Raw genomic sequence first — 100,008 nt, 5'->3', positions numbered from 1 at the left:
TACCTGAGCGCTGCGCGCTCAGGACTGAACGGCCTCGCTGCGCTCGGCCGGGGCCCTTCGGGCCCAGCTCTGCGCTTCGCTCCGAGCCATGGCCGGCCTTCGGCCGGGGTCCTGCGCTTCGCTTCGGACTGGCCCGGGTTTCGCTTCGCTTCCCCCGAGAGGACCGCTTCGCGGTCCTCTCGGGGGCTCCCGCGCGCTGCGCGCGCGGGAGGTGACCCCGTTTCACGGGGTCCGGGCCTTCGGCCCGTTGGGCGGGTCCGCTGCGCTCCCCCGCCCTGGGACCTTACGGCTTCGCCTCCAGGCCTTGACCGCGCTCCGCGCGGTCAAGCTGGCAACAAGGGACGGCTTGCTCTGTCCTGGGGCCGGCTTGGTCCCGGCAGACCGTCCCTTCCGGGTGTTGCAGGTTCAGGCCGGCTCGGTCACATCGCGGTCGTGTCCTCGCCACAGGCATGTCGTTTCTTTGGTTATGAAGAAGATCATCAGTGCTGCCGCGCTTGCCGTCGCTGCCGTTTCCCTCGCTTCCCCCGCCCATGCCGACACGGACCTGAGCGAGAAACAGCTTTACGAAAAGGTGAGGCACGCCGTCACCGAACACCCCGAGAACTACGGGCTTCCAGCGCTGGGAGCCGACGCCACGAACCTCGATAAAACCGTCCTCAACGTCGCCAACAAGTTCCTCGAGAACAACAACCCCATGGGGAGCCCTCAGCCCAAGGCATCCCCCACCTTCACCCTCGGCAGCGTCTCCGACCTCTCCCAGGGCCTCGATATCGGAGACATCCAGAAAGGTGTTCCTTCTCTGAGCACACTGAACCTCGGCCCTTCCGGTGCCTGAGCAGCGCTTCCGGTAGCTTGCGCAGGCCCTGCTGCTCCCTTAAACGGCACACGGGCTTCTCCTGACACGACAAGCCCCACAGTTCTCCTGGCGGGCCCCTTCAACCTCCCGTTTCACCACCGGGCCTGCTTGAAGCGGGCCCGGCTGGTAGCACATCAGGCGGGTACCTGAGCGCTGCGCGCTCAGGACTGAACGGCCTCGCTGCGCTCGGCCGAGGCGCCTTCGGTGCCTGGCTCTCCGCTTCGCTCCGAGCCATGGCCGGCCCTTCGGGCCGGAGTCCTGCGCTTCGCTCCGAACTAGCTCCGGCTCCGCTGCGCTCCACCCGGGCTGGGCCCGCTTCGCGGGCCCAGCGGGAGGTGACCCCGTTTCACGGGGTCCAGGCCTGCGGCCTGTTCGGGGTGTCCGCTTCGCTCCCACCCGGGCCCTTCCGGCTCCGCCTCCAGGGCCAGGGCCCGCTCCGCGGTCCCTGCTGGCAGCAGTAGGAGGGGGTGCGGGCTTCTCTCGACTGGCGGTCGGTGGGAGCGGACCGCCTGAACGGCGTCCGCTCCGCTTCCAACCTGCTGCGCCGCGAACTACCGCGGAAGGGGCTTAATGATCGTGTGCGTGATGACCTGCCCCGTGATCTGCTTCGTCTCCAGCCTCTGAGTCCCCGCCACCAGGGTCGGCTTCTCCACCGGAACCTCCTCCGGGGTGGCCTCAACCTCTTGCTCGTCCGCCATGACGCTCTCCCTCTACTCCAGGATGTGCAGCTCGTACCCCGACCAACCTCCCCAGCAAGCCCGCCGGGTAGTCGGCGATTACAAGCCCCTCAGAAGCACAACGATCAAGCCTGTATGGCCGGCCCTACGGGCCGGGGTCCTGCGCTCCGCTCCCCCACCCCGAGGTCCTTCCGGCTCCGCCTCCAGGACCAGCCCGCCCTGCGGGCGGGCTGGCAGCAGAGCAAAGGTTTCCCCATTCGGCCGAGTGCACCATCTGGAACTCGTACGGGCGAACGACCCTGGGCCTCGCTGGAGACCGGCCCACATCCCAGGTCAGGGTGGACACGCCTCAACCACTCAACCAAAGGACCAGCCATGTCCACGGCAAGCAACACACCGTCAGACCCCGAGCAGAACGGTGAACCCACCCTCCCCCGCCACGTCACCTGGCCCCACGGAGTCGAGTACCCAGCACAGCTGGAACTGCGAGACAAGCAAGGCCAAATCCTCGCCCACTACGACCTCCGCACCGAAGACAACGAAGCGTCTGCACGGTGGCAAATGCGGGCCGGGGGACGGGCCGGGGGAGTGGGTTCAGCCCCCTCCTAGCGGCACCTGAAGACAGACGTCCTGGGAGGCCGCAACCAACCCGTGCCGCAGGGTCCAGGCCTGCGGCCTGCCGGCGTGTCTGCGCACTCTCCCTCCTCCTTGAGGGGACCCCAAGCCGTGCCGGCTGCGGAAGAGAACCGCTTCGCCACCGCGTGATTCAGAATTTAATGCGGATGAAAACTGGACTGAGGTCCATGTCACGCTCGTGTCCAGTGACGCCCCATGTCGCGGATCACCCTGAACCGGACCAGGCCCCGCCCCGACCAGGTGCGCCACGGCGAGGTAGCCGACCCCGCTACGGGCGGGCTCCAGGCCTGGCACGCATCCCTGGCGGCGCTACGGGCGGTCCGGCATTCTCAGCAGTGGGCCCGCACGAGAAAGAGCCCGCCCTACACCCAGAACCCCCCGCCCGCCGCCGCGCTCAGGCACCACCGGGCCACCGGAGCAGAGGCCGCCGGGGCGCCCTAACCGGCCCCCCGAGACCGCCGACGGCTGGCCCACAGCGACCGCCTGGACGTCCTGGAAAGGCCGTCAGAGACGCTTGAACACGCGCGTGGCCGTCACACCCTTGGCGCTGTAAGCGGCGGTCATCTCGCTCGGGCCGTACTTCCTGAACACCTGGACCCGCTCGCCACCGATTTCCTGCACCTCGACCAGGGTGTCCCCGTCCCGGGTGAAACACGCCGTCACGGTGCGCCCGTCCGCAGCCACAGTCTCGAAGTCCACCCCCAGGGTGAACGACACCTTGGTGGTCTTGACCTGAGTCCGGACGGACAGCTCCCACCTGCCGTCCGCGCTCGCCAGCTCCTCGGTCATAGAGGACTTCTCCAGCGCGTTCCGCTGGATCAGGCCGACGCCGGCGGCCTTCAGGTACTCGCCGTAGTTGTCACTGCTGATCATCTCCCACGTGCCCTCGATCGCCATGCGGGTTCCCTCCCAGGTGTCTTGACTCGCCCCGGCGCCAACTACGCCGCGTCGTACACACGCTACAGAACTGGATCAACCCTGGGCTGAGAGTGGGGCTACAGCTGCAACGGCGAGGACAGGCAGCTCCCCGACCGCGGGCCTCTAGTCCTGGGGGGTCGGAAAGGATGTAGCAGGGCCTGGAGACTAGACGCATGACCGAACGTCGCGCCCTGGGCACCGGCCCGCGCCCCGCAACTCCCCCAACACCACCCACGGTCGGCCGCCGGGCGGCCGCCGGGCGGCCCCGCTCCCTCAGGGGCCGGAGGGCCCTTCGCAGATGGGGTCGCGTAGGCAGTCACCGGCGGCCTTCGCGAGCAGGACGAGGGCCACGCCCAGGGCGACGGTCATCGCGAGCGCCCCGAGGAGGCGCAGGGCGCGTTTCCGCGGTGTCGCGGCGGCCCCCGGCAGGGCGAAGGCCACGATGAGCAGGAGTACGGGCAGGCAGGGCAGCGAAAGGGCCGCCATCCCGAACCAGTCTTCGCGTCTCATGAGCGTTGTCTTCCCGGACCCGGGCGTGATCACCACCCATCCGGGCAGGCACGTCGTACGGGCGGACCGGGGCACGGGACTGGCTCGTTCTCGTCGGCTCTGTCGCTGATCTTGTGATGGTGGGCGGCTGAGGCACCCTCATATGTTGGCGCCATGACGAGTGAGAGAGAGCCGCAGCCCTACGTCAACCGCTGGGGTGATACGTCGGAACCGGCCCCGGAGCGGCGCGGAATTCGCCAGGATGCTTGCCTGTGTGTCGAGCAGTCCAGGCCGCGTCCGCGAGCCCGGGTCGGATTTCACACCGAGCGCCAGGATGTGTCCGCTCCGGGCTGGCTGCGTCTGCTGGAGCTGATTGACGAGGCTGCTGCCGACGGGCGCGAGGAGTTCCGCCCTCTCGTGGGGCTCAACCCGGAGGAGCGGCGGCAGATCGTCACCCTGCCGCCGAGCATCGCGCGGCTGACCATGGTCAAGCATCTCGTGCTCTGCGGCAGCAACCTGGTCCGGATACCGCCCGAGATCGGTGCCATGACCAGCCTGGAGGAGTTCACTCCCTACACCTCTTACCGGCTGCACTGGTTTCCGTACGAACTCACCCGATGCCCGAAGCTGTCGCGAAGCACGGTGAGTACACGCGCGCTGTTCGTCAACTACAAGCTGCGACCGTCATTCCCCCGCCTGCAGCCTGACCTGGACCGGGTCACGGAACTCGCCCTGGAAGACCTCGATCCCAGACGCCGGGGCACCACAATCATCCGCAGATGCAGCGTCTGCGACCGCCCGATCGAACAGGATGGGCTCCAACAGAGGTGGATCTCACTGCGCGTGGCCACAGACGTATTGCCCCTGCTGGTGAACGCCTGCTCCTCTGCCTGTGTCGCCTCGCTGCCCCACGGCGCGCGGGGCTACGTCCACACGCCGCACAAGGGGGGCCGCGTCGACCAGCCGCCATCCGAATGGGACTGACCACGTGCCGTTCCCGAGGGTGAAGGTGGTCGGATCGGCATCGTACTCCTCACGGAAGTATCCGCGGTAGCCGGACTCCCCTCCATGGCGCAGCTTCAGTTGGCCCGTCGAATGCGAAGGCTTGTGCGAGCCTGGCACGATGCGCGTCATCGCCTTGGGGCGGTCGACATCCAGCCGAGGCGAGAAGGAACTTTGATCTCTGACTACCAGCAGAGGCTGCGAGAGCAGTTTCTGTCCGTCCCTGTCGTTGCGCCGCCCGTCCCGTGGTACCCGATCCCGAACGGGCTCATCCCCATCGGGGGCCTGCTCGGCATCGGCTTCGCTCTCGCTCCCGACGACGGCCGCGACCTGGTGATGGTGGTCTCCGTCGACGGCCACGGGCTCTTCGACACCGCCACCGGCGAGAAGATCGCCCGCGACCGCGACCCCGACCCGGACGACAGCACCCCGGAAGGCGTCGAGTCGGGCCTGACGATGGGTGAGGGCCCGGCCCCGCACACCGCGGAGCCGGGCCCCCCGTGTGGGCGCCGCCGGGCGGCGGCGCGCCCGGCCGGCCCCGTCTCCCGCACCACGCCGCATGAGGGACGCCGGAAGCCCGGCCGCCCGGGGGTCGGGGGCCGGGCCGGTTCACCGGTTCGGCTGGGTGCCGGAGGTCAGCTCACCTGGATCGAGACGTCGTCCAGGACGAACGAGGTCTGCAGGGACTGGTCCTCCACCGACGCGAAGTCGAGGGTGACGGTCTGCCCGGCGAAGGACGAGAGGTCGTAGGACTTCTCCACGTAGCCGGCGGCCGCGTCCAGGTTGGAGTAGGACGCCAGCTGCCGGCCGCCCACCTTGACCGTGGCCGTGTCGTAGGCGATGTTCTCGGTCTCGTTCGTGTCGATGTGGATGAAGAACGAGAGCCGGTACGAGGAGCAGCCCGTGGGGATGGAAACGGACTGCCCGGCGCGCTCGTTGGAAGTGCCGCCCGTGCCGCCCAGCCACACCTTGTAACTGCCGCCGTGCGCCGCCTGCCGCGAGTCGTTGGTGATCACGCCCGTGCTCGCGCTCCAGGGGCTGGTGCCGTTCTCGAAGCCGCCGTTGACCACGAGCTGGCGCGGGCTGCAGGAGCCGCCGCCCGTGACGGTCAGCGTGTAGGTGGTGGTGTGGCTGACGGTGCCCGAGCCGGTGACCGTCAGGGTGTAGGTGCCGGGCGTGGTGCTCGCGCCGACCTGGACGGACAGGGCCGAGGAGTTGCCGGACTGGACGGACGTCGGGTTGAGCGTGGCGGTCACGCCGGCCGGTGCGCCGGAGACGGCCAGGCCCACGGTCTGGGCGGCGCCGCTCACGGTGGTGGTGTTCACCGTCGCCGAGACGGACCCGCCGGGGGCCGTGCTGCCCGCGGACGGGCTCACGCCGATGGAGAAGTCCTGGGCCGGGGTGGTGCCGCCGACGGCCTGCTTCCAGACGGTGTAGGCGACACCGTCGGCGCTGCGGTTCAGGACCGTCGCGTTGATGTTGCTGGTCGTGTCACAGGCGCTGTGGTAGCAGGAGTCGTACGCGGTGTTGGCGGAGCCGCCCCACTTCTGGGCCTGCGCCGAGGTCTTGCGGGCGCTCGCGCCGGCCGCGTACCCGGAGGTCGGGATGCCGCCCTGCTGGAAGGAGTAGTCGTCGCTGCGGCCCTGGCCCTCGGTGTTCTCCTCGGGCGCCAGGTTCAGGGAGGTCCAGTACGCCTTGAGGGGTGCGGCGGCGGCGGAGTTGACATTGTTGATGAAGTAGCCGCCGTTGGTGGAGCCGACCATGTCGAAGTTGTAGTAGGCCTTGATGGTCGCGCGCTGGGCGGTGGTGAGCCGGTTGACGTAGAAGGCGGAGCCGTTGAGGCCCTGCTCCTCGTCGGTCCACCAGGCGAACCGGACGTGCTTGGTCATCGTCGGGTTCTTCTGGGCGAGGACGAGGGCGTTCTCCAGGAGTGCGGCGGAGCCCGAGCCGTTGTCGTTGATGCCGGGGCCCGCAGAGACGCCGTCCAGGTGTGCGCCGAACATGACGACCTGGTCGTCGGGGCCGCCCGGCCAGTCGGCGATCAGGTTGTTCGACGGGTAGGTGCAGGAGGTGCAGTTCTGCTCGGTCACCGTGAATCCGGCGGCCTGCAGCTTGCCCTTCACGTAGGCCAGCGACTGGGTGTAGCCGGCGCTGCCCGCACGGCGGTGGCCGCCGTTCTGGCTCGCGATGGTGTTGAACTGGGTCAGGTGCGCCTGCACATTGGCGACGTTGATGTCCGGCGGGTCGTTGCCGGGCTGGGTTCCGCCGACGTTGAGGGTGTAGTCGGTGGTGTGCGACAGCGTGGTGCCCTGGCCCTTGACGACGACTGTGGAGGTGCCGGGCGCAGCGTTGGAGGTGGCGGTCAGGGTCAGCACGGAGGACTGGCCGGCCTGGACGGTGGCGGGGTTGAAGGAGGCGCTGACCCCGGCGGGCAGGCCGGTGGCGGTCAGGGCCACCGACTGCGCGGTGCCGGTCGTGACGGCGGTGCCGACGGTGGTGGTCACCGAACCGCCCTGCTGGATGGTGCCGGACGAGGGGTTGAGCGACATCGAGAAGTCGTTGTTCTGACCGCTCGGGGTGCAGGTCGGGTCCGCCGCCTGGGCGGGCACGCTGATCGCGTCCCAGGCCGCCTTCGTCTTGTTGAAGAGGCCGCAGGTCGTGTCGAGCGTCTTGGAGGAGCTGAGCGTCGCCGTGCGGTACTTCTTGTAGCTCATGCTGCTGGTCTTGAGCAGCATGCCGCCGTAGAAGATCTTGCCGGCGGTCTGTATCCCCACCCCGGTCAGGGTGCTCTGGTTGCAGGTGCTGCTGCTGGGCTTGCCGCCGCCGGGGTTGGTGCCTTCGGACAGCAGGTAGAACCAGTGGTTCAGCGGGCCCGCGGCGGCGTGCACCTCGGTGCCGGGGATCGACGAGCTGTAGCAGGCCGGGTCGTTGTTGACGGCCGGCGGGTTGTACATGTTGCGGATCGGGCCCCGCCCCTGGAGGTTGATGACCTCGCCCACCAGGTAGTCGGGGACGTCGTAGGGGGCGGGCTGGTTGATGTACGCCTCGGTCAGCGCGCCGAAGATGTCACCGGTGCCCTCGCCGAGCCCGGCCTCCTGACCGCTGGTGCCTCCGGGAGTGTTGGAGTCGATGGCGTGCCCGTACTCGTGGGCCACCACGTCCGTGCCGGCTATCCACTCGTTGGCGCTGTTGCGCCCGATGGTCACCGAGCTGCCGTCCCAGTAGGCGTTGAGCTCGCCGAGTCCGACCTTGGCGGGGAAGCTGCGGCCGTTGCCGTTGACGCCGTTGCGGCCCAGCCACTGGCTGAGCATGTCCCACTGCTTCTGTGCGGCGAACATCAGGTCGACGCAGCCGGTCTCCTTGCTCGTGGGGTTGCCGGTGCCCCAGGAGTCGGAGGACTTCGAGAAGACCGTGTTGGTGCTGTAGTCGGCACAGCTCAGGCCGGTGCGGACCGGGTCGCGGAGGGAGTACGTGGAACCCGAGGCGGTGGTGTCGATGGTGAGCGGGCCGGGCCCGTTCCACTTGCTGTTGCCGGTGCCCGCGACCACGTCGTCGTAACTGTCGACGACGCGACCGGTGCGGGCGTCGACGAAGACGTGCAGCTTGCTGGGCGCGCTCTTGGTACGGCCTCGCAGCACGGTCTCCCAGGCCAGCACCGGCTTGTCGCCCTTGAGGCGGACCACCAGCCGGCTGCTCTCGACCTTGTCGACCGAGGCCAGCTTCTTCCGCGAGGCCGTCTCGGCCTTCTTCGCGGTGACCGACGGCTGGGTCGCCACGTCGATGCGCACGGAGGAGGCGGACTGGAGGGCGCGGATCCTCCCGGAGCCATCGGCGAGGACCACGGCGTCACCGCCGACGACCGGCAGGCCGCGGTAGCTGCGCTCGTACGACACCGAGTAGAGGTCCTTCACCCAAGGGGTGACGAGACGTCGGTCGTACTGCTCCTGGGCCGAGTTGACCAGCGCGTCGAGGCCGCTGTCGACTGCCAGGTCCGCGGCGGCGACGGCGCGGGCCGCGGGGCTGCCCTTCTGGGCCGCCGCCGAGGGTGCCGACGGTGTCGCCGACGCCGTTCCGGCGATGGCGCCGACGAGGCTCGCGGACAGCGCCATCGCCGTCGCGACCGCCGTCCATCTGGTGGGCTTCAACGTTCACTCCGTTCGTGGGGGGAGGCGGGTGTGGGGTTCACCGCCGCCGAGTATGGGCGTGTACATGGCGACTGGTGGGCATACCTGCGTGCATAAGATCCGCGTTATGACCGCCGGAGGCGCCGGCCTGAGGCACCCGCCGCGCGGTCCGTCGCCGCTCGTGCGGGGGTGCGCGCGTGCGTGGGTGGGACCGGTACCCGTACGGCGAGAACCGGCCGGTGGCGGCGCCTTGCCGTCGCCCCGCAGCTGGGAGGCGGCGATGACGCTGCTCGCCTTCGGCACGGCCGCGTCCGTCTCGCGGGACGTACTGGCGCTGCTGGTCCGGGGCGCGGTCGGGGACGGTCCGGGCCTCGAACTGCTCGCCCACATCGACCGGATGGAACTGCCGGTCCCCGTCCTTCGTGGCGGCCTTCCGGGAGACCGCAGCCGACGGCTCGGGACGCACGGGCCGCAACACGGCGGGGCGCCGGGCCGGGCGCCGCGACCCGGTGGGACTGTCCGACCGCAGCACTACACTTGCCGCATGCACGGACAGTTCACCGGTTGGCCTGGGCAGGCCATGGACGTGTTGTGGGAGCTTCAGGGCGAACCGGCCCACGCGACCCGCGAACGCTGCCGCGCGGACCGCGAACGCCTGGTCCGGCAGCCGATGATCGCCCTGCTCGACGAGGTCGCGGCCGCCGACCCCCGCTACGAGGACTTCTCCGTCTGGCACTACCGCACCGGCTCCTGGTGGTGGCAGAACCAGAGCGCGGTCATCCGCATCGACCGCAAGGTCGAGATCAGCCTCCGCTTCTCCCTGGATGGGCTGCGGATCCAGGGCGCCTGGTGGTACCCCGACCCCGGCCAGGTGGACGGTTTCCGCAGAGCCGTGGCTTCCGCGGAGAGCGGACCCTCACTGCTCGCCATCGTCGAGGACCTGCGGAAGAAGGGCTACGACATCTCAGGGGACGTGATGAAGCGCCCCCCGCGCGGCTATCCGACGGACCACCCCCGTGCGGACCTGCTGCGCCACCGCTCCCTCATCGCCGCCCGCGCCCTCGGCTGCGAGGCATGGCTGCACACCCCCGAGGCCGTCGACCGGGTCCTCTCCACCACCGCCGACCTGGACGCCCTGCTGACGTGGCTGGCCCGCCACGTACGGCGTTCCTCCTGACATCACGAGCCGGCCGGGGTCAGTTCGTACGCGGGGCGGGCCGCGGGTGGGTGAGGTAGGTGTCGATCACGCGCATCGCCTCGGCCGTTCCGCCCCTGCGGTACAGCCAGTGGCCCACGACGTCCATGCTGAAGAGGGTGGCTTCGGGGAAGGACCGCGCCATGCGGCGCGCGCCGGGCAGCGGAGTCGCGCGGTCCAGCGTCGCGTTGACCACCAGGACCGGCGGGAGGGGGCCCTTGGCCCGGGCCGGGCGGGGCTTGGGCGGCATCGTCCAGCCCTGGCAGGCGAGTACGAAGTCCAGCGACTGGGAGTTGGCGCGCACGTGCGGGACCGCCTTGGCGACCCGCTTGCGGATGGCCGGGTACTGGGCGTGGTCGCGGATCCGGAAGTCGTAGTCCCGGCACAGCACGAGGCGCGCCGCCAGCTCCGCTCCCAAGGGCGTCCAGAACACCTTGCCCTTGCCGGAGCGCAGGGCCTCGAGCTGCCGCGCGGTGCGCGGCCATGCGGTTTCGTCGAGACTGAAGGTCAGGACGGCGGACATCTGGTCGGCGCTGATCCTGGTGCGGGTCGGGCCGTTCGGGCCCGGGTCGCGGAGCCCGCCCGCGTCGGCGCGGGCGAACAGCTCGTCGGTGACGACGAGCGCGTCCTTGCCGTTGAGGACACAGGACGTGTCCTTCTCGCACCAGGCCGCGAACCGTTTCAGGGTCGTCTCGACGGTGACGGCGCCGTCGGTGAGGTAGCGCTCCGCATCCGGCCGTGCGGGATCCATGGCGCTGTCCAGGGCCAGCGCGCGGAGCCTGCCGGGGAACAGGCGGGCGTACCGTTCGCCGAGGAAGGTACCGTACGAGTGCCCGATGAAGCTGATCCGGCGCTCGCCGAGCGGCGCGTATCGCGTCCATGTCACGGGCCACGCTCTCCCCGTCCATGTGGGCGGCGAGCGGCCCCGTCCTGCGGAGGCAGCTGGCTGCCAGCAGCCCGTTGAGGGTCCGCATCCGTTCGAACTGCGCCGCGGTGCCCGGGCGGGCCGGGATCCTCTCCAGGAGGGTCTCGTCGCAGACGGCGTTGCGGCTGCGGCCGATGCCGCGCGGGTCGAAACCGACCATGTCGAAGCGCTGGAGCAGGTCCGGCGTGTAGCCGCTCACCGGGTCGTCGGCGTACAACACGTCGTCGACGCCCGAGGCACCCGGGCCGCCCGGATTCGACATCAGGACGCCGATCCTGCGCGCGGGGTCGGTGGCCCGGTGGCGGGCGACGGAGAGCCGGGTCTTCGGGCCGTTCGGCTCCGACCAGTCCACCGGCACCTCCACCGTCGCGCACTCGGCGCGCGGGCTGGGCTCGGGGAAAGGCGGTTCGGCCTGGCAGGGGCCCCACCTGACCGGCGATACGGAGGCACCGGCGACGATCGCATCGGCGGGGGTGCGGGCGACCGCCGTACCCGGCAGGGCCAGCCCGGTGACCAGGGTGGACGCGGCGGCGGCCAGGACGAGACGGGTGCGAAGTCGGCGCAGCAGGGGCCTGCGCGCCGCCGCGGCAGGTACCTGGCTCGGATGCACGTACGGGTTCGTGTTCACCCACGTGACGCTCCCAGCACTCTGTGGCGGTGGCTCCATCAGGACGTGATCGCAACGTAACAAGGCGCTCGGATCGGGTCGTCGAGCGCTCGGGACGGCGGATGTGATCAGCGGGTCGGCGCATCGCCGGGACGTCGACGCTGCCGAGTGCGTTCGCCGTCGCCAGGCCCCCGACCGGACCGCCGCCGTCGTGGCACCGCCCCCGCCAGGACGGAGGCGACGGACGAAGCGGCGGCCGGGGAAGTGCCACCGGAGGGGGGTCGCGGGTGCGGGGGCGGTGCTCATGGTGTCGGCCGGCGGACGACCCGACCCCTCGATGGTGCCGGTCGTACGCGCTTCTGCGCGCGCGGACTTCACCGCGCAGTTGCCGGACGGGGGCTTCCGGCCGCGATCACGACCGGTACTGTCCTGTCCATCCACCACGGCGCTGCTTTAGCGTCTAGGGACCGACCCGTGCGACTACCGGAGTCCCCGCATGAACGTTCCCACGCGACTCGGCTCGACCCTCGGGGCCGCGGCGGCCGCGCTGGTGCTGTGCGCCGGGGCAGCCACCGCCCACGGCGGGCCCGCGGCCTCTTCGGGCGGAGTGCCGGAGCCGCCCGTCCCGGTCTCCACGATCACCAGCCTCAGCACGGAGGCCTCGGCAAGTGCCTGGACGTCTACGACTGGGGCAGGGGCCCGTGGATCCAGATGTGGGAGTGCCACGGCGGTGGCAACCAGTCCTGGAGCCTGGAGTGGAACAGCACCAGCGGGGGCTGGAACATCCGCAGTGACGCGAGCGGGTCTGCGTCGACGGCTCCCGGGGCCGCGGGGAGCAGCTCATCCAGAACCCCTGCGGGTACGGCCTCGGGCAGGCGTGGAAGATCCACTCCGTGCCCGGACCAGCCCGCCTCGAGAACATCGCGTTCCCCGGCCAGTGCGCGGACATCTACAACTGGGGCCGCAGCTCGCTGGTCATGCTGTGGGACTGCGGCAGCCAGCCGAACCAGTACTGGCTGTTCAACTGACCGGTCCCGCCGGCCGACCGGACGGCCTCTGACGTCCGCCTTCAGGGTCTGCGGCCACGAGTCGCCGTCACGCCGACGGTCAGGCCTGCGGTCCGCCGCCACGCCCCGGCCTGCCGGGCCGCCCCGTGCCGCGGCAGCCAGCCGGACGGCGGTCACTGCACCACGTGCCGGGCCGCTCCGCGGCAGTGGTGACCGGGAACCACCCGGCAGGCCGCGAACGGAAGACGTCTCCATCCGGATGACACCAACACCCCCGTACGCAGAGGAGTGACCTGCTCTCGGGCAAGATCGTTGGCAGCGCATGAACATCAAGCGCACCATCGCCGCTCTCCTCCTCGCGAGCGCCGCCCTCACCTTCGCAGCAACCGCCCACGCCCACACCGAGCCCGGCCCCTCGGCCGCAGCCTTCCACGGAGACATGGAGATGAACCCGAGGCGCCTCAACACCGTCATGCACGACGAAGGCGCCGCCGCACAGCAGTACTTCAACTCCGGCGCACAAACCGCCCAGGACGGCGCCTTCGGCCCCGCCTACTAGCTGGGCCGTGGAAGCCGACGGCGTACCACTCCCGAAGGAAGGAATCCCGATGCCGCGCATCACCCTGGTCCAGGGCGACATCACCGCCGAGGAAGTCGACGCCGTGGTCAACGCGGCGAACTCCTCACTGCTCGGCGGCGGCGGGGTCGACGGAGCCATCCACCGGCGCGGCGGCCCGGAGATCCTCGCGGCCTGCGAGGACCTGCGCCGCTCCCACTACGGGAAGGGCCTGGCCACGGGCAAGGCGGTCGCCACCACGGCGGGCCGACTGCCGGCCGGGCACGTGATCCACACGGTCGGGCCCGTCTGGTCGAAGGAGGAGGACCGCTCGGCGCTGCTGGCCTCCTGCTACCGGGAGTCCCTGCGAGTCGCCGACGAGCTGGGAGCCCGAAGCGTCGCCTTCCCGGCGATCTCCACCGGGATCTACGGGTGGCCCATGGACGACGGGGCCCGGATCGCAGTGCAGACCGTACGAGCGGCCCGGACGGAGGTCGAGGAGGTGCGCTTCGTGCTCTTCGACGAGCGCGCCTACGACGCCTTCGCAGCGGCCGTCACCACGCCGGACCGGTGAACCTTCCAGTCTTCCCTTCGCAATCCCACCAGGCCTCGGCCACCACCGCGCAGGCAGCCCATGGGAGCGGTGAGCGCCCCGCCGGCGTGAGCAGCAGGAGCTGGCTACGGAGAATCGCGCCCTACGCCACGCCCGGCCCGGCCCGGACAGACATCCCCCTCACCTCGCCTGCCCGGGACTGTCAGGTGAGGTGCACACGCCCTACCCGCCCGGTCACCCGGGCGTGGCCAGCCACGCACCCAGCCGGGCTTCGGCCTCTCCCTCCTCGCCTGCATCGGCTTCACCGTCGCCCTCCTCGAAGCAGCGGCGGAACGGTGATCGCAGCGCCCCTGGGCCTGCCGGAGGTGTCCGAAGCGGAGAACGAGGACGCCTCAAGACCGCCCCCCCGGCCCTCGGAACCCGCACCCGCGCCCACTGCCGAGGTAGACGCCTACGCCTTGGCGAGTTCCGCCGCTCCGAAGGAGACGTCGAAACGGTCGCACCAGATCGCAATACTGGAGTAGTACGCGAGGTTCACGTCCGCCGGGATCTCGTAATTCTAATCGCCCTTGTTCCCCTTGAGCTTTCCCAGGCTGACGTGCTTGCCGTCGTCGAACACCCGCCAGCCGGCGACGCCCTCCCTGACCGGGGCATCCGTCAGCCACACCCGCAGGTCCGGCCCGTTGCTCGTGTCCAGTCCCTCCAGCCGGAGCACATGGGAGCCGTCGGACAGCCGGATGACCCTGGCAGTGCCCTCGGTGTCGTGCTCGTGGCTGATGAACGAGCCCTGGGTCAGCGTCTGCGGCGCGGCCGCCGGCGCCGGGGCAGCGGGGACCGTCCCGGAAGTCCCGCTCGGCGCGGCGGTCGCGGCGGTCCCGGCAGGCGCGGCGGTCGGCAGGGCTTCCCTGACCGTCTGGTCCTGCCACAGCTTCCACGGCTGGAACAGGTACAGCCCCACTCCCAATGCGGCCGTCACCACGACTGCGACGGCCCCCACCAGCGCCTTGCGCCTCCCGCGGCCCTGCTTCATCCCATGACTCCCTGCTCCGCATCCGACGGGCGACGTGCCTTCCGACCGCATTCAACGGGACGCCGGGCCCCCAAGCCATTACGCCCGCAATACGGACCAGCGGACCCACCGACCACGGCTTTCCAGCCATACCCGGACCGGGGTCGGTCATGCCGCCCTGATACACCCCCAGAGGGATTCCGCTGGTTCGGGTGCCGTCCGGTCCGGCCCGAGCCGGGAGAAGGCCTCCAACCAGTCCCCCTGACGGCAGTGCGCGCTCCATGCGCTCCCTGCCGTGCTGGGGCTCACTTGGCCATCCTGGGGCGATGGCGACACTCCCGAAGGCTCCATGCCCCTCTTGTTCTGTTCCTCACGCACTGCTGCCCACGAAGCGGATCGGGTACGGGTCGGTCGCGGACCACAAGACCGAACCGCGGGCACTGGTCCTGTGTCCGGGCAGCATGGCTCACGTCGCATACTCCGCGGCGCGAGCGTGGCAGCTGGAGTTCGAGCGCCGGCAGGAGTCGTCGAAGGCGGCCACGGTGGCGGAAGGGCTCTTCGAGTGACGACGATCGGAAGCTCGCGTCGGATGACGGAAGCGGTCGTGGCTGACCGGGAGGCGCCTCTGGGTGCGGCTGGACCGGAGAGCTGGGTGGCCGGAGCCGTTGTGGCCCACCAGGGACGGGTGTTGCTCGTACGGCGCAGGGTCCCGGAGGGCCGACTCTCCTGGCAGTTCCCGGCGGGCAAGGTCGAGCCCGGCGAATCCTTCGAGCAAGCCGCCGTCCGCGAGACGAAGGAGGAGGCCGGCCTGGACGTGGTCGTCGTGGCCCGGCTCGGCGAGCGGGTCCATCCGATCACCGGCCGAACCGTCTCGTACACGGCCTGCGAAGTTGCCGACGGGACCGCCTGTGTCGCGAACGCGGATGAGTTCGCCGAGATCGCCTGGGTGACCCTCGCGGAGATCCCGTGGTACATCCCGTACGGGCTCTTCGAGCCGGTCCAGCGGCATCTTGAGGCCGTCCTTCGGCCGTGACGAGGCCGCGTGGGCCCATCTGCTCGAAACAGGGCCGAAGCCGCAGGACGGGACCGCCGTCGGCGGCGTCAGGGGTCCGCGGCGTACAGATCGCGGCCGTCCGCATTGAGGAGCCGGGGAAGCTGGTCGCCAGCCGGCTGGGCCGAGGGTGGTCGTTGCGGGGCGGCGAGCACCGAGGTGGACACGATCGCCGGACCCGCGCGGTGTGAGCCGGACCAGTTCACCTGCGGACCCGGCGGGCTCCCGTGGGATGCGGGCGGATGCATATTGACACAAAACGGCCGGGCTTGGCAGGTCCAGCCCGCCTCGCCCGATCGTGACAACCCGGGGTCGGAGCGTCGGCACGGGTCGGACGGAGAGGTCCTCGCAAAGCCTTCGCCATCCGGGCCGTACGCGAACTCGGCTGCGGCCGGGTTCCTGCTGGCAGTGGCCAGGGGCAGCCATCCCAAGAGGACTCAAGCCCCACGCCCTGTCACGGCAGCTTCCACAGGGCCACGTTGCGGAAGAGGCCTGCCGCGATCATGGTTCCGTCCGGGCTGATCCGCATCGGGTGCACGGTGTCGTGGTACGCGCCGTCCTGGTAGGTACGCGTGTCCTCGACGTCGACGAGCTTTCGGGTGGCGACGTCCCACCTCACGATCAGGGGGTCACCGTTGACCGAACCGATCACGGTCTCGCCGTCGGGACTGAACTGGACGGAATTCACGTACCGGGCGATGCGTTCCTTGCGGGGAATCGACTCCCCGGGGGTGGTGACGTAGGGCACCGTGAGGGTCGCGACCTCCTTCTGACTGTCCGCCGACCACAGCTTGACCTGCCCGTCCCTGGTCCTCAGGCTCGCGGTGCCACCGGCCAGCAGGGATCCGTCCGGGCTGTAGGCGAGTTCGAGTACCGGCAGTTCGAGGCCGTCGATCGTACTGACGATCGCACCCGTGGAGATGTCCCAGAAGCGCACTTTGCGTGCCATGTTACTGGTGGCGATCGTCGTCCCGTCGCGGCTGAAGGCGAGCGACTCAACCGACTTCTGCCGGCTGTTCGTATAGCCGATCGGGTCGATCAGCGTCCCGAGCTTCTGATGGGTGCCGGTGTCCCACAGATTGACCGTAGCGTCCATGTTGGCGCAGGCCAGGACGTCGGCGTACGGGTGGAACGCCAGTGACTGCACCTGGACGGGATCGATCTCGGTGTCGGTGAGCGTCGCGGGCTCCTCGCGTGCGGTGACGTTCCACAGCGTCGTGCTCCTGCCGTCGGCGCCGGCGAGCAGCGTCCCGTCCCTGCTGAAGGCCAGGTCGAGTACCCCGTCGTACCGTTTGCCGGGCTTTCTGAGCGTGACGGTGGGGGTCAGGGTTTTCGGGTCCCAGAGTTCGACCGCTCCGTCGAGCCGTCCGACAGCGAGGATCTTGCTGTCCGGGCTGAACGCGAGGGCGTACGCGCTCATGAACTTCGTCTCTGCGATCAAGGGTCGCGGCAGCTGCTGTTGGCTGCGCGGCCGCGGGGGTCGGGAGGGCGGTGCCGGAACTGGTCGCCCGGAGGACGACATGGTGAGCGCGGTCGGTACGGCGACGGCCGCAGCGGCCGCGGCCCCGAGCGCGCCGATGAGGAGGGTGCGTCGGTTCGGCCGCCGCGCCGGACGGTCGGTTCGGGGCCGGGGTGCACCAGCATCCGGGGCAGGCTGGTCCGCGTCGGGCCGATCCGCGCCGGACTGGTCCGCGTCAGGCTGATCCGCGCTGGCTGTCATGGTCCCTCCTCCGCTGCGCGTCCCTTGCAGGTCTTCGTGGCGGGCGGGCATCCCTGATCTGTCGTGTGCCCGCCTTGAGGGGCGGGCAGAAGTAACCCACATGACATGACTGCACGATAGGTCGGGGATGGCATGCGCGTGTCCGAGGAGAGGACATTCACCTTTCCCACACCCGCACCGGGCACCGGGCGCGCGACGCTGATTCCGTACACCGTGACAGCAGGGGCCGGGAGCACGGCAGAGGGCGCGAGCGGCCGGGGGTGGGGAGACGGATGAGGAATCGGACCACGTTGCGGGTGGGGTCGCGCGGTTCGCGTACGCCACAGCCCGGTACGTCACCCGGAACGCCGGAGGCGGCCGCCGAGCCGTGGTGGCGGAGGCACGGGCGGCTGTTCGGGCTCGGGGTCGGCATACCTGTGCTCGGTGCGGTGCTGACCGCCGTCGCCCTCAACGGCCTTGGACTGGAGGGTGGGTCCGAACCCCCGCCCATCGCCACGGGCAGCCCCTCGCCGGGCCCTCCGTCCGCGCCGTTCACCGTGTCCGCCCGGCAGGACGGCGACGACGGCAACTGCACGGCTCTCAAAGACAGGATCGCCTCATCCCGGGACCTGGCGGAGATCGTGACCGGCGGTGACGTGGCCGGGGTCATCCGGCGCCATCGGGGCGCACGGGCCGGTGAACTCGTCACCGACCTCACGATCGAAGGCGGTACGCAGCCCCTCACCATCACCTCGATCGACATCGAGCCCGAACAGCGGCGTCCGGCACCGCCGTTCGCCGGAACGCTGCTGTGCGAGGCGGGCGCCGGAGGTGAGGAGAAGATCCAGCTGTTCGCGGACCTGGACAGCACCCGGCCGGTGTTCCTGACTGGTAGGGGCTCGGCCGATCGGTACTTCGGCGGGCACGTCGTCACGCTCGCGCCGGGCGAGCAGGTCAACCTGTCGGCGACCTTCGTGGCCGCGAAGGGGGCCCGGGAGTTCCGGCTGGTCGTCCGCTATGTGCGGAACGGGAAGGCGGGCGTGATCCCCGTGCCTGCCCCGAGCGGGGGCCGGTATGCGGTGACCGGGTACGCCGCTCAATACGGGGCCGTGTACTCGGGGTCGCCGAAGGGAGGGTTCCGGCTTGAGAAGGACTCCCGGCCCTGCCAATGGTCGCCCGCGGCGCCGTGCTGACCGGCGAAGTGCCGCCTGCTGCGGGGAAGTCCGGCAAGGCCCTGGGAAGAACCACCAAGTTCCGCAATGTTCCGGGGAGTTCCGGGAGATGGGGAGTGGCATGGCACGGCGGAGTTCGCGTACGGGTTTGCATGCGGCGGGAGCGGGTCTACCGGTCGTCGTGGTGCTGGTGCTGCTGGTGCTACTGGTCGGCGACGTAAGGACCGCCGGCAAGCCGTCCGAGCCTCCGAACACCCTGGAGGTGGCCTGGTCGTACGTGACCACCGGGCGGGCGCTGGACACACGCGACGTGTCAGCGGCCCTCAGCGACGAGGCACTGGCGGTGGCGGTGGGCCGCTCCGTTCGCGTCGTCGACACCCGCAGCGGCCACCTCCGTTCCATCGTCCACGGCTTCGCGGAGGACAGCCCCGACCTGGGGCTGTCGGGCGGTGTGCTCTTTCTCGTGGACACGCAGGACCGCTTCAAGGACACCTTGCGGGCGTACGAACTCGCGACCGGGCGCCAGCTGTGGCACCGCAGGGCGGCCCCGGAGGCGGACGGGAGGGCCGGCAACTTCATCGCCGGGGGCGTTTTCCTGGCGGAATGGGGACCCGTGGTCATGGACGGTGACCGGGCGCTGGCCCTCGAGCCGCGTACCGGGGCGGTCCGATGGAACATCCAGTTGGACAACCGCTGCGCCAAACCCCATCCCTACGTGGACCTGTACGTGCCCTACAGCATGGCGGCGACATCGACCCGTCTGCTCCTGCTCCGCCACTGCACGGGCGAGGCTGCGGAACTCCAGGCGGTGGACGAGCGGGACGGAAGGTCCGCATGGCAGAAGCAGCTGGGGCGTGGGAAGAGCATCAGTGTCAGTGCGGCGGACGGGGCCCTCGGCATACGCATGGACGGCGAGTTCCAGTGGCTCACGGAGCGGGGTAAGGAAATCCTGCGGCGGGCGGCATTCGGACCTCCTCTGGGGGAGGAACATGGGGTCGTGTACGCGGACGTCGGCCAGAAACTGTGGGCCTTCCGGGCGGACACCGGGAAGCCGGCCTGGAAGACTGCCCACCCCCTGAGTGGCTTCGCCTTCATGACGGACGGGCTGATCGTGGAGGACACGCGCACGGACGGCTCGTTCTCCGGAGACGTGCGCTGGTCAGTCGGGGACGCCGCCGGGCAGGGGCCCGGGGCCACCACCTTCGTCGGTCTTGACGGCCGCCGGACCGCCCCGGTGCCCTGGCCGGTCGCCGGGACGCTGCTGGGGGCGAGTGGGAAACTCCTCGTGGTCCGTAGTGAGGAAGCGAAAGGGACCCGCTTCACCGGAATGCGCCCGGTGCATCGCGCCGAGGACGCGGCCCGGCCGGTCGCCCTGGGGGGAACGGAACCGCGGCACTGGCCCGACGCCTGCAGCCTGCTGGACACCGGGTTCCTGTCGCAACTCGCCCCGGACTACCTCGCGCTGCCGGAGAAGCGGAGCAGCACCATGCATGGAGTCCGGCTGCCGCACCCGAGTGTGTGCCGCTTCGCCGCGGAGTCCGGTGACGGCAGCGACGTCTTCTCCCTCACGGTGCGCTGGGTCGCGCCCGACGCGACGGCCGCCCGGACGTACGCGGCCAGCGCCATGCCCTGGGGCTGCGCTCCCGGACTGGGCGGGTGCGTGCCGGCCTGGATCGAGGAACCGCGGAGCGGGGCCCGGCTGTACGTGTACCGGACGGGCCTGGAGGCGAGGCCCGTGGCCCACGCCACCGTGGTGTCCGGCCGGTACGTCCTCGGGGTCGCCGCGGGCGAGGCCGAACCGGCGCACAGGGCCCTGGTACGACGGGTCGCCCTGCACCTGTCCGAGCGTGGCGGGCGCATCGCCCCGTAGGTGGCGCCGGCCATTCACCCGCCCGGATGGCCAGATCGACTTGCGGAGAGGACACAGCGCCCCGGCCCCGGTGGGAGCGCCGGGCAGCGGTGGAGGCGGCTGGGGCGCCTCCCTTGGCATCCCCGGCGTCCAAGGATCCGGCGGCAACGGGGGTCCGGCGCCTCGGCGGTGAGAGCGCGGACGGCGCCCAAGAGGAGCGGGCCACGACGGCGCGCGGCAGCATCGGCACGCCGGAGCGGCGGTCATCACCTACCGCACCTCCTGACCGGCACATCCCGTGACCGTGCCGTCCCCGCGGACGCCGGGGGCGAGACCACGATGTAGTGAGGCTCGCCCGTGACCCGCATGCCGAACCCCTGGAGCCACTCCTGCGCGGCTGCCGCGGTGCCGCGCCCGTCCTCCACGTACGCGAAGACGCGGGACACCAGGAGCGCCGCGTTCAGGGTGTCGTCGGGGAGGCCCCCCTTGCGCCACAGCACGGCGGCGGCGCGGTACGCGGGGATCCCCGGGACCTCCGCGGCCACCGGAATGCTCCGACCCCCTGCCCACAGGTGCAGGCACAGGCACAGGAGCAAGGGCAGTCCGCACTCCGCGGGTGCGTGCCCCGCCGGGCGCGTGCTCGGGGAAAGGGGGTGACCGGGGGCACTCCGACGGGTGAGACTTCGGGCATGCGTGATCATGTGAAGACTCCGTCAGGGCTGCTGCTGCGCCGGTGGGAGGGGCAGGACGCCCCGTCGGTGATGAAGGCGTTCGCAGATCCCCTGATGCGAGGCCAGTCCGCCGAGGCGATCGACTCGCTGGAGGCCGCGGAGCGGTGGATCTCCGATTGGACGGAGCGCTGGGAGTCCGGGACGGCATTCGCGTTCGCCGTGGTCGACGGCGGCGGCGACGGCCGCGGTGACGGGGCAGTACTCGGGAACGTCGCCGTCAGTGCCGTGAACCGGCGCCACGGGACAGGCTGGGTGTCGTACTGGACGACGTCCTCGGCCCGCGGGCGGGGCGTCGCCACCCAGGCCTGCCGGACCGTGTCCCGGTGGGCGTTCGACGATGCCGGGCTGTTCCGCCTCGAACTGGGCCACCGCATCGACAACCCCGGCTCCTGCAAGGTCGCCACCGCCTCCGGCTTCGCGGTCGAAGGGTACGAACGGCAGAAGCTCGAATACGACGGGGTCCGCTACGACGCCGAGGCCCACGCACGGCTGGCGACCGACCCCGAACCACTGCTCCCCCGGTAGCCCGCACGGACAGCAGGCCCCTACGGCGGACGGCCGCACGGTGGGCGGACCCTCGGGTTCCGGTGCTGTCAGTGGCCCCGGTTAGCCTGTCGACGGTACGAGCAAGACGGGGGGATGCAGCAGATGGTGATCGAACGTCATCAGGTGGCCGTGGAGAAGATCGAGGCGGCGCGGGACGGGTTCACGCATCGGATCGGGTCGATGACCAGGTCGATGTCGAAGGCGGGCCCGATGGGCTCGTACGAGTGGGAGTGGCTCGGCCAGGAGATGCTGGACCACCTGGCGGCGCTGTCCGTGACGGAGCCGGCGCTGGACTCCGCCGAGGCGTGGGCGGTCCTGGAGGACGCCGCCGAAGCGGCCTGCGCCGTGGTGCGGTACACCGCCTACCACCCGTGGGAGCCGTTCAGCGTGTTCCTCAACTACGTGAACTTCGGCATGTCGTACGACCGCGGCGACGACAAGGAGGGCTGGGACACGGCGGGGGCCCACGACTGGCTCGACGCGTACTGCCTGGCGGTCGTCACCGACCGGGTCGACCGGGACGGCGAGGCGTTCCACTTCGCGCGCAAGGTGGTGCGCAAGGACGCGGCGGGACAGCCGGCGGCCGAGCTGGTCGCCGGGTTCCTGGTCTGCGTCGCCGGGGACCTCGACGTCGACGGCCAGGATTTCCCGCCGCCGCGGGAGGCCAAGGTCGCGGCCGTGGACGCCGCGCTGGCCCGGATCGCCGAGCGGGAGTCGCAGACGGGGCAGGACCTTCGCGGGCACGCCGACACGGTGGCACTGCGGGTACTGCGGGCCCTTGTGGGCGGTGACCGGGAGGCCTACGACCATGAGCTGACCGCCCTGCTGACGGCCGTGCCGGGCGCGCACGGGCCGTCGGCCCCGCCGCGCAGCCTGCTGCCGCTGGTGCCGTTGGCCCTGGCGGCGCTGGGCCACCGCCAGGAGGGTTGGGCGGTGCCGGTGGACACCGGCTACCTGCCGCGGACCCTGGTGACGGGGTTCGCGCCGGACGGCCCGCGCGTCGGTGCCTTCGGCCGGGAGCGGCGGCCGGACGCCGTGGCCGCGCTGGCCGCCGGACCGGTGGTGTGCGAGCGGCCCGCCTGGCCGGTGGAGCCCACCTGGGACATCGACGGATGGTACGAGGAACACACCCGGGAGGACCTGACGCCCGGGCCCGACAAGGCGGTCACCGCGCGGGACGTGGCGCAGGCCATGGAGCGGCAGCAGTCCCTCTTCCTGCTGCGCAGCGCGGACGCCGGTGCGGGGTCGGACGGGCAGGTCTCGGCGCTCCGATTCGCCTCCCGGCTGGGCGGCCTGCTGTTCCGGGCCGCCCTGGCCGACGAGGGGACCGAGGTACGGGCCGTCTGCGGCGGCATCGACGTGGTCTGCCCCGCCTTCCGCGGAGAAAGGACGGGCCCCGGGTACTGGCAGACGGCGGTGGCGCTGGCCCTGGTCTCCGGTGAGCGGGAGGACCTGGCGCCGCTGGTCGTGGCAGGTCCCGGTCTGAACGGCGGCGACGGGTCGGCGTTCGCGACGTACCGGGAGGCCCTGCACGACTACCTGCGGGGGGCCGACCCGGAGCCCGCTGCCGTCCGGGCGCTGCGCGGCATGGAGCAGGCCAGGGAATGGGGCTTCTTCGCGCCGCCCGCCGTCCTGCTGTCCCAGCTCGTGGACGGTGACGAAGAGAGCTTCAACCTGGCGCTGCTCGATGCCCTGGAGGCGCACCGCGACCACTACTCGGTGGCCGACCGCGGGGAAACCACCGCGGCCCTGCTCAACCTCGACGTACTGGCGCTGGCATGCCATGCCCGTCGGCGGGGCTGGGAGATTCGCGTGGAGTCGGACTACCTGCCCGCGCGACTGCTGTCAGGGACGGCTCCGGCCGTCTGAGAGCCCTTCCGGGCCGGCCGGGGCCGGGACTTGCGGGTTCCACCCCGGCCAGGTCCTCGGCCCCCGCAGGCCAGGCAGGGCGCACCCGGGCGGTGACCGGCAGGACGATCCGGCGGTTTCCGGCCCCGCAGGGCTTGACGGCAGCCGGGGCCCGGCCGGGTCGCGGTGCTTGCGGGATGCGGTTCCGTCCCCCAGGGCGGGTGCCCTCGTCGCGGCACTACCTGGGGAAGGCGAAGATCGAGCTCTGGTAGCGGTTGTCGCGGGTACCGTCCTTCATGCAGACGTTGCCCCGGTCGTCCGAGTCGAGGGACTGGTCGATGCGCAGCTGGTTGGCGCGCCCGTAGTCGAACATGCCCCATCGCTGGGGCTTGAAGTAGCCGTCGGAGCAGGACATGGTGCCGACGGTCTCGGCGCTCACCTGGGTCAGGCACATGCCGGTGGCCGTGTTCTTGATGGTCAGGTAGTAGTCGGTGCCGTTGAGGTAGGTCGTGTACCACTGCTGGTAGCTGTTGTTGGCCGTGCAGGGCTTGGTGTAGACCTTGCCGTCCTGGTCGGAGTCGAGACAGCGGCCGGTCTGCTCGTTGCGGATGTGCTGCGCAGAGCCGTTTGTCGGGTCTGCATGGGCGGCCGGGGCCGCGATCAGGGTGGCGCCCTGGGCTGCCAGGACGGCGGCTGCGCCGGTACTTGCTCTCACGGGGTGACCTCGCTCGGGTGGGATGGTGCCGCCGTGGTGTCGCGGCGCCGGAGTGTGGGGCAGGAGGGGGCGGTCGGACACGGACCGGCCAGGCGGTCGAGACCGAGTACCAGAGCCAGCTCTGGTAGCGGTTCTTGTTCGTGAGGCGCCCAGTTCGTCGAGGACCAAGCAGTGGCGCTCGGCCCACACCGTGGCCCTGTTCCAGTGCAAAAGCGGATGACATGACGGCGGGGGCCGCCGCACGCTGGGCGAATGGCCACTTCGCTGAACACCCTGCGCTTGCACGTCAAGAACGCCCGCTACACGGAGGAGCCGCTCGACGACATGGAGATCCGCCCGCTGATCGACGGCGTGGACGTCATCGAGGCCGCCTACGAGGACCTTGAAGACGGCGTCCAGTGCGGTGACCCCCGCGTCTGGCTGGTCCCGGGCGGCCCGTTGGCGGCCGGAGACGAGCCGCGCACGTTGGATTTCGCCGAGAAATGGTGCGGCTGCCACGACGGGCAGATGCTGACCGTGCGGCGGGACGGCGGCACCGTGGTGTGGCGCTGGCGGCCCGGCGAGGGGGGTGACCCGGTCCTGCCGGAGTGCCGGTTCGACGCCGCCGCGTACGACGCCGAACTGGAGCGCGCCTCGCGGGATTTCGGCTGGGAGATTCCGGCCGATACCGTCGCCCGGCTGCTGAGGGAGGCCCTACGGGCCCGGATCGACTGGCTGGCCCGGTGGTCGTGCGAGGTCTACGACGTGTGGGCGCCGAGCGAGTCCGGCGTGCTGGTCGTCTTCGAGCGGAACGAGCGGGACTCGGACGGGGGGTGGCGGCAGGCCGAGGAGTTCGCCGTGAAGCTGCCGGTCACGGACGAGGGCCCGGTCGTACAGGCGGCGTTGCTGGCCGATCGGCTGCTGGCCGGTGACCCCCGGACGGCGGAGGAGGCGCATCTGAGCGGGATACTCGACCTGCTCCAGGAGGGAAGGAGGAGGTTCACGGGTCCACCGCCGTGGGCTCTGTGACCGTCAGGGGCCGGTGGGCAGGTTCAAGCCCGGCACACCTGGTTCCGAGATGGCCGGTCACCGTCGTCAGCTCGGAAAGCCTGTTGTAGGGCGCGTCGTGGACCCGCACGACTCTTCTCTCGGCGGGCAGTTCGAGCACCAGGGGACTGCCCGGGGCGGTCGGCCCCGTCAGGTTGGCCTCGGCCCGCGCGATGCGGAACAGGACGGCGGCAACGGAGCCGTCGCCGTACGGGCTGCGTCCCGTCGCCGCGTAACAGAGCAGCGAGGCGAGGCAGAAGACGTCCGAGGCGGCGACGACGTGCTGGCTGCCCGCCACGTGCTCGGGTGACATGAACCCCGGCGACCCGACGATCCTTCCGGTGGCGGTCATGGTGCTCGCGCCGAAGGCACGGGCGATGCCGAAGTCGATGACCTTGGGCCCGGCCTTCGTGAGGAGCACGTTCGCGGGCTTCAGGTCACGGTGCAGGACCCGCGCATGATGGATCGAGCGCAGGGCTGCGACGAGACCGCGGTCCAGGGCGCGCACCGCCGACTCCGGCAGCGGACCGGCGCCGCGGACTACTTCCTCCAGGTTCGGTCCCGGCACGTACTCGCTGGCCAGCCACGGGGGTGCGCCGTCCGCGTCGCCGTCGATGAGCCGCGCCGCGTACCGGCCGGACACGGCCCGCCCGCTCTCGATCTCCCGCCGGAAGCGGGAGCGGAATCCCTCGTCGTCCGGGAGGTCACCGTGCACGGTCTTCAGCGCGACGAAGGTTCGCCGCGGCGGTCGCCGTTCGTCTGCCGCGAGGAACACCTCGCCCATGCCGCCCGATCCGAGCCGGGCGACGATCCGATCGGGACCGACGGCCCGGGGCGACGCAGCACGGGGTCAGGGTCGGAACAAGGCATGCGAGAGGGCCTTCCTACCCGGCGAGGAAGAGGACAAAGCCGCGTACGTCGGAGTGCGGCCCGGTCCGCAGGTGCGGCCGTGGGCTGCGTGCCGATGTACACGGAGAACTGGTAGCCGTTGGCGTACCTGAGCATGCCCCAGTTGTCCGCACCGGTCTGGATGGGGGCTGCGGAGGTGCCGACTCCGGTGCCTCCGCGTTTCCAGGGTGAGTACGCCCAGGTGCTGCCGTTGGTCACGATGATTTCGAAGTCGACGTTGTTCGGTGTGTATCCGTTGGCCCAGGCGGTGGTGTCCCCGCGGAAGTGGAGGGCGACCCAGTCGCCGGTGTACCACTTGGAGCCGGTGTAGGCCGTGTGGCAGCTGGTGTCGCCCCCGGCCCAGACGGAGGCCGGGCAGTCCCTGTACTTGACTGCGGTGGTGCCCGGCTCCGCGGCCGTGGCCGGAATGGTGGGTGCGCTGAGCGCGGGCGGCCGTCAGCACGACGGCGATCTTCCTGAGCACGGCAGCCTCGCGGCGTCGAGTCCGGCCGACGAGCAGCGGATCGCCCGCAGCAGCGGCGTCTTCCACATATCCGACGGCCGGCCCCCGACGGCCGGCCCCCGGCGGTCCGGCCCGCGGCGCTGACCGAGGACGGTGGAGGTCCACGCGGAGATGATCCGGCAGTTGGCGACCGAGAACGACGCCCTGCGACGGCCCACGGCCGTCGTCCGTCCCCTTCCGGTGCGTGGCGACGTCTGAAAGGCCGCCCGACGGCGTCTGGGCCAGGGACCGTCATGGGGATCTCCGGCAGTGGGCCAAGGTCGCTGACCGGAGTATCGATCGCGGTGTCGATCGGTGGCGTAGGTGTCGGCGCGAAGGATTTTGCGCGAGCTCCTTGGACCAGTTCGAAGTGGGGGTGACAAGGAGAAGAAGGGCAGACATAGAGCTGCAGGTTGTTGCCGCCGGCGATGTCGATCAAGGTGAAGTTGCCGTCCCGGGTGCCAAGGGGCGGCGGGCCCGAGGTCGGCCGGTCCTCCTCGGCGATCCAGGTCTCGCTGCCGGCCGGGTGCCTGCGTTGGTCACCGGACGGGCGAGTGACCACTGCACCGGTGAGGTCGGTCCTGCTGCACGAGCAGCAGCCGTGTGCCGCCCGGGGCGTGCGAATGCTGCACGACGGAGAAGGGGTCCGAGGGCGGAGCGGCCGGGTTTCCGGGGTGGGGGCGGAGCCCCGTGGGTCCGTTGGCCCGGCCGCCGGGTGGGGGTCAGTCCGCTATGTCGATGTGCATGTTGAAGCGGACGCCGTTGATGCGCATGAGCAGGTTCCCCTGCACCCCGCGGCGCGCGAGCGTGGCGCCGACGGCGCCCTTGCCGAGGGCGGCCTTGTCCTGGGGGTCGTGGCTGACGAAGTCGGAGAAGACGCCTCCGGTGGCGAGGGCCGAGGCGGCCCGCCATTCCTTGCGCAGCTCGGAGTAGGTCTCACGGTCCATCGGCTTGCCGCCGAGGCCGAGGTTGACCCGCTCGCCCCCGAGGTAGGTGGCGGCGCACTGATCGATGATCTCGCGGACCAGCGAGTCCTTGAGGGCGTAGTGGACCTTGAGGGCGGCGATCAGTCCGGCGGCGTCGCCGGCGAGCTTGGCCTTGCGGGCCTTGGCGGCGGCGTCCTTGCGGAGCTCGTCCTTGTCGCTGTCGATGGTCTTGTGGGCCTCCTCGAAGCCGTACTGCTTCTGCTGGGCGATGGAGACCGACGAGGCCCACTTCTCGGGGGCGACCCACTCGGGGTCGAACCCGATGGACTCGCAGTACTCCCGCAGGTCCTGGTCGGCTTCTTCGGCGGACGCGGCGAATTTGGGCATGGAACGGCTCCCCCTCCATCGTGTACGGCCCGCGGCCCTGCCCGCGGCCCGTGACAGGATCCAACGTGCCACGGACGCCGGGTCTTGTCAGCGGCTCGCGCCGACTAACGAGCTCGTGCATGGTTGGCGGTGACGCGTCGAAGGGTGCAGGTCGGTCCGGTGGTCACTGTGGCTGACGGGCCCCGCGGGTGGCGGTCTGCTGGTGTGAGAGCAGTCCGGCGATGGCTTGGATCGTGTCGCTCATGTGCTCGCGACGGCCGTGGTGGCGAGCGAGTGCTCGCCAGTTCTTGAGGTGTGCGATGCCGTGCTCGACGCGGATCCGGCGTGACGAGTGCGCCTTGCGCTGGCGCTGGTAGATCTCCTCGTACCACTCCGGTGGGTTCTTCTTGAACTTGCGGTGCGGTGGTGTCACCACGCGGCCGCCGGTCTGGGCGCCCAGGCCCTGGTAGCCGGCATCGGCAAGGATCTCCACGGCTGGGCCGCTAGCCAGGTGCTTGACCAGGCCTAACTGCCGGGCGTGGCTGATGTCGGCACAGCTCGCTGGCTGGGCTGGACTGCAGAACAGGAGCCTGCCGCCGGCATCAGTGAGGACCATGGCCTTGACCCCGTTCTGCTTGTTCTTGCCGGAGATGAACTTCTCCCGGTCCTTGCGGCCAGCGGAGGGCCTGCGGACCCGGATCTCGGTGCCGTCGATGATCCCGGTCTGCCCGCTGGCGCCAAGGTGTTCGATGACCTCGGCGAGGGTGCGGAGCCGGATGCCGGCCGCGATGGTGCAACCACGGGCTGCGAGCAGGGGCCGCACCTCGCCGATCGCCCCGGTGATCGTGGAACGGTCAACGCCGAACCAGCAGGCCAGCACGTCATGAGTAGCACCGTGGCGAAGGTGAACGAGCGTGGCCAGGAGCCGGTCGACGAAGACCAGCCGGTGCTTTGCACCAGCGCGACGGCCCGCTGCCGTGGCCTGGAATCCAGTCTTTCCCGGTGCCGTTCATGCCACAACGGACCTACCTCGGCGATGAGTTCGGCGATCACATGGGCCGACAGCCCCGTGAGTCGATCTTCTTCGGCCAAAGGTTCCAGCCGCCGGAGTAGGCGGACTCCTGCAGGGGAGAGATGATCACGCGATGGGGGTGAACCCGGTCGCGCGGGCGGTTCTCCTGATGATCCTGCCCGCAGAGCTGGCGTCTTGGGGAGATCCGATGTCTGTGTACCGTCCGTCCGTCTGCTCCGTGTCGTGGAGGGCCACGCTCTCCGCCACCGCCGCCCTGGCTGCCGCATGCGGCATGGTCGTCGCGATACCCGGCCAGGCGTCGGCCGCCCCGTCGATCACCTGCACCGTCAACTTCGTCGAGGTGTCGGGGACGACGATCCACGGCACCAGCGGTGACGACACGATCCGCTGCGGAGAAGGCGTCGTGCGTGGTACGTCCGTCGAAGCCGGGGCCGGGAACGACACGATCATCGTCCTGGGCGAGACCTCGTCGGGCACCCCGAGCGGCAACGGCCAGATCGGCAACGACGGGACCATCGACGGCGGCCCCGGCAACGACACCATCTTCGTCAGGGGCGGCGACGGCGACGACGGATACGTGACCGATCGCGGCGGGAACGGCGGGGACGGCAACAACCGGACCATCCTCGGCGGAGGCGGCATCGACCACATCACCGTCATCGGCGGCAGCGGAGGCGAGGGAGGGATCAAGAGGGGAGACGGCGGCACCGGCGGCATCGGCAACGACGGCAACATCACCGCCCAGGGCACCGTCATCGCCGGCGGCGGCCCCGGCGGCAGCGCGATGTCGCCCGCCAACTGGGACGCCGACGGCGGAGCGGGCGGTGACGGCAGCAACAGCGAGATCTACCTGCTCGGCAACCCGGACAACCGGGCGGTGATCAGCGGCGGGCGGGGCGGGAACGCCAGCGCCTCCGGCGAAGGCGGCAACGGAGGCCACGGCACCGACGGAGTCACCCAGGTCACCGGGACCGTGGACATCCGGGGCGCCAACGGAGGCCGGGCCGGTCACCAGGGCGAGGAAGGCGGCAACGGCGGCCACGGCAACAACGACCAGCTCGTCGTCACCGGCCCGACCCTGCCCGCCGGCACCCTCCTGGGAGGCAACGGCGGCCCCGGACGCCCCGGCGGCGGCGCCGGACTGGCCAACAACGGAGCCCTCACCGGCGAGGTCACCGCCCTCGACGGCACCACCGGCCTCACCCTCCCCTGACCCCGGCCACCTACTCGTCAGCACGACCGAAGGAGTGCACATGTCGAAGCTCAAAGGCCAAGTGAAGTGGTTCAACGAATCGAAGGGGTTCGGATTCATCACGCCCGCTGACGGCAGCAAGGACGTCTTCGTCCACTTCTCCGCGATCCAGGGCAACGGCTTCAAGACCCTCACCGAAGGACAGAACGTCGAGTTCGAGATCCAGGACGGGCAGAAGGGCCCGTCCGCAGCCAACGTCACGGCCATCTAGTCCAGATGGTCACTTCCAAGGGGATCCCCGCGGCGGGTGTGGGGTGGGCGGCAGCCGTCTGCTGCGCCTGGCCCTCCGGGGTGCCGGAGGGCCAGGCCGGGGGTCAGTTCTCCATGCCGAAGTAGCGGCTGAGGTAGTCGGTGATCTCGATGGCGTGCGGGAGGAGTTCGGGCAGTTGGGCGGCCAGGGCCGCGCGGGTGGCGGTGGCGAGGGCGCCGGTGCTGGTGGCGGCGGGGCGGACGTACGGTTCGAGGCGCTTGATCAGCTCGTAGTTGCTGTCGATGTTCTCGGCGCGCATCGCCTTCTCCAGCGGCGGCGCTCCGGGCGGCGGGACGGGTGCGAGCACCCGGCTGACGTAGGTGACGCGGTGCAGGATCCGCCAGCACGGGGGTTTCGCGGAGCTCTGGCGGGTCTGCCGCAGGGCGGCGGCGTCGGGGGCGTCGCTGCCCGACAGCCAGGTGGGGTCGACGACCTTGTGGTAGAAGTCGTCGAAGTTGGCGCTGTTCTCGCCGAGGTAGAAGGTGAGGAAGCGGTAGGCGTCCACCTTGCCCGGCACCAGGACGGGCTTGCCCGCCGCGTCGTAGACGGGCTTGCCGTCCTTGTCGCGGCGCTGCAGGTCTCCCGAGGGTGCGCACTGGACGTCGAGGCCGAAGCTGCGGGAGGCGTCCTTGCCCTTGGCCCGGGTGACGCTGAAACCGCCGCCCACGGAGGCCTCGAGCTGGCCGTAGAAGTTCACACCGGTGACACCGAAGTTGCCCCCGTAGGTGCCGCCGAGACTGCCGTTGAGCGCGTAGGAGCCGGAGGTGGTCTCGCTGACGGCGTCGGTGGCCTCGGTGGTCTCGGCGAAGAAGCCGCCCTGGGCCGTCCAGACGTAGGTGTTGGCCAGGTCCCGGTGCGAGAAGCCGGTTGCGGCGGCGCTGCCGGCGGTGCTGCGCCCGGTCTCCTGCTGCTCGACGGACACGCCCATCGAGCGCAGGAGCGCCTTGGCCTGCCCCTGGGTCGGGTCCGCACGGTGGGTCTCGGTCGAGACCGATTCGTAGAAGGCGTGCAGCCGTTGCTGGTCGCGGGTGATCCGGCGCTTGAGCGCGTAGGCGTCCCGCGGCTTGAAGTAGCTGTACTCGCCGTAGCCGATGGCGGTGGGGTAGTCGGGGTCGGTGACCTTGCCGCGGTCGTCGAAGCCGACCGCGCCGTCCAAGGTGCCCTGCTTGGTGTAGCGGGGGTTGATCGGGAAGTGGATGAGGTTCCAGTCCAGCGGGATGTCCGGGTTGGGCAGCATCCGGTAGGCGACCAGGGCGCCGGTGTGCGCCAGCCGCAGCGCGAAGACGTCGGCGGTCTGGGACTGCACGAGCGCCATGCCGGTGTTGGCGGGCACGTACCGGCGGCCGATGGCGGAGTTCAGCACCTTGGCGGCGTCCTCGGTGTAGCCCGTCAGGGCCAGCTTGGCCTTGCGGGCGGTGTTGGTTCCCTGGCTGACCTTGGTGTCCTCGCTCCAGGTGTTGGAGAACTCCAGGCGGCCCGTCAGGCCGACCTTCAACTGGGCCTCGGCGAGCGGGGTCGCGATGCCGAAGCCGGCCGGAGCGGTGATCGACAGGACGCTGGCATCGGTCTCGGCACCCACCGCGAAGCCGAAGGCGGCGTTGACGCTGCGGGTCTTGCTGGAGGACAGGCTCCGCACCACCTGGTTGGCCTCGGCGAACTCCACCGAGGAGGCGGCGGCGTAGCCGTCGGCCTTGTCGGTGAGGTTCTCCGAGGGCACCGGCGGGGCGCCCTCGATGTAGCCCACGAGTTGCGGGTCGAACTGGGCCTGGCCGACCCACTCGGTGGTCAGGTCGCCCACCTTGTAGCCGGTGACCAGGTGCCAGCGGCCGTCGCGGACGAAGCCGTAGCAGCGCTTGAGCACGCCGAGCGTCTCGCCCTTCGCGTCGTACTGGAGGTCGGCGTACTCGGTGGCGCCGGGGGCGCCGGCGATGGTGTCGTGGAAGGGGGTGCGGACGTCGGCGAGGGCCGAGCGGACCTGGGCGGTGTCGGTGGACACGGGGGCGGTGGAGAGCAGGACGCGGGGCCGCTTCGCGGAGAAGGACAGGTGGTTGCCGCGCAGGCCCTCGTCGCGCACCGAGGTGGTGCCGGGCTCGGTGGAGTCCCGGTCGAAGGGCCAGTAGCCGAGCAGGTCCTGCTTGTTCTCGCGCAGACGGGTGAACAGGTTGTCGCTGATCTGCTCCTGGGTGCGGACGGTGCGCCAGATCCGCACCTCCTCCAGCGTTCCGGTCAGCGGCTCCGTCGGTTTGCCCCCTTCCAGGCGGGCGCCCAGGGTGAACTGGGCATCGCCCCAGGAGGCGGTGTCCTGCGCGGTCACGGGGCCCCCGGACAGCGGCTCGCCGTTGCGGTACAGCCGCAGCGGGCTGGCCGTGGGGTCGACGTCGCGGGTCCAGCGGGCGCCGCGCAGCTTGGCCGGGAAGGAGCCGGAGACGTCGACGGTGACGTTCCCGGCGTTCTCGTTGAAGGGCCAGCGTGCCAGCAGTCCCTTCTCGCGCGAGGTGACCGGCTGCCCGAGCTGCACGGCCGGCCGTGCGGAGTTCCACAGCCGCACCTCGCACAGGACGCCGTGCAGCCCACGGCCGAGCTCCAGCTCGCTGGAGTTGGACTGTGCACCAGGGCCGCTGTACAGGTGGCTGCCGGCGGCTGCGCCGTCCAGGTAGAAGCGGATGTCGTGTTCGGGCTGGCTGCTCGGGTTCGCCTGGGCGGTGGCGGAGGTGTCGGGCTTGCGGCGCTGCCGCACCACGGTCACCCGCTGGAAGGCGCCGGCCGTCACGGGCCGGTCGGAGGTGTGCCGGACCGCCTTGCCGTCGGCCTCGGCGAAGGCGAACTCCACCCGGCCGTCGGCCAGGATGCCCAACTGGTACGGGACGCCGTCCCGGCCGCCGTCGACCACCGCGCCCTTGGCGAGCAGGCCCATCGGGGCGCCGAGCTTGTCGATCCGGACGAACGTCTCGATGGTGAGGTCCTCCAGGACGTCCAGCGAGTTCTGCGGTGCCACCGACAGGCCCGCGCCGCCGTTCAGGCTCAGGGCCCAGGACTGGGTGAAGGTGGCGGCGAGGTGCGCCCATTCGTTGCACGGGAAACGCTCCGCCGAGCGCACCACCCGGTCGCCGACCCGGGCCACCACCTGGTAGCCCTTGATCGGTGAGGCCGGGCCGCTCGGCCCGGTGAAGGTCCAGTACCCGAGCAGCCCGGGCTCCCGGCCGGAGAGCCGTTGGTGGCGCTCGGCGGAGATCTCCTGCTGGGTGCGGGCCCGCCCGAATACGCGGACCTCGTCGATCCGGCCGTCGAGGTAGTCGCCGTTGAAGGGGAAGTGGCCCAGGATCAGCGGGCCGTTGCCGGTGTAGGCCCCGTTGGAGATGCGGCGGCCGACCTCGACGCCGTCCCGGTAGAGGATCTGCTCGCGGGTGGCGTTCTTGTACACCGCGGCCCAGTGGTGCCATTCCAGGTCCGGGTAGGCCTGGGTGGTCTTCAGGTCGTCGCGGTACAGCGAGAAGTAGAGGGTCTCGTCGGGGTGGACCCACAGGTGCAGGGACTGGTCGACCCGGCCGTCCGTCGCGCCGTGGAACAGCAGCGGCTCGACGCGGCCCCGGGACTGGTTGCGCTTGGCCCACAGCTCGATGGTGAAGTCCCGGTTCGCCAGGTCGAGCGAGGGAGTCAGCTCGGCCTTGGTGCCACCGACGAACTGCCAGGCCGGGAGGGCGACGGGGGCGAGCGCGAGGGAGTAGCCCGATCCGTTCGCGCCGGCGTGGATGACCCGGCCCTGCCCGGACTCGGGGTTGACCCAGGCCTCCATGGTCAGGTCGCCGGTGAGGGCGACGCCAGGCGCCTGGCCGGCGGGCAGGGTCAGGTACTGCTCCTTGCCGTCGAACAGGAAGGCCCGCCCGGGCATCTCGGCCCGCCAGCGGCAGCCGCGCCCGGTGATCGTCGCCTTGGCCGTGCCGTTGGGGACGGAGTCGACGCCGCCCGGGGTGAGCCCGATCAGGCGGGAGCCGGCGGACAGCAGGACTGCGGCCCGGGTGGACTCCGCCCGGGCCCAGTCGTAGCCGACCAGGCTGACCTTGTCGCCGGGCCTGATCGCGGTGCCCGCCGTCGTGAGGGTGAGCGTCTTGGCGCCGGTGGGGTTGTCGGCCTCCGCGGCGTAGCCGGTGCCGCCGATCACGAGGTGGGCCTTGGCCGGGACCGGCACGGTGGTGGCCCCGGTCAGCTCCACATTTCTGCCCGTCACCCGGGCGACCGCGCCGACCGTCACCGGCCGGCCGGGGCTCCCGGCCAGGGCGGCGGCCATCAGGTCGGCCTTGCGCGGCAGCGACCGCCAGGTCTCGGTGTCGGAGCCGACGGTGACGGTCAGGTCGCAGCGGCCGGGCGCGTCGCCGTCGGCGACCTTGATGGTGGCGCTGTCCAGGGGAACGGCCGGGTCGCGGGCGACGAAGGTGAGCGTGCCGCCGTCCCCGGCGAGGGTCTGGGCACCGCGGACGACGGCGGTGTCGTAGTACACGGCGAAGAACTGGTTCTCGGCGCCGCGGAAGTACAGCACGACGTTGCCGGTGCCGCTGTCCAGCAGTGCGGGCCGGTCGGTGCCCCGGGCGAATTCGAGCAGGCCGCCGGACAGGCTCAGACCGGTGGAGTCCACCGCCAGCAGCGGCATCGCCACCGTCAGGTCGTCGTCCCCCTGCAGGGCGGTCGACAGGCGGGCCAGCTGGTCCCGGGCGTCCTTGAGTTCGGCCTGCTTGGCGGCCAGCACGAGCTGCAGTTCGGCGACCCGCTGTTGGGCCGTGCGCGCCTCCTGGAGGAGCTGGCGCGCTGCGTCCAGCTTCTCCTTGGCCGCGAGGTACGCCACGTCCACACCCGAGCGCATGGACAGGCGCGTCATCTTGAACAGGCCCGAGTCCGCTGTGAGGCATTCGCTCGACTGGACCAGGTGGGGTAACTGGTACGTGGAGGGCAAACCGATCGCGAGCCGGCTCCCGCGGTTGACGATGCGGACGTACTCGCCCTCGGCGATCAGCTGGAACTGCGCGCTGACGTTGCCGGGTTCGCGGACGATCGTGCTCAGCCGGGCGGTCTCGGACGTCGAGTTGCCGGTGACGCGCAGGTCCCGATTGCGCTCGCGGGCGACCAGGAAGTAGCAGGGCCGGCCGTTCTGGCTCTGGCCGGTGTCGTCCAACCACCAGGTCGTCCGGGGGCCGTTGGGGGGGACGAACTGCACCCCGGCCTCGTACTCCGAGGTGAGGATGGCGAAGAGCGACTGCGCCAGGTGGCCGCTGGCCAACTGGCGCGGTGTCCTGAGCTCCAGGCTGTAGACCCAGGAGGTGACCAGGTCCTTCTCGGCACGGTATCGCCGCTCCAGGTCGTCGAAGCCCGGCTTCAGCCGGTCGACTTCCGCCTGGTACTCGGCCACCCTGCCCGCGGTGCCGGCCAGCCGGGTTATCTCCGACTGAAGGGACGCGACCTCCGGCTCCAGCCGCTTGATCAGCTGCTGCAGGGCGCTGACCTGCTCCGAGTCCTGGCCCTTCGTCGGCCGCTTGAGCACCGCCGGGTCCAGCACGTCCGGCGCCTGGGCCAGCCGGCCGTCGCGGCCGACCGCGAAGTCCAGGCTCGCCAGACACGGGTTCTGACCGTATCTGGCGGCGAACGCCAGCAGCACCCGGGCCTGCCGCTTGGCGGGCTTGGGGTCGGGGCGGTACCCGGCGACCACGTTCTCCTGCTGGTGGTACAGCACGGCTGACATGCCGGACACCACCGAGCGCCCCTTGAGGACGAAGCTGTCGCGCCGCACCCCGGGGTGGTCGCCGACCGGGGCGTCCGAGCCGGTCCACTGCACGCCGCCGCCGAGCGTGCCGTGCAACGCCCGGTCGGTCTGGTCGTTCGCGGTGCTCCCCGTGCCCTCGTCGAACCGGTAGTAGGCCAGCAGTCCCGGCTCGTTGCCGATCAGCCGGTAGCTCATGTCCTCGGTGAGCTCGGCGGCGGAACGCACCCGGTCCCAGATCCGGAGCTCGTCGACGTCGCCCTTGAAAAGCCTGTCCGCACCGCCGGAGGAGTGCTTGCCGACCAGGGTGTGCACGCCGGTGGCCGGGGTGAACGGCAGCGCCCCGCTGCCGGCCGGCCTGCCGTTGACGTACAGCTTCGCGGTGGTGCCGTCGAAGGTGGCGGCGATGTGGGTGTAGGCGTCCGTCGGGACCGACTCGGTGGACAGCAGCGGCGACGGCGCGCCCTGGTGGGTGAGGCTCACCAGGCCGGCGGCGTCCACCGCCAGCAGGTACTCCCCGCTCCTGGCCAGCACCGGGCCGTCGTAGGAGGCGGGTTTGACCCAGGCCTCGATCGAGTACGCCCTGCCGCCGAACCGCAGAGCCGCCGGATCGCCCAGGTCGAGGTGGGCGTCGGTGCCGTTCAGCCGCATCGCGGTCTCCGCACGCCCCTCGGTGCCCGTGACCGGCACCAGCTCGCGTCCGGTGAACGGGCAGTTGCCCGGGCTGCGCTCGAACACCGCGTCGCGGTACAGCGGGTCGGGGCTGGTGTAGAAACGGGTGCCCCGGGTGTTGAACAGGCCCTGGGTGCCCTGCTCGACGCTGAAGGAGTCGACCCGCCCGGTGGCGTCGTTGTGGGCGAACAGCTGCCAGCGCTGCACGCCGCTGATCGCGGTGGGCACCAGCACGGCGGCGAAACGGCCCTGGGTCAGGTGCCGGACGAAGGACAGCTCCTGGGTCGGCTCGTGGAACGGCCTGCCCTCCATGTCCTCGGTGCCCAGGCTGTCCTTGGCCGACTCGGGACGGGTGGCGTGCCGGCTGCGCTTGTAGCGGACCTCCAGCACGGGCTTGAGCTTGCCGTCCACCAGCAGGAACCGGTCGCACAGCAGGGTGTCGCGCACCAGCGGCACCTTCTTGCCGCCGCTCAGCATGTAGTCCGTGCGGGACGCGCTGCCCGAGCAGCCTCCGCCGGTCAGCTTGTACACCGCATCGGGGTGCGTCTCGCCGACCGACTGCCGTAACACCACCACGTACGTGCCGTCGGAGATCACGTGGAACGGGGCGTCCGCCGTCAGCCGCGCGGTGGTGGACAGGAACGGGTCGGTCTCCGCGGCCGTGGGCCGCTCGTCGACAGCCGCCTCGGCCCCGCCGCGCTTGACCGTCGGCATCGCCGTCGCGCCGACCACTGCGTACCCCACCTCGGCCAGCTCCCGGGGGAACACCACCTCGGCCGGGTTGTCGCTCCAGTACGCGGTGTCCGCGCCGCCCTTGGCCTGCGGCCCGGCCAGGTCCAGCACCGAGTAGACGATCCGGCGGGACGCATCCATCGCGAACGCGATCGTCGTCCCCTGGTGCCGGGCCATCGTCACGTGCAGGTACGACCGGTCCCCGTACGTCTTGAGCAGGGATTCCTGTGATGCCACTTGTTCCCCTCCCACAAGCATGGCCGCCGGCCCCCGACCTCACGGTCCGGAGCGGCGCTGGATGTGCGGATCACTGACGGAGCGTCGGCCATTCTGGCACCCACGGTTACGGTTGCGGGGGCGTCGTGCAGGCACGCGGGCGGTACACGGCTTGAACACCACACCGGATGACCGGACTTCGCCGCCCGGCCACGCTGCCGGATGCCTGCCGTAGCACCCTGCTGTGCCTTTCCGCGTGCCACCCGTCGCGGCATCACTGCCATCCGCAATCGCTCCTGCGAGCTCGTCCTCCTCCGACCCAGGCCGCCCGGCGCGACTACGCGTGACAGTGCGTGCTGCGAGGGTCCGGCGCCCGGACCGTGCCGGGCGGCCGGGTGCCGGCGGCGCGGGTGTCACAGCCAGGGGAGTTGTTCGGCCGAGTAGCGGTAGGCGCGGAAGACGGAGTTCTGGGCGCCGGCCGAGGATTCCAGGCCCACGCCTTCTCCGAAGGACCGGAACTGCGGCACCACGAACTCCCACACCACGTCCCCGCCGGGGGTCACCTCGAAGAGCCGCCCGAAGGAGCCTTCGGCGATGAAGGTGTTGCCGTTGGGGAGGCGCTGCGCGCTGGACATGTACGGGCTGTAGAAGTTCTGCGGCGGGTTGTCCTCGTACGACCACACCTGCTTGCCGGTGTGCGGATCGAGTTCCAGCACCCGCGAGTACGGCACGGAGGTCGTGTCGCGGTAGGAGCCGTTGTCGAAGACCAGGATGTTGCCGCTCGGCAGCTCGTGCGGGTGGTGCTGCTGCGCCAGGGTGTCGGGGCCGATCCGCCACAGCACGGAGCCGTTGGCGCGGTCGACGGCCACGGCGGTGGACGCGCTGCGGAAGCCGAGCACGATCGAGCCGTCGGCGCTCTCGTTGACGGTGTTGGCCATGGGCCAGTGCTCACGGGCGAAGTGCGGATCGAGCGGGTACTCCTCGGGGTCGAGGTGGTCGATGGCGGCCCAGCGCCACACCTCCTCGCCGTCCCAGGTCAGCTCGTACACCACGTCCCCGTAGACCACGCCGCCCGGTGCCTCGGAGCCGGGGATGCCGCCGCGGACGCGGGCGGCGTCGGCCGGGTCCAGAGGTTCCACGACCGTGATGATCAGGTTGCCGTTGCGCAGGATCGAGGCGTCGTGGTGGTGGAAGGGGTGCCGGACCTCCCGGATCACCGTGGAGTCGGGGGCCAGTTCCTGGAAGATGCCGCCGTGGTAGACGTCCCAGATGGGGAAGAGGGTCGGGCCGGCGGTGTCCTTGGCCGCGTAGAAGAGGTTCCCGTTCGGGAGGAGTTGGGCGTGGCGGCCGGGCGGGTGCGGGGAGTTCCAGGTGTGGGCGGTGCGGCCCTCGATGTCCACGAGGTGGATCTCGCCGGCGCTGGTGATCGGCGTGTAGAGGGTGTAGCCGCCGTCACTGCGTGCGGGGTCGTGGGCGATCAGGCCGACGCCCCGGCGGCGCAGGGTGTTCTGGTCGACGGTCATGGTGATCTCCTGGGTCGGGATGGGTGGGCGGTTCAGCGGGGCGGGCAGTTCAACGGGGTAGCAGTTCAACGGGGTGGCGGTTCAGGGGATGGTGACCGCAGACGGGTCGACGGCCGTCAGGGGGGCGCGGTGCAGGTGCCGGAGCAGCGCGGACCGGTCGGCGGAGCCCGGCAGCCCCTGGGCGGCCTTCGCCCAGACGGCCTCCTGTTGCAGTTGGGCCAGCAGCTCGGGCGAGAGGGTGGCACCGTAGCCGTAGCGGGGCTGGAAGGCGTCCACGTAGCCGGCCTGGAGCGCGCCCTTGGACTGGGCGAGTACGGCCCGTCGCGCGGCCGGCGGGTCGGCGACGATCTCGCGCTGGGCCTTCAGGAGCGCCCGGAGTACGGCCGTGGTGGCCTCCTCGGTCGTCTCCGGGCCCGCCACGAGCAGGGTCCGGGCCGTGTAGCCGGTGAAGGGGAGCTCGGCGTAGCGGTCGCCGAGGGTGGTGCGGGCGGAGTCGTAGAAGCTGGGGAAGGTGACGCCGGCGTCGATGTCCCCGCGGGCCAGCGCCGCGGTGACCTGGTTCGGGGCGAGGTTGACCACGGTCACGTCCGCGGCCGTGAGCCGGGCCGAGCCGAGCATCCGCGAGAGCGCGTACTCGACGTTCGTGCCCTGCGGGACGCCGACCTTGCGGCCCCTGAGTGCGGCGAAGCCGGTGATCCGCCGGTCGGTGCGGGTCAGCAGGCGCCAGTCGGAGAACCGGGACAGGTCGGCGACGATCCGCAGCTCGCGCCCGCCCAGTGCGGCCGTGACCGCGGGCAGGTCACCGACGACGCCGAGCTGCGCCTGGCCTCCGAGCACGGCGTTCAGGGCGTCCCGCCCGGTGGGCTGGGTGGTCACGGTGACGTCCAGGCCCTGGGCGGACCACAGCCCGCGCTCCTGGGCCACGTGGACGGGGGCCCCGCCGAGGTGGTCGCTCGCGGCGATGGAAACGGCGGGGCGGCCGCCGTCCGCGGGTCCGCCGCCGTCGGTGCAGGCGGAGGTGAGTGCGCAGAGCAGGGCAGCCGTCAGCAGGGCGGTCACTGCGCGGGGTCTGAGCATGGGAGGGAGTCCTTCCGGGGGACGGGGGTGAGCGGTGGGAAGCAGGGGAGGTGTTCGTGGAGGCTTCAGTCCGAGCCGAGGTGGCGGGCGATCACGGAGCGCAGGTCCGCGTCGGTCTGCCCGGCGGGCACGGCGTGGTCGGCCAGCACGCGTCCGGGGGTGCCGCCGAGGACGACGACCCGCTCGGCGAGGGCGAGCGCCTCGTCGATGTCGTGCGTGACGAACAGGACGGTGGTGCCGCGTCGCTGCCACAGCTCGCGCAGCAGGGTCTGCATCCGGGTCCGTGTCAGTGCGTCCAGGGCGCCGAACGGCTCGTCCATCAGCAGCACTTCGGGCTCGGCGGCCAGCGCGCGGGCGAGTGCCACACGTTGCTGCATGCCGCCGGACAACTGGGCCGGGTACTTCTCAGCGCCGTCCGCGAGTCCCACCTCGGCCAGGGCCGCGAGGGCGCGCCGGCGGCGCTCCGCGCGCGGCAGGCCCAACCGTTTGAGGGCGAATTCGACGTTGCCGCGGGCCGTGCGCCACGGGAAGAGCGCGTAGTGCTGGAAGACCACGCCCCGCTCCGGGCCCGGCCCGCGCACCGGAGCGGAACCCGCCGTCACCCGCCCCTCGGTGGGCCGTACGAACCCGGCGACCAGGTTGAGGACGGTGGACTTGCCGCATCCGCTGGGCCCCAGCAGCGCCGTGAACGAGCCTGCCGGCAGTTCCAGTTCGGTGCGCTCCAGCACCGCGGTGGCCCCGTAGCGGACCGACACCTCTTCCAGTCGTACGCCCAGGCTCATGAGGCGCTCCAGTGCACGAACCGGCGGCCGACCTCGGCCAGGAGGAGGTCGACGGCCACGCCGAGCAGCCCGAGGACGAGCAGCCCCGCGAACATCTTGTCCACGCGCAGGAACTGGCCGTCCACCTGGAGCCGGTACGCCAGACCGCTGTCCGCGCCGCCCAGTTCCGCCGCCACCAGGGCGAGCAGCGCCACCGAGGCCCCGTACCGCAGCGCGGCGAGCAGGGCGGGTGCGGCGGCGGGCAGCAGGACCTCGGTGAAGCGGCGATGCAGCGGCGCCCCCAGCGAGCGGGCCGCCCGCAGGTGGGACGCCGGCACCCGCGAGACCCCGTCGTGTACGTACAGCCAGACGGCGAGCAGCACGGCGTACGCGATGAGCAGGCGCTTGGCGGTCTCACCGATGCCGAACCAGGCAGTCGCGAGCGGCACCAGCGCGATGGCCGGGATCGGGCGCAGGAAGGAGATCACCGGGGTGACGGCGGCGGAGAGCCTCGGCAGGTAGCCGGTGGCGAAGCCCAGCGCGCTGCCGGCCAGTGCGCCCAGCGCGAAACCCTGCCCGGCACGGGCCAGGCTGGCGCCCAGATCGGCGGCCAGGACACCGCTGCGGGCGCTGTCCGCGAGCGCGGCCGCGGTCTCGGCGGGCGTGGGCAGCAGCCCGGGGGCCACCGCGCCGGACCGGGCGAGCAGGTACCAGAGCGCGAGCACGGCACCGGCCGCGCCCAGGGCCGGCCCGAGCCGGCCGAGTAGCCGGCCGGGCGGTGAGGGGGTGGCGTACACGGGGCAGCTCCTCGTTCGGATCCTCCGCCGATTCCTCGACGTCGATAAGTGAGGTCAATAATTGACGACGCTTATTAAGGGAGTGTTGCGGCAGTGCGAAACCTCTCCGGGCCCCCCGGGCCCCGATCGGCGATGGGGTAACTTCACCTGCGTGTCTCGACCCGAACCCACGCCCGAAGCCATCGAGGTCGGGCGGGTGATCCGGGGCTGCCGCAAGCAGCGCGGCGTCTCCATGGCCGCCCTCGCCACCCGCTCGGGCCTCTCCCAGCCCTTCCTCAGCCAGCTCGAACGCGGCCTCGCCACGCCCAGCCTCAGCTCGATCTACCGCATCGCGGAGGCGCTGGACGTCACTCCGGGCACCTTCCTCCGACCGCCCGAGCGGCCGGGTGCGGTCAGCCATGAGAGCGATCCGCAGGTGATCCGCGTGAACGAGGCCACGGGGCAGACCGCCCAGGTCCTCATCCCCGGCGGGCGCAGCACCCTGATGGAGGCGTACGAGCACCACTTCGAGCCGGGCCAGGGCGAGCGCGGCTGGTTCGAACACCCCGGCGAGGACTTCCTCTACGTCCTGGAGGGCGAGGTCGTCCTGGAGGTCGAGGGCGAGGACCCCCTCACCCTCCGCGCCGGCCAGAGCGCCCACCACCGGGGCGAAGTCCCGCACCGCTGCCGCCTGACGGGACCGGAACCCGCCCGCACCCTGCTCGTCATCGCCAACGCCTAGAGCCGTGTGGCAGGGCGGCCATCGACAGCCCAAACAAGATCCTCGTCATGCGCAACGACGGCCGCCTCTACATCTGGGACAAGAACCAGGCCAAGGACGTGTGGAGCTCCCCCGCCGCCGGCAGCCCCGGCGCGTACCTCCACATGGGCGGCGACGGAAACCTCGTCGCCTACCGCAAGGGCGGCGGCCCCGACAGCGGAAACTCCTACTGGTCCACCGCCACCTACGGCAACCCCGGCGCCTACCTCCACTTCCAGAACGACGGCAACCTGGTCGTCTACAAGAAGGACGGCGGCGAGGGCAAGGGCGGTGCCATCTGGCACTCCAACACCTGGCAGTAAGCACGACCGTCCCACCACCGAGGCCCCGGAGTCCCAGACTCCGGGGCCTCGCCCCTACACCCTGCGGCCCAGGAACCGCTCACGCCCAGAAGTCAACGCGGGTAGACCGCGGTTCACCTCCCCCGGCCTCGCCGCACGGCTGACGCACCACGCGCCACGTCCACCGGAATCCGTACCAGGAGGAACGCACATGACTCTCACTCAGGCCCCCACCGGCCCCACCCCGGCACCACGGCAGCAAGCCGCCCCCGATGGACCGCCCGCGCCCTCGTGCTCGGCGCCCTCCTCGCGCCGGGAGTGGGCGTACTCGGCGGGGCGACGGACGCACACGCTGCCACCAAGATCAGCCACGCCACGGCCGCCTCGATGTTCCGCAGCTCCGCCATCACCTGGTCCTCGTCCGGCGGCTGCTCCGACCGCAACAACCCCTCCTGCACCTCCTTCGAGCAGCTCAACCTAGCCAGCGCGCAGGGCGCCCAGACGCTCAAGAGCGCCAGTGGCTGCTCACTGAACATCACCGGCGGCACCGAGACCGGCCACGCCGGCGGCACCTACTCGCACTGGAACGGCTACAAGCTCGACTTCAGCAAGTACACCTGCCTCGGGAACTACATCAAGAACACGTTCACCTACATCGGCGTGCGTGGTGACGGCGCCCCGCAGTGGAAGTCCGGCGCCGGCAACGTCTACGCCGACGAAGGCAACCACTGGGACGTCACCTTCTACAACTGCGTTGGCTGCTGAGCCGGACCCCGCTGCATGAAGGCCGGGCGTTGCGTCAGGACCCTGCGGTCCGGGCTCAATGCCCGGCCGGTCGCGTGCACCGGGACGCGCGATGCCCGTGTCGGCACCGGGCGGCCGCCGCCGTCTTCCCCCCAGCCCTCAGGCGCGCAGGCCGGCCTGCCTGAGCGTCACCCCGGACAGGTCACGGATCACCCGCTCGTCGCCGCGCCGCCAGGCGTCGGCGAGACCTCCGGGGGGAACGCCGACCGCCGCCAGGTCTCCCAACGGTCCGGTCAGGGCCCGCAGGGCCAGCAGATCGGCGCCGCCGGGTGCGTCGACCAGGCGTCGGAGCCGTGCGCTGCGGCGGATCCAGCGCAAGCGCGGAGGCAGCCAGAGCGCGAGTACGAACGCCACCGAGGTGAGGATGAGGGCGAACGCGGTCAGGTCGGCCACCTGCCCGACGACGTCCTGCATGGACTGCCCGGCATCGGAGAGCCCGTTGCCGGCGTCGGCGGCTGATTCCAGCGGCTTCTTCAGGGTGTCTCCGATCAGCGGCACGTGCGAGGCTGCGTCCCCCGCGTCGCCGAGGCCGGACGCAAGGCTCCCGCCTGCGTCCTCCACCTTCCGCCCCGGCTCGGCCAGCAGCGCGATCGCCTCGCGGACCGCCAGCGCGAACCGCACTGCGGCCGCCACCAGGACGAGCGCGACGAGATCGGCGAGCACCTGTCGGAAACGACGTGCCCCGGTTTGGGCGTAAAGGCGCATGGGCGTGCTCCTGTTCCGGCGACATCAACGGACAAGACCGGTCTGGCAACCGGGTGCGGCACGAGCGCCACGGCAGCGGACCACGGCCCACCACCCGACCGTACGGGCCATCCGCCTCACCCGGGCGTCTTCACATGCCCCGGCACCGGCGTCTTCACACCGGTCCGGCACCGCGCCGCCGGGGCAGCCGTACGGCGATCCCCGGCGGCTGCCCCGCGGGGGTCGTGACGAGGGTGAACCTTGCCGGCTGATTAACCCACCAGCCACCGCTCCCGCGCGAGCCGCCCAACACACGCCCCGGGGCAGTGCTGTCCTGGCCATCACCGCCTTGGCCCGCGCCAAGGCAGGCGGCGGGGCGGTATCCGGCGCCCCCAGGCCCGCCCGCCGTGACGGCGGGCCGGCCTCGCTCCAGAAGCCGGTGCGAGGCGGCTCAGCCCCGGTCGGGCGGGCCTACTTGGTCAGGCTGATGGCCGCTTCGGGGCGGGGCGTGCCGGTACTCGGCGAGGATGGTTCCGGAGCCGTCGACGACGGTGATCAGGGAGGGGACGATCGTGCCGCCGGTGAGGACGAGGGTGGGCACCGAGCCCCGGTAGCGGACGCTGAACAAAGCCACGTCTTCGGCTTTCACGTCGGCCGGGGCGCCCACGGTCAGGCCGGTCCTGTGCCGTGACGTCCACGCGCAGTCGCTTGAACCGCGTCGGGTGCCGGAAGACGCCACCCCGGTCCACGGCCCGGTCGGTGCTGACCTCCGCCACCAGCTTGGGGCGGACCAGCACCACGTCCAGGACGTCACGGCTGCCCCACGCCGAGGCGAACCGCACACCCTTCCAGGGATGCCCCGGGCCCGGTGGCGGCCAGGTGCGCGCCCACCTGCCGCGCCTGCTCCGGGCACAGCGGTACCGTCCGGCCGACCGCGCGCAGGCCGTGCGGTGGACCTGCACCTGCCGGAGCACCCCGGCGACTTCCCGGACTGGCTGGCCGCGGGCGCGGCGGAGGCCGTCGAGGTGTTCGCCGCCACCGACCTGGACGCGCCCATGTGGGCCTGGGGTGTCGACCAGCACGCCCGGTTCTGGGTCCGGCGCATGCTCTTCGAGACCCTCGTCCACCGGGTCGACGCCCAGCTCGCCCTCGGGCTCTCACCGCACGTCGACCGCGTGCTGGCGGTCGACGGCATCGACGAGTTCCTCACCAACCTGCCGTTCGCGTCCCCCTTCGCGCCGCTGACCGCCCAACTGCGTGCCCCTGACCGGACCATTCGCTTCACCTGTACGGACGGCGACGGCAACGGCAACGGTGACTGGCTGATCCGCTTGCGCCCTGACGGCTTCGCCCTGGTGGCCGACGGCACCGAGTCCCACGCGGCGGACGCCGCGGTCCGGGGAACGGCCGCCGACCTCCTGCTGCTCCTCTACGGCCGCCTGGACCGCCAGAGCGGCGCCTTCGACCTGCTCGGCGACCCGGACCTGCTCGACCACTGGTTCGCCCACTCGGCCTTCTAGGCTCAGACCACCGTCCGGGATTGCCGCGGTGCGTCACCACTGCTGTTCCTGCTCGACCAGTGGGCCGTATGGGGGGAGCCGGACGGGGCGTGGGGCGCGTTCCGGCGTGAGAGGGGTCAGGCTGGGCAGTCGAAGGGATATTCCCTCCCAAACGAACGACAAGGGAGTTCGTCGTGGCTCACGCAACCGACCCGGCCGCCCCCCAGCCGGCGAACGGCGGTGACCTGGGACCGGCGCCGCACACGCCCGAAGACGAGGCCACCCGCTCCCGCGTGACCCTGCGCGTCAACGGTGTCCATCACGACCTCGACCTCGACCACCGCGTCACGCTCCTCGACGCCCTGCGCGAGCACCTGGACCTGACGGGCGCCAAGAAGGGCTGCGACCACGGGCAGTGCGGCGCCTGCACCGTCCTGGTGGACGGCCGACGGGCCAACGGCTGCCTGCTCCTCGTCGTCGCCCTCGACGGCTGCGAGATCACCACCGTGGAAGGCCTCGCCGGTCCGGACGGCGCCCTCCACCCGCTCCAGCGCGCCTTCATCGAACACGACGCCTTCCAGTGCGGCTACTGCACCCCCGGCCAACTCTGCTCCGCCGTCGGCGCGCTCCGCGAAGCCGCCGCCGGCCACCCCTCGCACGTCACCGCCGCCACGTCCCCGGCCGAGCCGGCCGGCTCCGGACCCGCCGTGCTGAGCGACGAGGAGATCAGGGAACGGCTCAGCGGAAACCTGTGCCGCTGCGGCGCCTACCCCGCGATCGTCCAGGCCGTGGCCGACGCGGGGTCGGACGCCGCCGCCACCAGGACCGGCGCGGAGCTGATCGCATGAAGCCCTTCGCCTACCTCCGCGCCACCAGTCTTCAGGAGGCGGCTGACGCCTATGCCGCCCACCCCGGCTCCCGCTACCTCGCCGGCGGCACCAACCTCGTGGACCTGATGAAACTGGGGGTCGAAACCCCCGGCACCCTCATCGACATCTCCCGGCTCCCCCTGGAGGAGATCCGCGAACTGCCCGACGGCGGGCTGCGCGTCGGCGCCACGGTCCGCAACAGCGACCTGGCGGCCGACCCGCGGGTGCGCAGCCGGTACCCGCTCCTCAGCCAGGCGCTGCTCGCCGGCGCCTCAGGCCAGTTGCGCAACGTGGCCACCACCGGCGGCAACCTGCTCCAGCGCACTCGCTGCGGCTATTTCCAGGACCTCTCCAAGCCGTGCAACAAGCGGGAACCCGGCAGCGGCTGCGCAGCCCGTGACGGGATCCACCGCGACCATGCGGTACTCGGACACTCCGAGCAGTGCATCGCCACCCATCCCTCCGACATGGCCGTGGCACTCGCCGCACTGGACGCCGAAGTGGAGCTGTACGACGGGACCGGCGGTACCCGTACTGTCGCGGCCACGGGGTTGCACCGGCTGCCCGCGGACCACCCCGAGCAGGACACCGTCATCCGTCCGGGGGAGCTCGTCACGGCGGTGCTCCTGCCCACTGCGGCGCCGGGGTCCGTCTCGCTCTACCGCAAGGCCCGCGAACGCGCCTCGTACGCCTTCGCCCTCGCCTCGGTCGCCGTCGTCCTCGACCTCGACGACGGCCTCGTACGCCGGATCGCCCTCGCCTTCGGCGGTCTCGCCCACCGGCCCTGGCGGGCGGCCACCGCCGAGGCGCGGCTGACCGGCGCCGCGCCGCACCCCGACGCCGTCCGCGAGGCCGTCGACGAGGAACTCGCGCAGGCCAGGCCCCTGCGCGACAACGCTTACAAGATCCCGCTCGCCCGCAACCTCGCCTGCGACGCCATCGCCGCGCTGGCCGCCGGCCCGCATCCCGGTTCCCCCGCCGCGCCGTAGCCGGCGCCACCGACCAGGAGCGGGAACAGGACCAGGAACAGGACCAGGAACAGGAACACGATGAGCCCGACCTCCGCCATCCTAGAGACCACGGCCCCCGCGGCCGCCGCCCTCGGCGCCCCCGTCCCGCGGCGCGAAGGCCGCGAGAAGGTGACCGGCGCCGCCCGCTACGCCGCCGAACAGCACCTGCCCCGGCGGGCCTACGCCTGGCCGGTGCCCGCGACCGTCGCCCGCGGCCGGATCACCTCCGTCGACACGGCCGCCGCCCTGGCCCTGACCGGAGTGCTGGGTGTCCTCACCCCCTACGACGCCCCGCGCCTGGGCCCCTCCGACGACCCCACCCTCCAACTCCTCCAGGACCTGCGGGTGCCGCACCGCGGCTGGTACGTGGCGCTGGCCATCGCCGACACCCTGGAGCAGGCCCGAGCCGCCGCCGACGCGGTCCGCGTCACCTACGAGGCCGAGCCGCACGACGTCACCCTGCGCGAAGGACACCCGGGCCTCTACACACCCGAGGAAGTCAACGGCGGCTACCCCGCCCACCGCGAACAGGGCGATCCCGAAGCGGCGTTCGCCGCCACGCCCGTACGCGTCGACACCGTCTACTCGGTGCCGCCGCTGCACAACCATGCCATGGAGCCGCACGCCGCGACCGCCGACTGGGACGCCGGGCGCGGGCACCTCACCGTCTACGACTCCTGCCAGGGCACCACCGTGGTGCGCGCCGTCTTGGCCGGGCTCTTCCGACTGCCGCAGGAGCGGATCACCGTCCTGGCCGAGCACGTGGGCGGCGGGTTCGGCTCCAAGGGCACACCGCGCCCCCACGTCGTCCTCGCCGTCATGGCCACTCGGCACTGTGGGCGCCCCGTCACGCTGGCGCTGCCCCGCCAGCAGATGGCCGCCACCGTCGGCCACCGCGCGCCGACCCTGCACCACGTCAGGCTGGGCGCCCGCCCCGACGGAACCCTCACCGCCCTCACCCACGAGGTCACCACGCACACCTCGCAGGTGCGCGAGTTCGTCGAGCAGGCCGCCGTACCCTCCCGGGTGATGTACGGGGTCCAGGACAGCTGCACCACCCACCGCGTCACAGCGCTCGACGTACCGACACCCTCCTGGATGAGGGCTCCCGGCGAGACTCCCGGCATGTACGCCTTGGAGTCGGCCATGGACGAACTGGCCGACGCCCTTGGCATGGACCCGGTCGAGCTGCGCGTACGCAACGACCCCGCCACCGAGCCCGACAGCGGCCGCCCGTTCAGCAGCCGCCACCTCGTGGAGTGCCTGCGCGACGGTGCCCGCCGGTTCGGCTGGCCCGGCCGCCGTCCGCCCCGTTGCGAGGGGCCGTTCCTCATCGGAACGGGCGTGGCGGCCGCCACCTACCCCGTATACATCGCCCCTTCGGGGGCCCGGGCGCACGCCCGCCCCGACGGGAGCTATCTCATCGAGGTCAACGCCACCGACATCGGCACCGGCGCCCGTACCGTCCTCTCCCAGATCGCCGCCGACGCCCTACACGTCCCGCTCGACGCCGTCTCGCTGGCCATCGGGAACAGCGCGCTGCCCGCCGGACCGGTCGCCGGCGGCTCCACGGGCACGGCATCCTGGGGCTGGGCGGTGCACGACGCGTGCACCGCCCTGACCGACCGGCTGGCCCGGCACGTGGGACCGCTGCCCGCCGCGGGCCTCTCCGCGTCCGCCGACACCACCCAGTCGGCGAAGCAGAAGTCCCCGTACGCGCGCCACGCGTTCGGGGCGCACTTCGCCGAGGTCCGGGTGGACACCGTCACGGGCGAGGTACGCGTCCGCCGGATGGTCGGCGTCTTCGCCGCCGGCCGCATCCTCAACCCGCGCACCGCACGCTCCCAGCTCATCGGGGGGATGGTGATGGGGCTGGGCATGGCGCTGACCGAACACAGCGGCCTCGACCCCGCGTTCGGCGACTTCGCGGAGCGCGACTTGGCCGCCTACCACGTACCGTCGAACGCCGACGTCCCCGCCATCGAGGCCCACTGGATCGACGAGCACGACAAGCACCTCAACCCGATGGGCAGCAAGGGCATCGGCGAGATCGGCATCGTCGGGGCCGCCGCGGCGATCGGCAACGCGGTGAGCCACGCCACCGGCAGGCGCCTGCGCGAGCTGCCCCTGACCCCGGACCGCGTCCTGGCCGCCATCGAGAGCGGGACCGCATGACAGGCGGACTCCATGAGTTCCCACTCGGCGTCGGACGGTCCGTGGCGTCGTAGCACCACTCCGTGATCCACAAGGCGGGATCACTTTGACGACAGCCCCCCCGGGCGGGCAGGGGCGCCGTGCAGGAGCAGATCGAGCGCCGAATCGACGTAACCTGTCGAGGAATGCTTCCAGACCGCGAAGCAGGAGTGCGGCCTGGACGACTACCAGGTCCGCCGCTATGACGGCTGGCACCGCCACATGACCCTGGCCATGGCCGCCCACGCCTGCCTCACTGTCCTGCGCGGACGAGCGCTGGACGCCGGGAAGACTGGTACGACAACGAAGGATACGAAGCCTACGGACTCGACCAGAACGCCATCGACGAGATCCGTACCTGGGCCCATCAGTGGGCCTCCGACATCAACCACCGGCTCACACACGACCAAGACTCGTGCGGCTAAGCCAGGTGATCCCAGCCTGAGGACTCCTCGGCGATGACGATGCGGCCATCGACGACGCGCTGCTGGATCTCTTCCTCACCTCCGGGCGCAGCGACAGCCGCGCAGTGGAGGGCGGCGCGGGTGGCGCGGGTCCAGCCGATCGTCCACCAATGGGGGTGGCGGTCGATCAGGCGGTTGAGGCGGAACAGTTCACGGCCCAGCTCCCGGCTTGGGTTGCGAACGCCCTGGTTGAAGGTCCTGATCCGTAGCTGCGCGAGCGCGATCAGGTCCTCCGGGAAGCGATTTTCAGGCATGGCTTGATTGGACAAAATTCGAACAGACGTACGATGCTGGTATGCCGTACGACTTCCCGCCCCGCCTACGCGCTCTCCAGCTGCAGCTCCACCGCGTCCGCGCCCAGCACCTCGCGCTGTGCGCGGAGCTGCCCTGGTCGGCCGAGCCCATGGCCGGGTGGAAGGCCAGCGAGCACCGCTACAGCCACCGCGGGGACGTCCCTGACTCCCCCGGCTACACCCCCGAGCAGGCCGACGCGGTGCACCGCTTCCACCGGCGGATGCTCCGTCTGTCCCGACTCGTCCTGACCGACCCGTACTGGACGTCCCTCGACGGCGAGCAGCTGGTCGACGCCCGCATGGCGCTCAAGCGGGTCGAGGGATGCGGAGCGTAGCGCCGTGGACGCCCCACGGAACGCTGACTCGTTCCCCTTCCCGCCGGACCTGGCGCGCTTGAAGGTCATCGAGACCTGGTGCGCCGTGCTACTGGACGCGGTCCGCCGACAGATCGCCGACCTCGAACACCGCGAGCAGATAACGCAGGCCGGCGCGGCCGGACCGCCGCCGGTCCCGGTCGCCGAATGGCGGATCCAATACGGCATCGGCGCCAAGCACTCCGCGATGCTGGTCCACACCGGCGACTGCAGCCTCATCTCCGGCCGTACCCGCGCCGCCACGCGTGACCAGGCACGGGACGCTCTTCGTCATCCGCAAGTGGAGGCCTGCGGAATCTGCGCAGCTGAGCGCGAGCTTGGACTGACCGAGCCATAACCCGTGGACGATCAACGCGGGTTGAGCGGGCCCGGCACTTCTAAGACCACAGCCGGCGAGCCGAGGCCAGCCAGCCCCGACGGGGTACGCCACAGGGATGTCCGGCTGCCCGTCTTTCGATCGCTCACCAGGACCGGCCCGCACAAGAAGACGGCGGCCGCCGACGGTCAAGGTCGCTCTTACTCGTCGACTGGCCAGAGCTGCGGGCCGCCCCGGATCTGCTTCTTGAGTTCCGCCTCGATGTCGAGACGACGCTGACCGCTCTCCTCAGCCCAGGCGTCGATCGCCTCGCGCACGCGGTCGGCGCGCGCGCCCCACTCGGCCCACCACCGCTCCGCCTCGAACCGCGTCCGGCCAGTCGGCATCGACGTTCCGCGGGCCGGCCTCGTCTGCCACGGCCAGGAACTTGGCCCAAGCGGTGTCGGATCGTTTTTGCAGGTCAATCAGGTCGAAAGTCAGTTCGGTATCAGCCACCGTCGGATCTTAGAAGCCGCCTCCGACACTGCGCGGCGCGCCACACCTGGCGGCGGGGGCATCGCAGACTTGGACCTATCGCAGGGGTGAAGGCCGTACAGCTCGATGATCACCGCATGCACATCCCCACTCACCGCGATGGGCCTCCCGGCGCCCGCCGTGGCACGGCTGGACGGCTAAGCGGGCTGATCGCCGCCCCGAGGTTCCTCGTCGATGACGGTGCGGCCGTCGACACAGCGCTGGCGGATCTCGTCTTCACGACGCCAGGGGCGGTGCGGCGGCACGTTCGTGCGAGGTTGTCACCCCAGGTACGGGTGTAAAACGCCCGCCACGCGGGCGAACGCGCGCTTATTTGGCGTGTGCGAAAGAAAGCATAGAGCATCCTTTCCCCACAGAGGAGTGGCGTGAACATCAGTGTGACAAAAAGCTGAATCGCCATGGCAGCGGCGGCTGTCGCAGCCTGGCGGTTGCAAGACTGCCCAGGTCAGGGGCATAAGTGCTACCAAGGGCCGTCGGCCAGGCTTGGCGTCGGCGCACCCGAGGTGCCGTCGACGCGGGACCCCTCCGCGATCTCGCCATGCGGTGCCGCGCCGGCTGATGCAGGATCGATATTGGGGGTGTGTGCGCGAAAGCAGGTGAGCGCTGTGGTTGATCGCGACCAGCAGGGACGGCAGGACAATCCTCTGGCGTTTATCTCCTATTCACACGGGGACAGTAATCACCACGACGAGAAGGTGCGCACACTATGGCTACGACTCCGCGCGGAAGGGGTGAATGCCGAGATTGACATCTCTGCGGCTGAACAGCCGCAGAGATGGGCCGACTACATGAACAAGACTATAGAAGAAGCGGATTTCATCCTGGTAGTTGCTTCCCCATCCTATAAGCGCCGCGCTGAAGGCGCCGAAGACCCAGGGGGCGGCTACGGAGTACCTTGGGAAGCCGCCCATATAAAACACTACATGTACACTCACCCAGGTACGTGGGAAAAGCGGATTCTCAAAATCCTGATGGCTGGCGGCACCCCAGACGAGTTTCCCAATTTCCTGGGTCCCCGCCAGGACCCGGCGATGTTAGAGCGCGGCCTCATTGCCCGTGACGAGTTGTACGCCTACCTGGCCCCGCACCTCGCCCACCACCGTACTCACCCCGGCCCCGGTCTTCTGTCGCACCTGTGCACCGCCACGGTCGACGGCAAGCGGCTCTCCGACGACATGATCAAAGGGTCCTGCGGGGCTTTGCTGGGCGAGGGAGCGGAAACCATCGACAAGGACCTGCGCTCGATGCTGGCCAACCTCCTGGACCACCCGGGAGAGATGGCGGCCCTGCGCGCCGACCCGAGCCTGATCTATTCGGCGCGGACGGAATCTTTGCGGCGCGACCCACCGCTGCAGGTGATCTTCCGGGAAACAGCCGTACAGGCCGACGCGCCGTCCGGACCCATTCCCGCGCACGCGACCGTGGCATGCGTTGTCGGCGCCGCCAACCGCGACCCGCGCCAGTTCCCCGACCCCGACCGCTTCGACCCGCGCCGCCCCGGCAACAACCGCGGACTCGCCTTCAGCGCCGGCAAGCACACCTGCTTCGGCGCACAACTCGCGCGCCTCGAAGCGGAAATCGCGATCCAATCCCTGCTGACCACCTTCCCCCGTCTGCGCTGGGCACCCCAGACCACCCGCACCGATGCCGGCTTCCCCATGAGAACCGCCGCCACCCTCCAGGTCAGCCTCAACTGACCTCACGAGGACAGATACCGCCAACTCCGGCCAACGGACGTCCGCTCTCCCGGCAACACGCTCAGGCGACAGGTGGAGCGCCGACACCTACCCTGCTTCGCGCACTGCACCCGACGCAACGTCACTGACACCACCCACCGACATGAATGCGGCGCATCGCAGGTGACCCGCACGGCGAAGACGTCGAGCAGGTTGCGCAGCGCCCGGCATACGTGGTCGGTGTGGCCTGCTGGTGCGGCAGCAGCGCCTTCAGCTGCCGGGGGGCCGCCGCAGCTGGGCCAGGGTGAGCAGGACCTCGCCACGGATGTCCGCTCCGGCCTTCGCCGCCTTCGCGATTCTGCGGGGCCGAGACGCTCTCCCCCTGAAGCACCGGCCCACCACCTCCTTCACCGACCCCGGTGGGCGTACCCCGAGTGGGAGGTCCTGCGCTGAAAACGGACAGCGCCCCCTGCAACGGCCCCTCTCAAGGGGCCGTTGCAGGGGGCTTGCCGCCGGGTGCTCAGTGCCCGTTGTACGACCAGTGGTTCTTGTCCTTGGCGGCGGGTGAGAAGTGGATTACACCGTACGTCTTGCCCACCGCCCAGAGCTTGGTGTTCATACCGGTGCGCGGCGTGGTCGCGATCTTGACGCGGGTACCGGTCTTGTCGGTGATCGTGATGCTGTTCGCGGCCCAGGTGGTGGTCATGTCGATCGCGAGCCGCGGCGTGTGCAGCGTGTTGAGCGACGGCGCCAGCTTGTTCGTCCTGTCGAGGCCGAGGGCGCCGACCATCCGGTCCGCTGCGGCGACGGAGGCCGCGGAGTCGAACTTGCCGTTCGCATCGGTGTGCTGCCAGCAGATGTCGACCGCCGACTGCCCCTTGGCGGGCTTGAACGCGGGCACCTTGTTCGCGGGCACCGCCGTCTTCCAGACCTGCCAGGCGTAGTGCATCATGTACGCCCGCTCCGCCGGCCGGTACGTCGCCTTCGGCTTCACCGTGATGCCGGCGGCGTCCATGGCGGCATTGAACGCCTTGACCTTCTCCCGGAAGCCCGGCGCCAGGTCGTCGAGCGACTTGCTGCCCGGGAACTTCGCGGCCCACGCCGACCCGCTCAACGACGTCTTGGCGCAGGTACGCGTGAAGCTCAGCGGGCCCGAGCCGCCGTAGCAGTTGCCGGACCTGACCGACACATCCCACGTGAGCGGGTACGTCTTCGGCGCGAGGAACGGCTTCGGCTTCTTGTACGTGTGCTTCACCTGTTTGATGATGGCGCCGTCGCCGCCGCCGGCGAATTCGTCGGTGGTGGTCTCACCATCACCCCAGACCATCTTCAGGGCGAAGACACAGGCGGACGTGTTGCCGGTGCTGGTCACGTTGACGTACACAGTCGGATCCGGACTCGTGCAGTTCGGCACCGACTTCTTGAAACAGGACGTCGCGGCCGCATTGAGCTGGAAGTCCGCAGTGTTCACCACCGCCGCCCCGGGCCGTGGGGGCGCCGGCCGCACTTCGGCGGACGCGGTCCCGCCGGCCACGGCGAGGACACCCACCGCGAGGAGCGCAGCCCAGCGGCGCCCCGGCGCACCGGACTGCCCACTGTGCTTGCGTCGTAGCGTTAATCGAACGTTCAAAGAAATCCCCCCACAGGTCGCAGGCACCCCCCGGTGCCCCATGACGAACGACGACTCGGTGGCCCGCATCCCCGGCATCCATCAAGGGCGCCAAGGACGCTTAACCCGAACTCCCTTAAAGCGTAGAGGTGTTCGTGCATTTACGCGCCTAGCACCACGAAACCGGCGGGTCCGATCCGCAGGGCAGCCGACCCGTCTCCCCCCACCGGAATGAAATCCCGCCAACGGCAACGGCAGCGCATCACGGCCCTGCAACGGGTCCTCACCGACGACAGCAGCTCGCCGAGAGTCCGGCTCGCCGCCTGTCTGGTCCTGCTGTTCGCCCAGCCCGTCAGCCGGATCGTCCGCATGGTCACCGATGATGTTGTCCACGACGGCCAGCATGTCGTACTCCGACTCGGCGATCCGCCCACCCCAGTCCCCGAGCCGGTGGCCGCCCTCCTGCTCGACTACCTCCAGGCCCTGCCCGGCAAAACCCCAGCCATCAACCAGGATTCACCCCGGCTCGTCCCCGGCCGCCGCCCGAGCCAGCCGATGAACCCCGGCACTTTGCGCGACGCGCTCCGCAAACTCGGCGTCCCGGCCGAGAAGGGCCGCACCTCGGCCATCCGCCAGCTCGTCCTCCAGGCCCCGGCGCCCGTCATCGCCCAGGCACTGGGCTACCACGACAAAAGCACCACCCGCATCGCCACTGAGGCCGGAGCCCCTGGAAGAACTACGCACCCGGCGACCACACACGCTGAACGGCCCCCTCGAACTACGCGGCCAGCGAAAGATCACACCACTCGGTGGCCTTCGCCCCCACAGTGGTGACCATGCTGAACCAAGTAGCCGTTCTGTCCGACATTCACGGAGTCCTGCCGGCCCTGGAGGCAGTACTCGCCGAACCAGACGTCAGCACTGCCGATCACATCGTGCTGACCGGCGACATCACCGCCGGCCCGCAACCGGCCCAGGTCCTCGACCTGCTGACCAGCCTTGGCGACCGCGTCGTCTGGATCAGCGGCAACGCCGACCGCGAACTCCTCGAATACCGCCGGGGGCAACGCGAAACGATCCCCGATCCGATCGCCCCCTGGGCAGCCGAACAGCTCCGCGAGGACCATCTCGACCTTCTCAGCTCGCTTCCACGATCACTCTCCCTGTCCGTGAACGGCCTGGGAAAGGTGCTGTTCTGCCACGCCACCCCTCGCGACGACGAGGAGGTCGTCCTGGTCGACTCCCGCCTCGACCGCTGGGAGGAAGTCTTTGACGGACTCGATGCCGGCATTCACACCGTGGTCTGCGGCCACACCCACATGCCGTTCGTCCGCCTCGCCCACGGCCGACTCGTGATCAACCCCGGCAGCATCGGCATGCCCTACGGACGAACCGGAGCGCACTGGGCCCTCCTGGGCCCGGGCGTCGAACTCCGCACCACGCACTTCGACCTCCAAGCCGCAGCCGCCCAGCTCAGCCAGGACTCGTCCTACCCGGAGATCGCCGAATGGGCCGACTACTTCCTGCACGCTCGCGCGACTGACGCCGACGCCCTCACAGCCTTCGCCCCACGGGACGGGCGCGACCACAGCCCGTGACACCCGCTCCCCATCCACGACACCTTCACGGCGATCCCCTATGACGAGGTACGCGAGCTGCTGGCCAGGAGCCGTGCCAGACGCAAGGCTGTGATCCTCAACTGCTGCTTCGCAGGTCGGGCATTCGCCATGGGAACGTGGCGGAACTCGCCGCGGCGACCGGCACCTATGTGCTGGCCTCGTCATCCCCGACCCGCGCAGCCGTCGCGCGCCCAGGCAACAAATATCCCGACTTCACAGCCGCAATGATCGACATCCTCGAGCGGGGGGTCAAAGACGGACCCGAAGTCCTTGACGTCCAGACGATCTTCTCCGCGCTCGAAGAGCGCCTGGCCGGTCATGGATCTCCTCAGCCCCGGATGATAGCCACCGGGGATGCGCGGCTTGCTCTCGGCTTGAATCGCCTCGCCGCCAGCACCGCGCCGGCCGAGACGTAGTCCGGGCGCCCCCGTCGCAGCCCGGCGGAGCACGGCAATGGCCTTAACGAGGATCTGCCAAAATTCGGGCCCTCGTTGCGCGGGCCCACCTCATCGAGCCTGACCTGCGGGCCAGAGCCGGTTTTTACGCCCCCTGCCGGGCCCCGCGGCCGACTTCCGGCCGGGACGCTGATCAGTCGACGAGTCCCGCCTTGTTCACCGCGACCACGGTCGTCGAGACTGCGCCCTGTCGGACGAGCCAAGCCGACCGCCGGATCCGGCGAGGATGCCGACCGCGACAAGTGCGAGGGCAAGGAAGGGATACGGCTCCCGGCGTGCAAGCCGCCCTGCGGTACACCCGCTCACCATGGAGTTGTCGTTTCCTCCAGTTGGTCCCATGAGTCATCGATAGCCACGGCAGTTGGTGACCTTGCCCGCGGTCCCGGTGTACTGCCGTGTCACTCATGCCGAGGCCTCCCCGTCCTTGAGGAACCCTGTGTCGTCGATGATCAGCACGGCCGGGTTGATCACCGGCTGCATCCTCCAGGCCAGCCTGGCCCGGACATGTGCCGGATCCCACGGACTGGTGGTGATGAAGTGGGCCGGGGCCTGCCGGTTGCCGTCCTCGCCCAGCCGGGCGGCCATCGGCTCGACCGACTCGCGACCGCCGTCCATCAGCAGGCCCCGCAGGTAGACCGACCCACACCGACGCTGATCCGCCCGCCCGAACGGCTCGAACACCTCCGCCGCGAAATCCTCCAGATCACACCGGACCGCAGCCAACTCACCAGCCAACATGCCCGGTCAACGACATCACCGGTCACACAGACACGCCACCGGCGAGGCAACCTGACCAAGCCCCACTAGCGGGGTGTTGGCGGAGCCGGTGTGTGCCCGGGGGACAACGGAGCGGGTGGCGGGCTGTGCGCCGGCACATGGCCGCAGCGTCGTCCTGCCGTCGGGATGGGGAGGACCTTGCCGCCGACGACGGTCCCTCCCCCGCGGCTCCGCCCTGCCGGATCCCACCCGGCAGGGCGGAGCGCACTCCTGCGGCCCCCGCCCCGTCGCTTCTAGCGGAGGGACTTGTAGACCTGCCAGCCGGTGCCGAGCCTGGCCGGGGTGCCGAACGTGCCCTTGCCGGTGCCGTTCAGCCGGTGGACCGCGCCCGCCGTGTCGCGGGCCAGCAGGTCGACGCGGTGGTCCCCGTTGAGGTCGCCGACGCCGACGACCGTGTTGTACGAGGCGCCCCAGTCCTTGGCGACCAGCACGCGCGGCGCGAAGGTGCCCTTGCCGGTGCCGTCCATGCGCCACAGCTCGTTGGAGGCGTCCTGCAGGAGCAGGTCGCCGTTGCCGTCGCCGTTGGCGTCGCCGATTCCGACGATCTTCTTGTAGCCCTTGAAGCCGGTACCGAGGGACACCCGGCCGGAGAGCAGGCCGTAGGTGGCCGTTCCGGGGGCGATGGTGTTGTACCGGTAGAGCGTGCCGGTCGCCGCGTCGCGGGCGATCAGGTCAGGCGTCCCGTCCCTGTTGAGGTCGCCGGGCGAGGTGATGACGTCGTAGGCGTTCCAGCCCTTGCCGAGCACCTTGTGCGCGGTGGCGGGCGTCAGCGCGGCGGCCTTGCAGCCCGGGGTGTAGCGGCGCATCTCGCCGGTGGGCATGCGGACGAGGACGTCGTTGCAGCGGTCGCCGTCCATGTCGCCCATCGGGGTGGGCAGGGTGCCCGCGGGCCAGCCGGTGCCGGTGGTGGAGCCGCTGAAGTTGCCCGTGGCGGCGTTGCCGTAGGCGATGCGGATGCCGCCGGTGGACGTCACGGAGAACACGTCGCCGGTGTTGTCGGGCGCCCCGGCGCGGGAGCCGAAGTCCCGGACCACGCGCCCGCCGTCGGAGAGGGTGAACGTGCCCGAGCCGAGGGTCAGCGGGGTGGTGTGGCCGGGCGTGGTGGCCTTCAGGGTCCAGTTGAGCGGGCCGCTCGGCGCGAGGGAGCCGTTGGAGAGCCGGCCGCTCCAGGTGACCTTGATGACATCGGTCTCCTGCGGGTAGTACGGCTCCTGGGTCCACACGGTCTTGCCGGTCTTCGGGTCGGTGACGGTCACCGTCCAGGAGGACGTGAACCGGTCCATGACCCAGCGCGGCGCCCACGCGTACGTCAACCCGTTCCGCGGCACCTTGCCGGTGGTCGGGATGCTCGCGGACAGCACCTTGGGCGCGGGCAGCGGGGTGAGGGTCCGCGCGGCGAAGAAGCTGTAGTTGCCGTCCGGGCCGGTCCAGACGGCGGCGCCCTCGCCCTTGGGCCCGGCTGCGATCTCGCCGCTGCCCGCCATCCCGGAGCCGACGAGCTTGGTCGGGGCCGACCAGGTGCCCCCGGCGGGGCGCGCCCTCTCGGCCAGGTAGGTCTTCTGGTCCTTCCAGACGCGGCCCATGACGCGCGCGGTACCGTCCGGTCCCAGAGCCACGTCGAGGGGCTGGCCGTTCGGGAAGACGTCCCGGGGCGCGCTCCAGCGGCCCGTGTCGGCCTCGCGCTCGGCCATGCCGCGGTTCCAGATGACCGTGACGTCCCCGTCCGGCTGGACCACCGGCTTGTACACCCTGCCCACGCCGCCGGGTCCGGCCAGCCTGGCGGGGGCCGACCAGGCGGCCGCGCCCGCAGCGCGGGTCGCAGCGTGGACGGAGGTGCGGGCGAGCTTGGGGTCGACGAGCTTCGACTCCCAGATGACGGTCAGGGCACCGTTCGCGGCGGCGCTGATCTGCGGGGCGTAGGGGCCGTACTCGTCGGGCCCCAGGGCACCCGTGTCCAGGGCGGCGGGAGTGCTCCAGTCCTGGCTGCCCGCGGTGCGGGAGGTGAACAGCAGGGCGTTCTCCTGCGCGTAGACGACCGTGGCGTTGCCCTGGCCGTCGACCGTCAAGTCGTGCCCGGACAGCTCCTGCGCGCCCTCTGCGTCGGAGACGATGAAGGAGGGCTCGGACCAGCGGCCGTCGGTGCCCAGGATCGCGGTCTGGATGCCGCCCTCGACGGTGGTCCCGGCGGTCCTGGCCCTCCACGCCGCCACGACGGTGCCCTGCGGACCGGCCGCGAGCCGAGGGCCGCCCGGGCGGATGCCCGCGGTCGTCTCGAGGAACGGAGCGGGAGCGGACCAGGTGCCCGCCGTGAGCACCGCGGAGACCAGGCGCCCGGGGCCGATACCGGCGGGGCCGGCGTCCGGGTACTCGCCCCAGACGGCCACGACCTTGTCGCCGGTGACGGTCAGGGGGACGGCGCCGAGCTGCCAGGAGTCCAGGGGACCGGCCAGCTTGACCGGCTTGCCCCAGGCCTCCGAACCCGCCGGCCGCGTCAGGACGTACAGGGTGCTGGCATGGTCGAGGCGCCCGTACGGGTCGGTCTCGACCAGGGCGACGGTGCTGCCGTCCGCGGCGATGACCGTGTCGATGACCTGGCTCTGTGCACTGGTGTCGGAGAAGACGGCCTGCGCCGAGGAGAAGGCGGGCAGCGGCGCCTCGGCCGCCACGGCCTGGGCAACGCCCAGCAGTGGCACCGCGGCCCCGGTGACGGCCGCCAGCGCGGTCGCGGCGGCCAGGGCCCGGCGGCTGCGGGCATGGGGCCGGGTGTGGGCGAAGACTGGGTGTCGCATGTGTCCCCCGTGCATGAAGTGAAGCTGAACACACCTCAGACCCGCGACCGACTCGGATGGTTGTACCGCCCCGGCAGGAAGATCGAGCGGTGCGTCCGGTGGCACGCCCAGGCCGCACGGTGCCCCCGCCTGGGCGTGCCGCGTCGCGACGGTGTGCGGTGTGCGCGTACGTCGGCCTGCGCGCCGGCGTCTACTCGGTGACGGTGTCCGCGTGGCGGTGGGCCACCTGCCACACGCCGGCTTCGCGTCGGTACACCTGCGTGACCCGCAGGGTGTAGGTGCGGGGCTGCCCGTCCACCGAGGCCGAGGTGTGTTCGAGACCGACCGTGTTTGGCCGTCCCCGCGGCGTGGCACACTGGCGGCTCAGGCGGCTCAGGCGGCTCAGGCGGCTGTGAACGGGGGACGATCCGGTTCGTTCTGGAGATCGACAGTCGGCCGTCGGAGTTGCCGTACATCGAGCGGGTACGGCGCAGTCGCAGTTTCGACGTAGGGCGGATGACGTCGATCGCGGCGTCGCACTGGGAACTTGTCTCCTGTGAGCACGACGACCAGGTGCAAGGCGACCTTCCCGGGCGCGTCTTCGGCATGGACACGACGACCCGAACCTGTGGCCCGGGCGCGGAGCCGGACGTTCCGGCCCCACGCTCCAATGCCCGTGGCAGGGACGGGCAAGCCCGTTCCCCGCGGGTGGCTTGCCCAGACTCCCCAAGCTTGCCCAGGAGGCATGCGCAGGCCTGTCAGGCCTGCCGCTACTTCAGCAGGGTGCGGAACTCTTCGAAGTCGAGGACCCCGTCGCGGTTCGCGTCGGCCGCCATGGCCTTCTTGACCTCCTCGGCGAGGTGCCCTTGGGCGCCCTCGGCCTTGAACCCCTCCGCCAGTTCGACGATGCTGATCCGCCCGTCACCGTCCGTGTCGATCTCGTCGAACAGCGCCCTGAGCTCGGCCTCGTTCATGACATACCCCTCTCGCGTTCACAGGCCTCGAAGGCCCACATGGCCCACAACCTTGCCACACCATCAACATCACACCAGCGGCCGAGCGCTGGGCCTGCCGTACGCTCCGGCCGGGGTGGGCCGGCCGGGCGCCTCCCGACGGTGGCGAAGCGGCGCTGCCGGCGTCAGGCGTCAGGCGTCAGGCGTCAGGCGTCAGGCGTCAGGCGTCAGGCGTCAACGAGTGCCGACTTCGGCCGGCAGCCGCGGTGGCCGTTGCCGTTGCGGCGCGGTCCTTGTCGAGGCCCCAGGTGAAGGCATGTACGTGGAGCGGTCCTCGGCCTGGGCCAAGGTGATCCGGTGCTCAGCCGGGGCGGCTGAGCACCACACCGGACATGGCCTCCGCCCCTACGTATCCCCACTGCCTGGAAACGACGCCCGCCGGACGGCCTCCCGCACTCGCCCGAGCGCCCGGCCCCGGTCGGCAGGCGGGCGCGCCGGCCGGCGCAGCACGGTCCGCTGGTCATGGAGTGGCGGTGAGCTGTCCGAACCGGGCGGCGAGCCAGGGCTTGCGACCACCGGCCCGCATCCGACCGCGCGCGATCGCCTTCCAGGGCGGAATACGCCCGTAGGAGACCAGTAGGAACGCGGCCGGTGTCGCGGTGATCCGGCAGTCGTAGCGGCGAGGCGGGGCGTCGCGGGTCACCGTCATCCTCTGGTCGGCCACGACGACCGCAAGCCGCGGACCGCCTTTGATGGAGAGGTCGAATGCGAGGCTGGCACCCCGCGCCCGCGCCGCATCCAGGGCCAGCGGCATGAGCGTCGGCATCGTCTGCCCGATCACCAGGCGCGCCTCGTCCGGGGCGATGGGCCAAGGAAGGTCGGCCCCGCGCGCGATGTCCAGTCCGTGCACGAGGCTCTCACTGAGCATCAGTCCGGTCAGCGTGGCCAGCGTGAACGTCGTATCCTTCCCGAACCAAGGCACGTCGACGGGGGTGTCCGGGGCGAGGCCGGCGGTGGCCCGCAGGAATGTCTCGCCCCGCTCGGTGACGAAATCGCCCAGTCGGGCGCGGTCCGCGCCGGCGACGAGACGGATGGACGTGGCGTTCACGGCCGTGATCCGCTCTGCGAGCGTTCCGTCACCCGGTGGCAGGATGTTGTCCCAGTCCATGGCCCCGTCGCCAGTGGCGGCGGAGCAGTACGCGAGAAACACGGCCGCGAGGTGCGAGCCGACATCGCCCACCGACCACACCGGAATTCCGGACGCCGCGTCCAAGTCGCGCACGTCGCGCAGGAGTCGCACCAAGCGTTCCGTCGCGGCGGCCAGCGCTGCACGGGTCTTCTCGTGCTCACCGACGGCATCGAATTTCGCGGCACTGTCCATGCGATTCCCCCCTGGCACGCAGACGGCCACACAGATTACCGTCCAGTAGCCGGTCGCGACAGAGGAGCGCCCGATGTACACCCGCGTCCGACTCCCGCTGGCCGCTGCCCAGGCGATCGACGGCAGCGCAGGCCGACCCGCGAGCGCCACATCCGCCGCAACATCCGCGCCCGCCGACACCGGGCGGATCTGCGCGGGGCTCCTCAGCGAGAGGTGGTGTTGTTGCACCTGCCGTAGGGGCATGTGGTGTGGTCGGGGCACCACAGCACGAAGATTGCGTCGAGGTCGCCACCTGCCCCCACACCGTCCAAGTCCGCGACTCCAAGGGCACCACCCGCCCCTCCTTCGCGGTCTCGCCCACGGCTTGGGGCACCTTCGTCCGAACCGCTGATTCATTCGAACGCAGCAGCTCGCTGTGCACATGACTGGCGGGACGGCGAGCCTGGCCCCATGGGCATACGACCATGGGTGGTCGTCGAGCCACCTGACCGGCGCGGTCTGCGCCGGATCACCATCCTCGGCAAGACCGTGGGCAGCGCCTGGTCCCTCCGGGAGTTGCGGAGGGTACTCGGCCGCCTCGGCTACCCCGACGACATGGACCTCGACGACCGCTCGCGCGTCTACTGGCGCGGCGGCGACAGCAGCGTCTGGCCCGACGAAAAGGGCTGGAGGCGGCGTGTGGTCATCGCCTTCATGCTGGTGGGGCTGCTCGGCTCGCTGGCTCTGCACGTCGTCATCGGCTGGGCAGACGCCTGGGGAGCACTGACGTTCGCGCAACGTCTGGTCGGTGCTCTGTTCCTGTTGGCAGGCATAGTTCAAGGGATCGCGTTGCCCGCGGTCGTCGACTACTGGGGCCGCCGGCAGGTCAGGCTATCCGGAGCGCTGGTCCTTCTCGGCGTGCTCATGGCGCTGGCCACCACGACCCTTCTCCTCTTCCTGTGGCTGCAGGAACAAGAATTCATAGCCACTGTCCTGCTCGTTCTCGCCTTGTGGCTCTGGTCACTGTGGGCTCTCCGCACCCTTATCCACGAAAGGGTGTGGAGAGGGATACCGCACCCAAGAAAGTTCGCGGCCGGTGTTACCGCCACGGCGCTCCTGACGGCCATCAGCCTGGGTTACTCAATTCTCTATCAACCCATTGTCGCCCCCCTACACTTCGTGCTCAATGCGGAATTCGGGACACCACAGACAGACGCCGACTCACCCTATATTCACGTCCCCCTCAAACTCTACGCGAAGAACACCGGAGGGATCCCGGTCTACATCGTCGTCGACGACTACACGGTCCGGGGGTACTTGGCCGAGTTCTCCGCGTCAGGCGAGGGAATGAAGGAATGGAATGACGACGAGGAGCGCGTGCGATGGCAGTGGGCCTCGGAGGCCCAGGCCTTCGAGAGCAAAGTCAAAGGTGAGGTCATTTCAGCCGGGCAGTTCCAGGGTCCTGGGTCGACACTGGACTCCGGTGAAGAGTTCAAAATGGAGAAGGTGATCACGCTCCCGAAGAATACCAGGTACGAGACGCTGGACGCCGTTCTCCAGTTCGCCGTCCTGAGGCAGGACCGCGGGAGGCTCGATGAAGAGTTCGGTTACCAAAAACTCTCCTGGATTAAGTCGGAAGGGAGATACTACTGCCCACCCGCCGGCTGCGGTGAGCTCCTCATACACCACGGCAGGGTGCGCTACAACGTCAACTTGATCAATGTGACGCGCAAGCCGCGGTACGTGGCGGCCTACTGGTCTCCGGGAGTCGAGCCAGATGCCTTCATCTCCTCGTTCAACTTCAAGAAAGAGAAGAAGAGCCAGTCGATCTACGACATATACGAAGGCCTGGACGAGAACGAACTGAAAAGAGAGGCCGAGAGGTACGGCCTCACCTGGATCTCCGTGAATTCGGAAGTGTCCGTCAAGGGCCTACTGAAGCAGGCGCAGCCCTGAGTCGCGCGCACGCTCTCGTCAGATGACGCCCAAACGGCGTGCGGCGAGGCGGAGGTAAGGGACACGGACCGGCAGGGCCTGGGAACACCATGCTGCGGCCCCGTCGCCGACTGCCCCGGAAGACACTCACACCCCCGGCAAACCACAGTCGGAAGTCACCCGATCAGGGTGGCTCAGTTCAACACGCTGTACTTGATGGATAAGCCTTCCGAGACCATCGCCCGGAAGGCATCGAGCTCCAAGACCTGCGTGGCCGGCCAGGTACTCGCGAGGGTGGACTTGCCGCTGCAGCACACCAACCACCACCCCCTCCAGCGTCACCCTCGGCCGAACCGGCGCTCACCTTGTCATCGCCATGTCGTAACGTTCCGTCAAGATTCTGCGGCCCGCCGGGCTCCGGCGGGCCGCAGACGTTAACGGCACTGAGGTGGATCTTTGAGAATCAGAAGGCTTGCCGCGCTGGCGCTGAGCGCCATGACAGCGGCTGTCGTGTCGATATCGGCGCCGTCGGCGGCGGCGGAGACCGCGCCGTCGCTGGAGGTGGTGTTCAACAAGCCGACTCCGCGAGGCACCGCCGGCCATGACCGGGCCATCGAGGACCGGCTCCTGAAGCTGATCGGCCAGGCGACCTCGACGACCAGCATCCGGGTGTCCTTGTACGACATGGAGGACAAGGAAGTCAACAACGCGCTCATCACCGCCGCCAACGACAGGAAGGTCGATGTGCGGGTCCTGAGCGAGCGCTGCCCATGGGGCGAGTTCAGGTCCAAGTGCGACGGCTCCTCGACGGAGCCGATCCCCCCGGTAACGACCATCGTCCCGGAGGCTGCCCGCCTAGCACAGGCTCTCGGCAACGCCCCGGACGGCAAGCCGCGCGTGGTCCTCTGCAATCGGGGCTGCATGCAGACCCAGGAAATCAATCACGACAAGTTCTGGCTATTCAGCGAGGTGTACGACGGCCAGACGAAGACAACGACAACGAACGTCGTGGTCCAGTCCTCGCACAACCTGGGTGGCAGCACTCCCGGGCTCGCGGACAACATGGTCATCAGCTCGGGCGACGCGCAGATCTACCAAGGGTATGAGCACACCTGGAACACCATGCGCGCGAAGGAGCTCGCGGGCGGGGCTAACAGCCTCTGGCCGGAGGTCGACACCGCCGGGACCGGCGACTTCAGCGGCCATGGGGGCACGGTCGCCGCTTGGCGCTACCCGCGGAAGGCCAGGAGCGACAGCGGCGTGCTCAACGACCCGGTCGCCAGGAGCATCAAGGCGCTCGACTGCTCCACCGGCCCGGAGGTCCACATCGCGATGGCCTCGTGGGGCGGTCGCATCGAGGTCGACAACGCACTCCTGGCCAAGGTCGACGAGGTCGGCGCCAACGGCAAGCGGTGCAAGTTCCGGATCGTGACGGCCGGCACCTCGGCGAAGGCGGTGGCCCTGGAACCGAACGCGGCGCACCCGGACCGGGACGTCCAGCTGTGGACGGTCACGACGAACCAGCTCAACGGGATCTCGGGCGGCCTGCACTCCAAGTACGTACTCCTGTCCTGGGACGACACCGACGGTGAACACCGTGTCGTGCACACCGGCTCCGACAACTTCAACAACACGGCCGTTGGGGTCGCCGACGAGTCGGCGCTGCGCATCACCGATCCGCGGATCTACCTCGAGTTCAAGGCCAACTGGGACTGGCTGCGCGAGCAGAACGATCTGACCCTAAACAATCGGACAGACATCCCGTTCCTGTACGAGTACAGCGGCGTCAACGACAAGGGCATGAACCAGCCGTTCACTTTCGGGGCAACTACGTACAACACGTTCCGCAACCCCAAGCACTCCGACTTCAAGAGCCCGGCCGCGCTCTCCCGTAAGTCCGTCAAGGGCGACTTCAACGGCGACCGCGTACTCGACATCGTCACCCTCAACGACAACGGCCTCGATGCCGAGGGCAAGAAGTCGTTCTCCTTCGAGACGTTCGTCGGCAAGCCCGACGGCCGCTACTTCCCGGGCCTGAAGTCCTGGAAGGCCAACTCCGACTGGGGCGATTACAGCAACATGCGTCTCACCAGTGGTGACTACAACGGCGATGGGCGGGACGACGTCGCCGCGCTCTACACCCGCGCGGGCGCGGGCGACGACTGGTCGTTCTACACGTTCTTCGCCCAGCCCGACGGCACGTTCACGGGACCGGTGCGCGCATTCGACAGCCTCCCCGGCTGGGGCAAGACGAGCCAGATGAAGATCGTGAGCGGCAAGTTCAACACCGGCGATCAGCGCGACGACATCGCCGCCCTGTACACCTACGCCGATGGCGATCTCGGCCTCCACACCTTCACCGCGAAGGCGGACGGCACCTTCAATGCCTCCTTCGGCTCCTGGAGGGTGGAGGCCGGTGTCTGGGGTAGCGGTGAGCGGACGACGATCGTCAGCGGCAACTTCGACGGTCTCGGCGGCGACGACATCGGCGCCCTGTACGACTACGCGGACGGCTCGGTCGGCGTACATACCTTCATCTCGCAGGCCAACGGCGCCTTCAACGCTCCTCTCCAGGGGTGGAGGGAGCTCGGCTGGGGGTCCGCCAAGAGCATGCAGCTGACCAGCGGCGACTTCGACGGCGACGGGCGCGACGACTTGGCCTCCGTGTACAAGTACGCCGTCACGTCCCCGGAGGAGAAGCCCACGATGGCCGTGCACATCTTCGGCACACAGGCTGGAGGCAAGTTCAACCCGCCGTACCGCGGCTGGTACGGCGAATACTCCGCTGCTTCGGTCACCGTCCCGACGTCCTGACGTGCGGGTGCCCCGGCCGCGTGGGCGGGGCACCCGGGGGCTCCCCGGACGCACGTCAGCGCGGGCCGCCACCAGGTGGTGGTGGCCCGCGCTGGAGTCGTCAAAGTCGCCTGTCAGCCGGCCGCCGCAGCTGGCCCCTGACCGAACTGGGGTACGTCCTCGGCCGTGACGTCCAGGCGCAGCGGCGATATCCGGACAGACGAGGAGGGACCGTGGACAGCGGTCGAAGCTGCAATGGATCATCACCGGCCAGGGTTGGACACCCCGAAATGAGGAGCTGGCAGTGCCGAGAATGCCTCAGCCCTGACCGGCGGCTCACCAACCGGCAGGTGCCCATCACCATCTCGCCCAGGCGCAGGCCCCGGCCCACGTCGGGGCAGGCCGGGGAATGCCCCGTCCGGGTTTCTACACGTCGCCAACCGCGAAGTCATCGACTGTCGAGGTGTAGCTGATGACGCCGCCCGTAATGCAGGCGGCGCCGATCTCGGCCACGGGAGTCGTCGTCCGGCCGCCCCCCCCCCTGCGCCCACCCGCCGGCGAAAGCTCCACCGACCACCTCGCCGCCGTCGAGCCTGTAGTACCGCGTGTCACCGGAGAGGGACGACCCCTCGATGACCGTCTTGCTGCCGTCGTTCCAGAAGATCGTCACCCGGGACGAGCCGGCCGGGCTGCCTCCTTCGCGAACTCCTGCAGGCTCCTGCTTCCGTCGTACTCCGCGAAGTCGAGAGCCACGTAATGGTGACCGGTCATCGCGTTGAACGCCGCGTCGCCTCGTCCGCCACCTCCGAACGGGCGGCCCACAGGTCCGCGATCCGGTCGATCTCGGCGCACAGCTCGTCCAGCCCTCGCCGGCTCACAGGCGGCGGCAGCAACTCCGGTCTCAGGTCCACAGCCCGAACTATGTCCGCCGGTGCCGACATGCCCAGGCCGAGCCCGCTGCGGCAGCCCCGACGGGAAGGTGTACGGTCTGCCCTGTTGAACGTGTTCAATTCGGGGGCGGGTTTTCGTGGGGAACGAGAGTGTCGGCGAGGGCGACGGCAGAGCGGCCGCGCCCGGCTGGTGGTACACAGCCGCGCCCGGGGCCGAGGTGGTGGGCGCTGGGCAGGTCCTCCTGGCGGGGATCGTGCAAGTGGTCCACACGCAGAGCCAGGACGACTACGGTGCCGGATATGGAGGAGCCTTCGGTGCGCTGCTCTTCCTGTGCTGCTGTCTGCCGGTGGCGCCGTTCGGGCTCGGCGTGCTGCACGCGCTGCTGCTGACCAAGCCGGTCGCCTTGCTGTCGCGGGCAACCCGGTGCCGGATCCGCCTGCCACGCGCGGTGGTCGTGCCGGGCTGGCTGCTCGTACTATCCGCCCTGGCGGCGCTCGCCCCCGCCGTCCTCCTGGACGTGCCGTACGTACAGTGCTGGGCGGTCATCGCGGCGAGCGGCGTGCTGCCGCTGCTGGCCTCGGTCTGGTTCCACAGGCGGCGGATGGCCGAGAGCGCGCGGTGGAAGTGGGGCGCGTCGGTGACCGGCGGGCTGACGGCGCTGATCCTGGCGGTCGCCGTGCTGGGGCCCCAGAGCGGCTGGCTCGCCCCGTACGAGGCCCCCGAGCTGGGCTCGAGCGGGTACGTCGGCACCTGGAAGGGAGACGGCGCGACCGTCGTCCTCCATCCGGACGGGCGCGCGGAGGTGACACGCCTGGCCTACGAGGCAGAGCACTTCGACCTGGCGAGGTGCACAGGCACAGGGACGTGGCGCTTCCGGGAGCGGCAGGAGTACCGGCGGGAGGGCGTCGAACTCGACGTCAAGGCCTGCGACTCGGCCGACGGACTGTCGGTCGCGGGCACGCGCAGCCACCCCGAACTGTTCACGCTGCTCGGCGACCCCGACGCGGGCGACGTGCGCCGCCTGCGGAAGGGGTGACGGGCTTTCCGACCCGGGGGTTCTGCCCCAGAGCGCTCTGGCACCGGGCCTCGCCCACGCGCGCCCTTTCGGCGCGGGGCTGGTGCAGCTTTAGAGGCATTGGCCGCCACACGTGCAAGATTTGTTGGTGCCGGTGCAGCTGAAAAACACGGGGTTCCTCGCCCGCTCGATGACCTGCTGTTCAGTCAGGAGGAAGTCGTGCTGCTCGCCACGGACGACGCGTCCGGTGCCGTACGACACCGGACGCAGGTCGGATGGGCAACAGCCGGTGGTCTGCTGATCGACTTGGTCCTGGCCGGGCGTATCCGCGTCTCGGAGCGCTACCTGTCCCTCCTCGACACGACACCGACCGGGGACGCGCTCCTCGACGGCCGGATGGGTCTGATCGGCGAGTGGCGCGGCGAGCGGACCGTGGGCCGGGTGACCGAGTGGCTGGGCAGGGACCGCTCCAAGGCTCTGGAGGCGGCGGTCGGCAGCCTGTGTGACCGCGGCATCCTGGCAGCAGGGCGGCGGATACTGGGTGTGGTCCCCGTACGCCGCTACCCGGAAGCGGACGGCGCACCCGAGCGGGAACTGCGGGGCCGGCCGCGAACCGTCGTCCTGGACGGCGCCCGCCCGGACGAGCGCACGGCACCGCTCATCGCGCTGATCCACGCCACCAAACTCCACGCCCTCGCCCTCCCCGACACCCATAACCCGCAGGTGTTCATCGGGACGGCATCCGTCGCATCCGGCCAATGGGCCTCCGACCGCGTACGCACCGCCATCCACGAAGTGACAGCAGCCGCCCTCGGTGTCTCCTTCGCCCCGACGATCACCAGCAGCTGAGCGCCGGACGCATCCCTCCGGTTCCGGACCGTGACGCCGCGAAGCCGTTCCCCCGCGACGCCCGCCGCTCCGCCTGCCCGACGACAGCGCGTACGCGCCCATGCCCACAGCCCCGCAGAAAGCCGGGCCATGTAGGCGCAGCCGGGAGTGAAGTCTGGGAATGGGCGCGCCTGAGACCTGTCCCGGCACCGGGCCGTCCACGTCTTCGGCACGCGGGTCGTCAGGACGCCGGCACGGGGTGAGGGGCATCTGCGCGCCGCTGCGGTGCCGTGCTGATGGGGATTGCGAAATCGGCTGTGGCGGACATTTCGTGATGGCCGCCGTGCCGTCCGGCACAAGGGTGGCGGCCGCGTAGGGTCAGCGGCATGGCTGTCAGGTTCAACGTAGCTGAGGCACTGGCTGGCGGATGGGTGCTCAAGCGGAGCAGCACATTAGCGCCACTGGATGTGAGCCTGGCCCTGACTGCAAGGAGTAACCCAGGCCGTGATCACCGACTCGGCCCGGTCGCGCAGCTCCCCTCCCGGTTCGGCCGGGGCCCAACGAGCAGGCTCTCGCTCTCGCTGGGACCCGTCACAGAACGTGCTGGGTCAAACTCTCACTGCTCGAAGTGGGCCTCGTACCAGGCGTCGATCTCGCCGGCGTCGAGGGGGATTGCAGTGATAGCGGACAGGGCCCAAGGGGCTACGTACCGAGGATCACTGCCGGCCAGCTGCTCCAGGTCGGCGTTCCGCAGGGCCGCGGCTCCGGCGCGATGACGGTCGTGGAAGTCCTGCACGTCTTCGACTTCTGCAGCGGCGGTGACGTAGCAGGTGACGAAGGGATCCATGGCGGCACAATGCACTGCGAGGTGGCGGCGGTACTCAGGGTCGCTGGCCGATGCTGTGTTCGCCGGTTCGCCGTCATGTGTTTCGGGCGTGCCGCGCCAGGAATGGACGTATCCGAGGAACGAGCGGGTGTAGTCGTCCGGGTCGGTGGGCAGTGCGGTGTCGCGGCGCCAATGCCCCTCGGTGACGTGTACTGCCGTGTCTGCCCGGTAGCGCAGCCCCGACAGCGCCGCGGCCAGATGAGCGAAGTCGAAGGTGGCACCGTCGTGCGCGGTGAGAATGAGGTCGGTGGTGGTCGGGGTTGCCTGCTGGTCAATCAGTCGGGGGATCAGTAGCCGGTTTGGGCGACGTCTGTACGGAGAACATGGCGCCGGAGTCTGCCTGGTCTATCTGGCCTGGTAGCCCGCGGGTTCTGGGTCTACCCGAGCCGGTCCGCCGAACGCAGTGACTCCTGCAGCCGAAGTGAGTCATGCTAGGACAGGGCCGTCACGCATCTCATGGTTGAACTGGACTTCTACCAGGGCGAGTTGCATGGTGGCTCGCCTATCGGGCAGGGAGCGGCTTCCGGGGCGGCCGTCAGCTGTGGACGTTTCGGAGCACCACGAGCCATGCCCATCTTGCTCTGGAGGGCGTGTCTCGACCTGCCCTCCCCCGACACACAACGCTGGAAGGAATCCATGCGCTCCCGATCGCTCTTACGTTTCCGGCCCGCCCGGTCCGTCTGCCGGGCGCTGTGCGCGACCCTGATAACCGCCGCGGCAGCGCTCAGCACTGGGCTTGCAGCCCCGGCCCCGAGTGCCGCCGCCACCACCGACGATGTGGTCAGCAGCCACTGGATCGGACTGGGCTACAACCAGAACCCCCAGCCGCCGAGCGGCACGAGCTGGAACACTGCTGACTGGAATCGGATGGTGTCCCGCACCGGTTACATGAAGCCGGGCGTGGTCCGGGTCATGTTCAACCTGCCCTGGTTTTGGAGCGGCACAGATGCGGGCGGCACCTACGACTTCACCAGCGCCGCCTACCTGAACGCCGAGAAGGTGATCAAGCACTATGTGGACGAGGGCGTGCCGGTTGTCAGCGGACTGTTCGGCATCGACAACCTGACCTACACCTCCCCGAACACGGCCGCCGTCCAAACGAGGCTGGTCAAGCAACTGCAGGCCGCCGGCGCCGCGCCGGCGTACTGGGTCGGTGTCAACGAGCCCAACGTCGCCAACGGTTCGAAGTCCTACACGTACGCCGACTGGCAGACAGCGACTACCGCCCTCGCGTCCGCCTTCGCAACCGCCGAGGTGGACACCACCCGAACGGTCATCTCCGGCGCCGACAGTGCTGAGGCCGGTATCAGCTCCTATGGCGGTGACCTCGGCGGCCAGACCGCACCCGAGTGCAATTCCGGGTGCAACGCAGCCCTGGTCTGGAAGCTCGCCGCACTCAACACGTTCACCGCGCAGATCTACGCGGACAGCGCCACCGACACGGCGATCACCTTCCAGACCTCATTGGACGGCACGGTCTGGAAGAACCTGGCAGTCGCGCCGCCGACGCCGGTCGCCCTGGTCACCGGCAAGGATGGAGGCGGAATGTGGAGCTACACCTACACCGCTTCCGGCATCACCGGCAGCAAGTACCTCCGCCTGTCCGTGGCCTCCTCGACCCTTGAACACTCGATCGGGTCGATGCACATCGCCAACAACAGCACGACCATCGAGGACTCACTCAACGATCTGGCACAGACACAGGCCGGCATGAACACCGGCACCTGGAAGGGCAACAACTCCTGGTGGCTGCGCTCTGCACAGAGCGGCCTGCTGAGAGCGAGCGAGGCCCACTTCTACGGCCAGGAGCTGTACGGCGCGGACCCGGCGTACGTCGAGCCCGTGATGGACGAGGCGGTGTCCCAGATCCGGCTGGCGACGCTCGACGATCCGGTGTTGCTGGGGGAGACGGGGACGAAGGCGCTTCAGTACCCGGACGGCAGCAAGGACTACCGCTTCGCGCTCGACACGACCCAGCCGTTGCGCATGGCGGATCTGGCGGTGCAGGAAGCCCGCAGCGGCGTGGACGGAGCAGCAGCCTGGTGCCTCGACGGCTATTCCTCGACCACGTTCTGCGGGATGTGGGGGCGGGGCAACGACGACCCTGACAAGGTGTCGGCCCACTCCACGGCGCTACGGCCGTGGTTCTACACCTGGAGTCTGCTGACCCGGTACCTGCCGTCCGGGTCCGTCATCCATGCGCCCGCCGAGCCGACGGGCGTCCGCGTGCTGGCTGCACAACTGCCCGGCGGGGGCTGGACGTTCGTCCTCGTCAACCGCACGTCCGTCGCACAGGCGGTGAGGCTGACCGAGCCCACTGGGTGGATCACCCTCAACAAGTACCTCTACACCGACGGCGCCACCCCGACCACCGACGCCAACGGGTTCCCCACAAAGGTCGGCACGGTGACGAAGAACTTCACCAGCGGACAGACGCTGACGGTGGGTGCCGGCTCCGTCCTGGTGCTCACCACCGAGCCGTGAGCAAGCCCCCGACGACCGGGGACTGAACGTCTGAGAGGGCGATTGCCGAGGAGGCCGGGCAGCGCTCGTAGTCGCCGGCACCCCTTTGACAGCTCCGCCGAAAGCACCGCCCATCCGCCGCCTCCGGACGGGACCCTCACCGCAGTCCGGACGCGGCGAGGCGGATACGGCGTACGGAACCCCCCGGGGGGGCGATCCCGCACCCCCCGGCGCGTGTGGCGTCAGGCCAAGGCCTTGGCGGTGGCTTCGGCGAACGCGTCCGGGGCGTCGAGCATGATGTTGTGGCCGCAGGACGGGATGGCCTGGACGCGGACGCCGGACGCGGTCAACGCGTCGGCGCCCGGGAGTTCGCCGTCGGCTTCGGGGAAGAGGAAGGTCCGGGGAATCGTGAGGGTCAGCAGGGTCTCCCGCATGGTCGGATCCGTGCCGCGGGCCAGGTGCACGGCCGTCCGGTGCAGCGCCTCCCGTCCCGCCAGCCGCATCGTCGACCACCAGTGCTCCCCGACCCGGTCGCGGACCTCCGCCCAGCCGCCCGCCAGGAACTCCTCCTCCGTGTACGAGGTCAGTCCGCTGCTGCCCGGCGCGGCCGGGCCCGCCGGTACCGGGTCGAGGTTGGCGTCGACCAGCACCAGCCGGGAGACCAGCTGCGGGTGACGGTCCGCCAGCACGATGGCCACCGCGCCGCCCATGCTGTGCCCGATCACCTGAGCACCGCTCACCCCCGCCGCGGTCAGCGCCGCGGCCAGCGCGTCGGCGTGCGCCTCCAGCGTGTACGTGAAGTGCGCCGGCCGATCGCTGTGCCCGTGGCCGAGCAGGTCGATCAGCAGCGAGCGGTGTCCGGCCAGCAGCGGATTCACCGCCGAGGCCGCGAAATAGGCCGGGGCCGTGGACCCGAGGCCGTGCACGTAGACCCGGACCGGCTCGCGCCCCGGCAGTTCGACCCAACGGATCCGGTCGCCCTCGGGCGTGACGATGGCGTTCTGCACGCTGTTCCCCCTACAAAATCGGCAGGGGAAGAGGATAGATCGCCCCCAGGCCCGCCACCCACCTCGAACCGCGGCCACCATTCGCGCACCTCGGAGCTGACGAGGTCGGCATCGCACCCGCCTCGGTGGCACGGGCGGTCGCCTACGCGATCGAGCAGCCGGCGGACGTGGACGCCAACGAGATCGTGGTCCGCCCGACAGCGCAGAGCTGACCGGCTGCCGGCTGTAGGGCCTGGAAGCGGTGCCGGCGAAGGTCGAGGGGGTGCGGTCGAAGGGGGAAGCGGCTGGTGGAGCGGTGCTGGCTGGCCGCATCCCCTTGACCCGCACTTCCTTTCGTACGACCGTCTCCAATGGTGCGACGCGAGGGGAGAAGGCCGGATTCCGGGGTTATGTGGACGTCTGGGTTCGTCAGGCGAGGTGGATCGTGAAGCGCCTCACGACCTTGGGGGTGGTGGCGATCGTGTCGGAGTGGACCCAGCCGCGAGCCTTCTTGTACTTCCCGGTGCCGCCAGTGATCGCGTTGTCGAAGGGACCCTGGTCGAGGTAGTTGAAGTACATTCCCTGCACGGTGAGCTGGCCGCCCGGGAGGACGTAGGTCACGACGCACTGCTCCGCTTCATCGGCGCCGGCCCGGGTGGTGGTGCAGGTGCCGTGGGTCTCGCCGACCTTGTTGTGCGCCTCGTCGAAGAGGTCCGAGCGGACGACGACTTGATCGCCCTGCGAGACGCTGCCGGGGGTGACGGGGAAGCGGGTCAGCTGCTGTACCTCGGCCAGGAGTGTGATGTTCCGGGCCTTGTCTCTGGCCTGGGCGGAACCGGTGTCCGTCGCGGCGGCCGCGACGGGGGTGCAGGCGAGGAGGGTGACCAGCGTGGCCGTGCCGAGGCAGGCCGCTCCGATGGGGCGCATCATGCGACTCCTGAGGTTGATGTGCGGGAATGATCGGATGGCGAACTTCCATCCGATTCCGTTCGATACCCTTCATAACCTCGACTCCGCCGCGCCGCGGAGCACCCCGGCACGAACCACCGGCACATCCAGCCGGTCGGACCAAAGTCAGGCGGCGGAGCTCAGCCGAGCAGGCCGAGGCCCTGTCGCACCTCTACCGGCGGATCCTGCGGCTGTCCCGGGTGCTCTCGACCGACCCGTTCTGGGAGACCGTCGACGGTGAGCAGGTGTTTGTCTGGGATGGTTCACCGCCTTGGTGAGCACGTCTAGCGTGCTCCCATGAACGATCATGGTTTGGCTCACGGTTTCACTTCGGTGGACACGCAGCCCCGGCCCACCGAGTGGGTTCAGGTCCTGGACCGGCTTAGTGCGGAGCCGTTTTACGCCGCTTACAAGCAGCGGTTGCAAGAGTTTCTGCGTGCCGAGCCCGGCGGGCTGTTCCTCGAGGTCGGAGCGGGTACCGGGGACGCCGCCGCGGCCCTGCGCTCGCGCAGTGGCGTCGAGGTCGTCGCGGTCGACAACTCCTTGACGATGATCGCGCAGGCCCGGGACCGAGGACTGCCGCACGCCGCTGTCGCGGACGGGCACCGGCTGCCGTTCGCAGCGGGTCGGTTCGACGGCGCCTGGGCTGACCGGGTCCTGCAGCACGTCGCTGAACCGGCCCGGGTGCTGGACGAGTTGCTGCGGGTGGTCCGCCCCGGCGGCCGGGTCGCCTTGGCAGACCCGGACTACGACACCCAGGTACTCGACATCGGCGACCAGGAACTCGCCCGCCGGGTGCTGCGCTTCAGGGCTGACGTGGGCCTGCGTAACGGCTCGCTGGCCCACCGGCACGCCGGTTTGCTTGCGGCCCGCGGCCTTCACGACATCATCGTGGAAGCCCAGACTCTGGTCGTGCGCGACCCGTCGGCGGCCGACCATGTCATGGGCCTGCGCTCCTGGGCACACACGGCCGCAGCCCGGGGTCACCTCGACCTCGTGGACGCGGAGCGGTTCGTAGCCCAGTTCGACGATGCCGTGCGCGCAGGTCGCTTTACCTACGCCGTCACGTTCTTTCTCACTGCGGGCACGCTGCCCTTGTCCGACTGATGGCCAGCGGTGAGGTTGGAGTGGTGGGCGATGGCGAACTGCCGAAGCGGTCCGACGTGGCTTCGATCGGAGCCGGAGCTCCTGTTGTGCTGGGGAACGGAGCCATGCGGTGAGTACGTTCGTGTTGATCCACGGCGCCGGTGACGTCGGCTGGTACTGGCATCTGGTCGAACAGGAGCTCCGGGCGCGCGGGCACGACGTGGTGGCTCCGGACCTTCCGGGTGACGACGACTCGCTGACGCTGGACGACTACGCCGACGCCATGGCCGAGGCCGTCGGCGACCGGCGTGATCTCGTGGTCGTGGGCCAGTCGTTCGGCGCGTTCACCGCGCCCCTGGTCACCGTCCGCAGGCCCGTCGAGGAGCTGGTCCTGGTGGCCGGGATGGTGCCTGCGCCCGGCGAATCACCGGACCAGTGGTGGAGCAACACCGGTTACGGCGAGGCCGTACGGAGCCAGGCCCTGCGGGACGGCGGCCTCCCCGGCAGCGCCGACCCCTACGTCGCGTTCTACCACGACGTACCCCGCGAGCTCGCCGAGCAGGCCATCGGCAGGGAACGGGCGCACCCGTCGCAGTCCGCATCGGCCCAGCCGTGGCCGCTCGACGCCTGGCCGCCCGTGCCGACCCGTTTCGTACTGTGCACCGAGGACCGGTTCCTGCCGCCCGGCTTCCTGCGCCGGCTCGTACGGGAACGCCTCGGAGTGGTCCCCGACGAGATCGCCGCGAGCCACTGCGTGGCTCTCAGCCACCCCGCCGGCCTGGCCGACCTCTTGACCGACACGACGGGCAAGGGCTGACACCCTCCCCCGTGCCGTAACAGACCGGTAGGCCTGCCGAATGGCGATTGCCGCCTGCCGGCAGGCCCGCCGTCACGTTCCTCAGCGGGCGGCAGCGGTTCTGGTGTCGGCGGTGCCGTCGACGGCGGGGCTGACGCCGAGGGCCTTGACGGCCTGGTAGTAGGTCCAGGCGGTCGAGTCGCAGGAGGTCTTCTTCAGGCCCGAGTAGGCGCTGCAGACGCGCTTGAGGTCGTTGTAGAACGCGTCGTCGACGTGCGACTTGTTGGAGCTGAAGGTGCCGATGGCCTTGTAGTTGCGGTAGCCGAAGTCGTGGCGGGCGCAAGCCGTCTGGAACGGGAAGCCGAAGGGGTTGTCCGGGGAGCTGGAGCAGTAGTCGGTCGACCAGTCGAATCCGTACGCCGACCAGGCGCCCTTGTTGTTGTTCGCCGACACCCAGGCGTTGTAGCTGGCCGTGGTGGGCTGGGTCCAACTGCTCAGGACCTGCGGCTTGTCGGCGGGAGCGGCGCCGGCCGGGGTGGCGAGGGCGAGGAGTGCGGCGGCAGAGGCGGCCAGGACGGCGGCGAGGCGACGACGCATGGGTCAACTCCCAGGAGAGGGGGGCCGGAACGCTCCGGCGCGGGCTTGCCTCACAGACTGGGAGCGCGAGATATCGCGGCACTATAGCGCCGCTGTATCGGCGGTTACACCTCCGTGTCGAGGCGCGGGTCGGGGCGCCCGTCGGGGCACACCCGGGCGGCCGGGAAGCGGCCCGAGTCCGGGACGGCCCCGCTCGCCGATCGGGTGAGCTCCCCGCCCGCACGGAACAGCACGGCCGTCAGATCCGCCCGGACACGATCAGATAGATGACGCACGGGCCGACCGACGCCCGCGCCCACCACACGAAGGGAACTGACGCACGATGCAGCAGCCAGCAGAGCCGGGAGAGGTCACCCTGTACAGCGGTGCCGACTACCAGGGGGACGGTTGCGCCGTCCCCGCAAACGCCGCGACGTACTCCCTCGAAGCCACCGGTCTCGACAAGATCAGGTCGATCAGGGTCACTCAGCCCACCTGGTCCGGGACGACCCCCGAGGCGGACCCCTACACCCTCGATATCACCCTCTACCTCAGGCACCCCGCCTCCCCCTACGACGAGGACGACCATGACGTCGTGCCCTTCCGGGTCTTCTCCGAATCGACTCCCGACACCGGTGAATGGGCCGAGGCCCGCTTCCTCAGGGTCATGAAGGTCTACGGCGCCGGCGGCGAACCCCCTCGGACGCAGACCGACGCGACCGGCGAGACTGTCCGGGAGATCCACGACAAGCTGCCGCCGCGCTCCTGAATCCCGGCGGGCCACCGGGGAAGAGGGCGCGTTCCGCGAAGACGTTCGAAGGGAGGCGCTCCAGCCGCGCGACATCCCGAGGTCTCACGTAGTCAAGGGGGGTATGCACGGGGATCACAGAACGAGGGAACAGGCGGGGACCGAGTGAAATCAGCACAGGAGGACGCGTACCTGGAGTTCGTGGCAGCGAGAGCGAAGGCCCTCTACCGCTCGGCGTACGCACTCGCCGCCGGCGATACGCACCTCGCGGAGGACCTGGTTCAGGAAACCCTCAGCCGGGTGTACGTGCACTGGCGCCGGGTGGCCGCCGCCGACAGCCCGGCGGCCTACGCCCAGACAGTGCTGGTACGCACGTTCCTCACGCTGCGGCGTCGGAGCAGCACCGGCGAGCGCCCGACCGGGAACATGCCCGACAAGCCGTACGGCTGAAGCTGCCGCTCGCGGACGGAGACGGGCTGAGCTGCGAGCAGACTCCCGCGCGCGCCGAGGGCGACACCTGCGAGCTGAGCGAGCTGCCGAACAGTGCCGCGGTTCCCGGCGGGGCCGTGGTGATGTCCCAGCGCAACGCGGCCGAACAGCCGGCCGGGGCGGGCACCGCGCACCGCTGGACGGTGACGGTGACCATGAAGGCGACCGGCGCCCAGCTCCAGATGGTGCAGTGGAACAGCACCGGCGGCGGCAGCGGCGCCGAGACCCCGAAGCCGACCCGCGCCGCTCCCCCGCTCTCCGAGAAGCAGGCGGTGGCAGTCCTCACCGGCGCCACCTGGACCCCGATCCTCGACGCCGTGGCCTGACCCGCGGTCCGCAGGCAGGCACAGGGGCACGCACACCCGTAGGCCCGTAGACCCGTAGACCATATGCACGCGAACGACTGCCAGGCCGCCCCTCCGGAAGGAAGGACGGCCTGGCGGCGTGCCTTCAAGCCGGCGGGGATCCGGAATCGGTGGCCGGCTTGGTCGGGATGATGTTCCACATCTAGCTGCCCGAGAACCAGCGGGTCTCGCAGTCCCACCAGAACAGCGGGGTGCCGGAGCCCGGCGGGGTGCCGTTGTTGCAGGGAACGGTCAGGCACTGCCGTTGCTCGCCTTGACCCAGAAGTGACCCTTGCCGTCGTACGAAGGCTCTCGGCCCCCCACTGGTGGCTGCTGGGCAGGCTCGACTGGCACGGGCGCTGCGTGACCAGGCCACCGGTCTTGGTGTCGAACTCCGGCCCGCGCACGGTGCAGCGGCCCTTGCACAGGCTGTTGGCGTAGGTCTTGTCGCCGTTGACCAGCCAGATCATCCGGTTGCCGCCCTTGACGGCGTTGTCCTCGTTCTGGTCGATGATCGGGTTCACCAGACCCCGGCCGGGGAAGTCCGTCATCACGATGCCGACGCGGCCGGCACTGCCGACTGCAGCTATCGACCGTGGGTGTCGAGCAGCGGCCGATCCGTCCCGTACGCGGCGGCCATGGGCGAGCTGCCGGTGATGACGAAGTCCCGGATCCCCGCCAGATAGGCGTCCCGGTCCAGCAGTCCGTCGCCATCGGTGTCGAGACCGTCGAAAGCGGCGGCGGCATCGCTTTCGCTGTTTCCGGCCGCGGCGCGCAGGCGGGTGAATTCCGTACGGTCCAGGCGCCCGTCGGCGTCGACGTCGGCGATGTCGAACAGGGAACCCAGAGCACGGCGGCAGGACCGTTCGAACGCGTCGTGCCCGACCCAGGCACGGTACTCCTCGAAGGTGACACGGCCGTCCTGGTCGCCGTCCATGTCCGTGTAGACCGCCTCGTGCGCGGCCCGCGAGGCGACGACGGCCGGATGACCGGCGTCGCGGCCCACGGCCAGCGCCACGCGGTCCACCCGCCCCAGGTATTCCGTCCGGGATACTACTCCGTCACCATCGGCGTCGAGCATGGCGAAGATGCGGTGCTGCGGTGAGTCGGACTCGGAGTGGGACATGCGTGCTTCCTCCAGGCTGCTCTACGGCTCGTGGGCGCCCAAGCTATCCACTCCCGGCAGACCCGCCGCAGGCCTCGTAGGGCTCGCGGCCTCCGGAGTGTCCCAACTTCCGCCGGGCGGGGGCGGGTTGCGTCATTCTTGCTGCTCCGGGGCCGGGGAGAGTCACACGGAAGGGGTACGCCGTGGAGCGGGAGGCGTTGTTCGCGGAGGTGCTGCCCGGGGTACTCGCGGAGGGCGAGATCGCCGACGCGCTGACCGAGGGCGATGCTGGAAATCTGTTCACGGTTCACCGGCGCAGCCTGCCGGCGCCGAAGAGATCGCGCGCACCTCGTTTTCCCCCTCTTGCTCGGCCGTCCGCGTACTCCGGGGAAGCAGGAGCGGGGTGGCCAGGTCGAGCAGTCCCGCCACCGCAAGGGCGGTACGCGGGCCGGTGGCGGCGGCGAGCAGCCCGCCGAGCGCGGTGCACACGGCGATGGCCGCCTGCTGGCCGACCGACCAGGCCGACAGGGTACGGGCGACGAGATGCCCGGGCGTACGTTCGAGCCGGTAGGTGGCGAGCACCGGGGTGAACCACACGGCGGGCCAGCCGGGAGCCGATGAGTCCGCCGAGACAGGGCGCGGCGAAGGCGAGTGCGTACTGCCAGGGCGGGAAGTGGAGCTGGCGCAGGAGGAGCACCGCCAGCAGGGGCTCGGTGGCCATGATCAGACCGGACACGAGCATGTTGTTGAGGTACAGCGCCCGCAGACCGGGATCGCCCATGATGTGCCGCCAGCCGTCGAGCAGTGCGCCCGCCCGCACCGGGCTCTTGCCGGCCGGCTGCCGCGGCGGTTCCTCCCGGCCGCGGATCGCGGCGATGCCCAGCGCGGAGAGCAGGTAGCTCAGCGCGTCGGCCACCACGGTGACCACCGGGCCGAACAGGCCGATCGCCGCCCCGCCCAGCGGTGGCCCGACCACGATGGAGCTCCAGTTCGTGGACTCGAACCGCGCGTTCGCCACGAGCAGGTCGTCCGGCCGTACGAGGGCCTTCGGGTACGCCCCGCTCGCCGCGCCGAACGCGATCTTGGCGGCGGCGACCACGGCCGAGATCACGAGCAGCTGTACGAAGCCGAGCCGGCCGAAGGCGTAGGCCACCGGGATCGCCGCCATGGCCGCGAACCGGGTCAGGTCCATCGCGATCATGACGTGGCGCTTGCGCCGGAACTCCACCCACGGCGCCAGCGGCACCGCGATCAGCGCGCCCACCATGGGCCCCACCGCGGACAGCGTGGACACCTCGGCGGGACGGGCCCCCAGCACCGGCACGGCGATCAGCGGCAGCGCCCCGAACCCCAGGCCGGACCCGTACGCGCTGACCGCGTACGCCGCCCACAGCCAGCCGAACTCCCGGCCCAGCCGCCGCCTGCCCGGCCGCCCCCGGCCCTGCCGACTCCCATTCGGCCGCTCCCCACCACCCGTCATTCTCAGCGCGCCCCCTCGACGTCCCGCCCACCTGCCCGGCCCCACATTGACCAGTGAGAGCTATGCGGGCGGCACCACAGGGGTCAAACCACTCCCCCGCCCGCCCACGGACCGAGCCGAGTCGAGCCGGCCGGGTCGAGCCGCGGGTCTTGTGTTCGGCGATCTTGGTCGGCAGGGTGTCGGACGAGACGGCTTTTACGCCATCGAGGGCTTCGAGGGCTTCGACGGTTTGGGGGGACGGGATGCTGACGGGGATCGTGATCGACGCGCTGGACGTCGCGGACATGGAACGCTTCTGGAAGGACGCGACCCAAGGCCGGACGGGCGGCCTGCGACTGCGCTTCGTACCGGCCGAGCAGCCGAAGCCGGCGCACAAGAACCGCCTCCACCTCGACCTGGCCGGGGGGCCGGGCTGGGAAGCCGAGGTCGCGCGCCTGCTCGCACTCGGTGCGACCCGCGTCGACATCGGCCAGGGGGACGTCCCGTGGGACGTACTGGCCGACCCGGAGGGCAACGAGTTCTGCGTGCTGCGCCCCGGCCACCCCGGCGTACTCGCCGACTCCGGCCTCGTGGCGATCTGCCTCGACGTGTCCGTGGAGGAGCGCGAGGCGCAGGAGGCCTTCTGGTCCGCCCGGGCCGGCTGGCCGACGGCCGAATCCCAGGACTGGGGCTTCCGGCTCCGCCGGACTCCCACCAGCCCGGTCTCGCTCGTGATGGGACCGCCCGCGGCACCGAAGGCGGCACGCAACAGGCTCCGGCTGGAGATCACCCCGTACGGCGCCGGGCAGTCCGGGGAGCCCGGGCAGCCCGGCGAGTTCCTCGACGCCGCCGGCAACGAGTTCCACGTGACGTACTGACGGAACCGACCGGCCGACCAACCGACTGGCTGCCTGACGACTTCACGGCAGGAGCCACCGGTCCGGCGGCGTACAGGATCTCCCGATCGCCCGCTGCCGACGGATTGCCGATGGCAGGATGACCTCGGAGAGAACGGCACCCCGGGGGGCGGAAATGCGCGAGTTCGTATACGTGTCGGACGGCAAGCTGAGCACCTTCCTGCCGGAGCCGCGGCGGTTCTCCCGGCCCGCCGCGATACGCCTGAGCACACCGGTCGGCGGTCTCGACGTGGAGGCGGCCGCGGCCGATGCCGAACGCGCCCGGCTCCAGCGCCTGAAGCGGGTCGACCAGCACCTCAACGACAAGGCCCTGTGGTTCACCGAGCCGAACCTGCGCCCCGGCCAGTGGGTGTGGTTCGAAGCGCCGCTGCACTGCGTGACACCGCGCGGGACCTACCAGCACATGGTCCTCTTCTCCGACCCCGCGCCGGGAGAGGACCCCCAGCACGAGCGCGCCACGGGCTGCCGTCTGCTGATGCACGGCTCCGCCCGCCACCTCCTGGGCCAGGCACCCGTAGACGTCGAAGGGCTGCCGCTGGAGGGGATCGACGGCGGTTCCAGCGTGGGAACCACCTTCCTGACGAGCGCGGGCCGCGTCATGCAGGCCCTGTCACTCGAACACGATCCGGTCGCGGTCGACGTGCCCGCCCCCGCCACCGACCTGCGCGGCGGCGGGGTCAGGGACCTCCTGGCCGCCCTCGACGCGCGCCACGGACAGGTCGGCAGTGCGGCCCGGGTGTACGGGTACGCCAAGGTCACGGCCGACCTGCCGGCCACGGCCGACGCACCCCGGTGCGTCGTGGCCAGCCCGCTGACGGTCGAGTACGCGCACGACTGAGCCAGCGGCCCGAGTACGACGGCGCGCACGAAGGACCCGCACACGAAGGGCCCTCAGCTCAGCGGGACACGGCCCGGCTCGGCGCAGGGCCCGGGAGAACGGAGCATCCGATGAACGAAGACGCCGCCACCGGCATGGTCCCGGGCGAAGTGCGCTTCGTGCGCGACCACCTCAGGCACACCTTCGCGTCCCTCATCGACACCGACGACGTCCCGCACCACATCGACGACGTACGGCAGATGGTGTTCTTCTCCCGCGCCCTGGCCGCCCAGGCCGTGGTCATCCTCACCGGCTGCGGGCCGGAGGAGGCCGCGGCCGCGGTGACGGACGGACCCGGCGACTACGGGATCGACGCCATCGCCTTCTCGCCGAGCGGATCCGACATCTGGTTCATCCAGGCGAAATGGAGCGAATCGGGGCGAGCAGTGCTGACGGAATCCAACGCCCTGCACCTCGTATCGGCGCTCCGGAGCCTGGCCGAACACCGCCTCGACGGCGCCAACGACCGCATCCACCGGCTCCGCAACCGCATCGACGAAGCCCTGAGCTCCCCCCTCTGTACCGTGCACCTGGTCGCGGCACTGGCCGGGGACGGCCGTCTGGCACACCAGGCGGAGCAGCGCCTGGCGCGGGTGGGCGAGGAATTCGGGTTCCGCGACCGCACCCCCGTCCGCGTACACACCCTCGGCCTCGCCGACTTCCACACGGCGGCACGCCTGCGGGCGCGGCCCGTCCCGGTGAACCTCACGGCCACCCTCACCCACGGCTGGTTCAGCACCGACACGCCCTACCAGTCGTACGTCGCGAACGTCGCCGTGGACGAGCCGGCCGCCTGGTACGCGAGCCACGGCGACCGCCTGTTCGCGCCGCAGCAGCGGCGTTCCCGCGCGGACCACAGGGACCGCACCGAATCCGCCGCGGTGGAAGGTCTCATTGCACAGCCCGAGAACTTCTGGTACTTCAACAACGGAATCACCGTGCTGTGCGACTCAGTCGGCACGGAGTTCTTCGCCCGCCGCGCCCAGGGACAACCCGTCCGGCTGACGCTCGCCAACGCCCGCGTCGTCAACGGCGGGCAGACCCTCGCGTCCATCGCCCACGCGATGGAGCGGGACCCCGCCACCGCACGGGACGCCCTCGTCACGCTCCGCGTCATCTGCGTGGGCGGAGCCCCGACCGACTTCACCTCCCGGCTCGCGCACACCACCGCGGACGAACACGAGACGGACCCGCTGGACAAGATCGCCACCGACCCGCGGCAGCAGGCCATCCGCGAGGACTTCGCGCTCTCCCTGAACAAGCAGTACGTGTACCGCAAGGGCGGGACGCCGCCGGCCCCGGAAGTCGGCTGCACGGTGCAGGAGGCGGCCCTGGCCCTGGCCTGCGCCCATCCGGACGTCTCCCTCGCGGCCCGGGCGGCCGGCGATCCCGAGTACCTCTTCCGGGCCGCCCCGTACGGCGCCTACACCCGCCTGTTCGACCGGGCCCGGGCCGGGGAGATCTGGGAAGCCGTCCTCCTCCACCGCCAGATACGCACGGCCCTCGCCGAGCAGGCGCACACCGTGTCCCGCCCGGAAGGCGAGGTGATCGAACACGGTGAACTGCTCCTGAGCCACCTCGTCTTCCAGGCCCTCGGCCCGGACACCAACGAGGAATGGGCGCTCCCCAGAGCCGCGGAGAGCCGCGCCCAGGCCTGGGAGTGGACCGGGATCTGCGTGGGCGTCCTGGCCTCGGCCGTGGCACGGCTGTACGGCCCGACCCTCTTCCTGGCCAGCGTGTTCGCCGACGAACACAAGTGCCGGGAACTCGTCGACACGGCCCTGCCGGAACTCCGGCGGGCCGCCGCCCGCTGGACGGCGGGCCGCCGCGGCCCCACCGCCACGCGCCGGCCCGACAGCGTCGCCCTCCTCGTCGACCACAACCGCATCCCCATCGGCACCCGCCTCCTGTACCGGGCCAGTACCCCCGCCGAGGAACGCGCCATCGGCGAGTGGCTCAGCGAGGACCCCCGCCGCTACCTCGCCACCTGGACCAACGACCGGCGCCACCCCCTGCTCTGGGAGGCCGACCAGCAGACCTACTCCCCCACCGGACTCGTACGGGAGATCTGGCGCCAGGCCCAGTGGGAGGACGCGCCCAGTGCGACCCGCGGCCCCGTCAGCTGGAGCGTGCCCGGTGAAGGGACGCTCGCCGAGATCGCGGACGGGCTCGTTCCGGGGGCCGCGCCCGACGACGGGCGGCCTTCGGCATGAGGACCATCGACGACCGGTACGAGCTGCGCACCATGCTGGGCCAGGGCAGCATGGGGCAGGTGTGGCACGCCTGGGACGGCGAGCTGAAGCGGTCCATAGCCATCAAGGTCATCCGGCCGGACCAGCTCACCGGTCCCCCAGGCCAGCATCTGACGGTGGACGACATCGTCGCCCGGTTCCGCCGGGAGGCCGAGCTGGGCGCCCGGTTCACCCACCCCAACATCCCGGTACTCCTCGACGCGCAGTTCAGGGGCGGCCCGAAGGACTTCTACATGGTCTGGGAACTGGTCCTGGGCCGGGACCTCGGCCAGATACTCCAGAGCGAGCGACGGCTCCCCACGGACCAGGCCCTGTCGGTCGCCCGGCAGACGGCGGAAGTCCTCCACCGGCTGCACGCGGACCCGGTGATCCACCGGGACCTCAAGCCGGCCAACATCATGGTGACCGACGACGGCCGCGTGAAGGTCCTCGACCTCGGGGTGGCGGCGGTCTTCGGGGCCGACCACCCCCGCCTCACCCGGGCCGGGCAACTCCTCGGCACCGTCGCGTACATGGCTCCGGAGCAGTTCGGCGGCACCATCGTGCCGCAGACCGACCTGTACGCCCTCGGGTGCCTGCTCTACGAGATGCTCGCCGGGGAGCCGCCCTTCACCGGCGACGCCGCCACCGTCATGGACGGGCACCACCACCGCAGCCCCCTCCCGCTGAGCGACCTGCGGCCGGAACTGGAGGCGGACGTCGCGGCGCTCGTGATGGACCTGCTGGCCAAGGACCCCGACCACCGTCCGGTGTCGGCCCGCACGGTACTGGACCGGCTGGCACCCCACTGCGAGCCCATCACCGCCACCGCGGCCACGGCGGCAGTCGCCGCTTCTCCGCCGGGCCACGACGCCGACGGTTCCTCCACGGTCACATCAGGGCTGGTGTCGCCGGCACCCTTGCTGCCGGCGGAGATCCGCATCGGCCAGGCCCTCGCCCTCTACGATGCCGGCCACTTCGGACAAGCCCTCCCCCTCTACACGGACCTCGCCGCGGAACTGACGGCCGCCGGAGCCGACCGCGCCACCGAAGCCGGGGACTGCCGCGCCAAGGCCGCGTACTGCCACCTCAGGCTCGGCAACCGGCAGCAGGCGCTCGCCGACTACCAGGCCCTCGCCGACGCCTTCGCGAAGGAGGACCCGGCCGACGCGTTCGTGCTCGACGTACGCTGCCGGCTGGGCATCCTTCAGGCAGCGGCGGGCCGGACGGAAGCCGCCCTCGACACCCTGGCCAACCTCTACCCCCTCCTCGTCACCCGGCTCGGCCGCGACGCGGACCAGACCACGGAAGTACGCACGGCCCTGAACCGCCTCCGCAGCGCACCCCGCGGCTGACCCCCGCGGAGCCGCCGCGGGGCGGTCGCCCACCGATCCCCTCACCGTGCCCCACCCGTCACCGGGGAAGGGGCAGCGGCGCGCGCCGGAGGCGTTGCAGGCGGCCGGCGAAGTCCGTGTGCGCCGTGCGTACGGGCATACGGGACGCGGCTTCGAGGACCGGTACCACGGGCGGGACCGGAGGACCCGGAGGGACTGGAGGGACGTACGTGCCGTACGCGCCGTACGGGGGCTGGGCTTGGGGCGGGCGCGGGTTCGCGTACGGGTTGGGTGTGGCGTACGGGTTCGGGGTGGGGGTCGCGTACGGGTTCGGGGTCGGGGTGGCGTACGGGTTCACGTACGGAGCCGGAGTCGGGTTCTGGTCCGGGGCCGGCTCCGGGGTGGGGAGGGACTGGTGCTCCGCTTCGAGTACGGCTTCCAGCTCAGGCCCGAAGCCGAGCCCGGCGGCATACGCGTCGGCCCGGAACTCCGCCTGCCGTTGCAGCCAGGCCACGAGCAGCGGGCCGAGCGCGAGCGGGACCGTCAGCCACCACATGGACTCCATGAAGGTGAGCGCGAACACCATGTAGCCGAGCACGAGGGTGAGGCAGCCGCCGCAGGCCATGACCCCGGGCCGGTCGGACCGCAGCAGCCGGAGCAGTCCGAGGAGGGTCAGACGCCATGCCGTCCGGGCGGGCAGCGCGTACCAGTCGGCGAGCATGCCGGCCCAGGTGTGGCCGCCGACGTGGTGGCCGAGCTCGTGCGCGAGGACCGCGGCCAGCCGGGAGTTGGGCAACCGCTCCATGGCGTGCCGGGTGACGCCGACGATGTGGCCCGCGGCGGCCGTGGCGTTGAGTTCGGCACGCTCCTGGACCCACAGCTGGTAGGTGCCGGGAGTGACCCCGGCACGCCGGGTCACCTCGCTCCACACCGCGTCGAGGCGTTGCGCTTCGGCGGGCGTGGGCTCGCGCATGCCGAGCATGCGCCGGGCGATGACCGCCTCGACCTTCCGCTGGAACACCAGCGGGCCGGACAGCACCCACAGCACCGCCGCGACCGGTCCGGCGAGGGGGTTGAAGAGGGAGAAGACGATGAAGACCACACCGAGGCTGACGAGCGCCGTCGGAAAGGCCGCGACCATCTGCCAGAGCGCGGCCCTGTCCATGCCGCGCTGCTGGGATTTGAGGTGGCGGCGGCCGGTGAGCAGAGCGAGGTCGTCCTGACCTTCGACCCCGTCGAGCCCGTCATGACCCTGACCCTGCTCAGGGCCGGAGTCCGGGCCGTTGCTGACTTCTGCGGCGGGGGCCGCGTCCGGCAGCCGGGTGCCGCCTCCCGGGCCGTCGATCCACTCGTCCGAGGATTCCGGCTCCCCCGCTCCCCCGCCCAGCTCCTGACGTACGGGCCCCCCGTCGCCCGGGTAGACGGGCGGCGCCTCGTAGTAGAGGCCGGGTGCCGGATCCTCGGGGTACGAAGGCGCCTCCTCACCGGGGTAGGGCGGCGCCTCCTCACCGGGGTAGGCGGGGGCAGGGTCGTCAGGGTAGGAGGGGGCTAACCCGTCGGGGCGAGGCGGCGCCTCTTCCTCCTCACCCGGATACGGAGGCGCCTTCTCACCCGGGTAGGCGGGTGCCGAGATCTCGGGGTACGCCGGTGCCTCCTCGCCCGGGTAAGCGGGTGCTGGTCCGTCGGGGTAGGGCGGGGGCGCCTCGCCCGGGTACGGCGGTGCTTCCTCGCCCGGGTACGGAGGAGGCGCCTCGCCCGGGTACGGCGGTGCTTCCTCGCCCGGGTACGGAGGGGGCGCCTCGCCCGGGTAGGCGGGTGCTGATGGGTCGGGGGTGGCCTCGGGCCAGTGCGAGTGCGGGTCGGGCATGACGGTACGTCTCCTGGGTCGTGGTGATACGTGTCGGCTGCCGGTCAGCCGACGAGAAGGGCGCCCGGCAGCAGCATCACCGACGCGGTGAAGCCTGCGATGCCGGCCCTCAGCCACCCGTACTTGCCGGCGACGATCCGGCTGTTCTCCGTGAGCGCCAGCAGTACGGCGGCCGCCCGGGCGCGCTCGGTGTCGCGCAGGGCCTCCGCCAGCGCCGCCTGCCCCAGGCGGGCGGCGCTGTGGATGTCGGCGAAGTGGGTGAGCGGCAGGCCCGGGCGCCAACTGCGGCTCCGGTAGCGGGGGATGACCGCCATCAGCAGCGAGATCAAAGAGAGCAGGAAGCACGCCGTGCCGGTCCACCAGATCACCCGGCCGAGCGCCGAGAGCGATTCCGGCTGCCAGCCCCGTACGGTGAGGACGCCGACGAGCGCGGCCGCCGCCATTCCCTGGGCGGCCACCAGCACCGAGCCCTTGGTGTCCGCGCGGGCGGCCTCCAGCCGCAGATCCGCGAGGAGCCGCTCCGCGGTGGCGGGTACGAGGTCCGGCGGCGGGGCCGCGACGGCCGCACCGGCCGCGGCTTCCGGTGTCCCGGCGGCGGTCATCGGCCGGCGGGCGGTGCGGGGTAGCCGAACAGGGGACCTTCTTCCGGCCGGACCGGCGGGACCGGCGCGTCCTGATGTCCCTCCGAACCCGTCTTCCCCTGCGCCGAGTCCAGGCGAGCATCGGAGGCGGGAGCCGGCGCGGGAACCCCGTACCGGCCTGTTCCCTCCCCCTCCCCCGGGCCCGGGTGCGCGTCGGCCGGACCCTCGGCGGCGGCCAGCGCCTGCTGCGGCACCTGCGGAGTCACCGGCGCGGGGGCCAGCTTGGCCGTGAGGACCTCCCTGATCACGTTCGCCGCCAGCCTGCGCGGCTCGTCCAGCTGGTGTTCCTCCAGACCGCCCGGACCGCCGCCGAGAGCCTGCATCGCCACCTGGAGCTGGTTGTTCATGGCGCGCAGCTGGTCCTCCCGGAGGTTCTCCATGATCAGCCGGGTGTCCTCGGGGCGCCGGGCCAGCTGGAAGGCCATGGCGGACGGGCCGCCGCGCTCCAGGTAGTAGGCGTAGTAGGCGATCTTCCGGGCCTCGATCTCCTGGAGTTCCAGCTCCTGACCGGCGCGGACCAGCTCCCGCTCGTGGCCGAGGTTCTGGTTCTGCAGGTCCAGCCGGTGCTGCTGCGCGCTCTGCGCGAGCGCCCGTTCCTGCGCCAGCTCGTCCTCCCGCATGAGCAGCGCGTGCCGCGGGTCGAGCTTCTGGCGGGCGTACTCGATCGCGCGCAGCTCGCGCGCGTGCTCGAGGGCGGCCTCGTCCCGGCGGATCTGGATGCCGCACCGTACGTGCAGCCCGGCCTCCGCGCCCAGCGGCCCGGCCGCGGCGAGGGCCCGCTGGGCCTCCCGTTCCGCGGCCGCGCTGTCCTCCATGGCGTGGCCGCGCAGCACCGGCCGTACGAGGCCGTCGACGAGGCGCTGCACCATCGCGGGCACGTTGCGCTCGCCGCTCGCGACGAAGTCGGCCGGGGCGGCAACCTGCCAGCTGCAGTTCAGCGACACCTCGAAGAGGAACGCGTCGTCGCTGCTGGGCAGCGCGAGCACGCCCTCGGCCTCGTGCAGGCCCATGTCCACCTCGTACACGCTGGTCCAGCGCCGGGTGGCCAGCTCCGTGCGGCTCGGGCGGTTCGGCGGCAGGTACGTGTCACGGTCGCCGTGCGCGGTGGTGAAGACCAGGGCGTAGTCGATGCGGGTGGTGCGCAGCGGCTTGAAGCGGGACAGCTCCTGGATGGTGACGACCGGGTCGACGAGCTGCGAGTGACGGTTCGCGTCCTGCTGCCACTGGTGCGACGGGCTCATCATCGTGCGTTTTCTCCTTGGGACGGTCGGGGCGGCGGTGGGCCGCTGTGGAGATCACCGGCTGCGGGGTAGGGCAGGTGCTGGGCGTGGTCGGGCGGAGGCGGGAGCGGGGGCGGGCGGGCCGGGGCCGTGGTTCCGTGCCCGGGTTTACGGCCCCGGCCATGCGGTCACCGTTCCGGCTGCATGGCTACGGCCCCGGCTGTGCGGTTACGGTCCCGGCCGCGCGGTTACGCGCTCGGCCCGGGTGGGGCGGTGGCGGCCGGCTGTGGCGGGGAGAGGACGGCGAGCAGCCGCTGTGCCACGGGCGCCGGCGGCGGGCCGGCCTGGGCTGCCTGGTCGGCGTGGGCGGCCTGGGCGGCCGCGCTGGCCGGGGCGCCCGGGGCGGCCGGATCCCGTACGTTCTCCAGCAGGTAGCGCAGCCGCCTGCCGTCCTCGGCGGACACCGCGAGCAGCGGCAGGAGCTCGGCGAGGGCGCGTTCGGCACCGGGGTCGCGGCCCGAGCACCGCACCCAGTGGCGCAGGGTCGCCAGTCCCGAGGGCGAGGCCACCGGATCGGTCAGCACGCTGCGCCACAGCACGGCCAGCGACTGCCGGAGCAGTGCGCCGGGGGTGCCGGGAGTGGCCTCGGCCCGGCCGAACAGGTCGAGCAGCAGCGGCCGGCCGGTGACCCCGTCACCGTCCGTCGGGCCGCCGGCGTGGACGACCGTACGCATCACGAACTCGCGTGTCGCGCCGCCGCGGGCCAGGGGTACGAGCGAGGGCCACAGCTCGGCCGCCGCTCCCCCGGCCTGCCGGCCGCTCGCGTCCTGTCCGGCGGCGAGCAGCAGCGTGGCCGCGGACTGGGCGAGAAGGTTGAGCTCGTCGCGGGCGCCGCCCCGGCCGGCCCCGTCGCCGCCGTCTCCCCGGCCGCCCGCGTCTCCGCCGCCACCGCCACCACCGGCGGCGCCCGCGCCGCCGCGTACCGCGGCCGTGAGCGCCTCCATGGCCTCCGCGGGGAAAGCCTCGCCCACCAGCGCGTAGGCCCGTACGGCGGTCCAGCGCAGGCGGTGGTCGGCGGCCGTGCACCACTCCCGCAGGATGCGCGGTACGTGGGGGGCGCCGAAGCCGTGCGCGAGGGCGAGCGCGTTGGCCGCGGCCAGCCGGGACCGGAAGCGGGTGTCGGAGGCCCAGGGCCGGATCAGCAGCGCCATGGCGGATGGCAGGTCCGCCTGTGCCAGGACCGCGGCGGTGGAGGCGGCCCGGGTGCGTACGACCGGCCGGGGATCGGCCGCCAGCCTGCGCAGCCAGCCCACCAGCGCGGGCCGGGCGGAGGGGTGTCCGGTCCAGACCTCGCGGAGCAGGGTGACGGCGGTGACGGGGTCCCGGAACTGCACCATCGTCTGGAGGACCGGACCCCACTCCGACTCCTCGGCCTCCTGGTACCGGTCCGCCCGGGCGTTCTCGACGCGCTGGGTGCTGGAGGTGCCGAACACCGGGATGCGGGCCGGTTCCTCGGGGTTCTCGGTGTGCTGCAAGAGGCCGAAGAGGATGTCGCTCAGCTCGGCGGTGAGCGGGTAGGGCGCCTGGTCGAAGGTGGCGAGGGCGATCAGGAACGCCTTGTCGTGCAGGCTCTGCCCGGTGCCGTCGAACCATTCGCGTACCTGGCGTTCCGCCGCGTAGTGGCCGAAGGCCGCCAGGTCGGCCAGCGGTACGGTGCCCTGGGCGTGGGCGGCGATCTGGTCGGCGAGGCGGGCCAGTTCGGCCACCGGGCGCCGGTGCCCGAGCACCGACTGCACCTCGGGGAGGGCGAGGAGTTCACCGGCGTCGCGCCCGGCCAGGTCCTTGTGTCGGAGGTGGCCGCGGATGAGTGCCGCGGGCTCGGGCGGCTGCCAGGGGATGTGTCCGATGCCCTCATGGACGACGGGGTGCGGCCCGACCACGATGACGAGGTGTCCGCCGGACGCTTGCAGCTTCTCGGTCAGCGAGCGTAAGTGGTGTTCGCGCAGGGGCCGTTCGGCGTCGGCGGGGAAATCCGCGAGCAGGTGGCCGCAGCCGTCGCGGAGCTCCCCTGCCAGACGTCCCGGGGGCAGGGCCGGGTCCAGTGCCCGGTAGCTCGACGCGCCCGCCGCGCGCAGGAGGACGAGTGCGGCGGTGCGACGGCCGGTGGCCGCGGGCCCGGACAGCACGGCCACGCGGTGCTTGCGCAGCCCGGCGAGCGCCAGGTCGAAGGGGCTTCCGGGCTCCCACTCCGGGCCTGCGGTGCCGCCTTGGCCCGGGGCGGGGGTGGCGGTGGGCCCCGGGTGGGTGTCGGCATCCGCATCCGCATCCGCGCACGTCGGGTAGACGAAATGGGCCGCCAGCACGTCGACCTCGGCTGCCGGAATCTCTCCGGACCGCTCCTCGCTGTCGCCACCGAGGTGGTACTCGACCTTGCTGCCGCCGAGGATCACGTCACCCGTGACCTGTCCCCCGCTGACGCCGTGCTGGTCACCGCCGACGAGCGAGCCGCCCAGCTGCGCGGACCGGCCCAGCATGATGTTGGGGCTGTGCCGGAACAGGTCCCGGCGGGAGTTCCAGGCGTGCTCGGTCTCGGCCTCCGCCTCGGAGGGATCGTCGGGGACCGCGTCGGCCTGGGAGCCGGACCCCGGCGGCGGCGCGGCGGGCCCGGGTGCGGGCTCGGCCGCGGGATCCCGCGCCACCTGGCCGGGCATGACCGCCTGCGCCTCCGATTCGGCCTGCTGTCCGGGTACGTTCACTGTCGGCCCCCGTCCACGGCAGTCGCGTCCGCGACTCCGGCCGTCATGTCCACGGGCGTGGCGGTCGCGGGCGTAGGGGTCGCGGCCACGGACGACGCCGGGCCGGTCTTCGTAACGGAGCCGCCGAGTACGAGGTCCCCGGCTACCTGCCCGCCGCTGACCCCGTGCAGGTCGCCGCCCACCAGCGAGCCGTGGACCACCGGCGCGCCGCCGTGGAAGTGGAAGACGGCGCCGGTGGCGACGGGCGTCGGCGGCTGGGGGGCCACCGGCTGCTGCGCCACGGGCTGAGGAGCGGCCTGCTGGGGAGCAACCGGCTCGGGGGCGACCGACCGGGGAGTAACCGGCTGGGGAGCAACCGGCTGGGGGCCGGGCTGCCGCACGGCGGGCGGTTCCTGCGGTCCGGGCGCCGCCGGCGCAGCCTCCCCGTACAGCCACGCGGACAGCACCCCGTCCTTGACGGGGACGTCGACGTTCCGGAAGAGCTCCGGGCGGATCCCGTGGTGGGCATGGCGGACCACTCCCTCGTACACCGGCGTGCTCACCGCCAGGACGCTGTGGGCTTCGGTCCGCGCGGCGAGCGCCTCGCGCAGGACGTCCGAGTCCAGCAGCCGGAACGCCTGGTTGAGGTCGTGGCCGACCAGCCCGCCGGTGGTACCGGCCTGCGGGTCGTCCGCGACCTCACCGGCGGACAGCACCATCCGCAGGCGCATTTGCGCGCTGTCGGAGGCGAGCCGGTTGTGGTCGTGGAGGAGTTCCGGCATCACCGTGAAGAGGGAGCGGAGCACCGCGGTCTTGGCCACGTCCCCGCTGATGAGCACGATCAGGCCGTCACCGCGGTCCTCCCGGTACTGCTGGGTGGCCTCCAGTCCGGCCGCGCGGAGAGTCCGGTCGACCGCCGTGTTGAGAGAGCGCCGGAGTGCGGCTTGGACGACATCGTCGCGTCGGCTGAAACGCTCGATGTCGAGGAGCAGGATGGTCCGGTTGACCGGCTCGCGCATGGCTGCCTTCCGCTGGTGGCGTAGGTCCGGGAAGACCCTCTTGACACTCAAAAGGTGTCAGCAGAACGGAGTTTGAGGCGACGGAACCTAGCACACTCACTGTGTGACCACGTACACACAACGGCCGCCGCCGGACCCTTCCGGCCGCGCCGCGCGGGGTCACGCGGGAGTATTTGCCGGGCACGTGCGGGACGTGTGCGGGGCATGTGGGGCACACAGGAAGAACCGCGCCGGGATCACGCGGGAATCAGGCGGGGACCACGCAGGTCACCCGTCCGACTCGCGCACCATCTTTCGCAGTACATCAGGGCGTACCACCACCAGGCCGCGCCGGCCGGTGCGTACGACGCCCCGCTCCCGCAGTCCCTTCAGCAGCCGGGCGACCGCCTCGCGGGAGGCGCCGACGGAGCCGGCCAGTTCGCTCTGCGTCAGCGCAGGCGTCAGCGGCACACCGTCCTCGGGGTCGCCCTGAAGGTTGCCCCGGGGATCGCCCGGAGAGCCCTCCTCACGGGGCCCGCGGGTCAGCTCCAGCAGGAGCCGGGCGAGGCGCTCCTGCACGCTCAGCGCCGCGTACTGCACCCGGCGCCGGTCACCGGCGCGCATCCGGTCGGCGGTGAGAGCCATCAACTTCCGTGCGAGGTCGGGCCGTTCGATGAGCAGCCTGCGGAACACCTCCGCTTCGACGGCCAGGGCCTCGACCTGGGACAGCGCGGTCACCGTCGCACCCCGGGGCCGCCCGCTGAGCACGGCGCCCTCTCCGACGAGGTCGCCGGCCCCGCGGAGCGCGAGCAGCGCCTCGTAGCCGTTCGCGGCAGCGGAGGTCACCTTGGTCCAGCCGGTGAGGAGTACGAGTACGTGGGCCGTGGGCTCGTGCTCGCGCAGCAGGACCTGGCGTACGGGGAAGGCCAGGCGGGTCCCGTTCTCGAAGAGCACCTGCCGGTCCTCGGCCTCCAGCCGCACCACGAAGGGGACCTGGTCCTCGAACTCCATCCGCTGCCTTCTCCCCCTCGCCGGCCGGACTGAACGCGAAACCCCGCGAGACTAGCGCACCCCGCCCGGCGGCACCGGACACCCCGGGAATCCGTCGCCCGTACGGGAATCGGCGCAGAGCCGGGTCAGCATCGGGGGTGTCAGTCTAGGTTGACAAAGGAGGGGCGTCAGTCCAGGCTGACAGCATGGAAGCAGGAGATCTCTCAGAACGCCTCAGGTCGCACGACCCAGCGGTGGGTTTGCGGGCGGTGGGCGCCCTGCACCGGCTGGCCGAGCAGGTCGAAGCGGCCGCGGTAGCACGCGCCAGGGAGCAGGGATGGTCCTGGGAACAGATCGGAGACGCCCTCGGCGTCTCCCGACAGTCCGTCCACGCCAAGTACGGGAAGTGAGACGACCATGTTCGAGCGATTCACGGCAGGCGCCCGCGCGTCGGTCACCGCAGCATTGGAAGAAGCCCGGCTGCGCGGCGATCGCCGCCTCGGCACCGAGCACCTCCTGCTGGGAGTGCTCCACGAACCCGCCCCGGCACGAGCCCTCGGAGCGGACCTGGAGACCGCACGCGCCGCTCTCGACGCGCTCGACCGGTCCGCACTGGCAGCGGTCGGCGTCGACATCGAGGGGATCGACCGGCTGCCGACTCCCGCCTCGCGCAAGCGCACCCCCTTCACCTCCGGCGCTCGCGCCGTCCTCCCCCGCGCCCTGGTCGAGCTGAGGAAGACCGGCGGTCGGCGGATCACATCCGAGCACCTCCTGCTGGCACTGCTGGCGTGCGAGAGGCCGGACCCCGCCGCGGAACTCATGGCCCAGCTCGGCATCGACCGTGCGGCCGCACGCTCCGCGGTGGTGCCGGGTGGGGACCCGGGGGCGGGCCAGTGATCGAGGTCAGCCGGCAGGGCGCGTTCAGCGTGAACAGCGTCGGTCTGAAGCGCCTGCCGTTCCCGTTGAGCTTCAGCGTCCGCGAGACCGAAGGCGCGTGGCGGGTAGCCGCAGGCGCGGCCAGGGCGGGCGAGCTGGCTGACCTGCTCGTGGCCGCGGCGAACGGCACGGTCGCGGTGGTGTCGCTGGAGAGCAACGCCTACGTCGACGAGGACTGGCAGCCGCTCCGGCCCTCGCTGGTCGCGGCCGAGCTCGGCGTACCGTGCACGGTCCACCCCCTCGGGTCCTGGGCGTCTGGTACGTACGCACTCGGGGAGGAGTTCCTGGTGTTGGACCGGGACCTCTTGCCCCGGCTCCTCGACGGCACCTGGTCGCCGTACGAACTCACTCTGGTCGACGTGCCCGCCAGCGCGTCCATGGATGTGACCGCCAACGGGCCCGCCGACGTGTCCATTGATGTGCCCCCCCCAACCCGCCGACCTGCCCGCCGCACCTGACCGCCGACGTGACCCCGGAGCAGCTCGACGAGCTCGCGCTCGTGCTCGGCACGACGGGCGCCGGCGAGCCGGTCCTGAGCGGCCTGAAGGACTCCCGGGTCTGGTTCGCAGGTCATGACGACTGCTACGCGCTGCTGGAAACCCGCGCCCCCGACCTGCCGGCCGCAGTCCTGGCGCGGCTGCTGGCCCTGATGGCCGGCGGCGCGCTCGCCAATCTCAGCGAGAAGCCCTCGTCGCACGTTCCCGAGCCCGGGGCATGGCTGCCCGAGCAGCTGATCGCCACCGCACCCCACTGGATCGGAGCACTGGGCGAAGTCACCGAGGACCAGGTGACGATCAGGCTGGCCGCGCTGCCGGAGCCGTGGCAGCTGGACGTTCCGTTCCCGCAGCAGGCCGACCTCACGGCAACACTCGACGTACGCCACGGCACCTGGCGGATCACACCCGGGGAATGACTGGGGCTGGGGCTGGGGCTGGGGCTGGGGCTGGGGCTGGGGCTGAGCCCGCCGGCTGGCCCCTTCCAGCCTGAGCACCACCCGTCACAGCATCAAATGTCGCCGCGGACCACGGCGTGCAGGTGCGCCCCGGTGACACCCACCCAGGTGCAGCTGGTCCACACACCGGCCTCGTTCCACGCGGCCAGACGCCGCCAGCAGGTCATCCCGGAGCCGAAGCCCAGCTCCTGCGCCGTGGCTGGCAGTCAGTCCCGCGCCGGAGGTACACCGCCCGCGGCGGTGAACGGAAACCCAACCGTCAGACGACTCCGGCTGGGCGCGGAGCTGCGCCGGGTCCGCCTGGCCTGTGGCCTGACCAGTACGCAGGTGGCTGAACGCCTGTTGATCTCCCAGCCCAAGATCGGCCATTTGGAGAACGGCCGCCGCGCCATCACGCCCCTTCCCAGACGCCCCTGGGGCGGGGACGGTGTACCTGGAACGATTCACCAGCGACCTCTACCTGGAGAAACGATCCGACGTGCAGCACAGCACCATGTACGACCACCTCCAGGCCCAGGCTCTGAACCCGGAGCACACCCGCCACTTCCTCACCCGCGCCGCCGACGAGCTACCGGCCGCCGCATCGCTGCCCGGCCGGCCGTGACCACCGCAGCCGCAGGTCACTGGGTGGCGTACAGCCGCTCGCGCAGGTACAGCAGGGCGGCGGTGTCCGCGACGGCGGCCAGATCGGCCAACAAGATGCGGATAGCGGCGTCGTCGCCCTCGCGGACCGCCCGCACGATCTCCTCAACCGTCTCGCGTACGGACGGATCTATGCCTGCCGGACCGGCCGGGGCCCAACCAAGGCCGGCCGCTCCGGCAGGCTCGCCCGGCCCGGCGCACCGGGGAGCCTGGCACTGCCGTCATGTCATCCCCTGACCGACCGCCCCCGCCGCGAGTCACTGCCCACACGACAGGCCGGCGAACCCGCACGCTCGCGTGCACCGGTAGCCCCGCCGGCGCGGAGAGCGCGGTGCCCGATGCTGACGCGGGAGAGGGATCCCCGGGGCGGCTTCTCGTGGGAGTGGTGGTGTCAGCCTCGGGCGTCAACGCCGACCCTCGCGTTCACACGGGATGCCGAATCCTGTGGTTGTGCTGCGGCGTGCTGGCCGCCCGCGGCTATGGTCGGGCGCAGTCCGTGCCGATAAGGCGTGCGCGGGCGAGGCCCGGTGACCAGAGCGCTCTGGCGGCAGTAGCACCGGGCCGCCCCACCACCCACCGCGACCGAGATCCGGTCGCGCGGACCGGGAGGAGCGGAACCCGCTCCCCGTGGCCTGGCTCGGCTGGCTGGCTGGCCCCCCTCATGAGAACGGCCTCCCCTTGGAGGATGAGGGGGAGGCCGATCTGTACAGGGCTACGCTGCGGCTGGTTCAGATGACGGCGCTGGATGTGCCGCGCGACGAGCGCGCCGGGTCCAGGACTTGGTGCTGTCAGTACTAGCCGTGGTGGTCGGCCTTGTGGTGCCCGTCCGAGCCGCCGTCGTTGATGCAGGTGTTGCCGAAGGCGGGGTTGAGGAGGCCGACGATGTTGACGGTGTTGCCGCAGAGGTTGACAGGGATGTGGATGGGCACCTGGACGACGTTGCCGGACAGGACACCCGGGGAGCCGATGGCAGCGCCCTCTGCCGTGGCGTCGGCGGCGGCCATGCCGGTCCCGCCTGCCAGGACAGCACCAGCGGCGACGGTAACAGCTACAGCCTTGGCGAAACGGAACATCAAGATCTCCTTGAACT

The 100,008-nt window shown here is 70.9% G+C and carries 83 protein-coding genes and 8 pseudogenes; 52 read left to right on the top strand and 39 right to left on the bottom strand.

Going from position 1 to position 100,008, the window contains the following annotated elements:
- Positions 1-466: 466 nt before the first annotated feature.
- Positions 467-835 (top strand): hypothetical protein, encoded by a 369-nt coding sequence (locus tag OG764_RS37685; protein ID WP_328972832.1) that lies wholly within the window; start codon positions 467-469, stop codon positions 833-835.
- A 572-nt stretch (positions 836-1,407) separates the two neighbouring features.
- Here OG764_RS37685 and OG764_RS37680 read toward each other — a convergent pair.
- From OG764_RS37680 to OG764_RS37670, 3 genes are all read right to left on the bottom strand, one after another.
- Complete coding sequence (locus OG764_RS37680; protein WP_328972831.1) at positions 1,408-1,554, bottom strand: hypothetical protein; 147 nt, start codon at positions 1,552-1,554, stop codon at positions 1,408-1,410.
- 1,119 nt (positions 1,555-2,673) lie between these two features.
- Positions 2,674-3,066, bottom strand: coding sequence for a lipocalin/fatty-acid binding family protein (locus OG764_RS37675; RefSeq protein ID WP_328972830.1), 393 nt, complete (start codon positions 3,064-3,066; stop codon positions 2,674-2,676).
- A gap of 294 nt (positions 3,067-3,360) precedes the next feature.
- Positions 3,361-3,597, bottom strand: coding sequence for a hypothetical protein (locus tag OG764_RS37670; RefSeq protein WP_328972829.1), 237 nt, complete (start codon positions 3,595-3,597; stop codon positions 3,361-3,363).
- A gap of 153 nt (positions 3,598-3,750) precedes the next feature.
- Here OG764_RS37670 and OG764_RS37665 point away from each other — a divergent pair, with 153 nt between their 5' ends.
- Positions 3,751-4,560: a leucine-rich repeat domain-containing protein gene (locus OG764_RS37665; RefSeq protein ID WP_328972828.1), complete on the top strand. Its 810-nt coding sequence runs from the start codon at positions 3,751-3,753 to the stop codon at positions 4,558-4,560.
- A 192-nt stretch (positions 4,561-4,752) separates the two neighbouring features.
- Positions 4,753-5,328: a hypothetical protein gene (locus tag OG764_RS37660; RefSeq protein WP_328972827.1), complete on the top strand. Its 576-nt coding sequence runs from the start codon at positions 4,753-4,755 to the stop codon at positions 5,326-5,328.
- On the opposite strand, the gene OG764_RS37655 is transcribed toward OG764_RS37660, so the two are convergent.
- Positions 5,214-8,687: a M28 family peptidase gene (locus OG764_RS37655; protein WP_328973298.1), complete on the bottom strand. Its 3,474-nt coding sequence runs from the start codon at positions 8,685-8,687 to the stop codon at positions 5,214-5,216. The genes OG764_RS37660 and OG764_RS37655 overlap by 115 nt on opposite strands.
- A gap of 295 nt (positions 8,688-8,982) precedes the next feature.
- Here OG764_RS37655 and OG764_RS37645 point away from each other — a divergent pair, with 295 nt between their 5' ends.
- Entirely contained in the window at positions 8,983-9,879 is an 897-nt protein-coding gene (locus tag OG764_RS37645; protein ID WP_443056169.1) for a DUF2461 family protein, read from the top strand.
- A 19-nt stretch (positions 9,880-9,898) separates the two neighbouring features.
- Here the strand turns inward: OG764_RS37645 and OG764_RS37640 are convergent, their stop codons facing one another.
- Positions 9,899-10,783: an alpha/beta fold hydrolase gene (locus OG764_RS37640; protein ID WP_328972826.1), complete on the bottom strand. Its 885-nt coding sequence runs from the start codon at positions 10,781-10,783 to the stop codon at positions 9,899-9,901.
- A gap of 1,461 nt (positions 10,784-12,244) precedes the next feature.
- Between OG764_RS37640 and OG764_RS37635 the strand changes: the two are divergent.
- The 3 genes and pseudogenes from OG764_RS37635 to OG764_RS37625 form a co-directional block, all read left to right on the top strand.
- A pseudogene (locus OG764_RS37635) lies at positions 12,245-12,457 on the top strand (RICIN domain-containing protein); the annotation flags it as partial.
- Positions 12,458-12,758: 301 nt separating this feature from the next.
- On the top strand, positions 12,759-12,995 hold the full coding sequence (locus tag OG764_RS37630) for a hypothetical protein (protein WP_328972825.1): 237 nt from the start codon (positions 12,759-12,761) through the stop codon (positions 12,993-12,995).
- Positions 12,996-13,044: 49 nt separating this feature from the next.
- On the top strand, positions 13,045-13,566 hold the full coding sequence (locus OG764_RS37625) for an O-acetyl-ADP-ribose deacetylase (RefSeq protein WP_328972824.1): 522 nt from the start codon (positions 13,045-13,047) through the stop codon (positions 13,564-13,566).
- Positions 13,567-13,996: 430 nt separating this feature from the next.
- Here OG764_RS37625 and OG764_RS37620 read toward each other — a convergent pair.
- Positions 13,997-14,575: pseudogene (locus OG764_RS37620) on the bottom strand (DM13 domain-containing protein).
- Positions 14,576-15,206: 631 nt separating this feature from the next.
- Between OG764_RS37620 and OG764_RS37615 the strand changes: the two are divergent.
- Positions 15,207-15,587, top strand: coding sequence for an NUDIX hydrolase (locus OG764_RS37615; RefSeq protein ID WP_328972823.1), 381 nt, complete (start codon positions 15,207-15,209; stop codon positions 15,585-15,587).
- Between the two features lie 472 nt (positions 15,588-16,059).
- Here the strand turns inward: OG764_RS37615 and OG764_RS37610 are convergent, their stop codons facing one another.
- Complete coding sequence (locus tag OG764_RS37610) at positions 16,060-17,046, bottom strand: WD40 repeat domain-containing protein (RefSeq protein WP_328972822.1); 987 nt, start codon at positions 17,044-17,046, stop codon at positions 16,060-16,062.
- Positions 17,047-17,753: 707 nt separating this feature from the next.
- Between OG764_RS37610 and OG764_RS37605 the strand changes: the two genes are divergently transcribed.
- Together OG764_RS37605 and OG764_RS37600 are read left to right on the top strand one after the other, a co-directional pair.
- On the top strand, positions 17,754-18,497 hold the full coding sequence (locus tag OG764_RS37605; protein WP_328972821.1) for a hypothetical protein: 744 nt from the start codon (positions 17,754-17,756) through the stop codon (positions 18,495-18,497).
- 160 nt (positions 18,498-18,657) lie between these two features.
- Positions 18,658-20,346, top strand: a complete 1,689-nt coding sequence (locus OG764_RS37600) for an outer membrane protein assembly factor BamB family protein (protein WP_328972820.1) — start codon at positions 18,658-18,660, stop codon at positions 20,344-20,346.
- 245 nt (positions 20,347-20,591) lie between these two features.
- Here OG764_RS37600 and OG764_RS37595 read toward each other — a convergent pair whose 3' ends face one another.
- Positions 20,592-20,870, bottom strand: coding sequence for a hypothetical protein (locus OG764_RS37595; protein ID WP_328972819.1), 279 nt, complete (start codon positions 20,868-20,870; stop codon positions 20,592-20,594).
- Between the two features lie 144 nt (positions 20,871-21,014).
- Here OG764_RS37595 and OG764_RS37590 point away from each other — a divergent pair, with 144 nt between their 5' ends.
- Entirely contained in the window at positions 21,015-21,581 is a 567-nt protein-coding gene (locus OG764_RS37590; RefSeq protein WP_328972818.1) for a GNAT family N-acetyltransferase, read from the top strand.
- A gap of 123 nt (positions 21,582-21,704) precedes the next feature.
- A complete protein-coding gene (locus OG764_RS37585; RefSeq protein WP_328972817.1) occupies positions 21,705-23,471 on the top strand; it encodes an immunity 49 family protein in 1,767 nt (588 codons plus the stop codon).
- A 217-nt stretch (positions 23,472-23,688) separates the two neighbouring features.
- Here the strand turns inward: OG764_RS37585 and OG764_RS37580 are convergent, their stop codons facing one another.
- Positions 23,689-24,165: an RICIN domain-containing protein gene (locus OG764_RS37580; protein ID WP_328972816.1), complete on the bottom strand. Its 477-nt coding sequence runs from the start codon at positions 24,163-24,165 to the stop codon at positions 23,689-23,691.
- A 252-nt stretch (positions 24,166-24,417) separates the two neighbouring features.
- Here OG764_RS37580 and OG764_RS37575 point away from each other — a divergent pair, with 252 nt between their 5' ends.
- Positions 24,418-25,173: a hypothetical protein gene (locus tag OG764_RS37575; RefSeq protein ID WP_328972815.1), complete on the top strand. Its 756-nt coding sequence runs from the start codon at positions 24,418-24,420 to the stop codon at positions 25,171-25,173.
- Here the strand turns inward: OG764_RS37575 and OG764_RS37570 are convergent.
- Positions 25,145-26,002 (bottom strand): serine/threonine-protein kinase, encoded by an 858-nt coding sequence (locus tag OG764_RS37570; RefSeq protein WP_328973296.1) that lies wholly within the window; start codon positions 26,000-26,002, stop codon positions 25,145-25,147. The genes OG764_RS37575 and OG764_RS37570 overlap by 29 nt on opposite strands.
- A gap of 411 nt (positions 26,003-26,413) precedes the next feature.
- Here OG764_RS37570 and OG764_RS37565 point away from each other — a divergent pair, with 411 nt between their 5' ends.
- Positions 26,414-26,686, top strand: a complete 273-nt coding sequence (locus OG764_RS37565) for a hypothetical protein (protein ID WP_328972814.1) — start codon at positions 26,414-26,416, stop codon at positions 26,684-26,686.
- A gap of 617 nt (positions 26,687-27,303) precedes the next feature.
- On the opposite strand, the gene OG764_RS37560 is transcribed toward OG764_RS37565, so the two are convergent.
- Both OG764_RS37560 and OG764_RS37555 read right to left on the bottom strand, forming a co-directional pair.
- Positions 27,304-27,894, bottom strand: a complete 591-nt coding sequence (locus OG764_RS37560; RefSeq protein ID WP_328972813.1) for a hypothetical protein — start codon at positions 27,892-27,894, stop codon at positions 27,304-27,306.
- 163 nt (positions 27,895-28,057) lie between these two features.
- On the bottom strand, positions 28,058-28,795 hold the full coding sequence (locus tag OG764_RS37555) for a transposase family protein (protein WP_328973295.1): 738 nt from the start codon (positions 28,793-28,795) through the stop codon (positions 28,058-28,060).
- A 298-nt stretch (positions 28,796-29,093) separates the two neighbouring features.
- Here OG764_RS37555 and OG764_RS37550 point away from each other — a divergent pair, with 298 nt between their 5' ends.
- Complete coding sequence (locus OG764_RS37550; protein WP_328972812.1) at positions 29,094-30,119, top strand: hypothetical protein; 1,026 nt, start codon at positions 29,094-29,096, stop codon at positions 30,117-30,119.
- A gap of 40 nt (positions 30,120-30,159) precedes the next feature.
- A complete protein-coding gene (gene cspE / locus OG764_RS37545) occupies positions 30,160-30,369 on the top strand; it encodes a transcription antiterminator/RNA stability regulator CspE (protein WP_328972811.1) in 210 nt (69 codons plus the stop codon).
- Between the two features lie 103 nt (positions 30,370-30,472).
- On the opposite strand, the gene OG764_RS37540 is transcribed toward cspE, so the two are convergent.
- The 5 genes from OG764_RS37540 to OG764_RS37520 all read right to left on the bottom strand — a co-directional run bounded on the left by OG764_RS37540 (position 30,473) and on the right by OG764_RS37520 (position 41,932).
- Complete coding sequence (locus OG764_RS37540; protein WP_328972810.1) at positions 30,473-37,795, bottom strand: LamG domain-containing protein; 7,323 nt, start codon at positions 37,793-37,795, stop codon at positions 30,473-30,475.
- A 392-nt stretch (positions 37,796-38,187) separates the two neighbouring features.
- Entirely contained in the window at positions 38,188-39,297 is a 1,110-nt protein-coding gene (locus OG764_RS37535; protein WP_328972809.1) for an aryl-sulfate sulfotransferase, read from the bottom strand.
- An 81-nt stretch (positions 39,298-39,378) separates the two neighbouring features.
- Positions 39,379-40,374: an ABC transporter substrate-binding protein gene (locus OG764_RS37530; protein WP_328972808.1), complete on the bottom strand. Its 996-nt coding sequence runs from the start codon at positions 40,372-40,374 to the stop codon at positions 39,379-39,381.
- 65 nt (positions 40,375-40,439) lie between these two features.
- Complete coding sequence (locus tag OG764_RS37525; protein ID WP_328972807.1) at positions 40,440-41,156, bottom strand: ABC transporter ATP-binding protein; 717 nt, start codon at positions 41,154-41,156, stop codon at positions 40,440-40,442.
- Entirely contained in the window at positions 41,153-41,932 is a 780-nt protein-coding gene (locus OG764_RS37520) for an ABC transporter permease (protein WP_328972806.1), read from the bottom strand. Before OG764_RS37520 ends, OG764_RS37525 begins: the two co-directional genes overlap by 4 nt.
- A gap of 151 nt (positions 41,933-42,083) precedes the next feature.
- Here OG764_RS37520 and OG764_RS37515 point away from each other — a divergent pair, with 151 nt between their 5' ends.
- From OG764_RS37515 to OG764_RS37505, 3 genes are all read left to right on the top strand, one after another.
- Entirely contained in the window at positions 42,084-42,653 is a 570-nt protein-coding gene (locus tag OG764_RS37515) for a helix-turn-helix domain-containing protein (RefSeq protein WP_328972805.1), read from the top strand.
- 47 nt (positions 42,654-42,700) lie between these two features.
- The gene (locus OG764_RS37510; RefSeq protein ID WP_328972804.1) at positions 42,701-42,994 is read left to right on the top strand and encodes a hypothetical protein; all 294 of its coding nucleotides are present in this window, start codon (positions 42,701-42,703) and stop codon (positions 42,992-42,994) included.
- Positions 42,995-43,264: 270 nt separating this feature from the next.
- Positions 43,265-43,738: a hypothetical protein gene (locus tag OG764_RS37505; RefSeq protein ID WP_328972803.1), complete on the top strand. Its 474-nt coding sequence runs from the start codon at positions 43,265-43,267 to the stop codon at positions 43,736-43,738.
- Between the two features lie 138 nt (positions 43,739-43,876).
- On the opposite strand, the gene OG764_RS37500 is transcribed toward OG764_RS37505, so the two are convergent.
- Positions 43,877-44,482, bottom strand: coding sequence for a hypothetical protein (locus OG764_RS37500; RefSeq protein WP_328972802.1), 606 nt, complete (start codon positions 44,480-44,482; stop codon positions 43,877-43,879).
- Positions 44,483-44,912: 430 nt separating this feature from the next.
- Positions 44,913-45,095: a hypothetical protein gene (locus OG764_RS37495; RefSeq protein WP_328972801.1), complete on the bottom strand. Its 183-nt coding sequence runs from the start codon at positions 45,093-45,095 to the stop codon at positions 44,913-44,915.
- Positions 45,096-45,315: 220 nt separating this feature from the next.
- Between OG764_RS37495 and OG764_RS37490 the strand changes: the two genes are divergently transcribed.
- The 5 genes and pseudogenes from OG764_RS37490 to OG764_RS37470 form a co-directional block, all read left to right on the top strand.
- On the top strand, positions 45,316-45,981 hold the full coding sequence (locus OG764_RS37490; RefSeq protein WP_328972800.1) for a maleylpyruvate isomerase family mycothiol-dependent enzyme: 666 nt from the start codon (positions 45,316-45,318) through the stop codon (positions 45,979-45,981).
- A gap of 224 nt (positions 45,982-46,205) precedes the next feature.
- Positions 46,206-46,808 (top strand): 2Fe-2S iron-sulfur cluster-binding protein, encoded by a 603-nt coding sequence (locus OG764_RS37485; RefSeq protein ID WP_328973294.1) that lies wholly within the window; start codon positions 46,206-46,208, stop codon positions 46,806-46,808.
- Positions 46,805-47,818 (top strand): FAD binding domain-containing protein, encoded by a 1,014-nt coding sequence (locus OG764_RS37480; RefSeq protein WP_328972799.1) that lies wholly within the window; start codon positions 46,805-46,807, stop codon positions 47,816-47,818. The genes OG764_RS37485 and OG764_RS37480 overlap by 4 nt, the downstream gene beginning before the upstream one ends.
- A 60-nt stretch (positions 47,819-47,878) precedes the next feature.
- A complete protein-coding gene (locus OG764_RS37475; RefSeq protein ID WP_328972798.1) occupies positions 47,879-50,014 on the top strand; it encodes a xanthine dehydrogenase family protein molybdopterin-binding subunit in 2,136 nt (711 codons plus the stop codon).
- A 156-nt stretch (positions 50,015-50,170) separates the two neighbouring features.
- Positions 50,171-50,494, top strand: a pseudogene (locus tag OG764_RS37470) (IS701 family transposase); the annotation flags it as partial.
- Here the strand turns inward: OG764_RS37470 and OG764_RS37465 are convergent.
- Entirely contained in the window at positions 50,454-50,750 is a 297-nt protein-coding gene (locus OG764_RS37465) for a hypothetical protein (protein WP_328972797.1), read from the bottom strand. The pseudogene OG764_RS37470 and the gene OG764_RS37465 overlap by 41 nt on opposite strands.
- 41 nt (positions 50,751-50,791) lie before the next feature.
- Here OG764_RS37465 and OG764_RS37460 point away from each other — a divergent pair, with 41 nt between their 5' ends.
- Positions 50,792-51,124 (top strand): hypothetical protein, encoded by a 333-nt coding sequence (locus tag OG764_RS37460; protein WP_328972796.1) that lies wholly within the window; start codon positions 50,792-50,794, stop codon positions 51,122-51,124.
- 4 nt (positions 51,125-51,128) lie between these two features.
- Positions 51,129-51,500 (top strand): DUF6233 domain-containing protein, encoded by a 372-nt coding sequence (locus OG764_RS37455; protein WP_328972795.1) that lies wholly within the window; start codon positions 51,129-51,131, stop codon positions 51,498-51,500.
- Positions 51,501-51,679: 179 nt separating this feature from the next.
- On the opposite strand, the gene OG764_RS37450 is transcribed toward OG764_RS37455, so the two are convergent.
- The gene (locus OG764_RS37450) at positions 51,680-51,865 is read right to left on the bottom strand and encodes a hypothetical protein (protein ID WP_328972794.1); all 186 of its coding nucleotides are present in this window, start codon (positions 51,863-51,865) and stop codon (positions 51,680-51,682) included.
- A gap of 753 nt (positions 51,866-52,618) precedes the next feature.
- Between OG764_RS37450 and OG764_RS37445 the strand changes: the two genes are divergently transcribed.
- Positions 52,619-53,710: a cytochrome P450 gene (locus tag OG764_RS37445; protein WP_328972793.1), complete on the top strand. Its 1,092-nt coding sequence runs from the start codon at positions 52,619-52,621 to the stop codon at positions 53,708-53,710.
- A 499-nt stretch (positions 53,711-54,209) separates the two neighbouring features.
- Here OG764_RS37445 and OG764_RS37440 read toward each other — a convergent pair whose 3' ends face one another.
- Complete coding sequence (locus OG764_RS37440; RefSeq protein ID WP_328972792.1) at positions 54,210-55,160, bottom strand: hypothetical protein; 951 nt, start codon at positions 55,158-55,160, stop codon at positions 54,210-54,212.
- 369 nt (positions 55,161-55,529) lie between these two features.
- Between OG764_RS37440 and OG764_RS37435 the strand changes: the two genes are divergently transcribed.
- From OG764_RS37435 to OG764_RS37425, 3 genes are all read left to right on the top strand, one after another.
- Entirely contained in the window at positions 55,530-56,132 is a 603-nt protein-coding gene (locus OG764_RS37435) for a hypothetical protein (RefSeq protein WP_328972791.1), read from the top strand.
- 2 nt (positions 56,133-56,134) lie between these two features.
- Positions 56,135-56,896, top strand: coding sequence for a metallophosphoesterase family protein (locus tag OG764_RS37430; RefSeq protein ID WP_328972790.1), 762 nt, complete (start codon positions 56,135-56,137; stop codon positions 56,894-56,896).
- A 137-nt stretch (positions 56,897-57,033) separates the two neighbouring features.
- Positions 57,034-57,333 (top strand): hypothetical protein, encoded by a 300-nt coding sequence (locus OG764_RS37425; RefSeq protein ID WP_328972789.1) that lies wholly within the window; start codon positions 57,034-57,036, stop codon positions 57,331-57,333.
- 444 nt (positions 57,334-57,777) lie between these two features.
- Here the strand turns inward: OG764_RS37425 and OG764_RS37420 are convergent.
- The 4 genes and pseudogenes from OG764_RS37420 to OG764_RS37405 form a co-directional block, all read right to left on the bottom strand.
- A pseudogene (locus OG764_RS37420) lies at positions 57,778-58,110 on the bottom strand (transposase); the annotation flags it as partial.
- A 272-nt stretch (positions 58,111-58,382) separates the two neighbouring features.
- Complete coding sequence (locus tag OG764_RS37415) at positions 58,383-60,938, bottom strand: FG-GAP repeat domain-containing protein (RefSeq protein WP_328972788.1); 2,556 nt, start codon at positions 60,936-60,938, stop codon at positions 58,383-58,385.
- Between the two features lie 749 nt (positions 60,939-61,687).
- Positions 61,688-61,891, bottom strand: a complete 204-nt coding sequence (locus tag OG764_RS37410; protein WP_328972787.1) for an EF-hand domain-containing protein — start codon at positions 61,889-61,891, stop codon at positions 61,688-61,690.
- 499 nt (positions 61,892-62,390) lie between these two features.
- Positions 62,391-63,251: a maleylpyruvate isomerase family mycothiol-dependent enzyme gene (locus OG764_RS37405; RefSeq protein ID WP_328972786.1), complete on the bottom strand. Its 861-nt coding sequence runs from the start codon at positions 63,249-63,251 to the stop codon at positions 62,391-62,393.
- Between the two features lie 272 nt (positions 63,252-63,523).
- Between OG764_RS37405 and OG764_RS37400 the strand changes: the two are divergent.
- From OG764_RS37400 to OG764_RS37380, 5 genes and pseudogenes are all read left to right on the top strand, one after another.
- Positions 63,524-63,676: pseudogene (locus OG764_RS37400) on the top strand (DUF397 domain-containing protein); the annotation flags it as partial.
- Positions 63,677-63,701: 25 nt separating this feature from the next.
- On the top strand, positions 63,702-65,186 hold the full coding sequence (locus OG764_RS37395) for a hypothetical protein (protein WP_328972784.1): 1,485 nt from the start codon (positions 63,702-63,704) through the stop codon (positions 65,184-65,186).
- Between the two features lie 474 nt (positions 65,187-65,660).
- Positions 65,661-67,979: a hypothetical protein gene (locus OG764_RS37390; RefSeq protein WP_328972783.1), complete on the top strand. Its 2,319-nt coding sequence runs from the start codon at positions 65,661-65,663 to the stop codon at positions 67,977-67,979.
- A 1,006-nt stretch (positions 67,980-68,985) separates the two neighbouring features.
- The gene (locus OG764_RS37385; RefSeq protein WP_328972782.1) at positions 68,986-69,885 is read left to right on the top strand and encodes a hypothetical protein; all 900 of its coding nucleotides are present in this window, start codon (positions 68,986-68,988) and stop codon (positions 69,883-69,885) included.
- 198 nt (positions 69,886-70,083) lie between these two features.
- Positions 70,084-70,713, top strand: a complete 630-nt coding sequence (locus OG764_RS37380; protein ID WP_328972781.1) for a GOLPH3/VPS74 family protein — start codon at positions 70,084-70,086, stop codon at positions 70,711-70,713.
- Between the two features lie 595 nt (positions 70,714-71,308).
- Here the strand turns inward: OG764_RS37380 and OG764_RS37375 are convergent.
- Complete coding sequence (locus OG764_RS37375) at positions 71,309-71,539, bottom strand: hypothetical protein (protein WP_328972780.1); 231 nt, start codon at positions 71,537-71,539, stop codon at positions 71,309-71,311.
- 675 nt (positions 71,540-72,214) lie between these two features.
- Here OG764_RS37375 and OG764_RS37370 point away from each other — a divergent pair.
- Positions 72,215-74,062: a hypothetical protein gene (locus OG764_RS37370; RefSeq protein WP_328972779.1), complete on the top strand. Its 1,848-nt coding sequence runs from the start codon at positions 72,215-72,217 to the stop codon at positions 74,060-74,062.
- 221 nt (positions 74,063-74,283) lie between these two features.
- Here the strand turns inward: OG764_RS37370 and OG764_RS37365 are convergent, their stop codons facing one another.
- Positions 74,284-75,048, bottom strand: coding sequence for an alpha/beta fold hydrolase (locus OG764_RS37365; protein ID WP_328972778.1), 765 nt, complete (start codon positions 75,046-75,048; stop codon positions 74,284-74,286).
- Between the two features lie 98 nt (positions 75,049-75,146).
- On the opposite strand from OG764_RS37365, the pseudogene OG764_RS37360 reads away from it, so the two are divergent.
- Positions 75,147-75,260, top strand: a pseudogene (locus tag OG764_RS37360) (oxidoreductase); the annotation flags it as partial.
- Between the two features lie 196 nt (positions 75,261-75,456).
- Here OG764_RS37360 and OG764_RS37355 read toward each other — a convergent pair.
- On the bottom strand, positions 75,457-75,957 hold the full coding sequence (locus OG764_RS37355) for an allene oxide cyclase barrel-like domain-containing protein (protein ID WP_328972777.1): 501 nt from the start codon (positions 75,955-75,957) through the stop codon (positions 75,457-75,459).
- Between the two features lie 315 nt (positions 75,958-76,272).
- Here OG764_RS37355 and OG764_RS37350 point away from each other — a divergent pair, with 315 nt between their 5' ends.
- Positions 76,273-77,082, top strand: a complete 810-nt coding sequence (locus tag OG764_RS37350; protein ID WP_328972776.1) for a methyltransferase domain-containing protein — start codon at positions 76,273-76,275, stop codon at positions 77,080-77,082.
- 109 nt (positions 77,083-77,191) lie between these two features.
- The gene (locus OG764_RS37345; protein ID WP_328972775.1) at positions 77,192-77,878 is read left to right on the top strand and encodes an alpha/beta fold hydrolase; all 687 of its coding nucleotides are present in this window, start codon (positions 77,192-77,194) and stop codon (positions 77,876-77,878) included.
- 81 nt (positions 77,879-77,959) lie between these two features.
- Here OG764_RS37345 and OG764_RS37340 read toward each other — a convergent pair whose 3' ends face one another.
- Positions 77,960-78,454 carry a phospholipase gene (locus OG764_RS37340; protein ID WP_328972774.1) on the bottom strand — a complete coding sequence of 165 codons (495 nt, stop codon included), beginning with the start codon at positions 78,452-78,454 and terminating at the stop codon, positions 77,960-77,962.
- Between the two features lie 322 nt (positions 78,455-78,776).
- Between OG764_RS37340 and OG764_RS37335 the strand changes: the two genes are divergently transcribed.
- The 3 genes from OG764_RS37335 (at position 78,777) to OG764_RS37325 (ending at position 79,996) form a co-directional block, all read left to right on the top strand.
- Positions 78,777-79,202: a hypothetical protein gene (locus OG764_RS37335; RefSeq protein WP_328972773.1), complete on the top strand. Its 426-nt coding sequence runs from the start codon at positions 78,777-78,779 to the stop codon at positions 79,200-79,202.
- 144 nt (positions 79,203-79,346) lie between these two features.
- The gene (locus OG764_RS37330; RefSeq protein ID WP_328972772.1) at positions 79,347-79,631 is read left to right on the top strand and encodes a sigma factor; all 285 of its coding nucleotides are present in this window, start codon (positions 79,347-79,349) and stop codon (positions 79,629-79,631) included.
- Positions 79,632-79,753: 122 nt separating this feature from the next.
- Positions 79,754-79,996: a hypothetical protein gene (locus tag OG764_RS37325; RefSeq protein ID WP_328972771.1), complete on the top strand. Its 243-nt coding sequence runs from the start codon at positions 79,754-79,756 to the stop codon at positions 79,994-79,996.
- Between the two features lie 604 nt (positions 79,997-80,600).
- Here the strand turns inward: OG764_RS37325 and OG764_RS37320 are convergent.
- On the bottom strand, positions 80,601-81,140 hold the full coding sequence (locus OG764_RS37320) for an EF-hand domain-containing protein (protein WP_328972770.1): 540 nt from the start codon (positions 81,138-81,140) through the stop codon (positions 80,601-80,603).
- A gap of 279 nt (positions 81,141-81,419) precedes the next feature.
- Positions 81,420-82,599: pseudogene (locus OG764_RS37315) on the bottom strand (MFS transporter).
- Between the two features lie 242 nt (positions 82,600-82,841).
- Between OG764_RS37315 and OG764_RS37310 the strand changes: the two are divergent.
- The 4 genes from OG764_RS37310 (at position 82,842) to OG764_RS37295 (ending at position 87,958) form a co-directional block, all read left to right on the top strand.
- A complete protein-coding gene (locus OG764_RS37310) occupies positions 82,842-83,456 on the top strand; it encodes a VOC family protein (RefSeq protein ID WP_328972769.1) in 615 nt (204 codons plus the stop codon).
- A 154-nt stretch (positions 83,457-83,610) separates the two neighbouring features.
- Complete coding sequence (locus OG764_RS37305) at positions 83,611-84,333, top strand: SAVMC3_10250 family protein (protein WP_328972768.1); 723 nt, start codon at positions 83,611-83,613, stop codon at positions 84,331-84,333.
- 110 nt (positions 84,334-84,443) lie between these two features.
- Positions 84,444-86,585 carry an AIPR family protein gene (locus OG764_RS37300; RefSeq protein WP_328972767.1) on the top strand — a complete coding sequence of 714 codons (2,142 nt, stop codon included), beginning with the start codon at positions 84,444-84,446 and terminating at the stop codon, positions 86,583-86,585.
- The gene (locus OG764_RS37295; RefSeq protein ID WP_328972766.1) at positions 86,582-87,958 is read left to right on the top strand and encodes a serine/threonine-protein kinase; all 1,377 of its coding nucleotides are present in this window, start codon (positions 86,582-86,584) and stop codon (positions 87,956-87,958) included. The genes OG764_RS37300 and OG764_RS37295 overlap by 4 nt, the downstream gene beginning before the upstream one ends.
- A 58-nt stretch (positions 87,959-88,016) precedes the next feature.
- On the opposite strand, the gene OG764_RS37290 is transcribed toward OG764_RS37295, so the two are convergent.
- The 6 genes from OG764_RS37290 to OG764_RS37265 form a co-directional block, all read right to left on the bottom strand.
- Positions 88,017-89,804 carry a M48 family metalloprotease gene (locus tag OG764_RS37290; RefSeq protein ID WP_328972765.1) on the bottom strand — a complete coding sequence of 596 codons (1,788 nt, stop codon included), beginning with the start codon at positions 89,802-89,804 and terminating at the stop codon, positions 88,017-88,019.
- A 44-nt stretch (positions 89,805-89,848) separates the two neighbouring features.
- Positions 89,849-90,406 carry a Pycsar system effector family protein gene (locus OG764_RS37285; RefSeq protein WP_328972764.1) on the bottom strand — a complete coding sequence of 186 codons (558 nt, stop codon included), beginning with the start codon at positions 90,404-90,406 and terminating at the stop codon, positions 89,849-89,851.
- Positions 90,403-91,689, bottom strand: a complete 1,287-nt coding sequence (locus OG764_RS37280; RefSeq protein WP_328972763.1) for a PE-PGRS family protein — start codon at positions 91,687-91,689, stop codon at positions 90,403-90,405. Before OG764_RS37280 ends, OG764_RS37285 begins: the two co-directional genes overlap by 4 nt.
- A 224-nt stretch (positions 91,690-91,913) precedes the next feature.
- Positions 91,914-94,421 (bottom strand): hypothetical protein, encoded by a 2,508-nt coding sequence (locus OG764_RS37275; protein WP_328972762.1) that lies wholly within the window; start codon positions 94,419-94,421, stop codon positions 91,914-91,916.
- Positions 94,418-95,419, bottom strand: a complete 1,002-nt coding sequence (locus tag OG764_RS37270) for a hypothetical protein (protein ID WP_328972761.1) — start codon at positions 95,417-95,419, stop codon at positions 94,418-94,420. The genes OG764_RS37275 and OG764_RS37270 overlap by 4 nt, the downstream gene beginning before the upstream one ends.
- Before the next feature lie 267 nt (positions 95,420-95,686).
- Positions 95,687-96,409 carry a Crp/Fnr family transcriptional regulator gene (locus tag OG764_RS37265; protein WP_328972760.1) on the bottom strand — a complete coding sequence of 241 codons (723 nt, stop codon included), beginning with the start codon at positions 96,407-96,409 and terminating at the stop codon, positions 95,687-95,689.
- A gap of 185 nt (positions 96,410-96,594) precedes the next feature.
- On the opposite strand from OG764_RS37265, the gene OG764_RS37260 reads away from it, so the two are divergent.
- From OG764_RS37260 to OG764_RS37235, 6 genes and pseudogenes are all read left to right on the top strand, one after another.
- Positions 96,595-96,798: a helix-turn-helix domain-containing protein gene (locus tag OG764_RS37260; RefSeq protein ID WP_327580050.1), complete on the top strand. Its 204-nt coding sequence runs from the start codon at positions 96,595-96,597 to the stop codon at positions 96,796-96,798.
- Positions 96,799-96,805: 7 nt separating this feature from the next.
- Complete coding sequence (locus OG764_RS37255) at positions 96,806-97,285, top strand: Clp protease N-terminal domain-containing protein (RefSeq protein WP_328972759.1); 480 nt, start codon at positions 96,806-96,808, stop codon at positions 97,283-97,285.
- Complete coding sequence (locus tag OG764_RS37250) at positions 97,282-97,782, top strand: hypothetical protein (RefSeq protein ID WP_328972758.1); 501 nt, start codon at positions 97,282-97,284, stop codon at positions 97,780-97,782. Before OG764_RS37255 ends, OG764_RS37250 begins: the two co-directional genes overlap by 4 nt.
- An 8-nt stretch (positions 97,783-97,790) precedes the next feature.
- Positions 97,791-98,237 (top strand): hypothetical protein, encoded by a 447-nt coding sequence (locus OG764_RS37245; protein WP_328972757.1) that lies wholly within the window; start codon positions 97,791-97,793, stop codon positions 98,235-98,237.
- A 279-nt stretch (positions 98,238-98,516) separates the two neighbouring features.
- A pseudogene (locus tag OG764_RS37240) lies at positions 98,517-98,672 on the top strand (helix-turn-helix domain-containing protein); the annotation flags it as partial.
- Positions 98,644-98,880: a Scr1 family TA system antitoxin-like transcriptional regulator gene (locus OG764_RS37235; protein ID WP_443056271.1), complete on the top strand. Its 237-nt coding sequence runs from the start codon at positions 98,644-98,646 to the stop codon at positions 98,878-98,880. The pseudogene OG764_RS37240 and the gene OG764_RS37235, both read left to right, overlap by 29 nt.
- Before the next feature lie 832 nt (positions 98,881-99,712).
- Here the strand turns inward: OG764_RS37235 and OG764_RS37230 are convergent.
- Entirely contained in the window at positions 99,713-99,991 is a 279-nt protein-coding gene (locus OG764_RS37230) for a chaplin (protein ID WP_328972755.1), read from the bottom strand.
- Between the last annotated feature and the right edge of the window lie 17 nt (positions 99,992-100,008).

Source organism: Streptomyces sp. NBC_00239 (assembly GCF_036194065.1).
GTDB lineage: Bacteria > Actinomycetota > Actinomycetes > Streptomycetales > Streptomycetaceae > Streptomyces.
This window is presented reverse-complemented; position numbering and strand designations above follow the sequence as displayed.

Excerpts from the sequence above, each read along its gene's own strand:
- OG764_RS37685 (WP_328972832.1), top strand. The coding sequence starts at position 467 with ATGAAGAAGATCATCAGTGCTGCCGCGCTTGCCGTCGCTGCCGTTTCC.
- OG764_RS37680 (WP_328972831.1), bottom strand. The coding sequence starts at position 1,554 with ATGGCGGACGAGCAAGAGGTTGAGGCCACCCCGGAGGAGGTTCCGGTG.
- OG764_RS37675 (WP_328972830.1), bottom strand. The coding sequence starts at position 3,066 with ATGGCGATCGAGGGCACGTGGGAGATGATCAGCAGTGACAACTACGGC.
- OG764_RS37670 (WP_328972829.1), bottom strand. The coding sequence starts at position 3,597 with ATGAGACGCGAAGACTGGTTCGGGATGGCGGCCCTTTCGCTGCCCTGC.
- OG764_RS37665 (WP_328972828.1), top strand. The coding sequence starts at position 3,751 with ATGACGAGTGAGAGAGAGCCGCAGCCCTACGTCAACCGCTGGGGTGAT.
- OG764_RS37655 (WP_328973298.1), bottom strand. The coding sequence starts at position 8,687 with ATGGCGCTGTCCGCGAGCCTCGTCGGCGCCATCGCCGGAACGGCGTCG.
- OG764_RS37645 (WP_443056169.1), top strand. The coding sequence starts at position 8,983 with ATGACGCTGCTCGCCTTCGGCACGGCCGCGTCCGTCTCGCGGGACGTA.
- OG764_RS37630 (WP_328972825.1), top strand. The coding sequence starts at position 12,759 with ATGAACATCAAGCGCACCATCGCCGCTCTCCTCCTCGCGAGCGCCGCC.
- OG764_RS37625 (WP_328972824.1), top strand. The coding sequence starts at position 13,045 with ATGCCGCGCATCACCCTGGTCCAGGGCGACATCACCGCCGAGGAAGTC.
- OG764_RS37590 (WP_328972818.1), top strand. The coding sequence starts at position 21,015 with ATGCGTGATCATGTGAAGACTCCGTCAGGGCTGCTGCTGCGCCGGTGG.
- OG764_RS37585 (WP_328972817.1), top strand. The coding sequence starts at position 21,705 with ATGGTGATCGAACGTCATCAGGTGGCCGTGGAGAAGATCGAGGCGGCG.
- OG764_RS37575 (WP_328972815.1), top strand. The coding sequence starts at position 24,418 with ATGGCCACTTCGCTGAACACCCTGCGCTTGCACGTCAAGAACGCCCGC.
- OG764_RS37560 (WP_328972813.1), bottom strand. The coding sequence starts at position 27,894 with ATGCCCAAATTCGCCGCGTCCGCCGAAGAAGCCGACCAGGACCTGCGG.
- OG764_RS37550 (WP_328972812.1), top strand. The coding sequence starts at position 29,094 with ATGTCTGTGTACCGTCCGTCCGTCTGCTCCGTGTCGTGGAGGGCCACG.
- cspE (WP_328972811.1), top strand. The coding sequence starts at position 30,160 with ATGTCGAAGCTCAAAGGCCAAGTGAAGTGGTTCAACGAATCGAAGGGG.
- OG764_RS37535 (WP_328972809.1), bottom strand. The coding sequence starts at position 39,297 with ATGACCGTCGACCAGAACACCCTGCGCCGCCGGGGCGTCGGCCTGATC.
- OG764_RS37530 (WP_328972808.1), bottom strand. The coding sequence starts at position 40,374 with ATGCTCAGACCCCGCGCAGTGACCGCCCTGCTGACGGCTGCCCTGCTC.
- OG764_RS37525 (WP_328972807.1), bottom strand. The coding sequence starts at position 41,156 with ATGAGCCTGGGCGTACGACTGGAAGAGGTGTCGGTCCGCTACGGGGCC.
- OG764_RS37510 (WP_328972804.1), top strand. The coding sequence starts at position 42,701 with ATGCGCAACGACGGCCGCCTCTACATCTGGGACAAGAACCAGGCCAAG.
- OG764_RS37500 (WP_328972802.1), bottom strand. The coding sequence starts at position 44,482 with ATGCGCCTTTACGCCCAAACCGGGGCACGTCGTTTCCGACAGGTGCTC.
- OG764_RS37490 (WP_328972800.1), top strand. The coding sequence starts at position 45,316 with ATGCCCCGGGCCCGGTGGCGGCCAGGTGCGCGCCCACCTGCCGCGCCT.
- OG764_RS37480 (WP_328972799.1), top strand. The coding sequence starts at position 46,805 with ATGAAGCCCTTCGCCTACCTCCGCGCCACCAGTCTTCAGGAGGCGGCT.
- OG764_RS37475 (WP_328972798.1), top strand. The coding sequence starts at position 47,879 with ATGAGCCCGACCTCCGCCATCCTAGAGACCACGGCCCCCGCGGCCGCC.
- OG764_RS37465 (WP_328972797.1), bottom strand. The coding sequence starts at position 50,750 with ATGCCTGAAAATCGCTTCCCGGAGGACCTGATCGCGCTCGCGCAGCTA.
- OG764_RS37460 (WP_328972796.1), top strand. The coding sequence starts at position 50,792 with ATGCCGTACGACTTCCCGCCCCGCCTACGCGCTCTCCAGCTGCAGCTC.
- OG764_RS37450 (WP_328972794.1), bottom strand. The coding sequence starts at position 51,865 with ATGCCGACTGGCCGGACGCGGTTCGAGGCGGAGCGGTGGTGGGCCGAG.
- OG764_RS37435 (WP_328972791.1), top strand. The coding sequence starts at position 55,530 with ATGAAATCCCGCCAACGGCAACGGCAGCGCATCACGGCCCTGCAACGG.
- OG764_RS37430 (WP_328972790.1), top strand. The coding sequence starts at position 56,135 with ATGCTGAACCAAGTAGCCGTTCTGTCCGACATTCACGGAGTCCTGCCG.
- OG764_RS37415 (WP_328972788.1), bottom strand. The coding sequence starts at position 60,938 with ATGCGACACCCAGTCTTCGCCCACACCCGGCCCCATGCCCGCAGCCGC.
- OG764_RS37410 (WP_328972787.1), bottom strand. The coding sequence starts at position 61,891 with ATGAACGAGGCCGAGCTCAGGGCGCTGTTCGACGAGATCGACACGGAC.
- OG764_RS37405 (WP_328972786.1), bottom strand. The coding sequence starts at position 63,251 with ATGGACAGTGCCGCGAAATTCGATGCCGTCGGTGAGCACGAGAAGACC.
- OG764_RS37395 (WP_328972784.1), top strand. The coding sequence starts at position 63,702 with ATGGGCATACGACCATGGGTGGTCGTCGAGCCACCTGACCGGCGCGGT.
- OG764_RS37390 (WP_328972783.1), top strand. The coding sequence starts at position 65,661 with ATGACAGCGGCTGTCGTGTCGATATCGGCGCCGTCGGCGGCGGCGGAG.
- OG764_RS37375 (WP_328972780.1), bottom strand. The coding sequence starts at position 71,539 with ATGGATCCCTTCGTCACCTGCTACGTCACCGCCGCTGCAGAAGTCGAA.
- OG764_RS37370 (WP_328972779.1), top strand. The coding sequence starts at position 72,215 with ATGCGCTCCCGATCGCTCTTACGTTTCCGGCCCGCCCGGTCCGTCTGC.
- OG764_RS37355 (WP_328972777.1), bottom strand. The coding sequence starts at position 75,957 with ATGATGCGCCCCATCGGAGCGGCCTGCCTCGGCACGGCCACGCTGGTC.
- OG764_RS37350 (WP_328972776.1), top strand. The coding sequence starts at position 76,273 with ATGAACGATCATGGTTTGGCTCACGGTTTCACTTCGGTGGACACGCAG.
- OG764_RS37340 (WP_328972774.1), bottom strand. The coding sequence starts at position 78,454 with ATGCGTCGTCGCCTCGCCGCCGTCCTGGCCGCCTCTGCCGCCGCACTC.
- OG764_RS37335 (WP_328972773.1), top strand. The coding sequence starts at position 78,777 with ATGCAGCAGCCAGCAGAGCCGGGAGAGGTCACCCTGTACAGCGGTGCC.
- OG764_RS37325 (WP_328972771.1), top strand. The coding sequence starts at position 79,754 with ATGTCCCAGCGCAACGCGGCCGAACAGCCGGCCGGGGCGGGCACCGCG.
- OG764_RS37320 (WP_328972770.1), bottom strand. The coding sequence starts at position 81,140 with ATGTCCCACTCCGAGTCCGACTCACCGCAGCACCGCATCTTCGCCATG.
- OG764_RS37310 (WP_328972769.1), top strand. The coding sequence starts at position 82,842 with ATGCTGACGGGGATCGTGATCGACGCGCTGGACGTCGCGGACATGGAA.
- OG764_RS37305 (WP_328972768.1), top strand. The coding sequence starts at position 83,611 with ATGCGCGAGTTCGTATACGTGTCGGACGGCAAGCTGAGCACCTTCCTG.
- OG764_RS37300 (WP_328972767.1), top strand. The coding sequence starts at position 84,444 with ATGAACGAAGACGCCGCCACCGGCATGGTCCCGGGCGAAGTGCGCTTC.
- OG764_RS37295 (WP_328972766.1), top strand. The coding sequence starts at position 86,582 with ATGAGGACCATCGACGACCGGTACGAGCTGCGCACCATGCTGGGCCAG.
- OG764_RS37290 (WP_328972765.1), bottom strand. The coding sequence starts at position 89,804 with ATGCCCGACCCGCACTCGCACTGGCCCGAGGCCACCCCCGACCCATCA.
- OG764_RS37285 (WP_328972764.1), bottom strand. The coding sequence starts at position 90,406 with ATGACCGCCGCCGGGACACCGGAAGCCGCGGCCGGTGCGGCCGTCGCG.
- OG764_RS37280 (WP_328972763.1), bottom strand. The coding sequence starts at position 91,689 with ATGATGAGCCCGTCGCACCAGTGGCAGCAGGACGCGAACCGTCACTCG.
- OG764_RS37270 (WP_328972761.1), bottom strand. The coding sequence starts at position 95,419 with ATGCGCGAGCCGGTCAACCGGACCATCCTGCTCCTCGACATCGAGCGT.
- OG764_RS37265 (WP_328972760.1), bottom strand. The coding sequence starts at position 96,409 with ATGGAGTTCGAGGACCAGGTCCCCTTCGTGGTGCGGCTGGAGGCCGAG.
- OG764_RS37260 (WP_327580050.1), top strand. The coding sequence starts at position 96,595 with ATGGAAGCAGGAGATCTCTCAGAACGCCTCAGGTCGCACGACCCAGCG.
- OG764_RS37255 (WP_328972759.1), top strand. The coding sequence starts at position 96,806 with ATGTTCGAGCGATTCACGGCAGGCGCCCGCGCGTCGGTCACCGCAGCA.
- OG764_RS37230 (WP_328972755.1), bottom strand. The coding sequence starts at position 99,991 with ATGTTCCGTTTCGCCAAGGCTGTAGCTGTTACCGTCGCCGCTGGTGCT.